This window comes from Streptomyces sp. NPDC000075, assembly GCF_040301925.1.
Lineage (GTDB): Bacteria > Actinomycetota > Actinomycetes > Streptomycetales > Streptomycetaceae > Streptomyces > Streptomyces polychromogenes.
Map to the genome: position 1 here is coordinate 1 of NZ_JBEPFL010000020.1, position 113,979 is coordinate 113,979.

At 73.1% G+C, this 113,979-nt stretch carries 105 protein-coding genes and 1 tRNA gene (1 of these 106 only partly in view); 70 read left to right on the forward strand and 36 right to left on the reverse strand.

Annotated elements, in window-relative coordinates:
- Positions 1–103 precede the first annotated feature (103 nt).
- The 6 genes from ABT403_RS22765 to fxsT all read left to right on the forward strand — a co-directional run bounded on the left by ABT403_RS22765 (position 104) and on the right by fxsT (position 11,245).
- Positions 104–1,114 carry an AAA family ATPase gene (locus ABT403_RS22765; RefSeq protein WP_344164947.1) on the forward strand — a complete coding sequence of 337 codons (1,011 nt, stop codon included), beginning with the start codon at positions 104–106 and terminating at the stop codon, positions 1,112–1,114.
- Between the two features lie 6 nt (positions 1,115–1,120).
- Positions 1,121–5,095: an SAV_2336 N-terminal domain-related protein gene (locus tag ABT403_RS22770; RefSeq protein ID WP_344164950.1), complete on the forward strand. Its 3,975-nt coding sequence runs from the start codon at positions 1,121–1,123 to the stop codon at positions 5,093–5,095.
- A 95-nt stretch (positions 5,096–5,190) separates the two neighbouring features.
- Positions 5,191–5,391 (forward strand): FxSxx-COOH cyclophane-containing RiPP peptide, encoded by a 201-nt coding sequence (gene fxsA / locus ABT403_RS22775; RefSeq protein ID WP_344164953.1) that lies wholly within the window; start codon positions 5,191–5,193, stop codon positions 5,389–5,391.
- A gap of 272 nt (positions 5,392–5,663) precedes the next feature.
- Positions 5,664–6,830 (forward strand): FxsB family cyclophane-forming radical SAM/SPASM peptide maturase, encoded by a 1,167-nt coding sequence (locus tag ABT403_RS22780; RefSeq protein WP_344165883.1) that lies wholly within the window; start codon positions 5,664–5,666, stop codon positions 6,828–6,830.
- Positions 6,827–8,107, forward strand: a complete 1,281-nt coding sequence (locus tag ABT403_RS22785; RefSeq protein ID WP_344164956.1) for an aKG-HExxH-type peptide beta-hydroxylase — start codon at positions 6,827–6,829, stop codon at positions 8,105–8,107. The genes ABT403_RS22780 and ABT403_RS22785 overlap by 4 nt, the downstream gene beginning before the upstream one ends.
- 135 nt (positions 8,108–8,242) lie before the next feature.
- Positions 8,243–11,245, forward strand: a complete 3,003-nt coding sequence (fxsT, locus tag ABT403_RS22790; protein WP_344164959.1) for an FxSxx-COOH system tetratricopeptide repeat protein — start codon at positions 8,243–8,245, stop codon at positions 11,243–11,245.
- A gap of 73 nt (positions 11,246–11,318) precedes the next feature.
- On the opposite strand, the gene ABT403_RS22795 is transcribed toward fxsT, so the two are convergent.
- The 4 genes from ABT403_RS22795 to ABT403_RS22810 form a co-directional block, all read right to left on the reverse strand.
- A complete protein-coding gene (locus ABT403_RS22795; RefSeq protein ID WP_344164962.1) occupies positions 11,319–15,197 on the reverse strand; it encodes a multifunctional oxoglutarate decarboxylase/oxoglutarate dehydrogenase thiamine pyrophosphate-binding subunit/dihydrolipoyllysine-residue succinyltransferase subunit in 3,879 nt (1,292 codons plus the stop codon).
- Between the two features lie 258 nt (positions 15,198–15,455).
- Entirely contained in the window at positions 15,456–16,535 is a 1,080-nt protein-coding gene (locus ABT403_RS22800; RefSeq protein ID WP_344164965.1) for a HAMP domain-containing sensor histidine kinase, read from the reverse strand.
- Positions 16,532–17,272, reverse strand: coding sequence for a response regulator transcription factor (locus tag ABT403_RS22805; protein WP_344164968.1), 741 nt, complete (start codon positions 17,270–17,272; stop codon positions 16,532–16,534). Before ABT403_RS22805 ends, ABT403_RS22800 begins: the two co-directional genes overlap by 4 nt.
- 123 nt (positions 17,273–17,395) lie before the next feature.
- On the reverse strand, positions 17,396–17,983 hold the full coding sequence (locus ABT403_RS22810; protein ID WP_344164971.1) for a hypothetical protein: 588 nt from the start codon (positions 17,981–17,983) through the stop codon (positions 17,396–17,398).
- A 176-nt stretch (positions 17,984–18,159) separates the two neighbouring features.
- Between ABT403_RS22810 and ABT403_RS22815 the strand changes: the two genes are divergently transcribed.
- The 3 genes from ABT403_RS22815 to ABT403_RS22825 all read left to right on the forward strand — a co-directional run bounded on the left by ABT403_RS22815 (position 18,160) and on the right by ABT403_RS22825 (position 21,202).
- On the forward strand, positions 18,160–19,461 hold the full coding sequence (locus ABT403_RS22815) for a glycosyltransferase family protein (RefSeq protein WP_344164974.1): 1,302 nt from the start codon (positions 18,160–18,162) through the stop codon (positions 19,459–19,461).
- 44 nt (positions 19,462–19,505) lie between these two features.
- Positions 19,506–20,351 carry a sulfurtransferase gene (locus tag ABT403_RS22820; protein ID WP_344164977.1) on the forward strand — a complete coding sequence of 282 codons (846 nt, stop codon included), beginning with the start codon at positions 19,506–19,508 and terminating at the stop codon, positions 20,349–20,351.
- Positions 20,352–20,455: 104 nt separating this feature from the next.
- Positions 20,456–21,202 (forward strand): DUF4097 family beta strand repeat-containing protein, encoded by a 747-nt coding sequence (locus ABT403_RS22825; protein WP_344164980.1) that lies wholly within the window; start codon positions 20,456–20,458, stop codon positions 21,200–21,202.
- Positions 21,203–21,208: 6 nt separating this feature from the next.
- On the opposite strand, the gene ABT403_RS22830 is transcribed toward ABT403_RS22825, so the two are convergent.
- Positions 21,209–21,607 carry a RidA family protein gene (locus ABT403_RS22830; protein ID WP_344164983.1) on the reverse strand — a complete coding sequence of 133 codons (399 nt, stop codon included), beginning with the start codon at positions 21,605–21,607 and terminating at the stop codon, positions 21,209–21,211.
- Positions 21,608–21,732: 125 nt separating this feature from the next.
- Here ABT403_RS22830 and lon point away from each other — a divergent pair, with 125 nt between their 5' ends.
- Together lon and ABT403_RS22840 are read left to right on the forward strand one after the other, a co-directional pair.
- Positions 21,733–24,129 carry an endopeptidase La gene (gene lon, locus ABT403_RS22835; protein ID WP_344164986.1) on the forward strand — a complete coding sequence of 799 codons (2,397 nt, stop codon included), beginning with the start codon at positions 21,733–21,735 and terminating at the stop codon, positions 24,127–24,129.
- Between the two features lie 159 nt (positions 24,130–24,288).
- Positions 24,289–24,729, forward strand: a complete 441-nt coding sequence (locus tag ABT403_RS22840; protein WP_344164990.1) for a MarR family winged helix-turn-helix transcriptional regulator — start codon at positions 24,289–24,291, stop codon at positions 24,727–24,729.
- 30 nt (positions 24,730–24,759) lie between these two features.
- On the opposite strand, the gene ABT403_RS22845 is transcribed toward ABT403_RS22840, so the two are convergent.
- The gene (locus ABT403_RS22845; protein WP_344164992.1) at positions 24,760–25,533 is read right to left on the reverse strand and encodes a protein phosphatase 2C domain-containing protein; all 774 of its coding nucleotides are present in this window, start codon (positions 25,531–25,533) and stop codon (positions 24,760–24,762) included.
- A 415-nt stretch (positions 25,534–25,948) separates the two neighbouring features.
- On the opposite strand from ABT403_RS22845, the gene ABT403_RS22850 reads away from it, so the two are divergent.
- Genes ABT403_RS22850 through ABT403_RS22870 form a run of 5 tightly spaced genes read left to right on the forward strand, consistent with a single transcriptional unit; the run spans position 25,949 to position 31,934 of the window.
- Positions 25,949–29,122, forward strand: a complete 3,174-nt coding sequence (locus ABT403_RS22850) for a sensor histidine kinase (protein ID WP_344164995.1) — start codon at positions 25,949–25,951, stop codon at positions 29,120–29,122.
- Positions 29,119–29,595, forward strand: a complete 477-nt coding sequence (locus ABT403_RS22855; RefSeq protein ID WP_344164998.1) for a roadblock/LC7 domain-containing protein — start codon at positions 29,119–29,121, stop codon at positions 29,593–29,595. Before ABT403_RS22850 ends, ABT403_RS22855 begins: the two co-directional genes overlap by 4 nt.
- A complete protein-coding gene (locus ABT403_RS22860; protein ID WP_344165001.1) occupies positions 29,592–29,975 on the forward strand; it encodes a DUF742 domain-containing protein in 384 nt (127 codons plus the stop codon). The genes ABT403_RS22855 and ABT403_RS22860 overlap by 4 nt, the downstream gene beginning before the upstream one ends.
- Positions 29,956–30,621, forward strand: a complete 666-nt coding sequence (locus ABT403_RS22865; protein ID WP_344165004.1) for a GTP-binding protein — start codon at positions 29,956–29,958, stop codon at positions 30,619–30,621. The genes ABT403_RS22860 and ABT403_RS22865 overlap by 20 nt, the downstream gene beginning before the upstream one ends.
- Before the next feature lie 32 nt (positions 30,622–30,653).
- The gene (locus ABT403_RS22870; RefSeq protein WP_344165007.1) at positions 30,654–31,934 is read left to right on the forward strand and encodes a styrene monooxygenase/indole monooxygenase family protein; all 1,281 of its coding nucleotides are present in this window, start codon (positions 30,654–30,656) and stop codon (positions 31,932–31,934) included.
- On the opposite strand, the gene ABT403_RS22875 is transcribed toward ABT403_RS22870, so the two are convergent.
- The 3 genes from ABT403_RS22875 to ABT403_RS22885 form a co-directional block, all read right to left on the reverse strand.
- A complete protein-coding gene (locus ABT403_RS22875) occupies positions 31,865–33,067 on the reverse strand; it encodes a C40 family peptidase (RefSeq protein ID WP_344165010.1) in 1,203 nt (400 codons plus the stop codon). The genes ABT403_RS22870 and ABT403_RS22875 overlap by 70 nt on opposite strands.
- Before the next feature lie 937 nt (positions 33,068–34,004).
- Complete coding sequence (locus ABT403_RS22880; RefSeq protein WP_344165013.1) at positions 34,005–34,409, reverse strand: SHOCT domain-containing protein; 405 nt, start codon at positions 34,407–34,409, stop codon at positions 34,005–34,007.
- On the reverse strand, positions 34,409–34,798 hold the full coding sequence (locus ABT403_RS22885) for a DUF6325 family protein (RefSeq protein ID WP_079429758.1): 390 nt from the start codon (positions 34,796–34,798) through the stop codon (positions 34,409–34,411). The genes ABT403_RS22880 and ABT403_RS22885 overlap by 1 nt, the downstream gene beginning before the upstream one ends.
- 110 nt (positions 34,799–34,908) lie before the next feature.
- On the opposite strand from ABT403_RS22885, the gene ABT403_RS22890 reads away from it, so the two are divergent.
- The 3 genes from ABT403_RS22890 (at position 34,909) to ABT403_RS22900 (ending at position 38,251) form a co-directional block, all read left to right on the forward strand.
- Positions 34,909–36,276, forward strand: coding sequence for an FtsW/RodA/SpoVE family cell cycle protein (locus ABT403_RS22890; protein ID WP_344165018.1), 1,368 nt, complete (start codon positions 34,909–34,911; stop codon positions 36,274–36,276).
- Positions 36,273–37,733, forward strand: coding sequence for a penicillin-binding transpeptidase domain-containing protein (locus tag ABT403_RS22895; protein WP_344165021.1), 1,461 nt, complete (start codon positions 36,273–36,275; stop codon positions 37,731–37,733). Before ABT403_RS22890 ends, ABT403_RS22895 begins: the two co-directional genes overlap by 4 nt.
- A gap of 71 nt (positions 37,734–37,804) precedes the next feature.
- The gene (locus ABT403_RS22900) at positions 37,805–38,251 is read left to right on the forward strand and encodes a DUF3291 domain-containing protein (protein ID WP_344165023.1); all 447 of its coding nucleotides are present in this window, start codon (positions 37,805–37,807) and stop codon (positions 38,249–38,251) included.
- 10 nt (positions 38,252–38,261) lie between these two features.
- Here the strand turns inward: ABT403_RS22900 and ABT403_RS22905 are convergent, their stop codons facing one another.
- Positions 38,262–39,368, reverse strand: coding sequence for a ferritin-like domain-containing protein (locus ABT403_RS22905; RefSeq protein WP_344165025.1), 1,107 nt, complete (start codon positions 39,366–39,368; stop codon positions 38,262–38,264).
- Positions 39,369–39,545: 177 nt separating this feature from the next.
- On the opposite strand from ABT403_RS22905, the gene ABT403_RS22910 reads away from it, so the two are divergent.
- Genes ABT403_RS22910 through ABT403_RS22920 form a run of 3 tightly spaced genes read left to right on the forward strand, consistent with a single transcriptional unit; the run spans position 39,546 to position 41,520 of the window.
- Positions 39,546–40,475, forward strand: a complete 930-nt coding sequence (locus tag ABT403_RS22910; protein WP_344165028.1) for an AurF N-oxygenase family protein — start codon at positions 39,546–39,548, stop codon at positions 40,473–40,475.
- 39 nt (positions 40,476–40,514) lie between these two features.
- Entirely contained in the window at positions 40,515–41,234 is a 720-nt protein-coding gene (locus tag ABT403_RS22915) for a TetR/AcrR family transcriptional regulator (RefSeq protein WP_344165031.1), read from the forward strand.
- A 10-nt stretch (positions 41,235–41,244) separates the two neighbouring features.
- Entirely contained in the window at positions 41,245–41,520 is a 276-nt protein-coding gene (locus tag ABT403_RS22920; protein WP_344165034.1) for a DUF8847 domain-containing protein, read from the forward strand.
- Positions 41,521–41,562: 42 nt separating this feature from the next.
- On the opposite strand, the gene ABT403_RS22925 is transcribed toward ABT403_RS22920, so the two are convergent.
- The 3 genes from ABT403_RS22925 to ABT403_RS22935 all read right to left on the reverse strand — a co-directional run bounded on the left by ABT403_RS22925 (position 41,563) and on the right by ABT403_RS22935 (position 44,367).
- Positions 41,563–42,822 carry an ATP-binding protein gene (locus ABT403_RS22925; protein WP_344165037.1) on the reverse strand — a complete coding sequence of 420 codons (1,260 nt, stop codon included), beginning with the start codon at positions 42,820–42,822 and terminating at the stop codon, positions 41,563–41,565.
- Positions 42,819–43,622 carry a hypothetical protein gene (locus tag ABT403_RS22930; RefSeq protein WP_344165885.1) on the reverse strand — a complete coding sequence of 268 codons (804 nt, stop codon included), beginning with the start codon at positions 43,620–43,622 and terminating at the stop codon, positions 42,819–42,821. Before ABT403_RS22930 ends, ABT403_RS22925 begins: the two co-directional genes overlap by 4 nt.
- Before the next feature lie 142 nt (positions 43,623–43,764).
- Positions 43,765–44,367 (reverse strand): hypothetical protein, encoded by a 603-nt coding sequence (locus tag ABT403_RS22935; RefSeq protein ID WP_344165040.1) that lies wholly within the window; start codon positions 44,365–44,367, stop codon positions 43,765–43,767.
- A gap of 178 nt (positions 44,368–44,545) precedes the next feature.
- Between ABT403_RS22935 and ABT403_RS22940 the strand changes: the two genes are divergently transcribed.
- Positions 44,546–45,355 carry a nuclease-related domain-containing protein gene (locus tag ABT403_RS22940; protein ID WP_344165043.1) on the forward strand — a complete coding sequence of 270 codons (810 nt, stop codon included), beginning with the start codon at positions 44,546–44,548 and terminating at the stop codon, positions 45,353–45,355.
- Positions 45,356–45,474: 119 nt separating this feature from the next.
- On the opposite strand, the gene ku is transcribed toward ABT403_RS22940, so the two are convergent.
- Positions 45,475–46,551 carry a non-homologous end joining protein Ku gene (gene ku / locus ABT403_RS22945; protein WP_344165046.1) on the reverse strand — a complete coding sequence of 359 codons (1,077 nt, stop codon included), beginning with the start codon at positions 46,549–46,551 and terminating at the stop codon, positions 45,475–45,477.
- Between the two features lie 31 nt (positions 46,552–46,582).
- Here ku and ligD point away from each other — a divergent pair, with 31 nt between their 5' ends.
- Positions 46,583–47,479 (forward strand): non-homologous end-joining DNA ligase, encoded by an 897-nt coding sequence (gene ligD, locus ABT403_RS22950; RefSeq protein WP_344165049.1) that lies wholly within the window; start codon positions 46,583–46,585, stop codon positions 47,477–47,479.
- A gap of 5 nt (positions 47,480–47,484) precedes the next feature.
- The gene (locus ABT403_RS22955; protein ID WP_344165052.1) at positions 47,485–48,399 is read left to right on the forward strand and encodes an ATP-dependent DNA ligase; all 915 of its coding nucleotides are present in this window, start codon (positions 47,485–47,487) and stop codon (positions 48,397–48,399) included.
- Between the two features lie 61 nt (positions 48,400–48,460).
- On the opposite strand, the gene ABT403_RS22960 is transcribed toward ABT403_RS22955, so the two are convergent.
- Together ABT403_RS22960 and ABT403_RS22965 are read right to left on the reverse strand one after the other, a co-directional pair.
- Positions 48,461–48,856 (reverse strand): DUF6479 family protein, encoded by a 396-nt coding sequence (locus ABT403_RS22960; RefSeq protein WP_344165054.1) that lies wholly within the window; start codon positions 48,854–48,856, stop codon positions 48,461–48,463.
- A 79-nt stretch (positions 48,857–48,935) separates the two neighbouring features.
- On the reverse strand, positions 48,936–49,916 hold the full coding sequence (locus ABT403_RS22965) for an XdhC family protein (RefSeq protein WP_344165056.1): 981 nt from the start codon (positions 49,914–49,916) through the stop codon (positions 48,936–48,938).
- 344 nt (positions 49,917–50,260) lie between these two features.
- Between ABT403_RS22965 and ABT403_RS22970 the strand changes: the two genes are divergently transcribed.
- Positions 50,261–50,629: a DUF6083 domain-containing protein gene (locus tag ABT403_RS22970; protein WP_344165059.1), complete on the forward strand. Its 369-nt coding sequence runs from the start codon at positions 50,261–50,263 to the stop codon at positions 50,627–50,629.
- Between the two features lie 25 nt (positions 50,630–50,654).
- Here ABT403_RS22970 and ABT403_RS22975 read toward each other — a convergent pair whose 3' ends face one another.
- Positions 50,655–50,999: a hypothetical protein gene (locus ABT403_RS22975; protein WP_344165062.1), complete on the reverse strand. Its 345-nt coding sequence runs from the start codon at positions 50,997–50,999 to the stop codon at positions 50,655–50,657.
- Positions 51,000–51,309: 310 nt separating this feature from the next.
- Positions 51,310–51,381: transfer RNA gene (locus ABT403_RS22980), tRNA-Arg, on the reverse strand.
- Positions 51,382–51,482: 101 nt separating this feature from the next.
- On the opposite strand from ABT403_RS22980, the gene ABT403_RS22985 reads away from it, so the two are divergent.
- From ABT403_RS22985 to ABT403_RS23105, 25 genes are all read left to right on the forward strand, one after another.
- Entirely contained in the window at positions 51,483–51,956 is a 474-nt protein-coding gene (locus ABT403_RS22985) for a response regulator (protein WP_425580259.1), read from the forward strand.
- A gap of 95 nt (positions 51,957–52,051) precedes the next feature.
- Positions 52,052–53,020 carry an ArgS-related anticodon-binding protein NrtL gene (gene nrtL / locus ABT403_RS22990; protein ID WP_344165067.1) on the forward strand — a complete coding sequence of 323 codons (969 nt, stop codon included), beginning with the start codon at positions 52,052–52,054 and terminating at the stop codon, positions 53,018–53,020.
- Positions 53,021–53,039: 19 nt separating this feature from the next.
- The gene (gene lysA / locus ABT403_RS22995) at positions 53,040–54,431 is read left to right on the forward strand and encodes a diaminopimelate decarboxylase (protein ID WP_344165070.1); all 1,392 of its coding nucleotides are present in this window, start codon (positions 53,040–53,042) and stop codon (positions 54,429–54,431) included.
- Positions 54,432–54,589: 158 nt separating this feature from the next.
- The gene (locus ABT403_RS23000) at positions 54,590–55,879 is read left to right on the forward strand and encodes a homoserine dehydrogenase (RefSeq protein WP_344165887.1); all 1,290 of its coding nucleotides are present in this window, start codon (positions 54,590–54,592) and stop codon (positions 55,877–55,879) included.
- Between the two features lie 6 nt (positions 55,880–55,885).
- Positions 55,886–56,956 carry a threonine synthase gene (gene thrC / locus ABT403_RS23005; protein ID WP_344165073.1) on the forward strand — a complete coding sequence of 357 codons (1,071 nt, stop codon included), beginning with the start codon at positions 55,886–55,888 and terminating at the stop codon, positions 56,954–56,956.
- Positions 56,957–57,326: 370 nt separating this feature from the next.
- The gene (thrB, locus tag ABT403_RS23010) at positions 57,327–58,268 is read left to right on the forward strand and encodes a homoserine kinase (RefSeq protein ID WP_344165076.1); all 942 of its coding nucleotides are present in this window, start codon (positions 57,327–57,329) and stop codon (positions 58,266–58,268) included.
- Positions 58,269–58,682: 414 nt separating this feature from the next.
- Entirely contained in the window at positions 58,683–60,764 is a 2,082-nt protein-coding gene (rho, locus tag ABT403_RS23015) for a transcription termination factor Rho (RefSeq protein ID WP_344165079.1), read from the forward strand.
- Positions 60,765–60,937: 173 nt separating this feature from the next.
- The gene (locus tag ABT403_RS23020) at positions 60,938–62,041 is read left to right on the forward strand and encodes an LCP family protein (RefSeq protein WP_344165082.1); all 1,104 of its coding nucleotides are present in this window, start codon (positions 60,938–60,940) and stop codon (positions 62,039–62,041) included.
- Positions 62,042–62,216: 175 nt separating this feature from the next.
- Positions 62,217–62,435 carry a 50S ribosomal protein L31 gene (rpmE, locus tag ABT403_RS23025; RefSeq protein ID WP_007266580.1) on the forward strand — a complete coding sequence of 73 codons (219 nt, stop codon included), beginning with the start codon at positions 62,217–62,219 and terminating at the stop codon, positions 62,433–62,435.
- 120 nt (positions 62,436–62,555) lie between these two features.
- Positions 62,556–63,635, forward strand: coding sequence for a peptide chain release factor 1 (prfA, locus tag ABT403_RS23030; RefSeq protein WP_344165089.1), 1,080 nt, complete (start codon positions 62,556–62,558; stop codon positions 63,633–63,635).
- 82 nt (positions 63,636–63,717) lie between these two features.
- On the forward strand, positions 63,718–64,563 hold the full coding sequence (prmC, locus tag ABT403_RS23035) for a peptide chain release factor N(5)-glutamine methyltransferase (protein ID WP_042813202.1): 846 nt from the start codon (positions 63,718–63,720) through the stop codon (positions 64,561–64,563).
- A 55-nt stretch (positions 64,564–64,618) separates the two neighbouring features.
- Positions 64,619–65,266, forward strand: a complete 648-nt coding sequence (locus ABT403_RS23040; protein ID WP_344165093.1) for an L-threonylcarbamoyladenylate synthase — start codon at positions 64,619–64,621, stop codon at positions 65,264–65,266.
- Entirely contained in the window at positions 65,263–65,901 is a 639-nt protein-coding gene (locus tag ABT403_RS23045) for an arsenate reductase/protein-tyrosine-phosphatase family protein (RefSeq protein ID WP_344165096.1), read from the forward strand. Before ABT403_RS23040 ends, ABT403_RS23045 begins: the two co-directional genes overlap by 4 nt.
- A 93-nt stretch (positions 65,902–65,994) precedes the next feature.
- The gene (gene glyA, locus ABT403_RS23050) at positions 65,995–67,230 is read left to right on the forward strand and encodes a serine hydroxymethyltransferase (RefSeq protein ID WP_344165099.1); all 1,236 of its coding nucleotides are present in this window, start codon (positions 65,995–65,997) and stop codon (positions 67,228–67,230) included.
- A 116-nt stretch (positions 67,231–67,346) separates the two neighbouring features.
- Positions 67,347–68,681 (forward strand): MraY family glycosyltransferase, encoded by a 1,335-nt coding sequence (locus ABT403_RS23055; RefSeq protein WP_344165102.1) that lies wholly within the window; start codon positions 67,347–67,349, stop codon positions 68,679–68,681.
- Between the two features lie 286 nt (positions 68,682–68,967).
- Positions 68,968–69,405: a Cg1360 family ATP-synthase-associated protein gene (locus ABT403_RS23060; RefSeq protein ID WP_344165105.1), complete on the forward strand. Its 438-nt coding sequence runs from the start codon at positions 68,968–68,970 to the stop codon at positions 69,403–69,405.
- Positions 69,406–69,630: 225 nt separating this feature from the next.
- Positions 69,631–70,455, forward strand: a complete 825-nt coding sequence (gene atpB / locus ABT403_RS23065; protein ID WP_344165108.1) for a F0F1 ATP synthase subunit A — start codon at positions 69,631–69,633, stop codon at positions 70,453–70,455.
- Between the two features lie 82 nt (positions 70,456–70,537).
- On the forward strand, positions 70,538–70,771 hold the full coding sequence (gene atpE / locus ABT403_RS23070) for an ATP synthase F0 subunit C (RefSeq protein WP_007266589.1): 234 nt from the start codon (positions 70,538–70,540) through the stop codon (positions 70,769–70,771).
- Positions 70,772–70,824: 53 nt separating this feature from the next.
- Positions 70,825–71,355 (forward strand): F0F1 ATP synthase subunit B, encoded by a 531-nt coding sequence (locus ABT403_RS23075; protein ID WP_344165175.1) that lies wholly within the window; start codon positions 70,825–70,827, stop codon positions 71,353–71,355.
- Positions 71,352–72,167, forward strand: a complete 816-nt coding sequence (locus ABT403_RS23080) for a F0F1 ATP synthase subunit delta (RefSeq protein ID WP_344165178.1) — start codon at positions 71,352–71,354, stop codon at positions 72,165–72,167. Before ABT403_RS23075 ends, ABT403_RS23080 begins: the two co-directional genes overlap by 4 nt.
- 134 nt (positions 72,168–72,301) lie before the next feature.
- A complete protein-coding gene (gene atpA, locus ABT403_RS23085; RefSeq protein WP_344165181.1) occupies positions 72,302–73,897 on the forward strand; it encodes a F0F1 ATP synthase subunit alpha in 1,596 nt (531 codons plus the stop codon).
- A gap of 20 nt (positions 73,898–73,917) precedes the next feature.
- Complete coding sequence (locus ABT403_RS23090; RefSeq protein ID WP_344165184.1) at positions 73,918–74,835, forward strand: F0F1 ATP synthase subunit gamma; 918 nt, start codon at positions 73,918–73,920, stop codon at positions 74,833–74,835.
- Complete coding sequence (gene atpD / locus ABT403_RS23095) at positions 74,835–76,277, forward strand: F0F1 ATP synthase subunit beta (RefSeq protein WP_125816351.1); 1,443 nt, start codon at positions 74,835–74,837, stop codon at positions 76,275–76,277. Before ABT403_RS23090 ends, atpD begins: the two co-directional genes overlap by 1 nt.
- Before the next feature lie 105 nt (positions 76,278–76,382).
- Complete coding sequence (locus ABT403_RS23100; protein ID WP_045948891.1) at positions 76,383–76,757, forward strand: F0F1 ATP synthase subunit epsilon; 375 nt, start codon at positions 76,383–76,385, stop codon at positions 76,755–76,757.
- A 129-nt stretch (positions 76,758–76,886) separates the two neighbouring features.
- Positions 76,887–77,333: a DUF2550 domain-containing protein gene (locus ABT403_RS23105; RefSeq protein WP_211275098.1), complete on the forward strand. Its 447-nt coding sequence runs from the start codon at positions 76,887–76,889 to the stop codon at positions 77,331–77,333.
- A gap of 69 nt (positions 77,334–77,402) precedes the next feature.
- Here the strand turns inward: ABT403_RS23105 and ABT403_RS23110 are convergent, their stop codons facing one another.
- From ABT403_RS23110 to ABT403_RS23120, 3 genes are all read right to left on the reverse strand, one after another.
- Positions 77,403–79,265, reverse strand: coding sequence for a glycoside hydrolase family 18 chitinase (locus ABT403_RS23110; protein ID WP_344165281.1), 1,863 nt, complete (start codon positions 79,263–79,265; stop codon positions 77,403–77,405).
- A gap of 170 nt (positions 79,266–79,435) precedes the next feature.
- Positions 79,436–80,101: a response regulator gene (locus tag ABT403_RS23115; protein ID WP_344165284.1), complete on the reverse strand. Its 666-nt coding sequence runs from the start codon at positions 80,099–80,101 to the stop codon at positions 79,436–79,438.
- The gene (locus tag ABT403_RS23120) at positions 80,098–81,300 is read right to left on the reverse strand and encodes a sensor histidine kinase (RefSeq protein ID WP_344165287.1); all 1,203 of its coding nucleotides are present in this window, start codon (positions 81,298–81,300) and stop codon (positions 80,098–80,100) included. Before ABT403_RS23120 ends, ABT403_RS23115 begins: the two co-directional genes overlap by 4 nt.
- A 181-nt stretch (positions 81,301–81,481) precedes the next feature.
- On the opposite strand from ABT403_RS23120, the gene ABT403_RS23125 reads away from it, so the two are divergent.
- Positions 81,482–82,060, forward strand: a complete 579-nt coding sequence (locus tag ABT403_RS23125; RefSeq protein WP_344165289.1) for a hypothetical protein — start codon at positions 81,482–81,484, stop codon at positions 82,058–82,060.
- Between the two features lie 10 nt (positions 82,061–82,070).
- On the opposite strand, the gene ABT403_RS23130 is transcribed toward ABT403_RS23125, so the two are convergent.
- The gene (locus ABT403_RS23130) at positions 82,071–82,643 is read right to left on the reverse strand and encodes a cob(I)yrinic acid a,c-diamide adenosyltransferase (RefSeq protein ID WP_344165292.1); all 573 of its coding nucleotides are present in this window, start codon (positions 82,641–82,643) and stop codon (positions 82,071–82,073) included.
- Between the two features lie 181 nt (positions 82,644–82,824).
- On the opposite strand from ABT403_RS23130, the gene ABT403_RS23135 reads away from it, so the two are divergent.
- The 4 genes from ABT403_RS23135 (at position 82,825) to ABT403_RS23150 (ending at position 88,097) form a co-directional block, all read left to right on the forward strand.
- Complete coding sequence (locus ABT403_RS23135; RefSeq protein ID WP_344165295.1) at positions 82,825–83,673, forward strand: 3-hydroxyacyl-CoA dehydrogenase family protein; 849 nt, start codon at positions 82,825–82,827, stop codon at positions 83,671–83,673.
- Positions 83,674–83,915: 242 nt separating this feature from the next.
- On the forward strand, positions 83,916–84,239 hold the full coding sequence (locus ABT403_RS23140) for an STAS domain-containing protein (RefSeq protein WP_344165298.1): 324 nt from the start codon (positions 83,916–83,918) through the stop codon (positions 84,237–84,239).
- Between the two features lie 90 nt (positions 84,240–84,329).
- Positions 84,330–84,971, forward strand: coding sequence for a LysE family translocator (locus tag ABT403_RS23145; RefSeq protein WP_344165301.1), 642 nt, complete (start codon positions 84,330–84,332; stop codon positions 84,969–84,971).
- Positions 84,972–85,190: 219 nt separating this feature from the next.
- Complete coding sequence (locus tag ABT403_RS23150; RefSeq protein WP_344165304.1) at positions 85,191–88,097, forward strand: ATP-binding protein; 2,907 nt, start codon at positions 85,191–85,193, stop codon at positions 88,095–88,097.
- Between the two features lie 81 nt (positions 88,098–88,178).
- Here ABT403_RS23150 and nucS read toward each other — a convergent pair whose 3' ends face one another.
- Positions 88,179–88,850 carry an endonuclease NucS gene (gene nucS, locus ABT403_RS23155; protein WP_344165307.1) on the reverse strand — a complete coding sequence of 224 codons (672 nt, stop codon included), beginning with the start codon at positions 88,848–88,850 and terminating at the stop codon, positions 88,179–88,181.
- Positions 88,851–89,070: 220 nt separating this feature from the next.
- Between nucS and ABT403_RS23160 the strand changes: the two genes are divergently transcribed.
- A complete protein-coding gene (locus ABT403_RS23160) occupies positions 89,071–89,463 on the forward strand; it encodes an SCO5389 family protein (protein ID WP_030235830.1) in 393 nt (130 codons plus the stop codon).
- Positions 89,464–89,557: 94 nt separating this feature from the next.
- On the opposite strand, the gene ABT403_RS23165 is transcribed toward ABT403_RS23160, so the two are convergent.
- Positions 89,558–90,589: an LLM class flavin-dependent oxidoreductase gene (locus ABT403_RS23165; RefSeq protein WP_344165312.1), complete on the reverse strand. Its 1,032-nt coding sequence runs from the start codon at positions 90,587–90,589 to the stop codon at positions 89,558–89,560.
- A gap of 251 nt (positions 90,590–90,840) precedes the next feature.
- On the opposite strand from ABT403_RS23165, the gene ABT403_RS23170 reads away from it, so the two are divergent.
- Entirely contained in the window at positions 90,841–91,167 is a 327-nt protein-coding gene (locus ABT403_RS23170) for an Rv1322 family protein (RefSeq protein ID WP_344165315.1), read from the forward strand.
- A gap of 19 nt (positions 91,168–91,186) precedes the next feature.
- On the opposite strand, the gene ABT403_RS23175 is transcribed toward ABT403_RS23170, so the two are convergent.
- The 6 genes from ABT403_RS23175 to scy form a co-directional block, all read right to left on the reverse strand.
- Entirely contained in the window at positions 91,187–92,065 is an 879-nt protein-coding gene (locus ABT403_RS23175) for an ABC transporter permease (protein ID WP_344165318.1), read from the reverse strand.
- Positions 92,062–93,183 carry an ABC transporter ATP-binding protein gene (locus tag ABT403_RS23180; RefSeq protein WP_344165320.1) on the reverse strand — a complete coding sequence of 374 codons (1,122 nt, stop codon included), beginning with the start codon at positions 93,181–93,183 and terminating at the stop codon, positions 92,062–92,064. Before ABT403_RS23180 ends, ABT403_RS23175 begins: the two co-directional genes overlap by 4 nt.
- A gap of 166 nt (positions 93,184–93,349) precedes the next feature.
- Positions 93,350–94,129, reverse strand: coding sequence for an ABC transporter permease (locus tag ABT403_RS23185; protein WP_344165889.1), 780 nt, complete (start codon positions 94,127–94,129; stop codon positions 93,350–93,352).
- A gap of 2 nt (positions 94,130–94,131) precedes the next feature.
- A complete protein-coding gene (locus ABT403_RS23190; protein WP_344165323.1) occupies positions 94,132–95,058 on the reverse strand; it encodes an ABC transporter ATP-binding protein in 927 nt (308 codons plus the stop codon).
- 138 nt (positions 95,059–95,196) lie between these two features.
- Positions 95,197–96,135 carry a coiled-coil domain-containing protein gene (locus tag ABT403_RS23195; protein ID WP_042811317.1) on the reverse strand — a complete coding sequence of 313 codons (939 nt, stop codon included), beginning with the start codon at positions 96,133–96,135 and terminating at the stop codon, positions 95,197–95,199.
- A gap of 194 nt (positions 96,136–96,329) precedes the next feature.
- Positions 96,330–101,018: a polarized growth protein Scy gene (gene scy, locus ABT403_RS23200; protein ID WP_344165329.1), complete on the reverse strand. Its 4,689-nt coding sequence runs from the start codon at positions 101,016–101,018 to the stop codon at positions 96,330–96,332.
- Positions 101,019–101,321: 303 nt separating this feature from the next.
- Here scy and ABT403_RS23205 point away from each other — a divergent pair, with 303 nt between their 5' ends.
- Positions 101,322–101,732 carry a hypothetical protein gene (locus ABT403_RS23205; protein WP_344165332.1) on the forward strand — a complete coding sequence of 137 codons (411 nt, stop codon included), beginning with the start codon at positions 101,322–101,324 and terminating at the stop codon, positions 101,730–101,732.
- Here the strand turns inward: ABT403_RS23205 and mce are convergent.
- Positions 101,726–102,169, reverse strand: coding sequence for a methylmalonyl-CoA epimerase (mce, locus tag ABT403_RS23210; RefSeq protein WP_344165335.1), 444 nt, complete (start codon positions 102,167–102,169; stop codon positions 101,726–101,728). The genes ABT403_RS23205 and mce overlap by 7 nt on opposite strands.
- A 146-nt stretch (positions 102,170–102,315) precedes the next feature.
- On the opposite strand from mce, the gene ABT403_RS23215 reads away from it, so the two are divergent.
- Positions 102,316–103,518 (forward strand): acetyl-CoA C-acetyltransferase, encoded by a 1,203-nt coding sequence (locus ABT403_RS23215; protein WP_344165338.1) that lies wholly within the window; start codon positions 102,316–102,318, stop codon positions 103,516–103,518.
- 11 nt (positions 103,519–103,529) lie between these two features.
- Complete coding sequence (gene meaB, locus ABT403_RS23220) at positions 103,530–104,492, forward strand: methylmalonyl Co-A mutase-associated GTPase MeaB (protein WP_344165341.1); 963 nt, start codon at positions 103,530–103,532, stop codon at positions 104,490–104,492.
- A gap of 62 nt (positions 104,493–104,554) precedes the next feature.
- On the opposite strand, the gene ABT403_RS23225 is transcribed toward meaB, so the two are convergent.
- Genes ABT403_RS23225 through ABT403_RS23240 form a run of 4 tightly spaced genes read right to left on the reverse strand, consistent with a single transcriptional unit; the run spans position 104,555 to position 107,192 of the window.
- Positions 104,555–105,031, reverse strand: a complete 477-nt coding sequence (locus tag ABT403_RS23225) for a MarR family winged helix-turn-helix transcriptional regulator (RefSeq protein ID WP_344165891.1) — start codon at positions 105,029–105,031, stop codon at positions 104,555–104,557.
- A gap of 57 nt (positions 105,032–105,088) precedes the next feature.
- Positions 105,089–105,907: an AIM24 family protein gene (locus ABT403_RS23230; RefSeq protein ID WP_425580260.1), complete on the reverse strand. Its 819-nt coding sequence runs from the start codon at positions 105,905–105,907 to the stop codon at positions 105,089–105,091.
- A complete protein-coding gene (locus ABT403_RS23235; RefSeq protein WP_344165344.1) occupies positions 105,904–106,554 on the reverse strand; it encodes an AIM24 family protein in 651 nt (216 codons plus the stop codon). The genes ABT403_RS23230 and ABT403_RS23235 overlap by 4 nt, the downstream gene beginning before the upstream one ends.
- Entirely contained in the window at positions 106,554–107,192 is a 639-nt protein-coding gene (locus ABT403_RS23240; RefSeq protein ID WP_344165347.1) for an AIM24 family protein, read from the reverse strand. Before ABT403_RS23240 ends, ABT403_RS23235 begins: the two co-directional genes overlap by 1 nt.
- Before the next feature lie 160 nt (positions 107,193–107,352).
- On the opposite strand from ABT403_RS23240, the gene ABT403_RS23245 reads away from it, so the two are divergent.
- The 5 genes from ABT403_RS23245 (at position 107,353) to ABT403_RS23265 (ending at position 110,169) form a co-directional block, all read left to right on the forward strand.
- Complete coding sequence (locus ABT403_RS23245) at positions 107,353–107,697, forward strand: DUF3817 domain-containing protein (RefSeq protein WP_079429816.1); 345 nt, start codon at positions 107,353–107,355, stop codon at positions 107,695–107,697.
- Positions 107,694–107,990, forward strand: coding sequence for an MTH1187 family thiamine-binding protein (locus ABT403_RS23250; RefSeq protein WP_079429817.1), 297 nt, complete (start codon positions 107,694–107,696; stop codon positions 107,988–107,990). The genes ABT403_RS23245 and ABT403_RS23250 overlap by 4 nt, the downstream gene beginning before the upstream one ends.
- 174 nt (positions 107,991–108,164) lie before the next feature.
- Positions 108,165–108,863: a hypothetical protein gene (locus ABT403_RS23255; protein WP_344165353.1), complete on the forward strand. Its 699-nt coding sequence runs from the start codon at positions 108,165–108,167 to the stop codon at positions 108,861–108,863.
- The gene (locus ABT403_RS23260) at positions 108,860–109,540 is read left to right on the forward strand and encodes a DUF4166 domain-containing protein (protein WP_344165356.1); all 681 of its coding nucleotides are present in this window, start codon (positions 108,860–108,862) and stop codon (positions 109,538–109,540) included. Before ABT403_RS23255 ends, ABT403_RS23260 begins: the two co-directional genes overlap by 4 nt.
- Complete coding sequence (locus ABT403_RS23265; protein WP_344165359.1) at positions 109,537–110,169, forward strand: TetR/AcrR family transcriptional regulator; 633 nt, start codon at positions 109,537–109,539, stop codon at positions 110,167–110,169. Before ABT403_RS23260 ends, ABT403_RS23265 begins: the two co-directional genes overlap by 4 nt.
- A 13-nt stretch (positions 110,170–110,182) precedes the next feature.
- On the opposite strand, the gene ABT403_RS23270 is transcribed toward ABT403_RS23265, so the two are convergent.
- A complete protein-coding gene (locus ABT403_RS23270; RefSeq protein WP_344165362.1) occupies positions 110,183–111,178 on the reverse strand; it encodes an ArsR/SmtB family transcription factor in 996 nt (331 codons plus the stop codon).
- A gap of 112 nt (positions 111,179–111,290) precedes the next feature.
- Between ABT403_RS23270 and ABT403_RS23275 the strand changes: the two genes are divergently transcribed.
- From ABT403_RS23275 to icmA, 4 genes are all read left to right on the forward strand, one after another.
- Positions 111,291–112,556, forward strand: a complete 1,266-nt coding sequence (locus tag ABT403_RS23275) for an MFS transporter (RefSeq protein WP_344165365.1) — start codon at positions 111,291–111,293, stop codon at positions 112,554–112,556.
- Positions 112,557–112,599: 43 nt separating this feature from the next.
- Positions 112,600–113,109 (forward strand): MarR family winged helix-turn-helix transcriptional regulator, encoded by a 510-nt coding sequence (locus tag ABT403_RS23280; RefSeq protein ID WP_344165368.1) that lies wholly within the window; start codon positions 112,600–112,602, stop codon positions 113,107–113,109.
- A gap of 50 nt (positions 113,110–113,159) precedes the next feature.
- The gene (locus ABT403_RS23285; protein ID WP_344165371.1) at positions 113,160–113,489 is read left to right on the forward strand and encodes a DUF3817 domain-containing protein; all 330 of its coding nucleotides are present in this window, start codon (positions 113,160–113,162) and stop codon (positions 113,487–113,489) included.
- A 118-nt stretch (positions 113,490–113,607) separates the two neighbouring features.
- A protein-coding gene (gene icmA / locus ABT403_RS23290; protein WP_344165374.1) for a coenzyme B12-dependent isobutyryl-CoA mutase large subunit crosses the window boundary here: on the forward strand, positions 113,608–113,979 show its 5' end (the start). The gene runs 1,329 nt beyond the window's last position; the window shows 372 of its 1,701 coding nt (coding positions 1–372); it begins with the start codon at positions 113,608–113,610; its stop codon lies beyond the right edge, outside the window.

The window sequence follows — 113,979 nt, forward strand, 5'->3', positions numbered from 1 at the left end:
GGCGGCGCCCGGCGGGGCGGCGGAAGCCCGGCCGGCCCCGGGACGCGACGGGCGGGTGCGGCGCAAGGGCGCGGGGCGGCGGGACGGTCGGGAGGGAGCGGCAGTGAACGAGGAATGGCTCATCTACCGGGGGGTCGGCGAACCCCACGACGGGATCGGCGCGCTGCCCGACCCGCCGCCCTGGCGGGACTTCGACGGCGGGCCCGTCGCCGAGCCCGGCGGCGCGGCGGCCGCCGCCGACGGGAACGTGGCCCGGCGCCTGGGCGCCCACCGGCAGGCCGCCGAGCTGCACCGGCCCGAACCGGAGGAGCTGGAGGCCATCAACGCCGCCCTCTACCTGCGCAGGCCGCTCCTGGTGACCGGCTACCCCGGCACCGGAAAGTCCACCCTCGCGCACGCCGTCGCACACGAGCTGAAGCTCGGCCGCGTGCTGCGCTGGCCCGTCGTCTCGCGCACCGTGCTCCAGGAGGGCCTCTACCGCTACGACGCCCTCGCCCGGCTCCAGGACGTACAGATCGCCGCGAGCGGGGGAGGAGCGGCGGCGGCACCGGGCATCGGCAAGTACATCCGGCTCGGCCCGCTCGGCACCGCCCTGCTGCCCACCGCCCGCCCCCGCGTCCTGCTCGTCGACGAACTCGACAAGAGCGACATCGACCTGCCCAACGACCTGCTGAACGTGCTGGAGGAGGGCGAGTTCACCCTCCCCGAACTCGAACGCGTCGCCGACTCCGAACCCGAGGTGCAGGTCCTCACCGACGACGGAGCCAAGGCCACCGTCCGCGACGGCCGGATCCGCTGCCGGGCCTTCCCCTTCATCATCCTCACCAGCAACGGCGAACGGGACTTCCCCGCCGCCCTGCTGCGCCGGTGCATCCAGCTCAAGCTCGGCCAGCCCGGCGAGAAGCGCCTCGCCACCATGGTCCGGGCCCACCTCGGGGAGGAGGCCGCGCAGCTCGGGGCCGACCTGATCCGGGAGTTCCTCAGCCGTTCCCGCTCCGAGCTCGTCGCCGCCGACCAGCTGCTCAACGCCATCTACCTCACCCACTACGCCTCCCCGCCCAGCCGCGAGGACCTCGCGGACCTGCTCATCCAGCGCCTCGACCGCCCGAGGTGAGGGCCGGTGCCCCGAGAGCACGCGGACTTCGAGCACGCGGACTTCGAGGACGCGGGCCCGCCCGGCGCGGGTCCCCCCGACGCGGGTCCCCCCGGCACCGCCGACCCCGCGCTGCGCACGATGGCCCGGCTGTTGCGCGCCGCCGGGCTCGACCCGTCCCCCGAGGAGCTCGCCGACGCCCTGTGGCTGGCCGCCCGGACCCGGGAGGCGGCCCGCGCGGCGGCCCCGGACGGCGGGGCCCCCGCGCGGCCGGGGCCGGCGGGGGCGAGGGCGCAGGCCCCGCCCCGGCGGCCCGCCGGCGGGAGCCGCCCGCAGGACTCCGGGGAACCGGCGCCGCCCCCGGTACGGGAGGACGACGCGGCCGAGGACCCCGTCCGGCTCTACCCCGCCGGAGCCCTGGCCGCCGACACCGCCCCCGAGGCCGAGCTCCCCGTCGCCGCCGGGGTCCCCGTACGGGTGCCGGGGGCCGCAGCACTGCCCCGGATCCTCGACATCCAGCGCGCCCTGCGCGCCCTCCAGCGCCACCGGCCGCCCGGCCCGCCCGTCCGCAGCGTCCTCGACGAGTCCGCCACCGCCGAGACCAGCGCCCGCGCCCTCGGGCTGGTCCTGCCGGTCTTCCGGCCGGAGAGCCGGCGCGAGGCGACCGTACGGCTGGTGATGGACGCCTCGCCGTCCATGGCGGTGTGGCAGGACATGTTCGACGAACTGCGGGCCGTCTGCGAGCGGCTGGGCGCCTTCCGGGACGTCCAGACGCACTACCTGCACCGGCTCCCCGACGGCACCGCCGCCGTCGGCCGCGGCCCCTCGCCCGCCGCCGGGGTCCGCTCCGGGGACCAGCTGCGCGACCCCACCGGGCGGGCGCTGACCATGGTGGTCTCCGACTGCGCCGGGCCGGTGTGGCGGGAGGGCGAGGCGCAGCGGCTGCTGCACCGCTGGGCCGAGTGCGCCCCCTGCGTGGTCGTCCAGCCCCTGCCGCAGCGGCTGTGGGCCCGCAGCTGGCTGCCGACCGAGCGCGGGGTGCTGGAACGGGCCGTGGCCGGCGGGGCCGGTGCGGGCGGCGGGCCCCGGCTGAGGTTCCGCCCGGACCGGCCCACCCGCCCCGGGCGGCCCGCAGGCGGGCTCACCGTGCCCGTGCTGCCGCCCCACGCGACCGCCCTCGGCGCCTGGGCCCGGCTCGTCGCCGGCCTCGGATCGGGGCCCGTACCGGCGGAGGTGGGCCGGGTGCTGGCCCGCCACCCGGCGGCCCCCGTACCGCTGCCCCGGACCGCCCGGCCCCCGCAGGAGCTGGTGCGCCGCTTCCGGGCCTCCGCCGCGCCCGGCGCCGTACAGCTCGCCGTGTACCTGTCGGCGGCGCCGCTGACCCTGCCCGTGATGCGGCTCGTGCAGCGCACGATGCTGCCCGACTCGGAGCCCTCCGACCTCGCCGAGGTCCTGCTCAGCGGGCTGCTGCGGCGCAGCGGGACGACGTCCGGCCCGTGGTACGAGTTCGTCCCCGGGGTGCAGGACGTGCTGCTGGGGCCGCTGGGGCGGGACGAGGCCGCGCTGGTGCTCAAGCACTGCTCGGAGTACGTCCTGGCGCACTTCGGCCGGGGCGTGCGCAACTTCCCCGCGCTCGCCGTCTCCCAGCTGACCGGGGTCCCGGCCGGGGACCCCGGGGCCGGGGCGGAGGAGCCGCCGGCGGGGCCGCTCCCGCAGGCCTTCGCGCAGGTCTCGGCGAGGGTCGTACGCCGCTACCTGCCCGGCCCCCCGGAGGAGGAACCCGAGCCGGCGCCCGTGCCCGTACCGCCCGGGCGCGCCGCCCCGGTGCTGGCGGCCCGCGAGCGGCTGCTCCTCGCCGACGCCGACGGGGACGCGCGCCACCTCCACGACGCCGCCGCCCTGCTGCGCCGGGCGGTGGTGCTCCCGCCCGGGCCCGGGGACCCGCCGGAGGAGGCCGAGGCCGAACTGGCCGGGGTGCTGCTGCGGTTGTGGGCCGCCCAGCGGGACCCCGAGCACCTCGACGAGGCCGAGCGGGCCGTGACCGGGCTGCGCACCGCCGGGGGACGGGCGGCGCTGGCCCGGGTGCTGTACGAGCGGGCCCTGGCGGCGGGTGCCGACGGGGAGGAGCTGCTGGCCGCCGCCGCCCGGGAGTTCGCCTCGGCCGAGGCCGCCGCCGGTGGGGACGCGGAGCTGCGGACGGACTGCGCCGTGCGCCGGGCCCGCACCCTGGTCCGGCTCGGCGGGCTCCGCGCGGACCCGGCCCCGCTGCACGAGGCCCTGACCGCCCTGGAACCCCTCGCCGCCGACCCGCCGGCCGCGCACCCGGACGTCCTGCTGGCCCTGGGCACGGTCCTGCTGGCGCTCCTGGCCCGCACCCCGTCCCCGCAGGACCGCACGGCCCTCGCGGAACGGGCGGCCGCGATCCTGGAGACGGCCCTGGCCCTGCTGGAGGCGGACCCGGCCGACGCGGCCCTCCGCCCCCCGGGCGGGGGGAGCACCGGCGGCGGGAATCCGGAGGCCCCCGGCGGCCCGGCACCGGGGACGGCGAGAGGCGCGGACCCGGCGGCGGGGCCGGGAGTGGCGGGGGCGCCCGGCCGCGCCGGGGCCGACTACGGCGGATCCGGGCGGGCCGGCCGGGCCGGGTCGGGGGCGGACCACGACGCGGCCGCCTGCGGCGGGTCCGGGGCGCCCGGCCGGGCAGGGCTCGGCCCGGCGGGAGCGTCCGGGGCACCCGGCCGCGACGAGGCCGCCCCCGGCGGGGCGGGGAGGCCGGGGTCCGGAGCGGCGGGGGCACCCGGGGCCGGGGCGGCCGATGGGGGCGCGGCCGGGGCGCCGACCGCGACCGGCGCCCAGAGCGGCCCCGGGGCCGCCGGAGCCGCCCGTACCGGGGCCGACGCGGCCCGAGGGGACGCGGCAGCCGGGGGTGGTGCCGGGCCGGGGGCGGGCCCGGCCGGCGGGAGGGTCGCCGGAGCCGCCCGTACCGGGGTCGACGGGGCCGACAGGGCCGACGGGGCCCGTGGGCACGTGGCGGCCGGGGGTGGTGCCGGGGCGGGAGCCGTGCGGGCCGGTGTTCCTGGCGGGGCCGGGACGGTCGTCCGGGCCCGGTCCGGGACGGGCGGCGGCGCCGAGCGGGCCCGGCGGATCGCCCGGGTGCGGGTGGAGCTGGCCGGGGCGCTGCGGTACCTGCCCGGGCGGCTCGAAGAGGCGCGGGCGCAGCTGCTGCGGGCGCTCGACGAGGGGGTCGGGGAGCCCGAGCTGCGGCTCGCCGCGCTCCACTGCCTGGCCCGCGTGCACCGGGCGCGGTACGCCCGTGACGCGGACCCGGCGGCCCTGGAGGAGGCGGCCGAGGCGTACGCACGGGCCCGGCGGCTCATCCCCCGCGACGGGGAGGCCTACGCCGGACTGCTGCCCGAGTGGGGCGACACCCTCCTGGAGCGGGCCCGCGCCGCCGACGGCCGCCGCTTCGCCTCCACCGCCGTACGCGTGCTGCGCGAGAGCCGCTCGGCGGTGGCCCAGTCCGACCCCGGGGCCGCGTACCGGCTGCGCCGGCTGGCCTCCGGGCTGCGGCTGCGGCACACCTACGAGGGGGACCTCGTCGACCTCCGGGAGGCCGAGTACCTGCTGGAGCTGGCCGTCCGCCAGAGCCACGGCGCCCTGGAACGGGCCCGCGCCTGGCGCGACCACGGGGACGTCCAGCAGGAGATCCACGCCCACACCCACACCGCCGACCGCCTCGACCGGGCCGCCGACTCCTACCGGCGGGCCTGGCGCGCCGCCCTGGAGCCCGGCCCGGGTGACCCCGAGGACACCGGGGCCGCCCTCCGGCTCGCCGCCCGGGTGCAGGAGGCGCGCGGCGGGGTCCTGGAACGCCTCGCGCGCCCCCGGGCCGCCCTGGACGCCTACCGGGCCGCCCTGGAGCTGTGGCAGCGCCAGGGGCGGCCGGACGGGGAGCGGGCCGCGGCCGTCCGTGCGCGGATCCACGCCCTGGAGAGCGGCGGATGAGCCGTTTCCCCCCGCCGGACCGCGGGAAAGGGCAGTGGACCACGGCATTCCACCGCAATCCACATTCCACGGTGCGACAGGGGGACGGGCAGCCCATGGTGACCGGACGTCAGGAAGTGGCCGCGCCCCCCGATCCCCGCCCCTGCCCCGGGCAGCTCCCCGACCTCTCCGGGCTCGACCTGGCCGCCCTGCGCGGGATCGCCCATCCGGTGCTCGCCGAGGTGATCGAGGGGCTCGTCGAACGGGTGACCCATCCGGCCGAGATCCTCAACGCCTTCGACTCGGGAGTCGCCTGACCGCGCCCCCGCCGCCCCGCCCGCCACGGTGGTCCGTACCGCCCGGAGTTGACCACTTTCCGCCGTTAGCCGGACCCCCGCGGAGGGCAGGGATGGACCGTCCTGGGGGCCGGTCCCCCCAGCGGTGGCCGGGGGAGGAGGTACGGGTGACGAGCCGAGCGATCACGGGCGGCCCCGCGCTGCCCGCACACCGGACCCAGGCGGCCCCCGCCGACGGGGCCCGGCACGCCCGCCACGCCCCCTGGCCGTACGCCCGGCTCGACGTCCCCGCCCTGCGCGCCGCAGGCCACCGGCCGCACCCCGTACGGCAGTTCGTGCTCAAGACCCACAGCCGCTGCAACCTCGCCTGCACCTACTGCTACGTCTACGAGATGGCCGACCAGAGCTGGCGCACCCGCCCCGCCGCCATGACCCCCGCCACCGCCCTGCGCGCCGCCGAACGCATCGCCGAGCACGCGGCCGCGCACGAACTGCCCCGCGTGGACCTCGTCCTGCACGGCGGTGAACCCCTCCTCGCACCCCCCGCCGAACTGGCCGCCCCCGTCGAGGCGGTACGGGCCGCGCTGGCCCGGAGCTCGCCGCGCACCCGGGTCACCGCGAGCGTGCAGACCAACGCGACCCTGCTCACCCGGGCCCGGATCGCCGCCCTCAACGCCGCCGGGATCCGCATCGGCGTCAGCCTCGACGGCGGGCTCCCCGCCCACAACACCCGCCGCGTGGACCACGCGGGCCGGCCCGGCTTCGCGGCCGCCGCCCGCGGCCTGCGGCTGCTCGCCCGGCACCCCGCGGGCTACGCCGGAGTGCTGTGCGTGGCCGACGTCGGACAGGACCCGGTGGAGACGTACGAGTCCCTGCTCGCCTTCGACCCGCCCGCCATCGGCCTGCTGCTGCCCCTGGCCAACTGGAGCACCCCGCCCCCCGGCCGCACCGGGCCCGCCGCCTCGACCCCGTACGCCGACTGGCTGATCGCCGTCTTCGAACGCTGGTGGCACGACGGGGCACGGCGCACCCGGATACGGATCTTCGAGGAGGTCATCGCCCTGCTGCTGGGCCTCCCCGCCGCCACCGAGAGCCTCGGCCTGGCGCCCGCCGCCACCGCCGTGGTGGAGACCGACGGCAGCATCGAGCAGGCCGACTCCCTGAAGTCCGCCTACGAAGGGGCCGCGGCGACGGGCATGACCCTGGACACCCACAGCTTCGACGACCTCCTCGACCACCCCGGCTTCGCCGCCCGCCAGCTCGGCCGCGACGCCCTCGCCGCCGGCTGCCGGTCCTGCGAGCTGGTGGAGGTCTGCGGCGGCGGCCACTACCCCCACCGCTATCGCGAGGGGGAGGGCTTCCGGCAGCCCTCCGTGTACTGCGCGGACCTCCAGGCCCTGATCCGCCACATCGCCCGCGCGGTCCACACGGCCACCACGACCGGGCGGGCCGCCTCATGACCCGCCCCCCGCACCCCGAACCCCCGCACCCCGCACCCCCGGACGCCCTCGCCCGGTTCTCCGTCGGCCGCCGCGTCCTGCGCGCCCTCGCCACCACCGAGCCCACGCCCGAAGGGCTCCGCCTCGTCGAGGACGTCCGGCGGTCCAAGCGGCTGCTCCTGCTGCGGGCCGTCCTCGACGCCGCCCCCGGCCCCGAGGCGGGGGAGTGGTGGGGGCTCCTGGAAGAGGCCGAGCGGCAGGACCCCCACGCCGTACGGGACGTCCTGCACTACCCCTCCACCGGGGTGTGGGCCGAGGAGACCCTGCGCCGGCTGCACGCCCCGCACGGCCCCGCCCCCGACCTCGGACACCTCGGGGCCCTGGCCGTCGCCGCCGCACTGCGCTCCGGCATCGGCTTCAAGACCACCCTGCGCCCCGCCCACGGCCGCCTCGCCCTGCCCACCCTCGGCCTGCTGCTCCCCGAGCGGACCGGCCCGCTCGCCCTGACCGAACGCTCCTGGGACTCCGGCGACGCCCTCCCCCTGCACCCCCTGCCCGGCGGCCTCACCTCCCTCGACGACCTCGACCCCTACCGGGCCCCCACCGGCGCCCACCCGGCGCCCGTGCGCCCGGCCCGCCGGCTCACGCCCAAGGGGCACAAGCGCTGGGACACCCAGTGGACCGGCGCCCTCACCCTCCTGGAGCGCTACGACTCCGCCCGCGCCGAGGAGGCCGGACGCCTGCTGCGCTGCGTCGTCCCCCTCGGCGGCGGCTCCCGCTCCAGCGGCGCCACCCTCCCCGCCGCCGCCGGAGCCGTCCTCGCCCGCGGCCAGTCCCCGCCCGCCCTCGCGGCGACCCTCGTCCACGAGGTGCAGCACGGCAAACTGGCCGCCCTCACCGACGTCCTCACCCTCCACACCGCCGACCGCACCCCCCGCCACTGGGCCCCCTGGCGCACCGACCCGCGCCCCCTCGAAGGGCTGCTGCACGGCACGTACGCCCATCTGGCCCTGGCCGGATACTGGCAGCGCGCCGCCCTCTACGGGGCCCGCGGCGCCTGGGCCCGGCACGCCCGCGTCCGCGCCCAGGTCGCCGCCGTCCTGCCCGCCCTGCGCGCCCACCCCCGACTGACCGCCACCGGACGGGAGTTCGTCGACTCCATGGCCGCGGCCGAACGGGCCATGGACGCACTGCCGCCGCCCGGCGACCAGCACACCACCGCCCGCCGCGCCCTCGAACGCGAACGGCGCGCCTGGTGCGCGGCACACCCCGAACTCGCGGAGTCCACAGGGGCCTGACGGGCCGTCCGCTGCGGTACCTTTCAAGCCCGCCCCTCGCACCTGGTCCTGCCGCCACGGCACCCCCGGCCGCGGCAGCGCCCCGCACCGCCCCGCACCCCGTCCACCGCCCGGACACCCCAGGGAGACGGCCGCATGACCGGTACCGGTACGCGACACGACCGCGACGGAGCCGCCCAGCCCCAGCGCTTCGTCATCAGCTTCGCGGGCTTCAACCGCCCCTGGGCGGCGTGGATCGCCCACCGCCTGGAGGAGCACGGCCACCGCGTCGCCCTCCAGCGCTGGGACCCGCAGACCGGGCCCGGCATCACCGAGGCCCTCGACGACCTCGCCCGCGCCGGCGGCAAGGTCCTCGTCGTCCTCAGCGAACGCTACTTCTCCGCCGGCACCCACACGGACGAGGAGTGGAACACCGCCCTGCGCACCGTCACCGAGGCCCACCCCGACCGGTTCGCCGCCGTCTGCCTCACCGACGCCCCGCTGCCCAGCGCCGTCGCCGCCCTGGAGAAGACCGACCTGTGGGGCCTGGACGCCTACGAGGCCGAGTACCGCGTCCTGCGCCGCCTCGACCTGCCCACCGACCGCATCGGCACCGAGAGCGGCCGCCGCGGCCCCCGCTTCCCCAACGACCCGCCCGAGATCTGGGGCCGCGTCCCGCGCCGCAACCCCCGCTTCACCGGCCGCAACGACGTCATCGGACGGCTGCGCGCCGCCCTCACCGAAGCCCCGCCCGGCGCCTCCACCGTCACCCTCCTCGGCCTGTCCGGCGTGGGCAAGACCCAGGTCGCCACCGAGTACGCCTACCGCTTCGCCTCCGAGTACGACGTCGTCTGGTGGGTCCCCGCCGAGGACCGCCCCACCCTCCGCGAACGCCTCGCCGACCTCGCCCCCGAACTCGGCCTGCCGCGCGGCGCCGGCAGCTACGGCGAACAGATCCGGGCCGTACTGGAGGCCCTGCGGCGCGGATCCCCGTACCACCGCTGGCTGATGGTCTTCGACGGCTGCGACAACCCCGACGACCTCACCGACCTGCTGCCCTCCGGCGCCGGCGACGTCATCATCACCTCCCGCAACCGCGAATGGGCCGCCCGGCACACCAGCCTCGTCGAGGTCCCCCTCTACGCCCGCCCCGAGTCCGTCACCTTCATCCGCCGCCGCGCCCGCCGCCTCACCGGCGACGAGGCCGACCAGCTCGCCGAGGCCCTGGAGGACTACCCCCTCGCCCTCGACCAGACCGCCGGCTGGCTCGCCGACTCCCCCCTCGGCGTCGGCGAGTACCTCGACCTCCTCCAGCGCCGGCTCGACTCCCACGAGGCCGTCACCCTCTCCGACGACTACCCGCTGCCCTTCCCGACCGCCCTGGCCATACTCCTCAACAACGTCCGCGAGAACTTCCCCGACGCCCTCGCCCTGCTACGGCTGTTCGTCTTCTTCGCCCCCGGCCGCGTCCCGCTGCGGCTGCTGCGCGAGTTCCCCGCCGAGGACGTGCCCGAGGACCTCGCCGGCATCGTCAACGACCAGATCCGCTGGAACGCCGCCCTCAACAAACTCGTCCAGTTCTCCGTCGTCCGCCTGGAGTACTCCGACCTGTCCGTCGAGGAGGGCGGCGGCCTGGAGACCGTCCAGCTGCACCGCATGGTCCACAACATCGTCCGCGAGAACCTCGCCGAGGACGAGGCCGACCAGCTCTCCCGCGCCGTCCGCCAGGTCCTCGCCGCCGCCGACCCCGGCCGCCCCACCGACTCCCGGCTCTGGCCCCGCTACGCCGAACTCATCCCCCACCTGGAACCCGCCGGGGTCCTGACCAGCACCAACCCCCGCATCCAGAACTTCCTGCTGCACTGCCTGCGCTTCCTGATCCTCGCCGGCGAGTACCGCACCTGCCTGCGCCTGGCCGAACGGACCGACGCCGTCTGGCGGGCCATGCTCGGCGACGACCACGACCAGGTCCGCGAGCTCAGCTACCACTACGGCGGCGCCTTGCGCATGCTCGGCCACTTCCGCCAGGCCGAGACCCTCGCCCGCCAGGTCGCCGACCGGCTCATCGCCGAACGCGGCGACCGCGACCTGGAAACCCTCCGCGCCACCAGCACCTACGCCGGCGTCCTCCTCAGCACCGCCAAGTTCGACCAGGCCCGCGCCCTGCTCGAACACGCCTTCACCAGCTACCGCGAACTCCTCGGCGAGGACGACACCACCACCCTCAACGCCCAGAACAACGTCGCCGTCGCCCTGCGCCTGCTCGGCCGCTACCAGGAGGCCTACGACACCGACCTGGACACCCTGCGCCGCCGCGAACGCGTCCTGCGCGTCCGCCACATCGCCACCCTCTCCTCCGGCATCGGCTGCGCCATGGGACTGCGCCTGATGGGCCGCTACCGCGAAGCCCTCGCCCGCCAGGAACAGGGCCTCAAACTCCACGTCCAGGTCCTCGGCACCAACCACCCCCAGACCCTGCGCGCCGAACACAACCTCGGCCAGTGCCTGCGCCGCACCGGCGACATCCCCGGCGCCGGCGCCCGCCTGCGCAGCGTCCTCGAACGCTCCACCCGGGTCTTCGGCGCCGAGTTCCCCTGGACCCTGATGGTCGCCTCCGACTACGCCACCTACCTGCGCGAGTACGGGGACATCGAGGAGGCCCGCCGGATCTCCGAGGAGGTCGTCCGCGGCTACCAGACCCAGCTGGGCCTCGCCCACCCGTACAGCATCGGCACGGTCGGCAACCTCGGCCTGGTCCTGCGCGCCCAGGGCGAACGCACCGAGGCCCTGAACCTCGCCGAACAGGCCCTCGTCGGCATGCGCGGCGCCCTGGGCGACCGCCACCCCTGGACCCTGGGCTGCGCCCTCAACGCCACCGGCCACCGCAACATCACCGGCCGCCTGGAATCCGCCCTCGAACTGAGCCGCGAGACCCTGCGCACCACCGAACAGGTCCTCGGCCCCGACCACCCGATGACCCTCAGCGCCCAGACCGCCCTCGCCGCCGACCTCCGCTCGGTCCGGGAGGACGCGGAGGCCGCCAAACACGAGGACGCCGCCCTCAAGGCCCTCACCCGCACCCTCGGCCCCCAGCACGTCCACACCATCGCGGCCCGCCAGCAGACGCGGCCCTACTGGGACTTCGAACCACAGCCCTAGTGACACGCCGGAAGGCCCGGCCCCCACCGAGTGGGGGCCGGGCCTTCCTTCTCCGTGCAGGTCGCGGTAGCGACTACGCCTCGAAGACCTCGTTCAGCAGCTGCTGCTGCTCCGCCTGGTGGCGCTTCGCGGAGCCCACCGCCGGGGACGAACCGTGCGGGCGCGAGATGCGCCGCAGGCGCTCGCCCGCCGGGACGTCCGCGCCGACCGCCAGGTCGAGGTGGTCGATCAGGTTCAGCGCGATGAACGGCCACGCACCCTGGTTCGCCGGCTCCTCCTGCGCCCAGATGTACTTCGCCGCGTTCGGGAACTTGGCGATCTCCGCCTGGATCTCGGCACCCGCCAGCGGGTACAGCCGCTCGATGCGGATGATCGCGGTGTCGGTGATACCGCGCTTCTCCCGCTCGGCCTCCAGGTCGTAGTAGACCTTGCCCGCGCAGAAGACGACCTTGCGGACGGCGTTCGGGTCCACCGTGGTGTCCCCGATGACCGGACGGAACGAACCGCTCGTGAACTCCTCCGCCTTCGACGCCGCCGCCTTCAGACGCAGCATCGACTTCGGGGTGAAGACGATGAGCGGCTTGTGGTGCGGGTTGTGGACCTGCCAGCGCAGCAGGTGGAAGTAGTTCGACGGCAGGGTCGGCATCGCGACCGTCATGTTGTCCTGCGCGCACATCTGGAGGAAGCGCTCGGGACGCGCGGACGAGTGGTCCGGGCCCTGGCCCTCGTAGCCGTGCGGCAGCAGCAGCGTGACGCCGGAGGTCTGGCCCCACTTCTGCTCGGCCGAGGAGATGAACTCGTCGACGACGGTCTGCGCGCCGTTGACGAAGTCACCGAACTGGGCCTCCCACAGCACCAGCGCGTCCGGGCGGGCCAGCGAGTAGCCGTACTCGAAGCCCATGGCCGCGTACTCGGAGAGCAGCGAGTCGTAGACGTTGTAGCGGGCCTGGTCGTCCGACAGGTACTGCAGCGGCGTGTAGTCCTTGCCGGTCTCCCGGTCGATGAGGACCGCGTGACGCTGGCCGAAGGTGCCGCGGCGGGAGTCCTGGCCCGACAGGCGGACCGGGGTGCCCTCCATGAGCAGCGAACCGAAGGCCAGGGTCTCGCCCATGCCCCAGTCGATGGTGCCGTCGTCGATCATCGCCGCGCGGCGCTGCAGCTGCGGCAGCAGACGCGGGTGGACCGTGTGGCCCTCGGGGATGTTGACCTGGGACTCGGCGATCCGCTTGACGACGTCCTGCGAGATCGCGGTGTTCACCGCGACCGGGAACTCCTGCGCGGTCTGCGCCGGCGCCACGGGGGCGGCCGCGGGCTGCGTGGCGGCCTCGCGGACCTCCGCGAAGACCTTCTCCAGCTGGCCCTGGAAGTCCTGGAGCGCCTGCTCGGCCTCTTCCAGCGTGATGTCGCCGCGACCGATGAGGGACTCGGTGTACAGCTTGCGCACCGAGCGCTTCTTGTCGATCAGGTCGTACATCAGCGGCTGCGTGAACGCCGGGTTGTCCGACTCGTTGTGACCGCGGCGGCGGTAGCAGATGAGGTCGATCACGACGTCCTTGTTGAACGCCTGACGGAACTCGAAGGCGAGCCGCGCGACGCGGACCACGGCCTCCGGGTCGTCGCCGTTCACGTGGAAGATCGGCGCCTCGATCATGCGGGCCACGTCGGTCGCGTACATCGACGAACGCGAGGATTCCGGGGCGGCGGTGAAGCCGACCTGGTTGTTGATCACGACGTGGACGGTGCCGCCGGTGCGGTAGCCGCGCAGCTGCGACATGTTCAGCGTCTCGGCGACCACGCCCTGGCCGGCGAACGCGGCGTCGCCGTGCAGGGCGACGGGCAGGACGGTGAAGTCCGTGCCGGCCTTGCCGATGACGTCCTGCTTGGCGCGGGCGACACCCTCCAGGACCGGGTCGACGGCCTCCAGGTGCGAGGGGTTGGCGACGAGCGAGACCTTGATCTGCTCCCCGTCCAGGCCCGTGAAGGTGCCCTCGGCGCCCAGGTGGTACTTGACGTCGCCGGAGCCGTGCATGGACTTCGGGTCGAGGTTGCCCTCGAACTCGCGGAAGATCTGTGCGTACGACTTGCCGACGATGTTCGCCAGGACGTTCAGGCGGCCGCGGTGGGCCATGCCGATGACGACCTCGTCGAGGCGGGCCTCGGCGGCCGAGTCGATGACGGCGTCGAGCAGCGGGATGACGGACTCGCCGCCCTCCAGCGAGAAGCGCTTCTGGCCGACGTACTTGGTCTGGAGGAAGGTCTCGAAGGCCTCCGCCGCGTTCAGGCGGCGCAGGATGCGCAGCTGCTCCTCGCGCTCCGGCTTGGAGTGCGCGCGCTCGATGCGGTCCTGGATCCAGCGGCGCTGCTTCGGGTCCTGGATGTGCATGAACTCGACGCCGGTGGTGCGGCAGTACGAGTCGCGCAGCACGCCGAGGATGTCGCGCAGCTTCATCATCGACTTGCCGGCGAAGCCGCCGACCGCGAACTCGCGCTCCAGGTCCCACAGGGTGAGGCCGTGCTCGGTGATGTCGAGGTCGGGGTGCTTGCGCTGCTTGTACTCCAGCGGGTCGGTGTCGGCCATGACGTGGCCGCGGACCCGGTAGGAGTGGATCAGCTCGAAGACGCGGGCGGCCTTCGTGACGTCGTCGTCGTGCGAGGCGTCGATGTCGCGCATCCAGCGGACCGGCTCGTACGGGATCCGCAGCGACTCGAAGACGCTGTCGTAGAAGCCGTTCTCGCCGAGGAGGAAGTTCGCGACGATCCGCAGGAACTCGCCGGAGGCCGCGCCCTGGATGACCCGGTGGTCGTAGGTCGAGGTCAGGGTCATGACCTTGGAGATGCCCAGCTTGTTCAGGGTGTCCTGCGAGGTGCCCTGGAACTCGGCGGGGTAGTCCATGGAGCCGACGCCCATGATGACCGACTGTCCGGGCATCAGGCGGGGCACGGAGTGGACGGTGCCCAGGCCGCCGGGGTTGGTCAGGGAGACCGTGACGCCGGTGAAGTCGTCCATCGTCAGCTTGCCGACGCGGGCGCGGCGGACGATGTCCTCGTAGGCCTGCCAGAACTCGAAGAAGTTCAGCGTCTCGGCCTTCTTGATGCCGGCGACGACGAGCTGGCGGTCGCCGTTCGGCTTGACCAGGTCGATCGCGAGGCCGAAGTTCACGTGCTCCGGCTTGACCAGGGTCGGCTTGCCGTCCTTCTCCGCGAAGGAGTAGTTCATGGACGGCATGGCCTTGATGGCCTGCACCATCGCGTAGCCGATGAGGTGGGTGAAGGAGATCTTCCCACCGCGGGCGCGCTTGAGGTGGTTGTTGATGACGATGCGGTTGTCGAACAGCAGCTTCACCGGGACGGCGCGGACGGACGTGGCCGTCGGGACGTCGAGGGAGGCGTTCATGTTCTTGGCCACGGCGGCCGCGGGGCCGCGGAGCGTCACCAGCTCGGGGCCCTGGGGGGCCTCGGTGGCGGGCGCGGCCTTCTGCGCCGGGGTGGTGGCGGCCGGAGCGGGGGCCTGAGGGGCGGGCGCGGCCGGTGCGGCGGCCGGGGCCTGAGGGGTGACAGTCACAGCAGGGGCACCAGAGGGGGTGGCAGGAGCAGGGGACGGAGCTGACACGGGTGTGGTCGCGGCAGGGGCGGGCGGCGCCGCCCCCGTGGCGGCGTCGGCGGCCTGCGGGATCCGGGCCGGGGCGGTGGCGGCCTGTGCGGAGGCGCCATCCGTCGTCGCGGCCTTGTCGGGACCGGGACCGTCCGACTTCACCGGAGCGGCAGCGCCCCCCGGCTTGTAGTCGGCGAAGAAGTCCCACCAGGCCCGGTCGACCGAGTTCGGGTCCTGGAGGTACTGCTGATAGATCTCGTCGACGAGCCACTCATTCGCGCCGAAGCCTGAGGCAGGGGTCTTCCCGCCTTCTGCTGCGTCGGTCGTGGTGCTCGGGTTACTGGGGGACTGTGGCGACACGGCGGCAACCGCCCTCTTCCGCTTCACAAGGTATGGACAGCGGGAATAAAGGCTACGCCTCCCCGGCGGTGCAATGCAGGCCGGGCGGGACTTCCGTCACGCAGGTCACACCGAACGGCGGGTTTCGTCGCGTGGAATGGCGGGAAACAAGCGTGGTTCGGGTAGGGGGCAGCCAGGTTGCGACCCCCGTGGCCTCGCACCCCTGACGACCCCGGGCACGTGTGGCCGAGATCATGTCCTTCCCACTCGAACCCTACGTCAAGACAGCACCGGAGAGCTGCCCGGAAGGGTGACAAGGATTCGGCAACCACGTGACGATTCGGCCACGCGGATGTTCCCTCCGTGCAGGCCGACGGCCCAGCGGGCGATCGCCAGCCCCAGCCCCGTGCCCCCGTCGCCGCCACCCGCCGAGCCCCGGTTGAACCGCTCGAAGACCCGGTGCCGTTCCGCCTCCGGAATCCCGGGCCCCTCGTCCACGACCTCCAGCGCCAGGCTCCCGGGCGTGTCGCCCGAACGGGCCCGGACCGTGACCCGGCCGTGCGCCGGGCTGTGCTTCACCGCGTTGTCGATCAGGTTGGCCACCACCTGGTGCAGCCGCTCCGCGTCCGCGTACGCGGTCAGCTCCGGAGGATGTACGTCCAGATGGAGGTGCACGTCGTTACGGGTGTGCCCGCCCGAACCGGAAGCCAGCCCCGGCCGCCCGGCGGCCGCCAGCCCCGACTCCTTCAGCACCCCCGACAGGTACGGCCACACCTCGAAGCGGCGCGCCTTCAGCGGCACCACCCCGTTGTCCACCCGCGACAGGTCCAGCAGCGTGTCCACCAGCCGGCCGAGCCGCTCCGCCTGTTTCAGCATCGTCCGCATGGTCTCCGGATCGGCCTCCGAGACCCCGTCCACCACGTTCTCCAGCACAGCCCGCAGCGCCGCGATCGGAGTCCGCAGTTCGTGCGAGACGTTCGCGACCAGCTCTCGACGGTGCCTGTCCTCGGCCTCCAGATCGTCGGCCATCCGGTTGATCGTCGACGCCAGATCACCCAGCTCGTCCCGGCGCCCCGCCCCGCTCACCCGGCGCGTGTAGTCCCCGTGCGAGATCGCCCGGGCCACCGTCGTCATCTCGTCCAGCGGCGCCGTCAGGCCGTGCGCCACGATCTGGGTGATCAGCATCGAGGCGATCACCGAGAAGACCGTGATGAACCGCAGCTCCGTGTCCGTGCGCAGCGCCACCAGCAGCAGGCCGGTGGTGATGAACACCGAGACCACGACGAGCGTGCCCAGCTTCGTCTTGATCGAGAACGGCGAGAACGGCCGGAGCCCGCCCTCGGGGCGGCCGCCGCTCACGCCTGCGCCGGGGTCTCCAGGGCGTACCCGACGCCGTGGACCGTACGGATCCGCTCCGCGCCGATCTTCCGCCGCAGGGCCTTGATGTGGCTGTCGACGGTACGGGTGCCCGAGGCGTCGGCCCAGTCCCACACCTCCGCCAGCAGCTGCTCGCGCGACAGCACCGCCCGGGGGGTCCCCGCCAGGCACACCAGCAGGTCGAACTCGGTCGGCGTCAGGTGCACGTCCTCGGCCTGGACGCGGACCCGCCGCTGCGCGTGGTCGATCTCCAGGTCCCCCAGCCGCAGGGTCGCCCCGCGCGGGGCGGTCGCGGCCTGCGTGGCCCGTTCCACCCGGCGCAGCAGCACGTGGACCCGTGCCGCCAGCTCGCGCATGGAGAACGGCTTCGTCATGTAGTCGTCCGCCCCGACCCCGAGGCCGACCAGCATGTCGGTCTCGTCGTCCCGGGCGGTCAGCATCAGCACCGGCACGGGCCGCTGCGCCTGCACCCGCCGGCACACCTCCAGCCCGTCGAAGCCGGGCAGCATGACGTCCAGCACCAGCAGTTCGGGCAGCCAGCTCTCGGCGGCCGCGACGGCGGCCGGCCCGTCGTAGGCCGTCTGCACCTGGAAGCCCTCGGCGCGCAGCCGGGCCGAGATGGCGTCGGCGATGGTGCGGTCGTCCTCGACCACCAGCACGCGCCGCTGGGCACCTGGGGTGGCCGCGGCGCCGGTGTGGGTGCTGTGTGTCTGTTCCATGTCCCGCCCCTGATGATCCGCGTGATGGCTGGGGTGCAGCGTAGAGGAGGCACCGGCCTGCGGCCATGGAGGGTTCGGACAGGACTCCGGCGCATGCGGAATCAGAGATTCATCCCGGATTCCTCAGGCGGAGTCGAATCCGGGGAGCGCCTCCAGCACCCGGGACAGGGCCGGCGGCAGTGCCGTCTGGTCGGCCGCCACCTCGAAACCGCCGTACGCGAAGGAGTACGTGAACCCGTCGTAGACCGGCGGATCGGCGGTCGTCCTGCGGGGCAGGTGCGCGAAGTCCGCCGCACGCAGCGCGGTGCGCAGATCCTCCAGCCCTGAAGGCGCCAGCCGGCCCTTGCGCACCTCCTTGTCCCGCTCGCCGAGGAGGGTCCAGGAACCGTCGCCGTTGACGAGAAGGGTGCGTGTGCGGCCCGCGAAACCGCCGCTGCGGGTGACGCGCAGGAGGCGCTCGGTGGACGGGGCGGAGGGGGCCGGCGCGGTGGTGGGCGGGGCGGCGGGTGTGGTGCCGGGGGGCGCGGGGGTGGCCGTCGGGGGTGCCGTGGGGGGTGCCGTGGGGTGTGCCTCGGGGGGTGTCGCCGTCGCGGGGGCCGTGGCGCCCGCCGGCGCCGGGCCGCCCGGGGAGCCGTCGTCGCCGCACCCCGCCAGGGACACCGCGGCGAGCAGCACCGCCGCCGCGGCCCCGGCCGCTCGCATCGCTCGCACGCCAACCTCCAGCGGGTCACCGGTACCGACCCCGAGTATGGAGCCCCCGAACCGCTACGGAAAGCACCCCGGAGGACGTCATCCACCGCAAGGCCCCCTGGCGCTGGTTCCCGCCGCTGCTCGCCGTCCTCCTCCTCGCGGCGTGGGGGCTGGGGCGGGGGCCGGGCGGGGGCAGCATGTGGCGGGACGAATCCACGACCTGGCAGGTCGCCCACCGGCCGGCCGGCGGGCTGTGGGAGCTGCTCGGGCGGGTCGACGCGGTGCACGCGCTGTACTACGCGCTCATGCACGCCGTGTTCGCGGCGTGGGGGGACGGCGGGGCCGACGGGGGCGGGCTGTGGGCGCTGCGGCTGCCGTCCGTGGCGGGGACCGCCCTCGCGGCCGGCGGGGTGGCGGCGGTCGCGCACCGGCTGGCGGGGGAGCGGGCCGCCCTGGGGGCGGGAGTGGTGTACGTCCTGCTGCCGCCCGTGCAGATGTACGGGCAGGAGGGGCGCTCGTACGCCCTGGTCGCGGCGGCCGTGGCCTGGGCGACGTACCTGATGCTGCGCCGGTGGTGGGCCGCCTACGCGGTGGTGCTGCTGGTGGGCTGCTGGCTGCACGAGTTCGCCGCCCTGGCGCTGCTCGCGCACGGGTTCCACGCCTGGCGGGAGCGGGGCTGGCGGTGGGCGGCCGGGGCGGTCGCCGCCGGACTGCTGCCGCTGGCCGTGGTGAGCGCCGGACAGGCGGAGCGGCAGCTGGGCTGGCTGGGGCGGCCCCGCTGGCAGGACTGGGTGGCGTACGGGGTGCTGGCGGGAGCGGTGGCCCTGCTGGCGCGGGGGATGCGGAGGGGGGCCGGCCGGGCCGGGCTGGTCCGGGTCGCGGTGCCCCTGGCGCTGCTGCCGCCCGGGCTGCTGATGGGGGTCTCGCTGGTGCGCCCCTGGTACGTCGACCGGTACGTCCTCTACGCCCTGGGCGGGCTCGCCCTGCTGGCGGGGGTCCGGCTGGGGGAGGCGCGGGCGGCGCGGGGGTGGGTGCCGTGGCTGGTGGCGGGAGTGCTGCTGGTGCCGGTGGGGGCGTGGTCGGCGTGGCTGCGCACCCCGGAGAGCCGCAGGGACGACGTCCTCGCGGTCGCGGCGGCCGTCCGCGAGCGGGGGCGGCCGGGGGACGCGGTGCTGTTCATGCCCTCGCGGAGACGGGAGTGGCTGCTGTCCTCGCCCCGGGTGTACGCGGGGCTGCGCGACGTGGCCCTGGCCGCCTCCCCGGCCGCCTCGCACACCCTCCACGGGACGGAGCTCCCCCCGGCCCGGGTCCGGGAGGGGCTGCTGGCGTCCTCCCGGGTGCTGGCCCTCCTGGACCCGCCCGGCCAGCCCCTGGACCCGTACCCGGCGGAGGCGGCCAAACGCGCCGCCCTGGCGGAGGCCTTCGACCTGTGCGGGGTGACGGAGGTCAGGGGGGCGAGGGTGGCGGTGTACACGCGGCGGGGCGGGGGGTGTGGGTGAGGATGGGCGGCAGACCGTGTTCGATCACCGCCGCGGAGGCCCGTATGCCCGTCCCCCGGATACCCGGACAGATACCCGGACCACTCGTGAGCGCCGGCTGGCTCGCCGGACGGCTGGGACGGGTCGTGGTGTTCGACGCGTCCGTCGGGGCGCACCGGGGCGGGGCCCGCAGGATCCCCGGGGCGCGCCCCTTCGACCTGGACGGGGTGCTGTCCGACCATGCCGCCCCCGCCCCGCACACCATGCCGGCACCGGCGGCGTTCGAGGAGGCGTTGCGGGGGCTGGGGGTCGACGAGGACGACGCCGTGGTCGTCTACGACGGTGCCGGGATCTACTCCAGCGCCCGGGCCTGGTGGATGCTGCGGGCCATGGGCTTCGACCGGGCCGCCGTGCTGGACGGCGGGCTGCCTGCCTGGAGCGCCGCCGGGCTGCCCGTCGAGGACGGGCCGGCGGCGTACGACGGGCCGCGCGGGTCCTTCACCGCCCGGCCGCGTCCCGGGCTGCTCGTGGACGCCGGCACCGTCGCCGGCGCGCTCGGCGACCCGGCCGCCGCCGTGCTCGACGCCCGGACCCGGGAGCGGTTCGCCGGCAGTGCCCCCGAGCCCCGGCCGGGGCTGCGCGGCGGGCACATGCCGGGGGCGCTGAACCTGCCGTTCGGCGAACTCCAGGGGCCCGGGGGGCTGATGCGTCCGGCCGGGGAACTCCGGGCCGCCTTCGAGGCGTTGGCCGGGGAGAGGGAGCGGCTCTACTTCAGCTGCGGCTCCGGTGTCACGGCTTGCGTGCTGGCGCTGGGCGCGACCCTGGCCGGGTACGGGGAGACCGCCGTGTACGACGGCTCGTGGAGCGAGTGGGGGATGCCCTCGGAGTGGCCCGTGGTGGCCGGGAGCTGAGGCGCGGGGAGGCCGGCGGGCGGGCCGGGGTGGGGTTAGCACCACCCCGGATCGGGATGCCCGCACCCGCGCGCTCCGGGGCCGGGCTGGGCAGGCTTGTGGGTATGGCACCTCACACCACGTCAACCCGCCTCGCCGTCACGGCCCTCGGGGCCGCTCTCCTGCTGTCCGGCTGCGCCCTGACGGGGGTGGGCCCCGTGCAGACCGCCGACGCCGACGCCACCGTCTCCGAGGCGGTGACGGCGGTCGAGCTGAAGGACGTCCGCAGCGGCGACGTCGAGGTGGTCCCGGGCTCCGGCCCCGGGGTCGCCGTCCGCCGGGTCGTCCACTACCGGGGCGCCGCCGTGCCCACGCCCGGGCAGCGGGTCTCGGGCGGGGTGCTGACCTTCAGCGACGGCTGTGAGGACGACTGCTGGATCGACTACCGCCTGGAGGTGCCCGCGGCGGCGCGGGTGCGGGTCGAGGGCAGCAGCGGTGACATCACGGTCAGGGGGGTCGCCGGGGCCGACTTGACCTCGTCCTCCGGAGACGTCCGGGCCGAGGCGATCACCGGGCCGGTGAAGGTGCGCACCAGCTCGGGGCGGATCACCGCCACCGGGCTGGAAGGGGCCGAGGCCGAGTTCCGGGCGAGCTCCGGGGAGGTGGGGGCGGAGTTCGCGAAGCCCCCGGCCTCCGTGTCCGTCACCACCAGCTCCGGCGACGTCGGGCTGAAGGCCCCCCAGGGCCCGTACCGGGTGTCCACCGACACGTCCGCCGGGACCCGGCGGATCTCCCTGAACGACAGCCCCGGCGCCCGGTCGGTCATCACGGTCCGCACCAGCACCGGCGACATCACCGTCGGGGCGTCGTAGGGCCCGTCACTCCTCGTCCAGGATCGCGTCGACCTCGATCTCGACCAGCCAGGCCGGGTCGATGAAGCGCGAGACCTCCACGAAGGTGGCCGCCGGGCGGATGCCGGCGAAGCGTTCGCCGTGGGCCCGTGCGGCCTCCTCCCAACGGGTGATGTCCGTCAGCATGATCCGGGTCCGCACGGCGTGTCCGAGCGAGGCGCCCGCCTCCTCCAGGGCCCGACCGGCGATGTCCAGGCAGCGGACCGTCTGGGCGTACACGTCGCCCGGGCCCACGGTGGAGCCGTCGTCCCCGATCGGCGCCGTGCCCGCGACGGCCACGTGCCGTCCGATGCGCACCGCGCGGGAGAAGCCGATCCGGGGTTCCAGGGGCGAGCCCGAGCTGACGGTCCGTCGTATGTCTGCCATGGGCTCATGGTGCTACGCGGAGGGCCTCGGAGGTGTTCGCCCCGGGCGAACGCGAGTTGGGGAACATTGCCGGGCGCAGAAGCATTGAGTCGGCATAGCTCAACTTCACTGCCGGAGGGAAGATCATGGCTTCGACGTCCGTAACGCTCACCCTGCCCGTGCTGCCGCTCGACGACGAGGTCGTGCTGCCCGGGATGGTCGTCCCGCTGGACCTGTCCGACGCCGAGGTGCGCGCCGCCGTCGAGGCCGCGCAGGCGGCGCGCGGCAGCGGGAAGCCCCGGGTGCTGCTCGTGCCGCGGGTCGACGGGAAGTACGCCGGGATCGGTGTGCTGGGGACCGTCGAACAGGTCGGGCGGCTCTCCGACGGCGATCCCGGGGCGCTGATCCGCGGGCGCGGCCGCGTCCGGATCGGCGCCGGGACCACCGGGCCCGGGGCGGCGCTCTGGGTCGAGGGGGAGACCGTGGAGGAGCAGGTGCCCGACCCGCTGCCCGGGGCGGTCGCCGAGCTCGTCAAGGAGTACAAGGCACTCGCCACCAGCTGGCTCAAGAAGCGCGGCGCCTGGCAGGTCGTGGACCGGGTGCAGCAGATCGAGGGGGTGTCGGCGCTCGCCGACAACTCCGGGTACTCGCCGTTCCTGACCGTGGCGCAGAAGGTCGAACTGCTGGAGACCGTCGACCCGGTCGCCCGCCTGCGGCTCGCCGTCAAGGCGCTCAGCGACCACCTCGCCGAGCAGGACGTGGCCGAGTCCATCGCCAAGGACGTCCAGGACGGCGTCGAGAAGCAGCAGCGCGAGTTCCTGCTGCGCCGCCAGCTGGAGGCCGTCCGCAAGGAGCTGCGCGAGCTCGGCGGGGAGAAGGAGGGCGAGGAGTCCGACGACTACCGGGCCCGCGTCGAGGCCGCCGACCTGCCCGAGAAGGTCCGCGAGGCCGCGCTCAAGGAGGTCGACAAGCTGGAGCGCTCCAGCGACCAGAGCCCCGAGGGCTCCTGGATCCGCACCTGGCTGGACACCGTGCTGGAGCTGCCCTGGAACGAGCGCAGCGAGGACCGGTACGACATCCAGGGCGCGCGGGCCGTGCTCGACGCCGAGCACGCCGGGCTGAACGACGTGAAGGACCGCATCACCGAGTACCTCGCGGTGCGCAAGCGGCGCGGCGAGCGCGGTATGGGCGTCATCGGCGGGCGGCGCGGCGGTGCCGTGCTCGCGCTGGTCGGGCCCCCCGGCGTCGGCAAGACCTCGCTCGGGGAGTCCGTGGCCCACGCCATGGGCCGCAAGTTCGTCCGCGTGGCCCTCGGCGGCGTACGCGACGAGGCCGAGATCCGCGGCCACCGCAGGACCTACGTCGGCGCCCTGCCGGGCCGCATCGTCCGGGCGATCAAGGAGGCCGGGTCGATGAACCCGGTCGTCCTCCTCGACGAGATCGACAAGGTCGGCTCCGACTTCCGCGGCGACCCCGCGGCGGCCCTGCTGGAGGTGCTGGACCCGGCCCAGAACCACACCTTCCGCGACCACTACCTGGAGGTGGAGCTCGACCTCAGCGACGTGGTCTTCCTGGCCACGGCGAACGTCCTGGAGGCCATCCCCGAGGCCCTGGCCGACCGGATGGAGCTGGTCCGCCTCGACGGCTACACCGAGGACGAGAAGGTCGTCATCGCCCGTGACCACCTGCTGCCCCGCCAGCTGGAGCGCGCCGGGCTGACCGCCGAGGAAGTGGTCCTGGAGGAGGAGGCGCTGCGCAAGCTCGCCGGGGAGTACACCCGCGAGGCGGGCGTGCGCACCCTGGAGCGGTCCATCGCGCGGCTGCTGCGCAAGGTGGCCTCGCAGCACGAGCTGGGCGAGCGGGAGTTCCCGTTCACCATCGGCGCCGGCGAGCTGCGCGGCCTGATCGGCCGCCCGCACCACGTGCCGGAGTCCGCCCAGGACCCGGCGGAGCGGCGCACGGCGGTCCCGGGCGTGGCCACCGGCCTCGCCGTGACCGGTGCCGGCGGGGACGTGCTCTTCGTCGAGGCCTCCCTGGCCGACCCGGAGACGGGCGCCGCCGGGCTGACCCTGACCGGGCAGCTGGGCGACGTGATGAAGGAGTCGGCGCAGATCGCCCTCAGCTTCCTGCGCTCGCACGGCGCCGAGCTGGAGCTTCCCGTCGCCGACCTGAAGGACCGGGGCGTGCACATCCACTTCCCGGCGGGCGCCGTCCCCAAGGACGGGCCGAGCGCGGGCATCACCATGACCACCGCGCTGGCCTCCCTGCTCTCCGGCCGCCAGGTCCGCACGGACGTGGCCATGACCGGCGAGGTCTCGCTGACCGGACGGGTGCTGCCCATCGGCGGGGTCAAGCAGAAGCTGCTCGCCGCGCACCGGGCCGGGCTCACGACGGTGATCATCCCGAAGCGCAACGAGGCCGACCTGGACGACGTCCCCGCCGAGGTGCTGGAGGGGCTGGAGGTGCACCCGGTGACCGATGTGCGCCAGGTGCTGGAGCTGGCCCTCGCCCCGGCGGTGGTCTCCTTCACCAAGGCCGCCTGACCGGCGGCGCCGCGCCGCCGCAGGCCCGGAACCCCCTCCCCCAGACTCCGTCCGGGGGGACCCCCAGGCGGGGTCCCGGGCCCGCGGCGCACCACCTGCGAAATACTGGACCCGTACCGGGGTGCCAGGCTCGCACCCCACCAGGGATGGGAGCGGCACGTGCACGGCAGTGAAGACCAGGAGTTCCTCGCGCTGGAGCGGGAGCTGTCCGTCTTCCTGCGGCGCGCCCGGGCCTCCTCGGGCGAGATGGCCCGCGCCCTGCACCCGGAGCTGGAGCCCGCCGCGTACGGGCTGCTCGTCCGGCTGGAGGCCGCCGGCCGCCAGCGGGCCACCGAGCTGGCCGCCTACTTCGGCGTCGGCAAGGCCACCATGAGCCGCCAGCTGCGCGCCCTGGAGCTCCTGGGCCTGGTCGCCCGCGAGCCGGACCCGGCCGACGGCCGCGCCTTCCTCGTCGGCCTCACGGACGAGGGCCGGGACCGCTTCCTGCGGGTGCGCGGTGCCCGGCGCGAGCAGTACATGCGCAAGCTCGCCGACTGGGACCGCGGCGAGGTGGCCGAGCTGGCCCGGCTGCTCAGACAGCTGAACTCCGGCGAGGAGTAGGACCGCCGGGCCGCCGGGGAAGGCGCGGGCTCACAGCTCCGCGTACACCGCCGAGGCGTCGTCGTGGCGCTTGTACCGCGCCGGCGGGCGCAGCGGGTCGGCCTCGATGGCCCGGACCCGCCCGATCAGCCCCCGAGGCCCCTCGTCCCGCAGCACGTCCAGGCAGGCCGCCCAGTCGCCCTGCCCGAACGTGTCCGTCCACCGGCTCGCCCCGTCCGTCAGCGCGGCCAGCGCCCCCACCCGCTCGCGCGGGGTGTGCCCGGTGACCGCCCGGGCCGCGACCGACGGGTCCGCGGCGGCGGTGAAGAAGCCGCCCTCGGCGTTGCGCAGGGCGTCCGTGGCCGCCACCGAGCCGCGCACCTCCCGGGGGATCCGGTCCAGCCGGTCGTCGAGGACCGCCGTGACCCCGCCACCGGGAGCCCGCAGCAGGAGCACGGAGTCCGAGAGGACGAGGTGCTCCACGCCCGCCGCGTCCCAGCGGGCGATCACCACCGTCGCCTGCGGAGTGCGCACGTGAGAAAGGTCACAGGTGCCTCGGTGTGCGTCGGCGGTGTCCTCGATGGCCCGGGCCAGGATCCGGTCGAGCGGCATGTCCCGCCGCGATCCGGACAGTTCGGTCAATCGGCCACCCAGACGGGTGGCGAACCAGGGCACTCCGTGCGCGCAGCCGTCGTCCCCGCGGGGCGGAGTGACCCCGTCCAGGACCACCACAACGCCCCCTCCCGCCGCAGGTGTCGACGCCGATACCCAGTCCTCGTTGGGGCGTTCGGCACTTCCGGGAGCTGAAGCCAGGTCGATGCGCATGCGGACATTCTGCCCACCGGAGCCCTGTGGCGCCGGTCAGGTCCGTACCAATGCCGGAACGGGTACCGCCGGTAAATGTGGGCGGGCATATTGCCAAAGCCCGCCTCGACCTTCAACCGCCCGTCCACGGGCGGCCTCTGGCACGCCGTGCCCGAGTTGGTCGGCCACTCCTCCGTGATGTTCACTCCTTCGAGTGGCCGGGTGGGCGATGTGCGGCTCTCCTCCCAACACACTGCGAAGGTCTGAGGCGGTACGAGGGGGCAGGGGGCGTTTACTTGTTGACCGGCCGTTACCTCGGCCACACGAGTAGACGAGCACGACCTCACGTACAGGATTGCGAGCACCGGTGCAGAAGAAGCGGTCTCGGAAGAACGGCACCGCCAGCGCCGACGGACCCGCCAACGCAGGACGACGCGTGCGCGTCCGCAGCAGGCTGGTGGTCGGAGTAGCAGTCGCCGGACTCACCGTCCTCGCGGCCGGCACCCCCGCCGTGGTCTCCGCCACCAGGGAACTGGACGACTCCCAGCGACTCGTCACCCTCGCCGAGCAGACACAGCACGCCCTCACCCTCGTCCACCTCGTCGGCGACGAGCGCGACGCCGTCGTCGAGTACGTGGCCAAGGGCCGCCCCGGCAACGCCAAGGCCCCCGTCGACGAGCGCACCGCGCGCACCGACCGGCAGCTCGCCGAACTCCGCCCGGAGGCCGACGCCGACCTCGCCCGCGCCCTCGGCCACATCAAGGCCGCCCGCGCCGAGGCCGTCGACGGCAAGGGCAGCGCCGTGGCCGCCCAGCAGGCCTACGCCGGCGTCCTCACCGAACTCCTCGCGCCCGGCGACCGGCTCGCCGAGCTCACCCCGCCGCGCGCCGAGGCCGCCCTCGCCGTCACCCGCCCCATGGCCCCCCTGAGCCAGGCCGTGGACCAGGCCTCCGCCACCCGCGGGCTGCTGCTCGCCGCACTGGCCGTCCCCCGCGCCGAACAGGCCCCGAACAACGCCGTCGCCGACGAGCTCAGCGCCGCCGCGCAGCGCTCCCGCGTCCGCGAACAGGCCGCCCTCGACGACTTCAACCGGGCCGCGCGCCCCGACGTGCGCCAGACCCTCGCCGCCACCGTCACCGGCCCCGAGGTCAAGACCGCCGAGGACCAGCTCAAGCGGCTCACCGAGCGGCCCGCCCTGACCGCCGCCGAACGCAAGGCCACCGACCCGGGCGCCCTCGCCGCCGCGCTGACCGCCCGCCTCGACCGCATGCGCTCCGTCGAAGCCACCCTCGCCGGCCAGCGGGCCACCGCCCTCACCGCCCAGCGCGACGACGACGTGACCCGGCTGGAGCTGATGGTCGCCGGACTCGGCGTCCTCTTCCTCTTCGTCATCGGCTTCTCCACCGCGGTCGCCCGCTCCCTCACCCGGCCCCTGTCCGTCCTGCGCCGCGGCGCCGAACGGCTCGCGACCCCCGAGGGCGCCCAGGAACCGGTGCGCTTCACCGGCCGCAACGACGAGTTCGCCGAGGTCGTCCGCCACCTCAACGCCGTCCGCGAACAGACCGTCGCCCTCCACACCAAGGTCGCCGGACTCGACGCCGACCGGACCCGGCTCATCGGCCGCAACGAGGCCCTCGCCGCCAGCCGCGAAGCCCGGGAACAGGAGCTCGCCACCACCCGCAAGTCCCTGGAAGGGGAACTCGCGGAGCTGCGCGCCGGGCTCGAAGAGCACCGCCGCATCATGTCCACCACCTCGGTCTCCCTCTCCCTGCGCACCCTCGGCCTCGTCGAGCGCCAGCTCGCGGTCATCGAGGAGCTGGAGTCCAAGGAAGGCGACCCCGACCGGCTCGCCACCCTCTTCAAGCTCGACCACCTCGCCACGGTCATGCGCCGCCACAACGAGAACCTCCTGGTCCTCGCCGGACAGGAACACGGCCACGGGCAGAGCCTGCCGGTGCCGCTGGTCGACGTCATGCGCGCCGCCGTCAGCGAGATCGAGCGCTACGAGCGCGTCGACCTGACCACCCTGCCCTCCTACACGCAGGTCGCCGGGCACGCCGCCGACGACATCTCGCACGTGGTAGCCGAGCTCCTGGAGAACGCCACCACCTTCTCGCCGCCGGAAGCCAAGGTGAAGGTCTCCGGCCTGATCACCGACGCCGGCGACGTGGTGCTGTCCGTCGTCGACGAGGGCATCGGCGTCACCGGGGACCGGCTCGACTCCCTCAACTCCCGCCTCTCCACCCCCGAGGCCTACGACGAGGAGCCCGAGGCCGAGCACGGCCTGGGCCTCGGCCTGTACGTCGCCGGCCGCCTCGCCGCGCGCCACGGCGTCACCGCCGAGCTGCGCACCGCCGCCCACGGCGGCACGGAAGCCGTCGTGGTCATCCCGGCCGCACTGCTGCCCGACGCCCCGCCGTTCTCCCCGGTCCACAGCCTGGGCTCCGCCGGCGCGCCCGCGTACCAGCTGCCCGGCGTGATCGCCGAGGCCAACGAGCACACCCTCCCGCCCCGGCTGCGCCCGCCCGTGACGGACGCCCCGGCGCCCGAGGAGACCGCCAAGGTGGTCACGCTGGCGGAGGCGTTCGAGGCGGAGACGGCGGACGAGGCGGAGACGCCGGACGACGCGGAGACGGCGGAGGAGGCCGGTTCCGGGCCGGCGGGTGCCGGTGAGGCCGGGGCCGCCCTGCCTGGGGCCGACGCCGGGTCCGGGAGCGCGGGGTCCGAGGCCGCCGCGTTCGAGACGGCCGAGGCCGAGACGGCCGCGTTCGAGACCGCCGAGGCCGAAGGACCGGAGTCCGGGCACACCGGCATAGAGGCCGACGACGCTGAGGACTTCGACGACGCCGACGACTTCGACGACGCCGAGGACTTCGCGGCCGCCGATCTGGTGGCAGAGGCCTTCGGGGCCGGAGCCTTCACCAAGCGGCCCGCGCACACGGACGCGGACGAGGACGCGGACCGGGGTGCCCGCGAGGAGCGGCCCGCGCGCGCCGTCCCCTCGGCCGGCGCCTTCGACGACGCCCCGCCGCCCCCGGCCGACCAGGTCTTCACCGCCGCCGCCCCGGCCGCCGAGACGCCCGCCGAGGAACTCCTCGCCCGGGTCGTGCCCGACGCCGACGCGGACGCCTTCACCGAGGCCGACCCCGCCCAGGCGGACGCCGCCGGGGAGCCGGGCACCGCGCCCGGTGGCCCCGTACGCAAGGCGGGACTGCCGCGCCGCGAACGGACCGACGCCGACCAGGGCGGACACCGCCGGGCGCCCGACGCGGAGGACGGCTTCGTCCCCCGCCAGGGCAGCCACCCCGAGCCCGGCACCGAGGCCGTCACCGCCAAGGGCCTCCCCAAGCGCACCCCGCGCGCCGTGGCCGCCCCCGGCGGCGGCGCCGGACGCCCCGCCGCGGCCCGCCCCGAGCCGCGCCGGGTCGACGCCGACGAACTGCGCCGCCGGCTCGGCGGCTTCTACCAGGGCGCCCAGGACGGGCGCCGGGTCGCCGCCGCCGAAATCGCACAGGACCAGCGGCAGACGCCGGGGGGCCCGGGGGCTCAGGAGGCCCACGGGCGGGGACACACCGACCAGGGGGACACCGCACAGGAGGCACGCACATGACCGCGCCCAGCACCTACGGACTGAGCAGCCAGGCCCGTAACCTGCAGTGGCTGCTGACAGACCTGGTGGAGGAGGTGCCCGGGGTCAACTCCGTGGCCGTCGTGTCCTCCGACGGGCTGCTGCTGCTCTCCTCCGAGGCGGCACCGGAATCGGGCAGGGCGGACCGGCCCAAGGGCCCCCGCGGCGCCTCGGCCGACCTCGCCACCATCGTGTCCGGACTCGGCAGCCTCACCACCGGCGCGGCCGCCCTGATGGAGTTCGGCTCGGTCAAGCAGACCATGGTGGCGATGGAGAACGGCTCCGTCTTCGTCATGTCCATCAGCGACGGCTCCCTGCTGGGCGTGCACGCCACGCCCGACTGCGACATGGGCGTCGTCGCCTACCACATGGCCCTGTTCGTCGGCCGCGCCGGCCACGTCCTGACCCCCGAAGTCCGCAGTGAGCTGCGCCAGTCGATGGAGAACACCCCGTGAGGAGTCCGGCCTCCGACCGGCTGCCGATACGCGGAGCCGACCGCCGCCCCGCCCGCGTCCGCCCGTACTCCCTCACGGGCGGCCGCACCCGCTTCACCCAGGTGCTGCTCGTGGAGACGTTCGTCGCCACCCTGGACTCCGGACCGGCCAAAACGCCCGACCGGATGCCCGAGATGCGGGCCATCGTCGAGGTGTGCCGGCGGATGCGGACCATCGCCGAGATATCCGCGCTGCTGAAGCTGCCGCTCGGCGTCGTCCGGGTCCTGGTCAGCGACCTCGCCGACCAGGGCCGGATCCGCGTCTACGGCTCCGGGCACGGCACCGGCCGCCCCGACCGCGCGCTGCTGGAAAGGGTGCTCGATGGCCTTCGCCGTCTCTGAAGCCGTCACCGACGTGGTCCCCGGCACCGTCACCGGTCCGGACACCGCGCTCCCGCTGGACGACGAGCCCGTCCAGCCGTGGCAGTACGACCGCTCGCGGGCTCCCGTCGCCGTCAAGGTGCTGGTCGCGGGCGGGTTCGGAGTCGGCAAGACCACCTTCGTGTCCTCCGTCTCCGAGATCACCCCGCTGCGCACCGAGGCGGTGATGACCCAGGCCAGCGTCCCGACCGACGACCTGACCGGGACCCCGGACAAGAACACGACCACCGTCGCGATGGACTTCGGCCGCATCACCCTCGCCGACGACCTCGTGCTGTACGTGTACGGGACGCCGGGCCAGGAGCGGTTCTGGTTCATGTGGGACGACCTGGTGCGCGGCGCCATCGGCGGCCTGGTGCTCGCCGACACCCGCCGGCTGCGGGACTGCTTCCCCGCCCTCGACTACTTCGAGAGCTGCGGACTGCCGTACGCGGTCGCCGTCAACCACTTCGAGGGCTCGAAGGAGTACGAGCCGGAGGACGTGCGGGAGGCGCTCACGATCCCGCCGGACGTACCCGTCGTGATCATGGACGCGCGGCGCCGGGACACGGTCGTCGAGTCCCTGCTGACCCTGGTGGGCCACGCGCTGGACGCCACGCCCGCATAGCCGGCCGAGCCCGATCAGATTGAGAACGTGAAATGCGCAGGATACTTGTCGTGGGGGCCGGGCAGTCCGGCCTCCAGCTCGCCCTCGGCCTCCAGGCGAAGGGCTACGAGGTCACCCTCATGTCCAACCGGACCGCGGACGAGATCCGCACCGGGCGGGTCATGTCCACGCAGTGCATGTTCGACTCCGCGCTCCGGCACGAGCGCGACCTCCAGCTGAACTTCTGGGAGCGGCAGGCCCCCCGGATCCAGGGCCTCGGCGTCTCCGTCGCCGCCCCCGACGGCGGCCGCGCCGTCGACTGGCTGGGCCGCCTCAAGGGCTACGCGCAGTCCGTGGACCAGCGCGTGAAGATGGCCGGCTGGCTCGACGTGTTCGTGCAGCGGGGCGGCCAGCTGGTCATCCACGGCGCGTCCGTCGCCGACCTCGACTACTTCTCCCGCGCCTACGAGCTGGTGCTGGTCGCCGCCGGCAAGGGCGAGCTCGTCTCCATGTTCGGACGGGACGCGGCACGCTCCCCGTACGACAGCCCCCAGCGGGCCCTGGCCGTGGCGTACGTGCACGGGCTCGGCCCGCGCCCGGAGCACCCGGACACCGACGCGGTGCGCTGCAACCTCGTCCCCGGCGTCGGCGAACTGTTCGTCATGCCGACGCTGACCACCTCGGGGCGCGCGGACATCCTGTTCTGGGAGGGGCTCCCGGGCGGTCCGCTGGACGTCTTCCGGGGCGTCAACGACCCCGGGGAGCACCTGGAGCTGACGCTGGAGCTGATGGAGAAGTTCGTGCCGTGGGAGTACGCCCGCGCCACGAAGGTCGAACTGACCGACTCCGGCGCCACCCTGGCCGGCCGCTACGCACCGGTGGTGCGCAAGCCGGTCGGGCGGCTGCCCGGCGGCGGACTGGTGCTGGGCGTGGCGGACGTGGTCGTCGCCAACGACCCGGTCACCGGGCAGGGCGCGAACGCCGCCGCGAAGTGCGCGGCCTCGTACCTGTCGTCGATCCTGATGCACGGCGACAAGCCGTTCGACGAGGCCTGGATGAAGGCCACCTTCGACAAGTACTGGTTCACCACCGGCAAGCCCGTCACCCAGTGGACCAACGCCATGCTGGGCGTCCCGCCGGAGCACGTGCTGGAGCTGATCGGGGCGGCCGGGCGGTACCAGCGGGTGGCGGATCGATTCGCCAACGGCTTCGACAACCCGGCCGACTTCGACGCGTACTTCTACGACCCCGAGGACGCGGAGGACTACCTCGCCGAGGTCGCGGAGGCCGAGGCCGAGGCGGAGGCCGCCGTGGGGTCGGCGTCCGCGTCGTAGCCCGCGTCCTCCCCCGCGCCGTCCCCCGTCGTCGGCTCGGCCTCCGGCAGCGGCGGCGGGGTGAAGCGGGCCAGCGGGGTCCCGTCCGGGTCCGGGCGGACCGCGCCGAGCAGCGGGTTCGCCGCGATCGGTGAGACCTTGACCTTCGCGCCCGGACGGGGGGCCTGGATCACCTTGCCGTCGCCGATGTACAGGGCCACGTGGGTGGCCTTCGGGAAGTAGACCACCAGGTCCCCGGGGCGCAGCCGGTCCAGCGGGATCCGGGGCAGCTGCGCCCACTGCTCCTGGCTGGTACGGGGGATGGACCGCCCGGCGTGCTCCCAGGCCTGCGAGGTCAGCCCGGAGCAGTCGAACGAGGCCGGCCCCTCGGCGCCCCACACGTACGGCTTGCCGATCTGGGCGGTCGCGTAGCGGAGTGCGGCGTCGCCTGCGGCGGTGGGCGGGGTCGTACGGGCGGGCAGCCGGCCCGAGTCCATCAGGGTGCGCTGCGCGCCGGCGGTGACGGCCGCCTCCCGGGTGCTGAGCCCGGCCAGTTCGGCAGGGGTGAGGGAGGCGAGGAGCCGCTCGACCTCCTTGAGCCGGCCGGTGACCTCCTGCCGGGCCTCCTTCTGCCGCGCCGCGAGGCTCTGCTGGGCGTCGAGGGCCTTGCGGGCGGCGTCGGCGAGCGCGCCCGCCTGCCGCTGGTCCCGCTCCAGCCGCGCCACGACCCCGGCCCGCCGGGCGCCCTCGCGCGCGGCGAGCCGACGCTGGTCGAGGGCCTGCTGGGGGTCGCCGGAGAGCAGCATCCGCAGGTAGGGGGAGAGCCCGCCGCCCCGGGCACCCTGGTACTGCTCCCGCGCGAGCCGCCCGGCGGTGACCCGCTCGGAGTCGAGGGCGGAGCGGGCCTTGCCGAGGGCGGTGGCGAGCCTTTCCTCCTCCGCCTGGCGGGACTTGAGGGCGACCTCGGCGGCGTTGTAGGCCTCGGTGGCCTCCTCGGCCTGCTGGTACAGCCCCTGGAGCCGGGTGAGCAGCTCCCCGACGGGCTCGGCCCGCGCGACGGGCGGGGGTGCCGCGGTGACGAGGAGGGCGGCGGCGAGGCAGCTGATGCTGATGCCGGTACCGATGCCGAGTGGCCGTTGCGGTCGTTTTGTCATGTAATCACCTCCGCTGGCCGATGCTGCCACGGCGGCGGGGTGGGGGAGGCGACGCGACGACGGCGGGGCGACGGGGGCCACCCGGATGGGGGGAGGGCGGGGTCCCGGTGGGGCGGTCTCAGAGAAGGCTTGGGGGTTTCCCGTCAGTCTCATCGTCCTTCCGCGTCGGGCCGGCCTGTCAAGGGCGCTCCTTCGTCGCGTCGCTTCGCGATGGCCTGCGGCGACCCTTGACAGACCGTCCCGCCACGGAAAAACGAAGACTGCCGGGAACCCCCCAAAGGAACGGGACGGATGTTCCTTGGACATGCGGCCGTGTCAGGGATCAGCCGGGCAGGCCGGGGGCCGGCAGACCACACATCCGGCCCCCATGAGGTGCAATCGATGCCAGCCCACGCATCAGATCGCTACGCGCTTCTCTTTTCTCGGCGGCTTGCCGCCGTCCTGGGCTGGGATGCTCTGCGGGTTGGCTTGTGGTGCCGGTACCAGCCCAAGGCGGCCGATGGCCGCCGAGAAGAGAGGAGCGCGTAGCGATCTGACGCGCCCAGCGGCCCGGATGCCCATCTCATCGGCCGTTCGTGCAGGTAGCGGCCCCAGACGGCCGCCGGACGCTAAGACGACAGGAGCGCGTAGCGATCTGATGCGTGGGGTGGCGCCGATTGACGGTGATGGGGGCCGGATCGCTGGTCTGCCGTGTCCCGACGACCCCGACGGGTCGCTGATCCCGCCGGATGTCCATCTCCGGTCCGTCCCGTTCCTTTGGGGGGTTCCCGGCAGTCTTCGGCTTTTCGTGGCGGGGCGGTCTGTCAAGGGTCGCCGCAGGCGATCGCGAAGCGACGCGACGAAGGAGCGCCCTTGACAGGGCGGCCCGACGCGGAAGGACGATGAGACTGGCGGGAAACCCCCAACCCTCCCTGAGACCGCCCCGCTTGAGCTCCGCTCACCCCTCCAGCAGCCGGGCCTTCGCGCGGGCGAACTCCTCCGGGGTCAGGAGGCCCTCGCGGGTGAGGTCGGCCAGTTGGGTGAGCTCCGTGACCAGGGTGGCCTGCGGGGTGGGGGTGCGGGGCGGGGAGGGCGGCCAGGGGGACGGGCGGGCCATCGCGTCGGCCTCGTCCAGCGTCTCCGCCCGGCCCTCCAGCCCCGTTCCCGCCGCCTCCGCCAGGGCCTCGGCCTCCGTGAGGGCTTCGGCCTCGTCCTCCGCGAAGGCCTCCGCCAGTTCCTCCTCGTCCACGCCCTGGCTCCACTCCGCCGCTCCCGCCGCCCGTCGCAGCAGGCCCCGCAGCAGGGGGTGGCCCGGCGGGCGGGTCGCCGCCGTCACCGTCACGTTCACCGGGCGGATGAACATCAGGCCACCTCCACCCGCTCCGCCGGGATCCGGACCGAGCCCACGATCCGCCCGCCCGCCGCCCGTACCGCGACGGCCGCGTCCTGCGCCCAGACGTGTTCGACCACCAGCAGCAGCGCGCAGCTGCCCCGGTCCAGCAGCTCCGCCGCCTCCCGTACGTCCTCCGGGCCGATCAGCCGGGCCACGTCGCGGCCCGCCAGGAGGCCGCGCAGCTCCACGAACTCGTCGAACTCCGCCGCCAGGACCTCTCCCGAGGCCGTCTTCGTCGTGACCAGGCCGTCGATCAGGCGCACCACCCCGGTCTTGCGCAGGCCCATCACGGCCTCCACCGCCGGGACCCGGAGCTGTTCCTCCGGGAAGGCGAGGACGATGAATTCCACAGGTCCCATAAGGCTCGGCTCCCGCTCCTCGCGACGGTGATGTCGACCGTTTCTGACGACTCTTCGGCAGACTATGGCATAACCGGACATAGGGGCGGTTGGCTTGCTACGTTTCCCGTATGCCCCCGCCAGCCCTGACGGCGAAGGTGACGGAGCCCGAACCCGCTCCGCCCCCCTGCTCCGCCGCCGCCCCCAAGCGCCGGGGCGTCGAGCTGACGCTCCTCGCCGGAGCCGTCCTGATCTCCGTGCTGGGCCACGCCTACGTCGGCCTCGCCGGCCGGGTCCCGACCTCCACCTCCCACTACGCCGCCGGTCTCGGTCTCGCCGCGCTGCTCGCGCACCTCGCCGTGCGGTTCCGCGCCCCGTACGCCGACCCGCTGCTCCTGCCCATCGCCGTGCTCCTCAACGGCCTCGGCCTCGTGTTCATCGAGCGGCTCGACCTCGCCACCCCGGGCGAGGCGGGCGCGGGGGACCAGCTGCGGTGGTCGGGGCTCGGGGTGGGGCTGTTCGCCCTGGCCGTCTTCGGGCTGCGCGACCACCGCGTGCTCCAGCGGTACGCCTACCTCTCCGTCACCGCCGCCCTCGCCCTGATGCTCGTCCCCGTCTTCTTCCCGGCCGTCAACGGCGCCCACATCTGGATCCGCTTCGCCGGGCTCTCCTTCCAGCCCGGGGAGTTCGCCAAGATCCTGCTGGCCGTCTTCTTCGCCTCCTACCTGGCCGCCAACCGCACCGCCCTCGCCCTCACCGGCCGCCGGCTCTTCTGGAAGCTCAGGCTCCTGCCCGGCCGGGTCCTCGGGCCGATCCTCACGATCTGGCTGCTCAGCGTCGGGGTTCTCGTCCTGGAACGGGACCTCGGCACCTCGCTCCTCTTCTTCGGCCTCTTCGTGATCATGCTGTTCACCGCCACCGGCCGCATCGGCTGGATCGCCGTCGGCCTCCTGCTCGCCGGGCTCGGCGCGTACGCCGTCGGAACCCTCGAACCGCACGTCCACAGCCGCGTCCAGGACTGGATGAATCCTTTCGCCTCCATCGAACGCGGCGAAGGCCCCGGCCAGCTCGCCCAGTCCCTCTTCGCCTTCGCCGCCGGCGGCCTGCTCGGCGCGGGCCTCGGCCACGGGCAGTCCTTCCTCATCGGTTTCGCCGCCAAATCGGACTTCGTCCTCGCCACCGCCGGAGAGGAACTCGGCCTCGTCGGCCTGACCGCCCTCCTGCTCCTCTACGGGCTCCTCGTCTCCCGCGGCTTCCGCGCCGGGCTCGCGCTCCGCGACCCCTTCGGACGGCTGCTCGCCACCGGCCTCGCCTCGATCGTCGCGCTCCAGGTCTTCGTCATCGCGGGCGGGGTCACCGGCCTCATCCCGCTCACCGGCATGGCCATGCCCTTCCTGGCCCAGGGCGGCTCCTCCGTCGTCACCAACTGGATCATCGTCGCGCTGCTCGTCCGGCTCAGCGACAGCGCCCGCGGGAGCGGAAGCGGGGGCCCCGCGTGATCCGCTACATCCGCTGGTGCGCGTACTTCTGCCTGCTCCTGCTCGCCGCCCTGCTGGTGAACGTCGCCCGCGTCCAGGTCTGGGAAGCCGCCGCCTACGGCGCGAACCCGGCCAACCGGCGCCCCTCCGTCGAGCGTTACGCCCAGCCGCGCGGGAACCTCCTCGTCGAGGGCCGTCCCGTCACCGGCTCCCGCGACAGCGGCCAGCTGCTGCGCTTCGAGCGGACCTACACCGACGGCCCCCTTTACGCCCCCGCCACCGGCTTCTCCTCCCAGACGTACGGGACCAGCCTCACCGAGCGCGCCGAGGACGCCGTCCTGTCCGGCACCGACCCGGGCCTCTCCGCCTTCCCCCTCTGGTACGACCTCTCGCGCGGCCGCCCCGACGGCGGCGACGCCGCGACCACCCTGCGCGCCGCCGTGCAGCGGGCCGCCTACCGGGGGCTCGGCGGCAAGCGCGGCGCTGCCGTCGCGCTGGAGCCGGCGACCGGCCGGATCCTGGCCCTGGTCAGCAGCCCCTCGTACGACCCGGGTCTGCTCTCCGGGACCGGCCCGAAGGTCAGGGCGGCCTGGGCGCGGCTGAACGCGGACCCCGCCAAGCCGATGCTCAACCGGGCGCTGCGCGAGACCTATCCGCCGGGCTCCACGTTCAAGATCGTGACGGCGGCCGCTGCCCTGGACGCGGGCGTGGTCACCGACGTGGACGCCCCCACCCGCACCCCCGACCCCTACCCGCTGCCGGGCACGAACACCCTGCTGCCCAACGCGGGCACCGGCTGCGAGGACGCCTCGATGGCGGAGGCGGTGCAGTGGTCCTGCAACACGGTGATGGCCGGGATCGGGGTGCGGGTCGGGCTGCGGGGCATGGTCGCGGCGGCGGAGCGGTTCGGGTTCAACGAGGAGGAGCTGCGGGTGCCGTCCTGGGTGTCCCGGTCCACCTTCGACACCGACATGAGCCCCGACCAGCTGGCCCTGTCCTCGATCGGGCAGTTCAACACCAAGGCCACGCCGCTCCAGATGGCCATGGTGGCGGCGGCCGTCGCCAACGGCGGGGAGATCGAAACCCCCTATCTGGTGGACCGCACGACCCGGCACGGCGGCGGCCTGGTCCGCCGCTCCGCCCCGCGCACCCTGGGCCGGGCCATGAGCCCGCCCACGGCGCTGCGGATGCAGGAGCTGATGGTGAAGGTGGTGGAGGAGGGCACGGGGCGCAACGCGGCCATCCCGGGCGCCCGGGTCGGCGGCAAGACGGGCACGGCCCAGCACGGCGTCGGCAACGCCGGGACCCCCTACGCGTGGTTCATCGGCTGGGCGGCCGCGCAGGGCGCGCCGCAGCCGGCGGTGGCGGTCGCGGTGGTGGTCGAGGACGCCTCGGCGGTACGCGGCGACATCAGCGGCAACGGCGCGGCAGCCCCGATCGCCCGCGCGGTCATGGAGGCGGCCCTGGCCGGCCGGTGAGACCTGCCGTTCCGCGTCCGGGGGATGGAATTCCGAGCGGCGCGCTCCCCCGGGCTGGTAGCCGTAGCGCCATGACCTACGAACTGGCCCAGGTGAACATATCCCGCCTCAAGTACCCCCTCGACTCACCGGAACTGAAGGACTTCATGGACGGGCTCGACCCCGTCAACGCCGTGGCGGACGCGGCGGACGGCTTCGTGTGGCGGCTCCAGGGCGAGGAGGGCAACGCCACCGGCGTGCCCGTCTTCGGCGACGAGTGGATCATCGTCAACATGTCGGTGTGGCGGGACGCCGACGCCCTGACGGCCTTCATGTACCAGGGGCGCCACCGCGAGCTGATGTCGCGCCGGCGCGAGTGGTTCGAGCACGTCACGGAGGCCATGACGGCCCTGTGGTGGGTGCCGGCGGGGGAGCGCCCGACGGTCGCGGACGCCGAGGGGCGCCTGCTGCACCTGCGGGAACACGGCCCGACCCCGCACGCGTTCACCCTGCGCACGTCCTTCCCGCCGGCGCCGTGACCCAGGCCTCCTAGCCTTCCGCACCCTCCTGGACGGCGGCCGCCACCTCCGCCATCCGCTCCCGCTCCTCGGCCGCGAAGCGCTCGCGGTCGAGGGCTTCGGCGATCTCCTCGTCCTGGGTCATCAGCAGGTCCAGGCTGGAGTCGCCCATCTCGAAGACGCCCATGTCCAGGTACGCCTTCTGCAGCCGCTCGCCCCACAGCCCGATGTCCTTGACGCACGGCACGATCCGGCTGAACAGCAGCCTGCGGAACAGGTGCAGGAACCCGGACTGCTCGGAGAACTCCTCCGCCTCCCGCCGGGGGATGCCGAAGTTCTCCAGCACCTCCACCCCGCGCAGCCGGTCCCGCATCAGGTAGCAGCCCTCGATGACGAACTCCTCCCGCTCGCGGCGCTCGGCGTCCGTCAGCTGCCGGTAGTAGTCGCGCAGGGCCATCCGCCCGAAGGCCACGTGCCGGGCCTCGTCCTGCATCACGTACGCGAGGATCTGCCGGGGCAGCGGTTTGTCCGTCGTATCGCGGATCATCCCGAACGCGGCCAGCGCCAGTCCCTCGATGAGCACCTGCATGCCCAGGTACGGCATGTCCCAGCGGGAGTCGCGCAGGGTGTCGCCCAGCAGGCCCTGGAGGCTGTCGTTGACCGGGTAGAGCATCCCGACCTTCTCGTGCAGGAACCGCCCGAAGATCTCGGCGTGCCGGGCCTCGTCCATGGTCTGGGTGGCGGAGTAGAACTTGGCGTCCAGGTCCGGCACGGACTCCACGATGCGCGCCGCGCACACCATCGCGCCCTGCTCGCCGTGGAGGAACTGGCTGAAGTTCCAGGCGGCGTAGTGCCGGCGCAGGTCGCCCTTGTCCGTCTCGGTGAGCTTGGCCCAGTGCCGCGTCCCGTACAGGGTCAGCACCTCGTCGGGGGTGCCCAGTGGGTCGTACGGGTCCACCTCGATGTCCCAGTCGACGCGCTTGGCGCCGTCCCACTGCTTGTCCTTGCCCTTCTGGTAGAGCGCGAGGAGGCGTTCGCGGCCCTCGTCGTACTCCCAGCTGAAGCGGGCCGAGCCGCTGGCGGGGACCTGCCAGACGCCCTCGCCCGGGGCCGTGGTGTAGAGCTCGTGCGTCGACACTGACGCCTCCTCGTCTCACGTACTGCCGTACTGCCGTACAGGAGCGGACAGTTGGCAGCGTCACACGTTGGTAGACACGGGGTCAACAAGTCGTGCGCGAGGGATTGACGGCCTTGCTGACAAGGAGTCTTATAAGACGTGACCGCTGGTAACCCGACTGTCGAGGGGCCCGAAGCCATGACGACCGTGACGGAGCGAGCCGCGCTGAGGGACGCCCTCGGCCTCCTCAAGGACCGCGAACAGATCGCCGAGCGCCTGCTCGAATCCTCCGCCAAGCACTCCTTCGACCCCGACAGGGAACTCGACTGGGAGGCCCCGCCCGTCGACGGGAAGTACTACTGGCCCCCCGAGCTGCTCTCCCTCTACGACACCCCGCTGTGGAAGAAGATGGGGGAGGAACAGCGCATCGAACTCTCCCGGCACGAAGCGGCCGCCCTCGCCTCGCTCGGCATCTGGTTCGAGATCATCCTCATGCAGCTGCTGGTCCGGCACATCTACGACAAGTCGCTGACCAGCAACCACGTCCGCTACGCGCTCACCGAGATCGCCGACGAGTGCCGCCACTCGATGATGTTCGCCCGCATGATCCAGACCGGCGGCGCCCCCGCCTACCCGGTCTCCCGCACCAACCACAACCTCGCCCGCGTCCTGAAGACGGTCTCCACCACCCCCGGCTCCTTCGCCTGCACGCTCCTCGGCGAGGAGATCCTCGACTGGATGCAGCGCCTGACCTTCCCCGACGAGCGCATCCAGCCCCTCGTCCGCGGCGTGACCCGCATCCACGTCATCGAGGAGGCCCGGCACGTCCGCTACGCCCGCGAGGAACTGCGCCGCCAGATGCTCACCGCCCCGCGCTGGGAGCGCGAACTCACCCGGATCAGCTGCGGCGAGGCCGCCCGCGTCTTCTCCCTGGCCTTCGTGAACCCGGCCGTCTACGACAACGTCGGCCTCGACCGGCGCGAGGCCGTCGCCCAGGTCAAGGCCAGCGGCCACCGCCGCGAGGTCATGCAGACCGGCGCCAAGCGGCTCACCGACTTCCTCGACGACATCGGCGTCCTGCGCGGCGCCGGCCGCCGCCTCTGGAAGAGCTCCGGCCTCCTCGCCTAAGCCCCCGCGCGCGCCGCACCGTACGTCTACGCTGCGGACATGACCGTACGCGCCTACCGCAGACTGAGCGTCGAGGAGCGGCGAGCCCAACTCCTCGACGCCGCCCTGTCGCTGTTCGCGCACCGGGCTCCGGAGGAGATCTCCCTCGACGACGTCGCGGAGGCCGCCGGGGTCTCGCGGCCGCTGGTCTACCGCTACTTCCCCGGCGGCAAGCAGCAGCTGTACGAGGCGGCCCTGCGCTCGGCGGCGGACGTCCTCGAACTCTGCTTCGCCGAACCCCAGGCCGGTCCGCTCACCGGCCGGCTCTCCCGGGTCCTGGACCGCTACCTGGCCTTCGTCGACGAACACGACGCCGGCTTCGCCGCCCTCCTCCAGGGCGGCAGCGTCGTGGAGACCTCCCGCACCACCGCCACGGTGGACGGCATCCGCCGGGCGGCCGCCGAGCAGATCCTCCTCCACCTGGACCTCCCCGCCCCGGGCCCCGGGCCGCGGCTGCGGATGATGGTCCGCACCTGGATCACGGCGGTCGAGGCCACCTCCCTCATCTGGCTGGACGAGGGCAAACAGCCGGAGGCCGCCACCCTCCGCGACTGGCTGGTCGACCAGTTCATCGCCCTCCTGACCGCCACTGCCGCCACGGACCCCGAAACGGCCGCCGCCGCCCGCGCGGCCCTCGCCCTGGAACGCCCGGACGGCCCTGCGGGCCTCCTCGCCCGGCGCGTGATCCCGGTGGTCTCCGAGGCCGCCCACCTCCTGTGACACTGGTGGGGTGAAGAGCCAACCGACCCCCTTCGAGGGCGGCCCGATGGACGGCCGGGTCCTCCCGATCCTCCTCGGCCCGACGGGCCACCCGCCCAAGTGGTACGAGATCCCCGTCCCCTCGGCAGACGGCGGCCCGCCGACGGTGCTGCTGTACGAACGGGTCCCGTCGGGGTACACGAAGCGGCTCGGTCTCCAGAAGGGCTGGAAGTACGAGTACCGCCCGTCGGGCGAAAAGCCGAAGCTCGGCCTCCCCTGGCGCAAGCGCCGAAGGCCGGAGGCCTGACGCCGGACCCCCGCCCACCTCCCGCGCCGGCCGGCGGATCCGTCACCGCCCGGCGGGCTCCCGCCCTCCACCCGTCGGCAGCGTCACCACCGCCAGCGCGCCGCCCCCCGCCGCCGTGCGGAAGTCCAGGCGGGCGCCGATCGCCTCCGCCTGGGCCGACGCGATCGTCAGGCCCAGGCCGTGGCCCTTGCCGCCGCTCCGGAACCGCTGCGGGCCCCCGTCCAGCAGGTACCGGGGGTACCCGTCCCCGTGGTCCCGTACGGTCACCACCGGGCCGTCCACCGTCACCACCACCGGCCCCCGGCCGTGCTTGTGGGCGTTCGCGACCAGGTTGCCCAGCACCCGCTCCAGCCGCCGCCGGTCCGTCTCGACGTGCGCGTCCCGGACGACCACCACCTCGGTGTCCGTCCCCGACGCCCGCACCACCCGCCGTGCCAGCCGCTCCAGCTGGTGCAGGTCGGTCTCCACCCGTTCGCTCCCTGAGTCCAGCCGCGAGATCTCCAGCAGGTCCTCGGTCAGCTGCCGCATCGTGCGCACCCGCTCCCGCACCAGCTCCGTCGGCCGTCCCTCCGGCAGCAGTTCCGACGCGGCCTGCAGGCCGGTCAGCGGCGTCCGCAGCTCGTGCGCCACGTCGGCCGTGAACCGCTGCTCGCTCTGCAGCTTGCGCTGGAGGGTCCCCGCCATCGTGTCCAGCGCCCCCGCCACCGTCGACACCTCGTCCGGGTGCCGCGAGGGGTCCTCCGTGCGCGGGTCGCCGACCCGCGCGTCCAGGTCCCCGCCGGTGATCCGCCGGGCGACCGTCGCCGTCTGGTGCAGCCGCCGCGTCACCCGCGTCACCGCGAAGGCGCCCACCAGCAGCGTCCCCCCGATGGCCAGCACCGACGAACCGATGATCGCGTTGTCCAGGCCCCTGATCGTCCGTGCGCTCTGCCCGTAGTCGATGGACGTGGCCAGCGCCCGCCCGTCGGCCGGCGCGGCCGCCCACATCACCGGCCGTCCCTGGCGGTCCTCCGCCACGACCGTCCCGCGCTGCCCGCCCACCGCCAGCGCCCGCAGCTCCTGCGGCAACCCCTGGGGGTCGATCCCCGACTCGGGAGGCAGGGCCTCGCCCGCCTCGTACGCGAGCGCGGCGTCGTGCAGCTTGGCCAGGGCCTTCTCCCGGGCCGTGCCCACGGTCTGCCGGGTCACCTCGACGTGGACGAGCACACCCAGCACCGCCGCCAGCGAGCAGCACATCACCACGATGAAGCACGTGGACTTCCAGGTCAGCGTGGCCGTCCAGGCGGGCAGCAGCCGCCTCACGGCGCACCCGGGGCGGTTCCCGCGACCCCCGCGGCCCCCGCAGGCCTGGCCGGTCCGGCCGGACCGGAGCCGGAGGCCGTCGCCCCCGCCGGAGGCTGCGCGCCGGCGGTCCCGGAGGCCCCCGCCGGCACCCGTACGATCTGCTCCCGCGCCGGCAGCATCGTCCGCTGCCGCGCGTCCCACGACCACGCCGTGATCAGCTCGTACCCCGGGTTCCCGCTCGGCACCCGCAGGATCACGTCCCGCCCCGCCAGCTCCACGCCGATGACGGTCTGCGTCGTCGCCATGATCCGGTTGAGCCGGCCGTCCGGGTCCGCCGTGTACACCCGTACGGACATCATCCGGTCGGGGAACTCGATCCCGACCACCACCTCGTCCTTGCCATTCCCCGTCAGGTCCCGGTAGTACGGCGCCAGCACGGGGCACGCCCCCGGCTCCTGCCCCTCCCGCCCGCACGCCCGGATCGCGGCGGCGGTCTCCGCCGGCATCCCGTCCGGGCCCACCTCGATGTCCGGATGCTCCCGCAGCTCCGCCTGTACCAGGGCCACCGGGTCGACGGAGTGCACGTCCTGGTCGGTGACCGGCGGCAGTCCCCGCACGTACTGCGGCGGCGCGCTCCCCGGATCGGCGGGCGGCACCTCCGCGCCCTTGCGCTCGGGCCACAGCTGTACGGGTCCCCGTGCCGTCGGGGCCGGCCCCGCGGCGGCCAGCCCGCCGGTGTTCCCGCACCCGGTGGTCAGCGGCAGCACCGGCAGCAGGACGAGCAGGGCGGCGCCCGCACCCGTACGGAAGGAAGGCATGCGCACGGCGCGGGCTCTCCTCTCCGGGGCGCAACGGGCGGTGGTCAGGACGATGACATCGCCCTGACCACCTTATGCGGAGATAAGCCCGTTTTAGGATTTCCGGCCCCGGGGTGCAGTCGCCCCTCGCCGTTCCCGCAGGTCAGCCGTCCGTGCGGCCTCGCCGCAGCATGGCGAAGCCCAGGCCGGCCGCGCCCACGGCCGCGATCCCGCCGCCCGCGGCGAGCAGCAGCACCCCGCTGCCCTGGCCGTCGGCCAGGGTGTTCAGCCGCAGCGTCCCGGCGGCGCCGGCGGTGCGGTGGGTCTCGGCGACGGCCGGGACGACCTGCCCGGCGCCCCGGCGGGTCGCGGTCTTGTGGCCGTCGCCGGCCACCGCGTGCGAGCCGTCGGCGGCGGGGGTCTCGCCGACCCAGGAGGAGAGCCGTCCGTCCGGCCGCAGCGCGGCGTGCAGCTCACCGGCCCCGCCCACGCCGGTGGCCCCGTCGCGGCTGTTCAGCGTGGCCACGGTGGTGCCGGAGCGCAGGATCTCGGCCTGGTACGCGTCCTTCGCGAGCCGGTAGACCTTGGCGGTCGACCGGCCGTCCGCGAGGGAGAGGCTGCTGACCAGGGTCCGCTGCGCGCCGGCGGCGGACGCGGCCGGAAGCCCGTCGGCGAACGCGGCGGCGGTGGGCAGCGCCAGCACGCCCGCGACGCATGCGGTCACGGCGGTGGCGCGAACGATGGTGCGGCGGCTGAGGGTGCTCACGGGAGTCCTTCGGGGCGGGTGGTACGGGCAGGTGTGGCACCAACGTAGGGGCGGGCTGTTGCGGTAGGGCCCTGGCCTTGTAACAGGAAGGCAGCAGCGAGCCGACGGAGCTGTTACATGTCCGAGGGATTGCCGAGGGCGGCGGTGGCTGCTCACATGGACGGCGGGGGTGAGGCGGATGCGCGGACTCAAGGTGCTTCCGAGCGGCCGGCCCGGGCGCGGCCGGCTCTACGTCAACGGGCCCGACGGCCGGGCGGTGGCCTGGTACGACCGGCAGACCAACCGGATCAGCGTCCTCTCGGACGACGCGCGCGAACCCGTACTGGCGGTGCTGCGCCCGTACTTGACCGGGGACTGGACCATCGGGCCGCCCCCCGTCCCCACCCCCGCCGAACTACGCCGCCTGCATCTGGCGCCGGACCGGGACCTCGCCCCGAACCGCCCGGGCGAGACCCTGCTCGGCGAACTGGCGTACGGGACGCCGGGCGGCGGCCGTACGCGGCACCGCATGCGGCGCCAACTCCTGGCGTTCCAGCGGGTGGGGGCGGAGCTCGATCTCCTGGAGGCCGAGGACTGGCGGGTGGTCCACGACGTCCCCCTGCCGGGCGGCCCGGGGCTCCTGGACCACCTGCTCATCGGCCCGCCGGGCGTCTTCGCCCTGCGCACGGTCCCAGGGCGCCGCCAGCGGGCCCAGGCCGGCGACCTGCTCCTCACGGTGGGCCGGTCCGCCCCCGGCCCGGACCCCCGCTGGATCCGCGGCGCGGCCGCCTGCGCCTCCCGCGTCCTGGAGTCCCCGGTCACCCCGGTGCTGACCCTCACGGACGCCTCCCGGGTGGAGGTCGCCCCCACCCTCCGTGACGTCCTGGTCCTCCAGCCCCCGACCCTGACCGCCACCCTCCGCGCGATCCCGCCGACCCTCAAACCCCCGGACGTGGAAGCCCTGTTCACGACGGCCCGCACGAGAACGACGTGGACGGGGGAGCGGTAGCCGGGGGAGTTCAAGGCGCGGGGTCCGGGGCGGAGCCCCGGGGAACGGGTGAAGGGCGGGGCGGGGAGCGGGCTCCGCGCAGCGGCCCCGCGGCCACCCGCACCCACGACCCCCGCCCGTCAGGCGGAACTCCGCTTCCGTGGCGCCGCCTTCTTTCCCGCCGCCGTCTTCTTGGCGGCCGCCGACGCCGTGGACTTCGTACCCGAAGCGGCCTTCTTCGCCGCCGACTTGGATGCCGCAGCCTTCGAAGTGGACTTCGCCGTCGCGGACTTCTTCGCCGCCCCGCCCCGTCCACCCGCCGCGGTCGACTTCTTGCCGCCCACCGCCTTCGGTGCGGCGGCGGCCGTGGCCGCCTTCCGCCGGATCGGCGTGACCTCGGCCTCGCCGCCGTCCCCGCCACCCCCGCCGCCGTCCCCGCCCCGCGAGGCCCGGGCCGCCCGCACGCTGTTCTCCAGCGCCGCCATCAGGTCGATCACCTGGCCGCCGGCCGGTTCCACCACCGCCTCGGACGGTTCGAACGCACCCCCGGCCTTCGCCGCGATCATCGCCTCCACGGCTTCCCGGTACTCGTCCGTGAGGGAGGAGATCTCCACCTCCCCCAACGTCGCCATCAGCGCGTCCGCCAGGTCCAGCTCCGCCTCCCGCACCGAGACCGACGCCTCCGGCGCCACCCCCTCCGGCGCCCGGATCTCGTCGGGCCACAGCAGCCCGTGCATGGCGATGACGTCGTCCACCACCCGCAGCATCCCCAGCCGTTCCCGCCCCCGCAGCGCGAACTTGGCGATGGCCACCTTCCTGCTCCGCTTCAGCGCCTCCCGCAGCAGGGTGTACGGCTTCGCCGCCGTGGCCCCGTTCGCCGCGAGGTAGTAGGCGGAGTCCATCTGCAGCGGATCGATCTGATCGGCCGGTACGAACGAGACGATCTCGATCGTCTTCGCCGTGGCGATCGGAAGCTGCGCCAGGTCCTCGTCGGTGATCGGCACGATCGACCCGTCCGCCTCCTCGTACCCCTTTCCGATCTCGTCCGACGACACCTCCTCCCCGTCCAGCTCGCACACCTTGCGGTAGCGGACGCGTCCGCCGTCGGTGACGTGGATCTGGCGGAAGGAGATGGAATGACTCTCGGTGGCGTTCACGAGCTTGATCGGGATGCTGACCAGGCCGAAGGAGATCGCCCCGTTCCAAATGGATCGCACGGTTCCTCCTGATTCGTGGCAATCTCATCGTATGACGCCGATCACATCGGTGGAGGGGCGCCGCATCGCGCTCAGCAACCTGGACAAGGTGCTGTACCCGAGGACCGGCTTCACCAAGGGCGAGGTGCTGCACTACTACGCCACCGTCGCGCCTGCCCTCCTCGCGCACATCCATGACCGCCCGGTCTCCTTTCTTCGCTATCCGGACGGCCCCGACGGGCAGCTCTTCTTCACCAAGAACCCGCCGCCCGGCACCCCCGCCTGGGTGAAGACCGCCCGCGTGCCCCGCTCCGACGACCCCGGAGCCGAACAGGTGCTCGTATCCGACATGCCGGCCCTCATCTGGGCCGCCAACCTCGTCGTCGAGTTCCACGTCCACCAGTGGCCCGCCGCCACCCCCGCCGTCGCCGACCGCATCGTCTTCGACCTCGACCCCGGCGCGCCCGCGACCATCGCCGAATGCTGCGCCGTCGCCCTCTGGCTCCGTGAGCGTCTGGCCGCCGACGGGCTGCACGCGTACGCCAAGACCTCCGGCTCCAAGGGCCTGCACCTGTCCGTCCCGGTGGAGCCGGCCCCGTCCGCGCGGGTGTCCGCGTACGCCAAACACCTCGCCCAGGAGGCCGAGGCCGCCCTGCCCGCCCTCGTCGTGCACCGCATGGCGCGGGCCCTGCGCCCCGGCAAGGTGTTCGTCGACCACAGCCAGAACGCCGCCGCCAAGACCACCGCCGCCCCCTACACCCTGCGCGCCCGGGCCCTGCCGACCGCCTCCGCCCCCGTCACCTGGGCGGAGGTCGAGTCCTGCCGGGACCCCTCCGACCTGGTGTTCCTCGCCGACGACATCCCGCCCCGGCTCGACCGCGACGGCGACCTCCTGGCCCCCCTGCTGGACCCCGCCCAGGCCGGACCGCTGCCCGGGGCCGCCCGGTGAGCCCGGTGAGCCCTGTGGAACCACCCGTCCGGGTGGCCCTGGCGCTCTCCGTACGCACCCTCCCGCGAGGCCCCGGCCTGGCCTACGAGCCGAAGTTCGACGGCCACCGCATGGTCGTCCTCCGCACGGTCGGCGCCGTCTCCCTCCAGGCCCGCTCCGGGCGCACCGTGACCGCCGCCTTCCCGGATCTGGTGGCGGCCGCACGGGCCTTGCCGGCCGGAACCGTCCTGGACGGGGAGGTGGTCGTCTGGCACGAGGGCCGCACCGACTTCGCCCTGGTCCAGCGCCGCGCGGCCGCCACCCCGGCCCGCGCCGCAGCCCTGGCCCGCACCCTGCCGGCCTCGTACGCGGCGTTCGACGTCCTGGCACTGGCCGGCCTCGACGTACGCGCCCGGCCCTACGAACACCGCCGCGCCCTCCTGGTCGACCTCCTGACCCCCCTCGGGCCGCCGCTCCAGCCGGTACCGATGACGACCGACCCCGAGCTGGCCGAGGCCTGGTACGAGACCCTGCCCGCGAGCGGTATCGAGGGGCTGGTCGTCAAACGCCTGGACCAGCCCTATCCCTCCGGCCGCCGGTCCTGGCGCAAGCTCCGCCACACCAGCGTCCGCGACGCGGCGGTGATCGGCTACACCGGGACCGCGCGCCGGCCCCAGGCCCTCGTCCTGCTCCTCCCGGGAGAGGACGAGGAGACCCCCCTGCTGTCGAGCCCCCTCCCGCCCGCCCTCCGCGCGGACCTCACGGCGGCCCTGCGGACGTCCCCCCGACCCGCCGCGGCGCCCCCGGGTCCCCCGCTCACGGTGACGGGCCTGGGCGAAACCCCCTACACCCCCCTGGACCCGCCGCTGACGGCCGAGGTCCGCCACACCTCGACCCGTCACCCCCCACCGGAGGTACTCCGCCTCCGGACGGACCTCTGACAGACCTCCGGCCCGCGCGGAAGGCGCGGGCCGGCACTCCTGAGGAGGCGGATGTGCACGCCTAGGCGTGCGCCCCGCGCCCCGCGTCGGGCGGAGCCCCGGGCTGCGGATGCGGTCCGGGTCCGGTCACGGGCTTGTACCCGGACTCCCGCGCGGCCCGTACCTCGTCGGGGTGGTCGGAGGTCCGGGAGCCGAAGTTCCCGTACCCCTGCATCTCGTGCGGCCTCAGCCCGCCCTCGGGGATCTCCACGTGGTCCCTCTCCTCCCGGACCTCGTGAACGGCACCCCCCTCGGGAAGGTGCGGCTGACTCTCGGGAGTGGGCGGCGGCGGCTCCTTGGCCCGCACCCGCTGCCCCAGCTTGAACCCGGCGAGCAGGAACCCGGCGATCAGGATTCCGACGATGAAGAACCAGGCGCTGTGGGAGAGGGTCGCGTCAACGCTCAGGATCATGTCCATGCATCCTATTTTCCCGTTTTCACACCTTTCTCACGCGCTCGGCCCAAAGAATCATGAACACCATCCGCCCCCAGGGCCCCTACCTGAGCGGACCGTCGGAGTCCCGCAGCCCCCGGGCGTCACGGCCGCCGAGGACACCGAGGATCTCCGCGCAGATCGCCAGCGCCGTCTCGGCCGGGGTCCTGGCCCCCAGGTCCAGGCCGATCGGCCCGTGCACCCGGGCCAGCTCCGCCTCCGCCACCCCGGCGGCGAGCAGCCCCTCCCGACGCCGCGCGGTGGTCCGGCGGGACCCCAGCGCGCCCACGTACGGGATCCCCAGCGCCAGGGCACCGCGCAGCGTCGGCACGTCGAAGTCCGGATCGTGGCTCAGCAGCACCAGACAGGCGGCGTCCCGGTGCTGGACGAGCACCTTCTCCGCCTCGCCGGCGCTCTCCACCACCACCGACTCCCACCCCAGCAGCGCGGCCTGCGCCCCGATCACCTCGGCCAGCTCCCCGCTGCCGCCGATGACCACGTGCGGAGCCGACGGGTACGCCTCCACGAGCACCAGCCCGGATCCCCCGTACAGCGCGTCCCGCCCCGGCCGACGGGTCCCGAGCAGCTCCCCGGCCCGCCGCCCGGCGTCGTCGACCGGCACGTCCCCGGCCCGCACGACCTCGCTCACGGCGGCGTCCGCCCCCTCGTTCAGCCGGGTCACGAGCGCCACCCCGGCCCCCGTCCCGAGCAGCTCCCACCACTCGGCGGGGATCGCGGACAGCGGCTGCAACAGCACCTCGGCCTGCCCGCCACACGTCAGCTTCGCCTCGGTGGCCTCACCGGCCCCGACCGACACCTCGCACACTCGCGCCCCACCCCCGACCCCCAGGGCCCCGGCCTCGGCCACGAGCTCGGCGTCGAACACCCCGCGGTACAACGCCCCGACGCACTCACCCCGGGTGTCCACGAGCACGGCCCCGGCGGGATCCCGCGGCCCGAACCCCTGCTCGGTCACCGGCCGCGCCAGGAACGCCACCCGCCCCTCGGCCACCCACTGCCGCGCCGTCTCGGCCAGCTCACGCATCTCGTCGCCCCATCCTCTATGCGCCATCACGCCGCAAAGCACCTGGTCAACGGCACAAAGCGGCCTCAAATCCACCCTACGCACCCCCTGTCCCCCCACCACCCCCCGAACACACAGACCCTGCCCCACCCCCTCGTACGGACCACCGGAACACCTGCCCCACCGGCACCCGCCCCAGCCCCCTCCGCGACCCGGGCGCGCCCTCTCGGCCGTCGCCGCCGGGCCGCAAGTGACGGACGCGGTCCCCTGCATCGCCCCCCGTCCCACCGGTGGCCGCCCACCCCACCCGTCCCGGCCGGTTCCCGCCCTTTGCACGGTCCGCCGGACTGTCGACCCTCACAGGTATGGGGGATTACCAGGACGAACCGCGCCGGCTCAGCGCCGGGCAGCCGCACTGCCCTTACTGCGGGCTGCCGGTGGACAGGGTGGCCACGCTCGACCACGACTGGGTGCTGCTGGAGCAGGACATGGCACCCCTGGCGCACATCGTGCCGGCCCAGCACCGGTGGATCGTGCTGTCCGACGGCCGTGTGGCCCTCTACGGAGTCTGCCCACCGGTCCCGGACCAGCGTTGCCGCATAGAACACCGCCTCGCCTGCCCGGCCCAGCCCCTCCCGGACCTGTGGCCCTGGCTGACCACCCTCCGCACCGAGAACGACCGCCAGTCCCGGCGCCGGGAGGAGTCGGCGCGGGAGTGGCCCGACGCCGGGTAGGCGCCGGGCCGGGGCGAGGCCGGGGTCAGGCCAGTGGGGCGGTCCCCTGGAACGGCGTCCCCACGGGGGCCGGGTTCGGGGTCGGGAAGCCGTCGTCCGGCTGGTTGCAGGGCGCCGCGAAGCACTCCCAGACGTGGGGGGAGGGGCTTCCGTGGGGGTGATGCCCGCCCTTCCCGGGCCCGGACCCGCTGCCGTCCGGCGGGCCGCAGGGGGCCTTGACGCACTGCCACTGGTGGTCGGCCACGGTCACGTGCGGCGTCCCGTGGACGGCCGTGAACGCGGCGACGTTCAGCACGGCACCCCCGACGGCCACGATGGTCGAGGCGGCGAACACGAAGAGACGGCGGGTCCAGAAGGGCTGGGCGGTCATGGGAATCCTCCTCTGTCGGTACGGGCCGGCCGGGGAGCCCCAGGCTCCTCTCGACCACACCTCCAGTAGGCCCCGCCGCCCCCGCCGCGTCAGGCCCCGGATTCACGTGTCTTGACAGGCGGGGGAGGGGGTGCGGGCATCCGCCCGGCCCTCATACGCCGAAACCCCGCCCTCAGCAGAGCCTTGGAGCCAGGTCTATCGCGACCAGTGCGTGACAACGACAAAGGCCCGGACTCAGTGGGACTGAGTCCGGGCCTTCATGCTTGGCACTTGTGCTGGTCAGCGGCGTAAACCGCTGCTCCAAGCTAAGTGCCCCCGGCAGGATTCGAACCTGCGCACACGGCTCCGGAGGCCGTTGCTCTATCCCCTGAGCTACGGGGGCGTGTCGTTCGCGTTGCGGCGACGGGTTGAACACTACCAGCTCCCGTGGGGTGATCAGGAACCGTTTTGGGCGGGAGGGGGGAGGGTGGTCGCCCGGAGGGGGTGGAAGTGGCAAAAACCCGGACGCGGGGGCTTAGGGCGACCTACTCTCGAGTTGTGCCAGGCGCCTCGGGCCGGGTCCTCGTTGTCGACGACAACAAGGTCATCCGGCAGCTGATCAAGGTCAATCTCGAGCTGGAGGGCTTCGAGGTCGTGACCGCGAACGATGGTGCCGAGTGCCTGGACGTCGTCCACCGCGTGCGTCCCGACGCGATCACCCTTGATGTGGTCATGCCGCGACTGGACGGGTTCGGGGCCGCCGCCCAGCTGCGGGCCGATCCGCGGACGCGGCACGTGCCCGTCGCCATCGTCAGCGCCTGTACGCAGCACGAGGTCGAGGCCGGGATCGCCGCCGGGGTGGACGCCTTCCTCGCCAAGCCCTTCGAGCCCGCCGAGCTGGTGCGGGTCGTACGGCGCCTCGTCGAGCGGAAGGACCGGCGGGAGCGGAAGGGCGCTCCGGCCGGCAGAGGGGCGTAGCCGGCAGGGGTTGCGGGGGCGGGCCGTCCCACCTGCTATTCCACATGGCGAAACCCGATGCATGGCGAGGGGGCTTCTCCCCTAGGCTGGGTTCCGTGATCCCCGCCGACCTCTCTCGTGCCGTCGTACACGCCGTGCGCCGCGCCGTCGAGGCCGGAGCGCTGGGCGGGCCCGTGCCCGCCCGGGTGGTCGTCGAGCGGACGCGGCCCGGAGGGGTGGGGGAGTACGCCAGCCCCGTCGCCCTGCGGATGGGCAGGGGCGCCGATGCCGCCCGGGTGCTGGCCGGGGCGCTGGTCCTGGAGCCCGGGATCGAGAGCGTCGACGTCACCGGCCCCGGTTTCCTGAACTTCACCCTCGCCCCCCTCTCGGCGAGCGCGCTGGTGCGGGACGTGCGCACCAGAGGAGAGCGGTACGGGTGTGCCCCGGCGCGGAGCGCGGCCGTCGGCGGGGGGCGGGAGCAGGCCGTGCGGGCCGCCGTCGCCCGGATCCGGGAGGGACAGGGGTTCCCCCGGGACGGCGGCGACGAGCCGTCCGTCGCGCCCGTCGCCCGGCGGGACGGGGACGTGCTCGCGCGGTACGGGACCGGCGCCGCCGTCTGGGCCATGCTCGCCGTGCCGGCCCGCGAGACCCCCGTCTTCGGTGAGGGACTGCTCGTACAGAGCGAGGAGAACGAGTTCTTCCGGGTGCGGTACGCCCACGCCCGGGTCCGGGCGCTCACCCGGAACGCCCGCGACCTCGGATTCCACGCCGAGCCCGGCGAAGTCGCCCAGCCCGGCGCAGTCGCCCAGCCCGGCGACGGCGGCGCGACCGCCCTGCTGCGCGCCCTCGCCGACCACCCCCTCGCCCTTGAGGCCGCCGCGCACCACCGCGCGCCCGAGCGGCTCGCCCGGCACCTCGTGGTCGTCGCCGACGCGCTGCTCGACTTCCAGCACCAGGTACTGCCCCTCGGGGACGAGAAACCCTCGGCCGCCCACCGCGCCCGGCTGGCTCTTGCCGAAGCCGCCGGGGCGGTGCTGGCCGGCGGCCTAGCCCTCCTCGGCATAGACGCCCCTGATTCTTTGTGACTCCCGAAGAGAGATACCGATGAGCCGTTCCGCGCACCCCGCCGGGCCCCGCCACGCCGACGTCCTGCCCGAGGGCCACTACGCCCCGCCGCCCGCCGACCTGAACGAGCTCGACGAGAAGGTCTGGTCGCGGACCGTCACGCGGAACGAGGACGGGGTCGTCACCGTCGGCGGCATCGAAGTGACCAGGCTCGCCGAGGAGTTCGGCACCCCCGGCTACTTCCTCGACGAGGAGGACTTCCGGGCCCGCTGCCGTGCCTGGGCGCACGCCTTCGGCAAGGACGCCGACGTCTTCTACGCCGGCAAGGCGTTCCTCTCCAAGGCCATCGTGAAGTGGCTGAAGGAGGAGGGGCTGAACCTCGACGTGTGTTCGGGAGGGGAGCTGGCCACCGCCCTCGCCGCCGGGATGCCCGCCGACCGGATCGCCTTCCACGGCAACAACAAGTCGGAGAGCGAGATCCGCCGCGCGGTCTCCGCCGGTGTGGGGCGGATCGTGCTCGACTCCTTCCAGGAGATCGCGCGGGTCGCGCACATCGCCGCCGAGTCGGGTGTGCGGCAGCCCGTGCAGATCCGGGTGACCGTGGGCGTGGAGGCGCACACCCACGAGTTCATCGCCACCGCCCACGAGGACCAGAAGTTCGGCATCGCCGTCGCCGACGGATCCGCCGCCGAGGCCGTGCGCCGGGCGCTCGGGCACGACTCGCTGGAGCTGCTCGGCGTCCACTCGCACATCGGTTCCCAGATCTTCGACATGGCCGGCTTCGAGGTGTCCGCGAAGCGGGTCGTGCAGCTGCTGGCCGCCGTGCGCGACGAGCACGGGGTCGAGCTCCCCGAGATCGACCTCGGTGGCGGCCTCGGCATCGCCTACACCTCCGCCGACGACCCGCGCGAGCCGCACGAGATCGCCAAGGCGCTCACCGAGATCGTCGCGCGGGAGTGCGAGAGCGCGGGACTGAAGGCTCCCCGGATCTCCGTCGAGCCCGGCCGCGCCATCGTCGGGCCCACCGCGTTCACCCTCTACGAGGTCGGCACGATCAAGCCGCTGGAGGGCCTGCGCACGTACGTCTCCGTCGACGGGGGCATGTCCGACAACATCCGGACGGCCCTGTACGACGCCGAGTACGCCGTGACCCTCGTCTCCCGCGTCTCCGACGCCGAACCCATGCTCGTCCGCGTCGTCGGCAAGCACTGCGAGAGCGGCGACATCGTCGTCCGGGACGCGTTCCTGCCCGCCGACCTGGCGCCCGGCGACCTGATCGCCGTACCCGCCACCGGGGCGTACTGCCGCTCCATGGCCAGCAATTACAACCACGCGCTCCGTCCGCCCGTCGTCGCCGTGCGCGACGGGGCGGCGCGGGTGATCGTCCGGCGTGAGACGGAGGAAGATCTCCTGTCCCTCGACCTCGGATGATTCCCATATTTTTGGGACAGGGCGTCCGGCCCCGAAAATAGACGTCTCACTCAATGGACCGGAGATGGAATCTCCTGTCCATTGAGTGAGACTGGTTCATACCTGGCGCGTAACCCGCGCGCCGGGAGCGAAAAAGATCGAAAGGCGTAGGTCGAATGATGCGTACGCGTCCGCTGAAGGTGGCGCTGCTGGGCTGTGGCGTGGTCGGCTCAGAGGTGGCGCGCATCATGACGACGCACGCCGACGATCTGGCGGCCCGGATCGGCGCGCCCGTCGAGCTCGCCGGCGTCGCCGTGCGCCGCCCCTCCAAGGTGCGCGAGGGCATCGACCCCGCGCTCGTCACCACCGACGCCACCGCCCTGCTCAAACGCGGTGACGTCGACGTGGCCATCGAGGTCATCGGCGGGATCGAGCCCGCCCGCACCCTGATCACCACCGCCTTCGAGAACGGCATCTCCGTCGTCTCCGCCAACAAGGCGCTGCTCGCCCAGGACGGTGCCGCGCTGCACGCCGCGGCCGAGGCGCACGGGCTGGACCTGTACTACGAGGCCGCCGTCGCCGGCGCCATCCCGCTGGTCCGCCCGATGCGCGAGTCCCTCGCCGGCGACAAGATCAACCGGGTGATGGGCATCGTCAACGGCACGACGAACTTCATCCTCGACAAGATGGACTCCACCGGCGCCGGCTACCAGGAGGCGCTCGACGAGGCCACCGCCCTCGGCTACGCCGAGGCCGACCCGACCGCCGACGTCGAGGGCTACGACGCCGCCGCCAAGGCCGCGATCCTGGCCGGCATCGCCTTCCACACCCGCGTCCGCCTCGACGACGTGTACCGCGAGGGCATGACCGAGGTCAGCGCGGCCGACTTCGCCTCCGCCAAGCGGATGGGCTGCACCATCAAGCTCCTCGCCATCCTGGAGCGCGCCGCGGACGGCGAGTCCGTCACCGCCCGCGTCCACCCGGCGATGATCCCGCTCAGCCACCCGCTCGCCTCCGTCCGCGAGGCCTACAACGCGGTCTTCGTCGAGGCGGAGGCCGCCGGGCGGCTCATGTTCTACGGACCCGGCGCGGGCGGCTCGCCGACCGCGTCCGCGGTTCTCGGCGACCTGGTCGCCGTCTGCCGCAACAAGCTCGCCGAGGCAACGGGGCCCGGCGAGTCGGCGTACACCCAGCTGCCCGTCAGCCCCATGGGGGACGTCGTCACCCGCTACCACATCAGCCTCGATGTGGCGGACAAGCCGGGCGTCCTCGCCCAGGTGGCGACCACCTTCGCGGAGCACGGCGTGTCGATCGACACGGTCAGGCAGCAGGGCAAGGACGGTGAGGCCTCCCTCGTCGTCGTCACCCACCGCGCCCCCGACGCCGCCCTCTCCGGGACCGTCGAGGCGCTGCGGAAGCTGGACACCGTGCGCGGTGTCGCCAGCATCATGCGTGTTGAAGGGGAGTAAGGACCCATGAGCAGCAATCGCACCCACCAGTGGCGCGGCATCATCGAGGAGTACCGGGACCGCCTGCCGGTCACCGAGACGACCCCCGTGGTCACGCTCCGGGAGGGTGGTACTCCCCTCGTCCCCGCCCAGGTGCTCTCCGAGCGCACCGGCTGTGAGGTGCACCTCAAGGTCGAGGGCGCGAACCCCACCGGGTCCTTCAAGGACCGCGGGATGACCATGGCCATCACCAAGGCCAAGGAGGACGGCGCCAAGGCCGTGATCTGCGCCTCCACGGGCAACACCTCCGCCTCCGCCGCCGCGTACGCGGTGCGCGCCGGCATGGTGTCCGCGGTCCTCGTGCCGCGCGGCAAGATCGCGCTCGGCAAGATGGGCCAGGCCCTCGTGCACGGCGCCAAGATCCTGCAGGTTGACGGCAACTTCGACGACTGCCTGGACCTGGCCCGCGCGCTGTCCGACAACTACCCGGTGGCGCTGGTCAATTCCGTCAACCCGGTGCGCATCGAGGGCCAGAAGACGGCCGCGTTCGAGATCGTGGACGCGCTCGGCGACGCCCCCGACATCCACGTGCTGCCCGTCGGCAACGCCGGCAACATCACCGCGTACTGGAAGGGCTTCAAGGAGTACAAGGCCGACGGCCTGGCCTCCCGTACGCCCCGCGTGTGGGGTTTCCAGGCCTCCGGCTCGGCGCCGATCGTGCGCGGAGAGGTCGTCAAGGAGCCGCACACCATCGCCACCGCGATCCGCATCGGCAACCCGGCCTCCTGGGACTTCGCGCTGGCCGCGAAGGAGGAGTCGGGCGGCTTCATCGACGAGGTGACGGACCGCCAGATCCTCGCGGCCTACCGTCTGTTGGCCTCCCAGGAGGGCGTCTTCGTCGAGCCCGCCTCGGCCGCCTCGGTCGCCGGTCTGCTCAAGGCCGCCGAGCTCGGACTGGTCGACCCCGGCCAGAAGATCGTGTGCACCGTCACCGGCAACGGCCTGAAGGACCCCGACTGGGCGGTCGCCGGCGCTCCGCAGCCCGTCACCGTTCCGGTGGACGCCGAAGCCGCGGCCGTCCGGCTCGGCCTGGTCTGATCCGGGGGCCCCGCCCGGGCCCCCCGGGCCGCCTCCTGCGGCCCATGACCCGGTTGCCGGGTTCCGGAAACCTTCCGGAACCCGGCAACCGGGCCCGTACGGCCCCGAAAGCCAAGGGCAACTCAGCGGAATTCAGCAGAATCCAGCGGAATCCGGCGGAAGACGCCGACACGCGTCGTGCGCCTCCTGTGCGCCCTATGTCGCGGGAGAACCTTCCTTCGATACGCTGTACTGACATCCGCCACCGCGCATATGACCGCGGTGCTGCCCCGAGGGCCTTCGGGTGCCGTACGTTCTCCAGTACATTTCGCAGCGAAGATCCCGCACAGCCCGCCGGATCCCGCACAGTCACAAGGAGTGTCATCGACCGATGGCAGGTCCAGCGTTCCGCGCCGCCGCCGTACGAGTGCGCGTCCCCGCCAGCAGTGCCAACCTCGGCCCCGGCTTCGACGCCCTCGGCCTGGCCCTGGGGCTCTACGACGACGTGGTCGTGCGCGTCGCCGACTCCGGGCTGAACATCGACATCGCGGGTGAGGGTGCCGACACCCTCCCGCGCGACGAGAGCCACCTCCTCGTACGCTCCATGCGCACCGCGTTCGACCTGCTGGGCGGGCAGCCGCGCGGCCTGGAGGTCGTCTGCGCCAACCGGATCCCGCACGGGCGGGGCCTGGGCTCCTCCTCGGCCGCGATCTGCGCCGGCATCGTCGCGGCGCGCGCCGTGACCATAGGCGGCGAGGCCAAGCTCGACGACACGGCGCTGCTGGAGCTGGCCACCGAGATCGAGGGGCACCCGGACAACGTCGCCGCCTGTCTGCTCGGCGGATTCACCCTCGCCTGGATGGAGGGCGGGAGCGCGAAGGCGATCCGTATGGACCCCGCCGATTCCATCGTTCCGGTGGTCTTCGTCCCGTCGAAGCCGGTCCTGACCGAGACCGCCCGCGGCCTGCTGCCGCGTACCGTTCCGCACGTGGACGCCGCCGTGAACGCGGGGCGCGCGGGTCTGCTCGTGGAGGCCATGACCAGGCGTCCCGAGTTCCTGCTGCCCGCCACCGAGGACCGGCTGCACCAGGAGTACCGTTCCCCGGCGATGCCGGAGAGCGTGGCACTCGTCAACCGGCTGCGGGCGGACGGCATCCCCGCGGTCATCTCCGGCGCGGGCCCCACGGTCCTCGCGCTGGTCGACAACGACGCGGCCGACAAGGTCGCGCAGCTCGCGGGCGAAGGATGGGCCGCGAACCGGCTCGCCCTCGACGCCGCGGGTGCGAGCGTCCTTCCGCTGGGCGCTCAGGGCGGTCAGTCCGTGTCCTCGTGACACGGCCCTCCGGGGCGGGCGGCCGGGCAGGCCGACCACCCCGGAAGGGCGATTGCCGGTGATTGAGAGGGGGAATGTCTGTTGGATCCGGTAGTGTTAATCTCAAGTACGCAACCGAAGCCGCCATGGCTCGGTGCTCAGTGTCCCCATCCGGGACCACCTTTCTTCCGGGAGCCTCCCCGACTGCTTTGATCGCTGCCAGCAGTTTCGGGCACGCTCCGGAATCGGCGTGACATTCCCACGCTTCCAGCTCGGGGGCTTCTCGCCGGAACCACCCATGCACGTTTCTTTCCGCCGTATCTCTACCGGCGGACCACCGCCCCGGCACAGTTCACACACCTAGGACTGTTGTCGGACAGCACAACCGGTCGCCGAGCCAGACAGGCCGACGTCCGCTCCAGGGAAGGACCCTTCGTGAGCGACACCACCGATCTGATGGGCGCTGCCGACACCAACGTCGACACCAGTGCCCCCGCCGCGGGCGCCGCAGCTGCCACTGCCACCCGGCGCCGCCGCTCCGGCACCGGCCTTGAGGGCATGGTCCTGGCCGAGCTGCAGCAGGTCGCGTCGGGCCTCGGTATCAGGGGCACCGCGCGGATGCGCAAGAGCCAGCTGATCGAGGTCATCAAGGAGGCGCAGGGCGGCAGCGCCCCCAAGGCCGCGGCTCCCGCCGCGGACGCCGCCGAGGCCAAGCCGAAGCGCCGCGCCACCAGCAAGGCCCGCACGGGCGAGGCGGCCGCCGCGGCGCCCGCCGAGAAGCCCGCCGCGCAGGCCCAGATCGAGATCCCGGGCCAGCCGATCAGCGAGGACGCCCCGGTCGGCGAGCGCCGCCGGCGCCGCGCCACCGCCCCCTCGGGCAGCCCCGAGTCCTCGGCCCCCGCCGTCGTGCAGGTCGAGCAGAAGACCGAGGCCCCCGCGGCCGCGCCGCAGGCCGAGGCCAAGGCGGAGCCGGTCGCGGCCGTCGCCGCCCAGGCGCAGGGCCAGGCCCCCGCGCAGGAGGCCGGCGAGGGCCGCAGCCGCCGTGACCGCCGTGACCGCGGCGAGCGCGGCGAGCGTGGCGACCGTCAGGGCCGCCGCGAGCGCGGTGCCAAGGCCGACGAGCAGGGCCAGCAGCAGGGCGGCGGCCAGGGCCAGGGCCAGCAGGGCGGCCGCCAGGACCGCGCCGAGCGCCAGGACCGCCAGGACCGCCAGCAGCAGGGTGGCGGCCGGGGCCAGCAGGGCCGTCAGGACAACGGTCCGCAGGACGACTTCGACGGCGAGGACGGCCGTCGCGGCCGGCGCGGCCGCTACCGCGACCGCCGTGGCCGCCGTGGCCGTGACGAGTTCGCCCCGGGCGAGCCGCAGGTCGCCGACGACGACGTCCTGATCCCCGTCGCGGGCATCCTCGACATCCTCGACAACTACGCGTTCATCCGGACCTCCGGCTACCTGCCCGGCCCCAACGACGTGTACGTCTCCCTCGCCCAGGTCCGCAAGGCCGGCCTGCGCAAGGGTGACCACACCACCGGTGCCGTGCGCCAGCCCAAGGACGGCGAGCGCCGCGAGAAGTTCAACGCCCTCGTGCGCCTGGACTCCGTCAACGGCATGTCGCCCGAATCGGGCCGGGGCCGCCCCGAGTTCCAGAAGCTGACCCCGCTCTACCCGCAGGACCGGCTCCGTCTGGAGACCGACCCGGGCGTGCTGACCACCCGCATCATCGACCTCGTGTCGCCGATCGGTAAGGGCCAGCGCGGTCTGATCGTGGCCCCGCCGAAGACCGGCAAGACCATGATCATGCAGGCGATCGCCAACGCGATCACCACCAACAACCCCGAGTGCCACCTGATGGTCGTCCTGGTCGACGAGCGTCCGGAAGAGGTCACCGACATGCAGCGGTCGGTCAAGGGCGAGGTCATCTCCTCGACCTTCGACCGTCCGGCCGAGGACCACACCACCGTCGCCGAGCTGGCCATCGAGCGCGCCAAGCGCCTCGTGGAGCTGGGTCACGACGTGGTCGTCCTGCTCGACTCCATCACCCGTCTGGGCCGCGCGTACAACCTCGCGGCGCCCGCCTCCGGCCGCATCCTGTCCGGTGGTGTCGACTCGACCGCGCTGTACCCGCCGAAGCGCTTCTTCGGTGCCGCGCGCAACATCGAGGACGGCGGCTCGCTGACCATCCTGGCCACCGCGCTCGTCGACACCGGCTCGCGCATGGACGAGGTGATCTTCGAGGAGTTCAAGGGCACCGGCAACATGGAGCTCAAGCTCGACCGCAAGCTCGCCGACAAGCGCATCTTCCCGGCCGTCGACGTCGACCCGTCGGGTACGCGCAAGGAGGAGATCCTCCTCAACAGCGAGGAGCTCGCCATCGTCTGGAAGCTGCGCCGGGTGCTGCACGCGCTCGACTCGCAGCAGGCGATCGAGCTGCTGCTCGACAAGATGAAGCAGACGAAGTCGAACGCCGAGTTCCTGATGCAGATCGCCAAGACGACCCCGGCCGGCAAGAACGACGACTGACCGGGTCGCCCGTACACGGCAGCCGCCCCCGCCGCACCCGCGGCGGGGGCGGCTGCCGTTCGTGCGACCTTCGCCACAGGCGTGCGGCTCGCACAGCAAGCCGTGGAACCCTGGAACGCGCTGCTCCGTCTGAGTGAAGGAAGACGGGCCACGGAGCCAGGACTGAGGAGAGCATGAGCGAGGACAGCAGGGGGCGCGGCCGACGAGCCGTACGCGGGGGTCGGCGCAGGGGGCGGCCGCAGCGCCGCAAGGGCCTCAGAGTCGCCGCCTGGACCGCCGCCGCGGTGGTTCTGCTGGGCGGCGGCAGCCTCGGCTGGTTCTACTTCAAGCTCAACGGGAACCTGCACACCGTCGACATCGACCAGGCGCTGGGCAAGGACCGCCCGCCGAACGTCGACAACGGCTCGATGGACATCCTCGTCCTCGGCTCCGACTCCCGCGACGGCGCGAACGGCGAGTACGGCGCGGACGACGGCGGCTCGGCCCGCTCCGACACGGCGATGATCATCCACCTCTACGAGGGCCACAAGCAGGCCAGCGTGGTGTCCATCCCGCGCGACACGATGCTGCCGCGGCCCGCCTGCCCCATCGGCAAGGGGAAGAACAGCGCCCCCCGCCAGCGCGCGCAGTTCAACGAGGCCTTCACCATCGGCGGGGCCGCCTGCGCGGTGAAGACCGTCGAGGCGATGTCGGGGATCCGCATGGACCACTACATCGAGGTCGACTTCACCGGCTTCAAGAAGATCATCGACAACCTCGGCGGGGTCGAGCTCACGACCACCAAGCCGATCAAGGACAGCGGCAGCCACCTCGACCTGCCGGCCGGCTCCCACAAGCTCAACGGCGAGCAGTCCCTCGGCCTCGTCCGCACGCGCAAGAGCGTCGGCGACGGCGGCGACCTCGGCCGAATACAGCTCCAGCAGGCCTTCATCAAGGCGCTGATCAAGCAGGTCAAGGGCGTCGGGGTGTTCGACAGCCCGAAGAAGCTCTACGGCCTCGCCGACTCCGCCACCAAGGCGATCACCACCGACAAGGCGCTCGGCGACGTGAAGTCCCTCGCCAGCTTCGCCCAGGGCCTCCAGGGCATCAGTGCCGAGAACATGCACATGATCACCCTCCCGGTGACCCAGGACCCGCTCGACAAGGACCGTGTCGCCATCCTGCCCAAGGAGTGCAAGATGGTCTGGGACGCCCTGCTGGCCGAGCAGCCCATCCCCGCCGCGGCCACCGAGCACTCCAACGGCGACAAGAGCACCGCGGGCTCGATCGTCCAGTAGCACTTTCCCTGCCGGGACCCGGCAGGAATAGATACCGCGCCCACCCCGTTGAGGGGAGCGTTCCGAGAATTTTGACAGGCGGCCCGGTCCTGGCAGACTGGTCTGTCGGCCCCGGTTCACGCAGTGCGCAATTCGGCTCCTGCGACCCGGCGCCCTCCCGAATCTAGGAGACACCTTGAAGCGCGATGTTCACCCCGAGTACGTCGAGACCCAGGTCAGCTGCACCTGTGGCGCGTCGTTCACCACCCGTAGCACCCTGACCGAGGGCACCATCCGTGCCGAGGTCTGCTCCGAGTGCCACCCGTTCTACACGGGCAAGCAGAAGATCCTCGACACCGGTGGCCGTGTGGCCCGCTTCGAGGCCCGCTTCGGCAAGGGTGCGGCCAAGAAGTAGCGCGACCCAGGCGCCGGTCACCGGCCGCCCCCTGATCACGCGGGGGCGGCCGGACCGGCGCCTTTGTCGTCGTTCAGCCCGCCCAGCCCAATTTTTCGCTTTTCACCCCAGGAGCATCCGATGTTCGAAGCGGTCGAGGACCTGGTCGGCGAGCACGCCGACCTCGAGACGAAGCTCGCCGACCCTTCGGTCCACGCCGATCAGGCGAACGCGCGCAAGCTGAACAAGCGCTACGCGGAGCTGACCCCGATCGTGGCGACCTTCCGTGCCTGGAAGCAGTCGGCCGAGGACATCGAGACGGCCAAGGAGCTGGCGGCCGACGACCCCGACTTCGCCGCCGAGGTCAAGGAACTGAGCGCGCAGCGCGAGGAGCTCACCGAGAAGCTCCGCCTGCTGCTCGTCCCGCGCGACCCCAGCGACGACAAGGACGTGCTCCTGGAGATCAAGGCCGGCGCCGGCGGCGACGAGTCCGCGCTCTTCGCGGGCGACCTGCTGCGCATGTACCTGCGCTACGCCGAGCGCGTCGGCTGGAAGACCGAGATCATCGACTCCACCGAGTCCGAGCTCGGCGGCTACAAGGACGTCCAGGTCTCCGTCCGCACCAAGGGCGGCAACGGCGCCACCGAGCCCGGCCAGGGCGTGTGGGCCCGGATGAAGTACGAGGGCGGCGTCCACCGCGTCCAGCGCGTCCCCGCCACCGAGTCCCAGGGCCGCATCCACACCTCCGCCGCCGGCGTCCTCGTCACCCCGGAGGCCGAGGAGGTCGAGGTCGAGATCAACCCGAACGACCTGCGTATCGACGTGTACCGCTCCTCCGGCCCCGGCGGCCAGTCCGTCAACACCACCGACTCGGCCGTGCGCATCACGCACCTCCCGACCGGCGTGGTCGCCTCCTGCCAGAACGAGAAGAGCCAGCTCCAGAACAAGGAGCAGGCCATGCGCATCCTGCGTTCGCGCCTGCTGGCCGCCGCCCAGGAGGCCGCCGAGCAGGAGGCCTCCGACGTGCGCCGCAGCCAGGTGCGCACCGTGGACCGTTCCGAGAAGATCCGTACGTACAACTTCCCGGAAAACCGGATCTCGGACCACCGCACCGGTTTCAAGGCGTACAACTTGGACCAGGTGCTCGACGGCGACCTCGATTCGGTCATCCAGGCCTGCGTCGACACCGACTCCGCGGCCAAGCTCGCGGCCGCGCACTGACGATCCCCGCACCCCCCTCCCCCACGCTCTCGGCCTCGCCCGAGCAGGGGGGACCCCCATGACAGCAGCCCGGAGGACCAGCGTGAACTTGCTGCTTGCCGAGGTGGCCCAGGCCACCCAGCGGCTGGCCGCCGCCGGCGTGCCCTCACCGCGTTTCGACGCGGAGGAGCTCGCGGCCTTCGTGCACGGCGTCAAGCGGGGGGAACTGCACCACGTCAAGGACGCGGACTTCGACGCCCGCTACTGGGAGGCCGTCGCCCGCCGCGAGGCGCGCGAGCCGCTCCAGCACATCACCGGCCGCGCCTTCTTCCGCTACCTGGAGCTCCAGGTCGGCCCCGGGGTGTTCGTGCCCCGGCCCGAGACCGAGTCGGTCGTGGACTGGGCCATACAGGCCGTCCGGGCCATGGACGTGGTCGAGCCGCTGATCGTGGACCTGTGCACCGGCTCCGGCGCCATCGCCCTCGCCATGGCCCAGGAGGTGCCGCGCTCGCGCGTGCACGCCGTGGAGCTGTCCGAGGACGCCCTGCGCTGGACCCGCAAGAACGCCGAGGGCTCCCGGGTCACCGTCCACCAGGGTGACGCCCTGACCGCGCTGCCCGAGCTGGACGGCCAGGTCGACCTCGTCATCTCCAACCCGCCGTACATCCCGCTCACCGAGTGGGAGTACGTCGCCCCCGAGGCCCGCGACCACGACCCCGAGATGGCGCTGTTCTCCGGCGAGGACGGCCTCGACACCATCCGCGGCATCGAGCGCACCGCCCACCGGCTGCTGCGGCCCGGCGGCATCGTCGTGATCGAGCACGCCGACACCCAGGGCGGCCAGGTGCCGTGGATCTTCGCCGACGAACGGGGCTGGGCCGACGCCGCCGACCACCCCGACCTGAACAACCGCCCGCGCTTCGCGACCGCCCGCAAGGCCATGCCGTGACCGCCGCGACCCCGACCGCCCACGACACCACCCCGCTGCACGAGGAGGCCCGCTGATGGCCCGGCGATACGACTGCAACGACGCGACGGACCGCAAGACGGGCCTGCGTGAAGCGGCCTCCGCCGTGCGCCGCGGAGAGCTCGTCGTGCTGCCCACCGACACCCTGTACGGGATCGGCGCGGACGCCTTCAGCGCCGAGGCCGTCGGCGACCTGCTCGCCGCCAAGGGCCGTGGCCGCAACATGCCCACCCCGGTGCTCATCGGTTCCCCGAACACCCTGCACGGCCTCGTCACGGACTTCTCCGAGCAGGCCTGGGAACTCGTCGACGCCTTCTGGCCGGGCGGGCTCACCCTCGTCGCCAGGCACCAGCCGTCGCTGGCCTGGGACCTGGGGGAGACCCGGGGGACCGTGGCCGTGCGCATGCCCCTGCACCCCGTCGCGATCGAGCTGCTGACCGAGGTCGGCCCCATGGCCGTGTCCTCGGCGAACCTGTCCGGGCACCCCGCGCCGGAGGACTGCGACGCGGCCCGCGCGATGCTGGGCGACTCCGTCTCCGTCTACCTGGACGGCGGTCCGACCCCGAGCACCCTTCCCTCGTCGATCGTCGACGTCACCGGGAAGGGTCCCGTGCTGCTGCGCGAGGGCGCGCTGACCGCCGCGCAGCTGCGGGAGGTCGTCCCCGACCTCGAGGTGGCTCCGTGAGCCCTCAGGGGCGTGGCATAGCCAAGGGAGACACCTTCCGCATACTCCACGTCAGCACCGGGAACGTGTGCCGCTCGCCGATCACCGAGCGGCTGACGCGGCACGCGCTGGCGCACCGTCTGGGCGCGCTGGGGCTGGCCGCCGGCGACCTGATCGTGGAGAGCGCGGGCACCTGGGGCCACGAGGGCGCGCCGATGGAGGCCAACGCGGCGGCCGTGCTGGCGGACTTCGGCGCGGACGCGTCCGGGTTCACCGGGCGCGAGCTGCTCGACGAGCACGTCATACGGGCCGACCTGGTGCTGACCGCCACGCGCGACCACCGGGCGCAGGTCATCTCCATGGGCCACTCGGCGGGACTGCGGACCTTCACCCTGAAGGAGTTCACCCGGCTGGTGCGGGCCATAGACCCGGCCACCCTGCCGCCGCTCGACGACGGGATGGCCGAACGGGCCCGTGCCCTGGTGCGGGCCGCCGCCGCGCTGCGGGGCTGGCTGCTGGCACCCTCCGCCGACGCCGACGAGGTGTACGACCCGTACGGGGCGCCCATCACCTTCTTCCGGTCGATCGGCGACGAGATCAACCAGGCGCTCGACCCCGTGGTCACCGCGCTGACGGGTGTCACGCCTCCGCGCTGACCCCCTCCGGGGGCACGGGCGCCGCAAGGCGTGAACGCGGGGTCCGGCCTACAGTGGCTGGTACCGGTACCCCCACTGCGCGGGAGTCGCGCCATGAGCGTCACCACTGAGCTGGCCACGGACGTGCTGCGGGCGCGGGATCCGCAGCTGGCCGACATCCTCGACGGGGAGCGGCAGCGCCAGGCCACCACGCTCCAGCTGAGCGCCGCCGAGAACTTCACCTCCACCGCCGTGCTCGCCGCGCTGGGCTCACCGCTCGCCAACAAGTACGCCGAGGGCTACCCGGGCGCCCGCCACCACGGCGGCTGCGAGTACGCGGACCTCGCCGAGCGGGTGGCGCAGGAGCGGGCCAGGGCGCTGTTCGGCGTCGAGCACGCCAACGTGCAGCCGCACTCGGGTTCCTCCGCAGTCCTCGCCGCCTACGCCGCGCTGCTGCGGCCCGGGGACACCGTTCTGGCCATGGGGCTCGCCTACGGCGGTCACCTCACGCACGGCTCGCCCGCCAACTTCTCCGGCCGCTGGTTCGACTTCGTCGGGTACGGGGTCGACGCCCGGACCGGGCTCGTCGACTACGAGCAGGTGCAGCGGCTCGCCCGCGTGCACCGGCCGAAAGCGATCGTCTGCGGCTCCATCTCCTACCCCCGGCACCTGGAGTACTCGGCCTTCCGGGAGATCGCCGACGAGGTCGGGGCGTATCTGGTCGTGGACGCGGCCCATCCCATCGGGCTGGTCGCCGGAGGGGCCGCGCCGAGCCCGGTGCCCTACGCGGACGTGGTCTGCGCGACCACGCACAAGGTGCTGCGCGGCCCGCGCGGCGGGATGGTGCTGTGCGGGGCCGAGTTCGCCGAGCGCGTCGACCGGGCGGTGTTCCCCTTCACCCAGGGCGGCGCCCAGATGCACACCATCGCCGCCAAGGCGGTGGCCTTCGGGGAGGCGGCCGACCCGGCCTTCACCCGCTACGCCCACAAGGTCGTCGCCAACGCCCGCGCCCTCGCCGAGGCCCTGCGGGCGCACGGCCTGGGCGTGACCACCGGCGGCACCGACACCCACCTGATCAGCGCCGACCCCGCACCACTCGGCGTCGACGGGCCGGCCGCGCGCGGGCGGCTGGCCGCCGCCGGGATCGTCCTGGACACCTGCGCCCTGCCGTACGGGGACCAGCGCGGCGTCCGGCTGGGCACCGCGGCGGTGACCACGCAGGGCATGGGGGAGCCCGAGATGGCCCGGATCGCCGAGCTGTTCGCCGCCGCGCTGCGCGGCGGGGACGTGGCCGCGGCGCGTGCCGAGGTCACCGAGCTGGCCGGGCGATTTCCCCCGTACGGGGTGTAACCGGGACGAGGCTCCCGTAGTGCAACCGGAACGAGGACTCCGCGCGTCCTCGTCCCCGTGTACATCGCGGCTAATGTGTGGGGCTGAGATGGCCGGCGATACATCTGGGGCAGCCAGTGCGTGAATATCTGCTGACGCTTTGCGTCACGGTCGCGGTGACCTACCTGCTGACCGGGCCCGTCCGGAAGTTCGCGATCGCGGCGGGCGCGATGCCGGAGATCCGCGCCCGCGACGTGCACCGCGAGCCGACCCCCCGGCTGGGCGGCATCGCCATGTTCGGCGGACTGTGCGCGGGCCTGCTGATCGCCGACCACCTGCAGAACCTCAACGGAGTCTTCGAACGCTCCAACGAACCCAGAGCCCTGCTCTCGGGCGCCGCCCTGATCTGGCTCGTCGGCGTCCTCGACGACAAGTTCGAGCTGGACGCGCTCATCAAGCTCGGCGCCCAGATGATCGCCGCCGGTGTGATGGTCATCCAGGGCCTGACCATCCTGTGGATTCCGGTTCCGGGCATCGGCACGGTCGCGCTGACCCAGTGGCAGGGCACCCTGCTCACCGTGGCCCTGGTGGTGATCACCATCAACGCGGTGAACTTCGTCGACGGGCTCGACGGTCTGGCGGCGGGCATGGTCTGCATCGCCACCTGCGCGTTCTTCCTCTACGCCTACCGGATCTGGTTCGGCTACGGCATCGAGGCGGCCGCCCCCGCGACGCTCTTCGCCGCGATCCTGATGGGCATGTGCCTGGGTTTCCTGCCCCACAACATGCACCCCGCGCGGATCTTCATGGGCGACTCCGGGTCGATGCTGATCGGCCTGGTGCTGGCCGCCTCGGCCATCTCGATCACCGGGCAGGTGGACCCCGACACCATGGCCCTCTTCGTGGGCGGTGAGCGCAACGCCACGCACGCGATGCTGCCGGTCTTCATCCCGCTGCTGCTGCCGCTGACGATCATCGCGATCCCGATGGCGGACCTCGTCCTGGCCGTCGTGCGGCGCACCTGGAAGGGCCAGTCGCCCTTCGCCGCCGACCGCGGTCACCTGCACCACCGGCTCCTGGAACTCGGGCATTCCCACAGCCGCGCCGTACTCATCATGTATTTCTGGTCGGGTCTGATCGCCTTCGGAGCGGTGGCCTATTCGGTCAATTCCGCCTCGATGTGGATCGTCCTCGCCATCGCCGCGCTGAGCGCCCTGGGACTCGTCCTGCTCCTGCTGCCGCGGTTCACCCCGCGTGCCCCGCGCTGGGCCGAGGGGCTCGTACCGCCGCGCTACCGGCACGCCAGGCGGGCGGCGGAGGCCGCGGCCGAGGCGGCGGTGCGCGAGGACGAGGGGACCGAGCCGGCGCCGGCGCGGCCGATCGCGGCCGGGGTGTCCGGCGTCAACGGAGCGACAGCGGTAGGCCCCCGTTCGCGCTTCCCCGACCGGCGTAAGGCCGGTTCGGCACGCTGACGCGCCGGGCGCATGTCCGACATGGGCGTCCTTTACCAGACAAGCTGCCGCTCTGTCTTGCACACACGGGCGGATTAGCCCTCATGTGTGACAGTCAGCACACCGCACAGGTAAAGCTCTCATCAAATAGTTTGTGATACCGTTCACTAAACCCGGCGACAGAGCCGAAGGACCGTAGTGCGACGGTCCATTGGCCCGAGGCGATCACTCGGACCGGGCTTACGCTCGTCCCCGTACGAGTTCCCGTACGAGTCCGTGCCCCCACCACCACGCGGAGCAAACCGCCATGCGGTCTAACGACGTCCGATCCCTGCTGCAAACCGCCGTACCCACCGCTGCCGCCGGCGCCGTCGCCGCCGTGATCAGCGGTCTGGTCGTCGGCGGCAAGGGGGCCGTCGGCTCGATCGTCGCGACCGTGGTCGTGATCCTGTTCATGGGTATCGGATTCGTCGTGCTGCAGCGGACGGCGAAATCCCTGCCGCATCTGTTCCAGGCCATGGGCCTCATGCTCTACGCGGCTCAGATCCTGCTGCTCTTCGTCTTTCTCGCCGTGTTCAAGAACACGACGCTGTTCCACCCCCGCGCCTTCGCGATCACGCTCGTCGCCACCACCCTCGTGTGGATCGGCGCCCAGACGCGTGCTCACATGAAGGCCAAGATCCTTTACGTCGAGCCCGACTCGACCAACGGGGAAAAGCCCGGAAATCCGGGGTCGAAGCCGTGAAGGGTAGGGCCGGGATAAGTGTGCGTTCGAGATGCTGCTATCGTCCGGTTCAAACTGCGGCACTGCGGGCACGGGCATCTGAGCTGACGCCTGGTCCATCGCGAGGCTCGATGCCTGACTGCCGCCCCCACACCCGTTACACCAGTCCAGTGCCGAACCGCGGCCGTGCGCCGCGCCGACACGATGAGGTTGCCCTACCTATGCGCCACGCTGAAGGAGCCCGCGGTGAGTGCTGACCCGACGCAGGTCCTCGCCTTCGAGACCGACTGTCACATCTTCTCGGGATGTGGCTTCCCCGGCCCGGGCCTGCACTCGTTCCTCTTCGAGCCGCTGTGGGGCGAAGCTGGTCTGACCAGCGTCTACTTCAACAAGCCGATGCTGCTGGCCCTCCTGGGCTCGATCATCATCGTGGCCTTCTTCTGGGCCGCCTTCGCCAAGCCGAAGCTCGTCCCCGGCAAGCTCCAGATGGTCGGCGAGGCCGGCTACGACTTCGTGCGCCGCGGCATCGTCTACGAGACGCTCGGCAAGAAGGAGGGCGAGAAGTACGTCCCCTTCATGGTCTCGCTGTTCTTCTTCGTCTGGATCCTGAACGTCTGGTCGATCGTCCCCGTGGCCCAGTTCCCGGTGACCTCGATCATCGCGTACCCGGCGATCCTGGCCCTGTCGGTCTACGTCGTGTGGCTGCCGCTGACCTTCAAGCGCCACGGCTTCATCGGTGGCCTGAAGAACCTCACCGGCTACGACAAGAGCCTCGGCGGCGTCCTGCCGCTCGTCATGGTCATCGAGTTCTTCTCGAACGTCCTGGTGCGCCCGTTCACCCACGCGGTCCGACTGTTCGCGAACATGTTCGCCGGCCACACCCTGCTGCTGCTCTTCACGATCGCCAGCTGGTACCTGCTGAACGGCATCGGTATCGCCTACGCCGGCGTGTCGTTCGTGATGGTCATCGTGATGACCGCCTTCGAGCTCTTCATCCAGGCCGTCCAGGCGTACGTCTTCGTCCTCCTGGCCTGCAGCTACATCCAGGGCGCGGTCGCCGAGCACCACTGAGCCAGGCCCGCCCCCGCTCAGCCCCCCGTATTCGTCCGGTGGCCAACCCCCACCGGTCCGTGAAAGAGAAGGAAGAACTGGCATGTCCCAGACCCTTGCCGCCGTCACCGGCTCCCTCAGCTCCGTTGGTTACGGTCTCGCGGCCATCGGCCCCGGCGTCGGCGTCGGCATCATCTTCGGTAACGGCACCCAGGCCCTCGCCCGCCAGCCCGAGGCTGCCGGTCTGATCCGCGCCAACCAGATCCTCGGCTTCGCCTTCTGTGAGGCGCTCGCCCTGATCGGTCTGGTCATGCCGTTCGTCTACCCGAGCTCCTGATCCTCGGTCCTCGACGAACAGCCCATTAGACGAAAGGCACTGATGTGAACCTCATGGTTCTCGCGGCAGAGACGGAGAATCCGCTCTTCCCGCCGATCCCCGAGCTCGTCATCGGTCTGATCGCCTTCGTCATCGTCTTCGGTTTCCTCTCGAAGAAGCTCCTCCCGAACATCAACAAGGTTCTGGACGAGCGTCGCGAGGCCATCGAGGGCGGTATCGAGAAGGCTGAGGCCGCTCAGACCGAGGCCCAGAGCGTGCTGGAGCAGTACAAGGCCCAGCTCGCCGAGGCCCGGCACGAGGCCGCGCGCCTGCGCCAGGAAGCGCTGGAGCAGGGCACTGCGCTCAAGGAAGAACTGCGCGCAGAGGGCCAGCGGCAGCGTGAGGAGATCATCGCTGCCGGTCACGCCCAGATCGCCGCAGACCGCAAGGCCGCCTCTCAGGCGCTGCGCCAGGACGTCGGCAAGCTCGCCACCGACCTGGCCGGCAAGCTCGTCGGCGAGTCCCTCGAGGACGTCGCCCGGCAGAGCCGCACCATCGACCGCTTCCTCAGCGAGCTCGAGGAGAAGGCCGAGGCGGCCCGATGAACGGAGCGAGCCGCGAGGCGCTGGCCTCCGCGCGCGAGCGTCTCGACGCGCTGACGGACAACACGTCCGTCGACGCGCCGAAGCTCGCCGGTGAGCTGGCAGCCGTCACCGCGCTGCTCGACCGTGAGGTCTCGCTGCGTCGGGTCATCACGGACCCGGCGCAGTCCGGCGAGGCCAAGGCCGAGCTGGTCGGCCGGCTGCTGTCCGGCCAGGTCGGCGGGGAGACCCTCGACCTGGTGTCCGGCATGGCCCGGTCCCGCTGGTCGCAGTCCCGTGACCTGGTGGACGCGCTGGAGGAGCTGGCGGCCACCGCCGACCTCACCGCCGCCCAGCAGGCCGGTGCGCTCGACGGCGTCGAGGACGAGCTGTTCCGGTTCGGCCGGATCGTCGCCTCGAACACCGAACTGCGTTCCGCGCTGACCGACCGTGCCGCCACCGCCACCGCCAAGGGCGAGCTGCTCCGCAGCCTGCTCGGCGGCAAGGTGAACGCCGTCACCGAGCGCCTGGTCGTCCGTCTCGTCACGCACCCGCGTGGACGTAGCCTTGAGGGGGGACTCGAGTCCCTCTCGACGCTCGCCGCCGCGCGCCGTGACCGCATGGTCGCCACCGTGACCAGCGCGGTCCCGCTCAGCGACGCGCAGAAGCAGCGTCTCGGCGCGGTGCTGGCCAAGCTGTACGGCCGCCAGATGCACCTGAACCTCGACGTGGACCCCGCGGTCCTCGGCGGGATCTCGGTGCGGGTCGGCGACGAGGTCATCGACGGCACCATCGCGGAGCGCATCGAAGAGGCGTCCCGCCGCATGGCCGGCTGACCAGCCGCCAGCACACAGATACAAAGCATTCCTAGCGGCCCGGTTGGGCCGTGCAGAACTTGCAGAAGATTCCTGGGGGTCGCCCCCAGACCCCTAAGAAGCTTCAGGCCCAACAAGGAGAGCAGGGAACCCAGATGGCGGAGCTCACGATCCGGCCGGAGGAGATCCGGGACGCACTGGAGACCTTTGTCCAGTCGTACCAGCCGGACGCGGCCTCGCGCGAGGAGGTCGGAACGGTCAGCGTTGCCGGCGACGGCATCGCGAAGGTGGAGGGCCTGCCCTCCGCCATGGCGAACGAGCTGCTGAAGTTCGAGGACGGCACCCTCGGTCTCGCCCTCAACCTCGAGGAGCGCGAGATCGGTGCGATCGTCCTCGGCGAGTTCAGCGGTATCGAGGAGGGCCAGCCGGTGCAGCGCACCGGTGAGGTTCTCTCCGTAGGCGTCGGTGAGGGCTACCTCGGCCGCGTTGTCGACCCGCTCGGCAACCCGATCGACGGCCTCGGCGAGATCGCGACCGAGGGCCGCCGCGCCCTCGAGCTGCAGGCCCCGGGCGTCATGGTCCGTAAGTCGGTGCACGAGCCCATGCAGACCGGCTACAAGGCCGTCGACGCGATGGTGCCGATCGGCCGTGGCCAGCGTCAGCTGATCATCGGTGACCGCCAGACCGGCAAGACCGCCCTGGCCGTCGACACGATCATCAACCAGCGCGACAACTGGCGCTCGGGCGACGTGAACAAGCAGGTCCGCTGCATCTACGTCGCCATCGGCCAGAAGGGCTCGACCATCGCGTCCGTGCGCGGCGCCCTGGAAGAGGCCGGCGCGCTCGAGTACACGACGATCGTCGCCGCCCCGGCGTCCGACCCGGCCGGCTTCAAGTACCTGGCGCCGTACACCGGTTCCGCCATCGGCCAGCACTGGATGTACGCCGGCAAGCACGTCCTGATCATCTTCGACGACCTGTCGAAGCAGGCCGACGCCTACCGCGCCGTGTCGCTGCTGCTGCGCCGCCCGCCGGGCCGTGAGGCCTACCCGGGTGACGTCTTCTACCTGCACTCCCGTCTGCTGGAGCGCTGCGCGAAGCTCTCCGACGACATGGGTGCCGGCTCGATGACCGGTCTGCCGATCGTCGAGACCAAGGCCAACGACGTCTCGGCGTTCATCCCGACCAACGTCATCTCCATCACCGACGGCCAGTGCTTCCTGGAGTCCGACCTGTTCAACGCCGGTCAGCGCCCGGCCCTGAACGTCGGTATCTCGGTCTCCCGCGTCGGTGGCTCGGCCCAGCACAAGGCCATGAAGCAGGTCTCCGGCCGCCTCCGTGTCGACCTGGCCCAGTACCGCGAGCTGGAGGCGTTCGCCGCCTTCGGTTCCGACCTGGACGCCGCGTCGAAGGCCTCCCTCGAGCGCGGTAAGCGCATGGTGGAGCTCCTGAAGCAGGGCCAGTACCAGCCGATGCCGGTCGAGGAGCAGGTCGTCTCCGTCTGGGCCGGCACCACCGGCAAGATGGACGACGTCCCGGTCGAGGACATCCGCCGCTTCGAGTCGGAGCTGCTGGAGCACCTGCGCCGCGAGCGCAAGGACCTCCTCACCTCCATCGCCGACGGCGGCAAGATGTCGGACGACACCCTGTCCTCCATCGCGGACGCCATCGCCGGCTTCAAGCGGCAGTTCGAGACCTCGGACGGCAAGCTCCTGGGCGAGGACGTTCCGGCCGTCAACGTCTCCAAGTGACGACGGAAGGGACCTGACTCATGGGAGCGCAGCTCCGGGTCTACAAGCGTCGCATCCGTGCCATCACGGCGACCAAGAAGATCACCAAGGCGATGGAGATGATCGCCGCCTCGCGCATCGTCAAGGCGCAGCGCAAGGTGGCGGCGTCGATGCCGTACGCGACCGAGCTCACCCGTGCGGTGACCGCGGTGGCGACCGGTTCGAACACCAAGCACGCCCTGACCACCGAGGTCGAGGCGCCGACCCGCGCCGCGGTCCTGCTCATCACGAGCGACCGCGGTCTGGCCGGCGGCTACTCCTCGAACGCCATCAAGCAGGCCGACCGGCTCACCGAGCGGCTGCGCGCTGAGGGCAAGGAGGTCGACACCTACATCGTCGGCCGCAAGGGCGTGGCCTACTACGGCTTCCGTGAGCGCAAGGTCACGGACTCGTGGACCGGCTTCACCGACAGCCCGGCCTACGCCGACGCCAAGCGCGTCGCGGCGCCGCTGATCGAGGCCATCCAGACGGAGACGGCCGACGGCGGCGTCGACGAACTGCACATCGTCTTCACGGAATTCGTGTCGATGATGACGCAGAACGCGGTCGACGGCCGGATGCTGCCGCTCAGCCTCGAGAAGGCTGCGGAGGAGGACGGCGCGAAGGGCGAGATCCTTCCGCTGTTCGAGTTCGAGCCGTCGGCGGAGGACGTCCTCGACGCCCTTCTGCCGCGCTACGTCGAGAGCCGCGTCTACAACGCGCTGCTGCAGGCCGCTGCTTCCGAGCACGCCGCCCGCCGCCGTGCGATGAAGTCGGCGACCGACAACGCCGGGGACCTCATCAAGAGCCTCTCCCGGCTTGCCAACGCGGCCCGCCAGGCCGAAATCACCCAGGAAATCAGCGAGATCGTCGGTGGCGCGAGCGCCATGGCCGACGCGACCGCGGGGAGTGACAAGTAATGACGACCTCTGTTGAGACGGCCGCTGCCACGGGCCGCATCGCCCGGGTCATCGGCCCGGTCGTCGACGTGGAGTTCCCCGTCGACGCGATGCCCGACATCTACAACGCGCTGAAGGTCCAGGTCGCCGACCCGGCCGAGGACGGCGCGCTCAAGACGCTGACCCTCGAGGTCGCCCAGCACCTGGGTGACGGCATGGTCCGCACCATCTCCATGCAGCCCACCGACGGTCTGGTCCGCCAGGCCCCGGTGACCGACACGGGCGAGGGCATCACCGTCCCCGTCGGTGACTTCACCAAGGGCAAGGTGTTCAACACCCTCGGTGAGGTGCTGAACTACCCCGAGGCGAACGCCGAGGTCGGCGAGCGCTGGGCGATCCACCGCAAGGCCCCGAACTTCGACGAGCTCGAGTCGAAGACCGAGATGTTCGAGACCGGCGTCAAGGTCATCGACCTCCTCACCCCGTACGTCAAGGGTGGAAAGATCGGTCTGTTCGGTGGTGCCGGTGTCGGCAAGACCGTTCTGATCCAGGAAATGATCTACCGCGTCGCCAACAACCACGACGGTGTGTCGGTGTTCGCGGGCGTCGGTGAGCGTACCCGTGAAGGCAACGACCTCATCGAGGAGATGTCGGACTCCGGCGTTCTGGACAAGACCGCGCTGGTCTTCGGCCAGATGGACGAGCCCCCGGGCACCCGTCTGCGCGTCGCCCTGGCCGGTCTGACCATGGCGGAGTACTTCCGCGATGTGCAGAAGCAGGACGTCCTCTTCTTCATCGACAACATCTTCCGGTACACCCAGGCCGGTTCCGAGGTGTCGACCCTGCTCGGCCGTATGCCCTCCGCGGTGGGTTACCAGCCGAACCTGGCCGACGAGATGGGTCTCCTCCAGGAGCGCATCACCTCGACCCGTGGTCACTCGATCACCTCCATGCAGGCGATCTACGTCCCCGCCGACGACCTCACCGACCCGGCGCCGGCGACCACCTTCGCCCACCTCGACGCGACGACGGTTCTCTCCCGTCCGATCTCCGAGAAGGGCATCTACCCGGCCGTGGACCCGCTGGACTCCACGTCCCGCATCCTGGACCCCCGCTACATCGCGGCGGACCACTACAACGCGGCCATGCGCGTCAAGGGGATCCTCCAGAAGTACAAGGACCTCCAGGACATCATCGCGATCCTCGGTATCGACGAGCTGGGCGAGGAGGACAAGCTCGTTGTCCACCGTGCCCGTCGTGTCGAGCGCTTCCTGTCGCAGAACACCCACGTCGCCAAGCAGTTCACCGGCGTGGACGGTTCGGACGTTCCGCTCGACGAGTCGATCGCCGCGTTCAACGCGATCTGCGACGGTGAGTACGACCACTTCCCCGAGCAGGCGTTCTTCATGTGCGGTGGCATCGAGGACCTGAAGGCCAACGCCAAGGAGCTGGGCGTCTCCTGACGCTCCGCAGGAGAGGGGCGGGTGCGTCCCGCCCCTCTCTCCACGCCCATTAGAATTTGACCCAACACCCGGCGGACCCGCCGGGTGGTGACCCGAGGAGCCACCTTGGCTGCTGAGCTGCACGTCGAGATGGTCGCGGCGGACCGCAATGTCTGGTCCGGCGAGGCCACCCTGGTCGTCGCCCGCACCACGTCCGGCGACATCGGCGTCATGCCCGGTCACCAGCCGCTTCTCGGTGTGCTGGAATCGGGCCCGGTGACCATCCGTACCAGCGATGGCGGCACGGTCGTCGCCGCGGTGCACGGCGGTTTCATCTCGTTCGCGGACAACAAGCTGTCCCTGCTGGCCGAGATCGCCGAGCTCGCGGACGAGATCGACGTCCAGCGGGCGGAGCGGGCACTGGAGCGCGCGAAGGCGGACGCTGACGCGGCCGCCGAACGTCGCGCCGATGTCCGGCTGCGTGCGGTCGCGGGGCACTGAGCCCCGTACCGAAGAGCTTGAAACCTCAGCCGCGGTCCGTTCCGGAATTTTCCGGAGCGGGTCCGCGGCTGAGGCGATGTACGTACTTTTTGTTTGTGCGGTTTTCGATGAGCGAGGAGGTCGGTGAAGATGCTCCTCGCTCTGCTTGTGAGCGGCCTGGTCGTAGCCCTGGTGGTGATCGGGCTGTTCGTGTTCGGGCTGCGCCGCAGACTGATCCAGCGCTCCGGCGGGACCTTCGACTGCAGCCTGCGCTGGGGCGTGGCCGAGGAGCCCGACGTCTCCGGCAAGGGGTGGGTCTACGGGGTCGCCCGCTACAGCGGTGACCGCATCGAGTGGTTCCGCGTGTTCAGCTATTCGCCGCGGCCGCGCCGGCTGCTGGAGCGTTCCTCCATCGAGGTGCTCGCCCGCCGTGCGCCGGAGGGCGAGGAGGAGCTGGCCCTGCTGTCCGACTCCGTCGTGCTCGGCTGTTCCCACCAGGGGACGCGCCTGGAGCTGGCGATGAGCGAGGACGCGCTGACGGGATTCCTGGCCTGGCTGGAGGCGGCGCCTCCCGGGCAGAGGGTGAACGTCGCCTGACGTTCCACAGCCGTGGAAGAAGCCGGGGAGACGGGGGCGGACCCGTCTTCCCGGCTTCGTCGTGTGCGCCTACCGCAGGCCGGTGTGGATGGCGTTGGCGAGCTCACCGTTGGCCGTGTCGCCGCTGAACTCCCAGAAGAAGGCCCCCTTGAGCCCCTGGTTCTTCAGCCAGGTCATCTTCCCGGCGATGGTGGCGGGGGTGTCGTAGCTCCACCAGTTGCTTCCGCACTTGGCGTAGGCGGTGCCGGCGACGGTGCCGGTGGTGGGGCAGCTGGTCTTGAGGACCTTGTAGTCCTCGATGCCCTGCTCGTAGGTGCCCGGGGCGGGCCCGGTGGCGGTGCCGCCGGGGGCGTCCTGGGTGACGCCGGTCCAGCCGCGGCCGTAGAAGCCGATGCCGAGGTTGAGCTTGGCGCCGGGGATGCCCTTGCCCTTGAGCTTGGTGATGGCGGCCTCGGAGTTGAAGCCGGCGATCGGGATCCCGGTGTAGGAGGTCAGCGGGGAGTGCGGGGCGGTGGGGCCCTTGGCGTCCCACGCGCCGAAGAAGTCGTACGTCATCACGTTGTAGAAGTCGACGTACGGGGCCGCGCCCGCGTAGTCCGCGAGGTCGAGCTTGCCGCCGTTGGAGCCGTCGGCGGAGATGGCGGCGGTGACCAGGTTGGAGGAGCCGAACTTGGCGCGCAGGGCCGACATCAGGTTCTTGAAGGCGGCGGCGCCGCTGGTGTCGCAGGACAGGCCGCAGGCGTTCGGGTACTCCCAGTCGATGTCGATGCCGTCGAAGACGTCCGCCCAGCGGGGGTCCTCGACGAGGTCGTAGCAGGACTGGGCGAAGGCGGCCGGGTTCTGGGCGGCCTGGCCGAAGCCGCCGGACCAGGTCCAGCCGCCGAAGGAGTAGACGACCTTGATGTTCGGGTACTTGGCCTTCAGCTTGCGGAGCTGGTTGAAGTTGCCGCGCAGGGGCTGGTCCCAGGTGTCGGCGACGCCGTCGACGCTCTGGTCGGCGGTGTAGGCCTTGTCGTAGTCGGCGTAGGAGTCGCCGATGGTGCACTTGCCGTTCTGGACGTTGCCGAAGGCGTAGTTGATGTGGGTGATCTTCGCGGCGGTGCCGGAGGTGACCAGGTTCTTCACGTGGTAGTTGCGCTGGTAGACGCCCCAGTCGGTGAAGTAGCCCAGCTTGACCTTGGCGCCCGGGTCGGGGCCGGGGCCCGGACCGGGGTCGGTGCCGCCGCCCGGGGTGGTGACGGAGAGGGGGGCGGAGGCGGGGCCGGTCTGGTCGGCGGTGTCGCGGGCGGTGACCGTGTAGGTGTAGGTGGTGCCCTTGGTCAGGCCGCTGTCGGTGTAGGTGGTGCCGGTGACGGTGGCCACCTTGGCGCCGTCGCGGAGGACGTCGTAGTTCTTGACGCCCTTGTCGTCGGTGGCCGCCGGCCAGGAGACGGTCACGGCCGTCTCCGTGAGGCCGCCGGCCGTGGGGGTGCCGGGGGCCGAGGGCGGGTTGTCGGTCGGGGTGGTGCCGCCCTCACAGGATCCGCCGTTGACCTTGCAGCCCGAGGGGGCGCCGGGGCCGCTGCCGTTGAAGCCGAAGCTGATGGTGGCGCCGGGGGCGAGGGTGCCGTTCCAGCCGACGTTCTTGCCGGTCCAGTGGGTGCCGGAGCTGGTGACGGTGGCGTCCCAGGCCGAGGTGACCTGGGTGCCGGCCGGGTAGTCCCATTCGACGGTCCAGCTGCTGAGGGTGGTGGTGCCGGTGTTCTTCACCGTCCACTTGCCCTCGAACCCGGTGCCCCAGTCGGAGACCTTGGTGTAGGTGGCGGTCGCGGAGGCGGCGGCCTGCGCGGGCCCGGCCAGGCCGATGAGGCCGGCGACGGGCAGGGCGAGGGCGGCCGCGGTGGCGGCCAGCCTCCTGAAGAGGGGGATGCGTCGTGGGGGTGCTGTGCTCAAGGGTGCTCCTCCGTAGGTCCGTGCCGGTCGGAGGGCCGACCGGCACCGGGGATGGGACCTGCGCCGCCCGTGAGCACGCCGGAAGCGATCTTTGTCATGGCACGCTCACCACAGTGATGCGGTGAGACTAGAAAGGTCTGTACCAAGCGTCAAGAGGTCCAGACCTCCCCTCACGAGGCCGACTCGATCCCCAACTCCCGGGCCAGTACCGCCGCTTGGGCCCGGCTGCGCAGCTCCAGCTTCGCCAGCACCCTGCTGACGTGGGTCTTCACCGTGGCCTCCGCCATCTCCAGCCGGACGGCGATCTCCGCGTTCGACAGACCCGAGCCCAGCGCCCCCAGCACCTCCCGCTCGCGCCGGGTCAGCGACTCCACCGCCGCGGCCGCCTCCGGGCGCACGGGAGCCCGTACCGCCTTCGGCGCGGCGAACTCGGCGATCAGCCGGCGCGTCACCGCCGGCGCGATCAGCCCCTCGCCGCGCGCCACCGTCCGCACCGCCGTGATCAGCTCCGCCGCGTCCGCGTCCTTCAGCAGGAACCCCGCCGCCCCCGCCCGCAACGACCCGAACACGTACTCGTCGAGGTCGAAGGTGGTCAGCACGAGCACGTCGGCCAGCCCCTCCGCGACCACCCGGCGGGTGGCCTCGACCCCGTCGAGCAGCGGCATCTGCACGTCCATGAGGACGAGATCCGGCCGCAGCTCGCGGGCCAGGCGCACCGCCTCCTCGCCGTCGGCCGCCTCCCCGACCACCTCGACGTCACCCGCGCTGCGCAGGATCAGCACCAGCCCGGCCCGCACCGCCCGCTGGTCCTCGGCCACCACGACCCTGATGCTCACTCCGCCACCGTTCCCTCCGCCGCGGGCAGCTCCGCCCGTACCTGCCAGACGGGCCCCAGTGGGCCCGCCGCGAACGTACCGCCGAGCAGTTCCGTCCGTTCGCGCATGCCGACCAGCCCCGCCCCGGAGCCCGGCGCGCGCGGGCCCGGCCGGTCCCCGTACGGCGAGTCCACCCCCACCGTCAGCAGTCCGTCGCGCCGGGCCAGCCGCACCGCGACCGTGCCGGGGGCCGCGTGCTTGAGGGCGTTGGTCAGCGACTCCTGCACGATCCGGTACGCCGCCAGCTCCACCGGAGCCGGCAGCGGCGGCCGCCCGGCCGGGCGCGCGTCGTCCAGCACGAAGTCCAGCCCGCTCGCGGCCCCGTTGGTCCGGGCCTGCCCGAGCAGGGCCTCCAGCCCGTCCAGCGACGGCACCGGCGCGGCCTCCTGTCCGGCCCCGGCGTCGCGCAGGAGCCCGATCAGCCTGCGCATCTCGGCCAGCCCCTCGACGCTGTTCTCCCGGATCACGCCGAGGGCCTCGCGGCTGGTGGCGGGGGTGTCGATGGAGAGTGCCGCGGTGGAGTGGATGGCGATGGCGGAGAGGTGGTTGGCCACCATGTCGTGCAGCTCGCGGGCCATCCGGGCGCGCTCGGCGGTCACCGCCTGCGTCCGGTCCATCTCCGCCAGCAGCGCAGTCTGCTCGGCGCGCAGCCGGGCGGACTCGGCGGCCTCGCGGTGGTTGCGCAGGGTCACGCCGGTCAGGGCCGGGGCGAAGCAGACGATCCCGGTGAGCACGCCGATCATCAGGGCCTGCGGGGAGCGCAGCCAGGCCAGGGTCGCGATGGTGACGACGACCGTGATCAGCCCGGTGCTGACGGGCAGGCGCCGGGCCATGGAGGGCGTGCCGTAGACGACGGCCGCGTACATCAGGTCGGTGAACATCACCACCGTGGCGATGCTGCCCACCGTGAACTGGTCGGCGATCACCGCGAGGGTGCCGACGGGCAGGGTGACGCGGGGCGAGGTGCGGCGCAGCAGCTCCATGGCGCCGACCGCCACCATCGGGACCAGCGCCGCCCAGGCGGGCAGGTGGTGCCGGTATCCGGTGCCCCCGGGGCCGGTGCTGTGGACCCCGAGCGACCACAGCAGGAGACCGGTGAGGGTGCTGATCACCGCGATCAGGACGTCGTCACGGCGGGGGCGGGGGATCGCGGGGGTCACGGTCCCATCCAACACGCTGCCGGGCGGCGCGGCCTCGGTACCGGGGCGGAGCCGTCGCTACATCGAAGGGTGCAGCCGGGTTTCGTCACCGGTGACGAGGAATCCGGGCCCGGCGGCCGCGACGCTGGAGGGGAACCGCGAGGGGAACCGCGAGGGGAAGCGAGAGGAAGGGAGGCGGGACGTGCTCGTCGCGCTGATCATCGCCTGTGAGGTCGCGTTCTGGGTGTTGCTGGCCGGCGGGCTGGCGCTGCGCTACCTGGCCGGAATGCCTCGGCTGGGGGCCGCGCTCCTGCTGTGCGAGCCGCTGCTGGAGCTGGTGCTGCTCGTCGTCGGGGTCGTCGACCTGAAGAACGGCGGGGAGCCGAGCTGGCGGCACGGGGTCGCCGCCTTCTACATCGGGTACACCGTCGGGTACGGCCACTACACCGTGCGATGGCTCGACCGGCACGCCGCCCACCGTCTCGCCGGGGGCCCGAAGCCGCCCGGCCCGAAGTACGGCCGGGACCGGGCGGTCCACGAGTGGAAGCTGTGGGCCCGCACCCTGGCCGGCGCCGCCGTCGCGGTCGCCCTCCTCCAGGGCGCGATCTGGTACGTCGGCGCCACGGCGGACACCGGCGGCCTCCGGTCGTGGCAGTTCGCCGCCCTGCGGGTGCTCGGCATCCAGGCGCTGATCGCCGCGACCTACTCGGTCTGGCCGCGCAAGGCCCCGGCGGGCACCGGCGCGGACAAGGAGTCCGACCTGGCCGGAAACCGCCCCTAGGGGGGACGGTCTAGCGTTCGCCGCCCGGGACCCAGAGGACGTCGCCGGCCTCCTTGTTGGCCGTGCGGGCCAGGATGAACAGGAGGTCGGACAGGCGGTTGAGATAGGTGGCCGTCAGGGGGTTCATCACCTCGCCGTACGCCTCCAGCGCCGCCCACGTCGAGCGCTCGGCCCGGCGGACCACCGTGCAGGCCTGGTGCAGCAGGGCCGCCCCGGGGGTGCCGCCCGGGAGGATGAAGCTGCGCAGCTTCTCCAGCCGCTCGTTGAAGACGTCGCAGTCCGCCTCCAGCCGGTCGATGTAGAACTGCTCCACCCGCAGCGGCGGGTACTGCGGGTCCTCGACGGCCGGGGTGCACAGGTCGGCGCCGACGTCGAACAGGTCGTTCTGCACGCGGACCAGGACCTTGACGACCTCCTCCGGCAGCGAGCCCAGCGCGATCGCCGTCCCGATGGCGGCGTTGGCCTCGTTGGCGTCGGCGTACGCGGAGATCCGCAGGTCCGTCTTCCGCGTCCGGCTCATGTCACCCAGGGCGGTCGTGCCCTGGTCGCCGGTGCGGGTGTAGATGCGCGTGAGGTTCACCATGCCGCCAGCGTAGTGCGGGCCAACTGCGGGCGGCCCGTGCACTGCTGGGCCGTGTCAGTGTGATGTCCGTCATCTGAGACGTGACGCGTGTTACTTCACGGTCACTAGGCCCCTCACGGACGCTAGTCTCCGCCGGAGAGGCTACGAGGCCGGTCGTACTGAGAACAACGAGGGGTGTGCAGTGGCTGGGAAGCTCGCCGTCATCGGCGCGGGACTGATGGGTTCCGGGATCGCTCAGGTCTCCGCTCAGGCGGGTTGGGACGTCGTCCTGCGGGACGTCACCGACGCCGCGCTGACCCGGGGCACCGACGGGATCAAGGCCTCGTACGACAAGTTCGTCTCCAAGGGCAAGATGACGGCCGAGGACGCCGAGGCGGCCCTCGCGCGCATCACCACGACCACCGACTTCGACGCGGTCGCCGACGTGGACATCGTCGTCGAGGCCGTCTTCGAGAAGATCGAGGTCAAGCACGAGATCTTCCGCACCCTCGACGACCTGGTCCGCGAGGACACCGTCCTCGCCTCCAACACCTCCGCCATCCCGATCACCAAGATCGCGGCGGTCACCAAGCGCCCGGAGCGGGTCGTCGGCGCGCACTTCTTCTCGCCCGTCCCGATGATGCAGCTCTGCGAGCTGGTCCGCGGCTACAAGACGAGCGACGAAACCCTCGCCACCACCCGCGCGTTCGCCGAGTCCGTCGGCAAGACCTGCATCGTCGTCAACCGCGACGTCGCCGGTTTCGTCACCACCCGACTGATCTCCGCCCTCGTCGTCGAGGCCGCGAAGCTCTACGAATCGGGCGTGGCCTCCGCCGAGGACATCGACATCGCCTGCAAGCTGGGCTTCGGCCACGCGATGGGCCCGCTGGCCACCGCCGACCTCACGGGCGTGGACATCCTGCTGCACGCCACCAGCAACATCTACACCGAGTCGCAGGACGAGAAGTTCGCGCCGCCGGAGCTCATGCGCCGCATGGTCGACGCGGGCGACATCGGCCGCAAGAGCGGCCAGGGCTTCTACAAGCACTGAGCACGGACGTTCGAATCCCCGCACCCTACGGGGTGAATTAGGTATCGGTTCGCTCACGGTCGGCAACTTCACCGCCCGCGCGACAGTCAGTTGCGGTGAGAGTTGCCGACCACGGGCCGACGCACGAGCCGCCGACGCACGACTCGGCGCGCGGGTCGACGAACGAGTCGACGAAGAGTCGAGGCACGAGCCGACCGGGGACCCGTCGGACCACACGCACGCAGTACAGCCGGGGAGCACATATGCACATCAGGGGCGACCACGCCGAACTCGCTGTCGGGGGCCGCCTCGACGTGCGCAGCGCGGCGGACGCCCGTACGGCCCTCCACACCGCCCTCGACGACGGCCACGGCGACCTCGTGCTCGACCTGACCGGACTCGACTCCTGGGACGCGACCGGACTCGGCGTGATCATGGGAGCCCACCGGCGGGCCGGCCGGACCGGCCGGCGGCTGGTCCTGCGCGGGGTGCCCGACCGGATGCAGCGGCTGCTCGTCGCGACCCGGCTGCACCGCATCCTCGCGATCGAGGGCGGGCTGGAAGCGGAGTCGCTGCCCCGGGTCTGATCCGGGAGGGCGGGCGCCGGGCGCGGGCGTACGGCGGCCCGCGGGGAAAAGGGGCTGCGGGGGCGGACCGGGCTCGGTTTACATGGACGCATGGTGTCCACCGACAGACTGCTGGCCTTCGCGGCCATGTCGTTCCTGCTGATCGTGATCCCCGGCCCGAGCGTGCTCTTCGTGATCGGCCGGGCCCTCGCGCAGGGCCGCCGGGCCGCGCTGACGACCGTCGCCGGGAACACGCTCGGGGCGTACGTCCTCGTCGTGGCCGTGGCCCTCGGGGTCGGGTCCGTCGTCGAGCGCTCGGTCCTCGTCTTCACGGCGCTGAAGCTGACCGGCGCCGCCTACCTGGTGTACCTGGGCGTCAAGGCCGTGCGCCGGCGCGGATCCCTGCACGCGGCCCTCGCGGGGACGGCCCCGGCCGCGCACGGCGCGCTGCGGACCCTGGGGGAGGGGTTCGTGGTCGGTGTGGCCAACCCCAAGACCATCGTTTTCTTCGCGGCGGTGCTGCCGCAGTTCGTCGACCGGGAGCGGGGCGGGGTCGTCCTCCAGATGCTCCTTCTCGGCCTCGTCTTCAACCTGATCGCGATCGTCTCCGACAGCGTGTGGGGGCTCGTCGCCGCCACGACCCGGAGCTGGTTCGCCGGATCGCCGCGCCGGCTCTCCCTCGTCGGCGGAGTGGGCGGGCTCACGATGATCGGCCTCGGGGTCGCCGTCGCCGCGACCGGCCGCAAGGACTGAGCCCCGGTACCGCCCGGTAGTACCGGAGTTCCAGCTTCCGTACGTATGGACGGGAACCGTAACGGTCCCGTGGTGGAGGGACCCCTGCGGTACCGGCGCGACCCGGGAGCGTTTAGGGTCGGGCGGAAACCGGACCAGTAGCGACAAGCGGCGCGAGCGAGGCCGGGCGGCAGGGAAGACGGCGACGGAGCGCGCGACGTGAGGCGGGGAGACTTGGTCATGGACGGTACACAGGGGCAGCCCGGGAAGGGCCGTCGGCCCGAGACCGAGACCGGGGCCGGGACCGCGTCGGGCGGGACCGCGTCGGGCGGGCGGCCCTCCGCAGCCGCCCGCCCGGGCGCCGGCGGCCCGGCCGTCGGCGGCCCCGGTGTCGGCACGCCGGTCGGCCCGCCGGCCGAGGGCACGCCCGCGTCCGGTACGCCCGTGGTGCGTACGCCCGCGTCCGGTACGCCCGTGGTGCGTACGCCCGCGTCCGGTACGCCCGCCGGGACTCCGGCCGCCGGCACCCCCGTCATCGGCACGGCCGACGGCACCCCCGCCGCCGGTACCCCCGTCGTCGGGGTGCCGCCCCTGCCCGCCGGGCCCGCGCGGGTCGTGACGCTGACGGCCGGGGAGTTCACCCTCACCGTCAACCCCGTCGACGGCAGCGAGATCGAGCCCCACCGGCCCGGCGCCGGACCCGATCCGGCCCGCCGCCCCGCCAAGCGCGACGCCGCCTCCCGGGCCGCCCGTGACGCCGCCGCGCGGCCCCCCGCACCGTCCGGGCCGCCCGTCCGCGTCCGGCCGCTGCTGGAGCGCGCCGAGGAGCAGGAGCGGCTCGTACGGCTGTTGCAGCGCGGCCGCTCCGTACGCCTCACCGGGCCCGCCGGATCCGGCCGCACCGCCCTGCTCGACGCCGTCGCCCGGGAGTGCGCGGACCTCGCCCCCGACGGCGTGGTGCGGCTCAGCGGGTACGGCCACCAGCAGCCGGCCGAGCTGCTGCACGCCCTCTACGCCGCCGTGTACGACACCGCCGGCGTGCGCCCCGACCGGACGGCGCTGCTCGCGCGCGTCCGCGAGATCGGCGCCATCGTGCTCCTCGACGACCTGGAGCTGGGCGGCCCCGCGCTGGACGAACTGCTGCGGGCCACCCCCGAGTGCGCCTACCTGCTGGCCGCCACTCCCGACGCCAAGGCCCCCTCGGACGAGTCGCACCTGGAGGAGGTCTTCCTCGGCGGTCTCGGCCGCGCCGGCTGCACGGAGCTGCTGGAGACGCTCACCGGGCGGCCCCTGACCGAGGCGGAGACGGCCTGGGCCGGGGACCTGCGCTTCGCCTCCGAGGGGCTGCCGCTGCGCTTCGTCCAGGCGGCCGCCCTGCTGAGGCAGCGCGACGCGCTGAACGGGACCCCCGCCGGGGACGAGGACGAGGAGCCCGGAGTCTTCGACGAGCGCCCGCGCGACCCCGCCCCGGTCCCGCTGCCCACCCTGGCCCAGGCCGCCGCCCCCGCCGAACTGCTGGCCTCCCGGGTCAGCGAGTCGGCCCGGGCGGCCCTGCGGACGGCCTGTGCGCTCGGCGGGGAACTCCCGCACCCCGCGCACCTGCCCGCGCTGGTCGGCGACCACCACGCGGACGGGGCCGTCGCCGAACTCCTCGACTGCGGGCTGATCACCCCCGTCGGGTCGCGCCACCGGCTCGCCGAGGGCGTCGCGCGGCAGCTGGAGGAGGCCGGGTACGGGGGCGCCGGCGCCGAGGAGGCCCGCACCGCCGCCCGGCACTACGCCTGGTGGACCGGGCACGCCTCGGTGACCCCGGAACGGGTCGCGGCCGAGGCCGACGCGGTGCTCGCCGCGCTGGCCGGGGCCGATGTGGTGGCCGCCGTACTCCTGGCCCGGACGGCGGCCCCGGCCTTCGCGGCCTCGCTGCACTGGGACGCGTGGGAGCGGGTGCTGCGCGCGGGCGCGGAGGCCGCGCGGAAGGCCGGGGAGGTCGCCGAGCAGGCGTACTTCCACCACGAACTCGGCGTCCTCGCCCTGTGCGAGGGGCGCCTGGACCGGGCGCGGGCCGAGCTGGAGGCCTCGATCGGGCTGCGCGGCGCGCTCGCGGACAAGCGCGGGACGGTCGCCGGGCGGCGGGCGCTCGCACTGGTCACCGACCGGGAGACGCTGGGGGCCGCGGCCTCCCCGCCGCTGCGCCTGGAGGCGCCCCCGGCCCCGGCCGCGACGGCCCCGCAGCCGGCCGTTCCCCTGACGAAGGCCCCCGCCGCGAAGGCACCGGCGAAGGCCCCCGCGACCGGCTCCGCGACGGGCTCCGCCACGGCCGTGACGACGCCCCTGGCGAAGACCCCGGCGGCCGCCGCGCCCACCGCCCGTCCCGAGAAGCTCGTCAAGCCCGCCCAGCCCGCCCAGGCCGCCGCTCAGGCCGCTCCGGCCGGGCCCGGGAAGACGGGCCCCGCCGCCCGGCCCGGGCAGGCGGCTGTCCCCGCGCCCGGCTCGGAGGCCGTGACCCAGGTCAACCCGGTGATCCGGCGGGCCCAGCTGCCGCCCCCGGAGACCCCCGAGAACCTCTCGGCGGTCTTCGGGAACTCCTTCCCGCCGCCCGCGCCCGCCCGGCCCGCACCCCCGCGCCTCACCGGCCCGCGCCCGGCCCCGCCCGGCACGGCCCGGCGGCGCCGGACGGCGCTGCTCGGGGCGGCCGGGGTGCTCACCGTGGCGGCGCTCGGCACGGTCATCGGGCTGGCGCTGGCCTCGGACGGCCCGGAGGACACCCAGTCCCCCTCGGTGTCGTCGAGCCCCTCGGCGCAGACGTCCCCGCACGTCCCGCAGGTACCCGGAACCGGCGGCGCCGACCCGGCGACGGAACCGGCCCCGCCGACGGCACCCGGCCCGTCGGCCACCCCGACCCCGGGCCACGGCGGGACCCCGTCCCCGGGCGGCACCCCGACCGGGACGGGCTCCCCGCAGCCCCCGGCGACGCCGACCCCGACGCCCACCCCGACGCCGACCCCCACCCCCACGCCGACCCCCACCCCGACGCCCACGCCCACGCCGACCCCCAAGCCGACGCCGACCCCGACCGCCGACTCCTCCGCGACGGCCTCGGGACCGACGACGGGGTCCTCCCCGGCCTCCTCGACCACCCCCGGCTGAGCCGGGCCGGGCACCGCGCACGCGTGAAGGCCCCCCGAGCGGAGCTCGGGGGGCCTTCGGGTCCGCGGAACGGGCCGGACGTCAGAACAGGCGCAGCTTGTCGTCCTCGATGCCGCGCAGGGCGTCGTAGTCCAGGACCACGCAGTCCATACCCCGGTCATTGGCCAGAACCCGCGCCTGCGGCTTGATCTCCTGCGCCGCGAAGACACCGCGCACCGGCGCCAGGTGCGGGTCGCGGTTGAGCAGCTCCAGGTACCGGGTCAGCTGCTCGACGCCGTCGATCTCCCCGCGCCGCTTGATCTCCACCGCCACCGTCGCGCCCGACGCGTCCCGGCACAGGATGTCCACCGGGCCGATCGCCGTCATGTACTCGCGGCGGATGAGGGAGTAGCCCTCGCCCAGCGTCTCGATGCGGTCGGCCAGCAGTTCCTGGAGGTGCGCCTCGACACCGTCCTTGATGAGGCCCGGGTCGGTGCCCAGCTCGTGGGAGGAGTCGTGGAGGACCTCCTCCATCGTGATGATGAGCTTCTCGCCCGCCTTGTTGACGACGGTCCAGACGTTCGCGTCGTCCCCGCTCCCCTCCTTGAGGGTGCACGGAGGCGACATCCAGTTGAGCGGTTTGTACGCCCGGTCGTCCGCGTGGATCGAGACACTGCCGTCGGCCTTCACGAGGATCAGACGGGGTGCCGAGGGCAGATGGGCGGTGAGCCGGCCCGCGTAGTCGACGGAGCAGCGGGCAATGACGAGACGCATGGTCGGCAACGCTACTCGACCGACGGGCCTTCACGCGATTCGCCCCTGAAAGCCCCGTTCGCCGATGGCGCGTTGTATGCGCATTCTCCTGGTGCGCCACCCGGTGGGCGCCTACCGTGGTGAGCGGGAGGTTGCCGAGCGTGCACACTGCGTCGCGGCCTCCTTCCCTGCCCGTAGGACTCCGGCGACCCAGAACGCCGGGGTCACGAGAGGAGAACCCATGTCGCTCGACGTCTCACCGGCCCTACTCGAACAGGCCGAGCGAGGCGAGGTCGACGAAGCCGCCTTCGTCGACTGCGTCCGGACCTCCCTGCCTTACGCATGGGAGATGATCAGCTCGTTGACGGCCCAGCTGGAGGTTGAGGGCGGAGAATTCGCCGACAACCAGACGCCGCCGCCGGACGAGCAGGCGCGCGGCCAGCTGCTGCGCGCGCTCGCGAGTGACGCGATACGGGGTGCGCTGCAGCGGCACTTCGGGGTGCGCCTGGCCTTCCAGAACTGCCACCGCGTAGCCGTGTTCCCGCTGGATCCGTCGGTGGACGACCGGCTGGCCAAGTTCACCTCGATCCGCGGCCAGCTGCTCAACCAGTCGCCCGAACTGCGCGACTGCTAGCAGCACCGGAACTCCGCTGCCGCTCCGTGTCGTGGGAGGTGCGAGGACACAGGGGCGGCAGCACAGGCCGTGCGGCGCCGGGGCCACGGCCGGGTCAGGACAGCAGGGGCAGGACCTCCGCGCCGAGGCGCCGGACGTTCTCCTCCGTCGCGGCGAGGTCGCCGGAGCCCTCCGTCAGCAGCGCGAAGCGGGTGATGCCCGTGCGCCGCGAGGTGGCCGCCAGCCGGTCCGCCGCCAGCTCCGGCGTACCGACCGGGTGCAGGTCGCACAGCAGCTCCGTGTAGTCGTGCGGGTCGCGCATCGCGCGCTGCCGGCCGTCCACCGTCACGTGCGCGTCGAGGCCCTGCCGCAGCCAGCCCGGCATCGCCTTCAGCAGGGTCTCGCGGGCGTCCGCCGTACGGTCCGCCAGCTGGCACACCCCCGCCGAGACGTGGCCCGCCGCCCGGACGGCCCCGGGGTCGTGGCCCGCCGCCAGCGCGGTCTCGCGCCAGAGCGCGACCATCCCCGCCTTGTCCTCGTCCCCGCAGTGCATGCCCAGCAGCATCGGCAGTCCGCGCCGGGCGGCCGTCCGCACCGACGCGGGGGAGGTGCACGCGACGATCACTTCCGGCCCCGTCCCGTCCCCGTCCAGGGCCTCGTCCGGGCGCGGTACGACGGCCACCTCGCGGAAGCCGTGCCGCTCGCCGGCCGCCGCCACCCGGGGCTCGGACAGCCAGCTCCGCAGCAGGTCGAGATCCTCCGGGAACCCGGTCTCGTACGCCTCCAGACCGCCCCCGAACACCTCCAGGTCCACCCACGGCCCGCCCCGCCCCACCCCGAGGGTGAACCGGCCGCCGGAGGTGACGTGCAGCAGGGCCGCCTGCTCCCCGAGGGCCACCGGATGCGTGTTCGGCAGCACGCTCACCGCCGTGCCCACCCGCAGCCGCCGGGTGCGCCCCAGCAGCAGCGCCGCCAGCGTCACCGCCGACGGGCACACCCCGTACGGGACGAAGTGGTGCTCGGCGAGCCAGACCGAGTCGAGCCCGGCCTCCTCGGCCACCTCGGCGGTCCGCACCGCCCGGTGCAGCGCCTCCCCCTGCCCCTGGCCCGGGAACTGGGCCGCCAGTACAAACGCTCCTACGCGCATCGCCCTTGGCCTCCTCGCGGCTGGCGCGGCCTCCCCCAGGTGGACCGGCTCATTGCTCGTTGACGGCGTCAACGTCTGCTGGCAACAACGTCTGACACGTGCCAAAGGCACGGCCTGACAGGAAAGTTATTGAGATAGTCGGGCCAGTTCCGTTCGCAGGTGCGCCTTCCCCGGACACCCTGCGGGTAACGCGGTTCGCTGCGCGTAGTCTGGAGGAAAGTCACTGTCCGCGGCCCCTTCGTGAGGTATACGTGTCACCGCGCCACAACCGCCCCAGGGGCGGCGAGACCCCGGACGAACGGCCGGGCACCGGCTACGACCGGTACGGGCTGGAGCAGACCGAGGAGTACCTGGGCGAGGACTGGAAGGTCCGGCACGTCGCGGGCGCCAGCGCGGCCGGCAAGCGCTACCGCTGCCCGGGCTGCGACCAGGAGATCCCCTCCGGCACCCCGCACCTGGTGGCCTGGCCCGAGTACGGCGGCGTGGACGACCGGCGGCACTGGCACAAGGCCTGCTGGAACGCGAAGGACCGCCGCACCTCCAAGGTGCAGCGGTCCCGCAACGCGCCGCGCTACTGAGCGCGGGAGCCGGCGGCGCTCAGACGTCCCGGCGGCGGACGACGGCGTACGAGGCGGCCACCGCGCCCGCCGTCACCACGACGAGCAGCATGATCTGGGCCAGGGCGCTGGGCATCGCGGTCCCGGAGATCCCGCCGTCCCGCACCCCGAAGAGCTGGAACAGCCCGACGGGCGCGTTGTAGCGCAGGACCACCAGGCCCAGCCCGTTGGTGGCCGGCCAGGCCGTCAGTATCGCCCCGAGCACCGGGGGCATGGTGACCACGCCGAGCATCACCGCGATGGCGCCCGCCGAGTGCCGCACCAGTGCGCCGACGGCCAGGGAGAGCAGGCCCAGCAGGGTCACGTAGAGGCAGCCGGCCAGCGCGCCTGCCCATTCGGAGAGGCCGTGCGGCCCGGCGGCGGGGCCGCTGTGCAGGATCGACGCCCAGAGGCCGACGAACCCGACGGAGCAGGTGGTGGTGGCGAACGCGACGGTGCCGAAGACCAGGTACTTCGCGGTGAGCACCCGCAGCCGCCCGGGGGCGGCGGTGAAGGTGGTGCGGATCAGGCCCGTGCCGTACTCGGAGGAGATCGTCAGCACGCCGAGCACGATGACGGCGATCTGCCCGACCATCAGCCCGAAGAGCGCGGGCGCCGGGTAGGGGAGGGACTCGTAGTCCCGGGAGGCGGTCTGGACCACGGCGAGCATGCCGACGCCGACGACCAGGGCCACGAGCGAGCCGAGCGTCCACAGGGTGGAGCGCACGGAGGTCAGCTTGGTCCACTCCGAGGCCAGCGCGTGCCCCAGGTGCGGGCGCGGGGTGGGCAGCGGGGAGCTGTAGGGGAGGGTCCCGTCCGGCCCCGGCGCGTTCGGCGGGGTCGCGCTCGCCGTCGGCTTCCCGGCGGGGGTGGTGGTCATCGGGGGTCCTCGGAGGTGTGCTGGGGGGAGGGGGCGAGGTCGGCGGCGCTGCCCGGCATCAGGAAGGGCCGCCGCTCGGCTCCGGGGGGCGGGGGAGCGAAGAAGCCCGCGGCGGTCTCGGCGGGGACGGCGGCCGAGGCCTCGTCCTCCCACTCGGGGACGCTCAGCGGCTCGGGCTCCCACAGCTCGGCGCGCGGGTCGTCGGTGGAGGTGTACTCGACGGAGGCCTGCGTCATCCGCATGTAGGCCTCCTCCAGGGAGGCACGGTGCGGGGACAGCTCCCACAGCCGTACGCCGGCCGCGTGCGCGAGGTCGCTGATCCGCGGGAGGTCGAGCCCGGTGACGCGCAGCGCCCCGTCGGGCTCCTGGAGCACCCGGCCGCCCGCCTTGGTCAGGGCGGCCGCCAGGGTCCCGCGGTCCCGGGGGTCCCCGTCGGCGGCCCGGACCCGCGCGAATCCGGCCGAGTTGTGCGTGATGAAGTCCTGCGTGCTCATGTCGGCCAGCAGCCGGCCCCGGCCGATCACGATCAGGTGGTCGGCGGTCAGCGCCATCTCGCTCATCAGGTGCGAGGAGACGAAGACGGTGCGGCCCTCGGCGGCGAGCTGCCGCATCAGGTTGCGGACCCAGAGGATGCCCTCGGGGTCGAGGCCGTTGACGGGTTCGTCGAAGAGCAGCACCTGGGGGTCGCCGAGGAGGGCGGCCGCGATGCCGAGCCGCTGGCCCATGCCGAGCGAGAAGCCCTTCGTCCGCTGGCGGGCCGCGGCCTGGAGGCCGACCACGCCGAGGACCTCGTCCACCCGCTTCTCGGGGATCCCGGAGAGCTGGGCGATGGACAGCAGGTGCGTACGGGCCCGGCGGCCGCCGTGCACGGCCTTGGCGTCGAGCAGGGCGCCGACGTGCCGCTGGGCGTTCGGCAGCTCCCGGAAGGGGAGGCCGTTGATCGTGACGTGACCGGAGGTGGGCCGGTCCAGTCCGAGGATCATGCGCATGGTGGTCGACTTGCCGGAGCCGTTGGGTCCGAGGAAGCCGGTCACATGACCGGGCTTGACCTGGAAGGACAGCCGGTCGACGGCGGTCTTGGAGCCGAAACGCTTCGTCAGGCCGACTGCCTCGATCACTGTGCTGCCCCTTGTCGGCCCCGGACGGCTCTCGCCCGCTTATGCCTTAAGAGGATATCGAGCCCTGGCCGGTTCCCGCCGGGGCCGGATCCCTGAGCTCTCCCTGAGATCCGGCCCGGGGTTTTCCCGTAGTACGCGGGACGTCCGTCCTGAGGAGGACGCGGGGTCAGGCGTCCCGCTTGCGCAGGACGAGGTAGCCGCCGGCCAGGGCGGCGAGGACCCACAGGACCATGATGCCGAGCCCGCCCCACGGGCCGTAGGGGGCCTGGACCTGGTTCATGGCGTCCGGGACGGTCTCCATGATCTTGGAGCCGGCCTGGTCCGGGAAGTACTGGGCCACCTTCCGGGTCGAGGCGAAGGCGTGGAGGATGTTCGAGATCAGGAAGAAGAACGGCATCAGGATGCCCAGTGCCAGGATCGAGCTGCGCAGGGCGGTGGTGACGCCCATCGAGAACAGCGCGATCAGGGCCATGTAGAGGGCGGCGCCGATCACCGCACGCAGGGCGTGCTCCCGGCCGAGGCCGGTGCCGTGGTCGCCCAGGATCGCCTGGCCGAGGAAGAAGGACAGGAAGCTGGTGGCCAGGCCCACGGCCAGGGCGAGGGCGGCGGCGACCGTGAGCTTGCCGAGCAGGAGGCTGCCGCGGCGCGGCACGGCGGCCAGCGAGGTGCGGATCATGCCCGTGCTGTACTCGGTGCCGACCACCAGGACCCCGAACACGATCATGGCGAGCTGGCCGAGGGACATGCCCGCGAAGCTGATCATGATCGGGTCGAAGGTGAGCCTCTCGGCGGCGTTCATGTCCTTGAACCGGGACGCGGCGAAGGAGCACAGCAGCGCGCCGAGCCCGACCGTGACGACCAGGGCCGAGGCCAGGGTCCAGGTGGTCGAGGCCACGGTGCGGATCTTCGTCCACTCGGACCGGAGGACGGCGGGGAAGGAGGACACGGTCACGCACCGCCCTCTCGCCGGGCGTGGGCGTGGTACTCGACGGAATCCGCCGTCATGCGCATGAACGCTTCCTCCAGTGACGCCCGCTGCGGGCTGAGTTCGTGCAGCACGATCTGGTGCCGGGCGGCGAGTTCGCCGAGCCGCTCGCTCGGGACGCCGTCGATTTCCAGGGCCCCGGTGGCGGGGACGCTGACGGCGGCGATGCCGGCCTCGTGCAGGACGTCCTTGAGGCGTTCGTGCTGAGGGGAGCGCAGCCGTACGTAACTGCGGGAGTTCTGCTGGATGAAATCCGCCATCGGCAAGTCGGCGAGGAGCTTTCCCTGTCCGATCACCACCAAATGGTCTGCGGTCACCGCCATTTCGCTCATCAGATGAGAGGAGACGAAGATCGTCCTCCCCTCTGATGCCAGACCTTTCATCAGATTGCGGATCCAGAGAATTCCCTCGGGGTCCAGACCATTGACGGGTTCGTCGAACATGAGGATCTCCGGATCGCCCAGCAGGGCAGCGGCGATTCCCAGCCGTTGGCCCATTCCGAGCGAAAATCCTTTCGACTTCTTCCGCGCCACGGGCGTCAGCCCGACCAGGTCCAGCACCTCGTCCACCCGGCTCTTCGGGATCCGGTTCGCCTGGGCGAGGCAGAGCAGGTTGTTGTAGGCGCTGCGGCCGCCGTGCATGGCCTTGGCGTCCAGCAGCGCGCCGATGTGCTTCAGCGGTTCCTTTAGGTCCCGGTAGTGCTTCCCGTCGATCCGGACCGTGCCGCCGGTCGGAGCGTCGAGGTCCAGCATCATGCGCATGGTGGTCGACTTGCCCGCCCCGTTCGGGCCGAGGAAGCCGGTCACCGCCCCCGGTTTGACCTGGAAGCTGAGGTTGTCCACGGCGGTCTTCGCGCCGAATCGTTTGGTGAGGCCCTCTAGCTCGATCATGCGGCCACGCTAGAACGCCGAAGGGCCGTACGCCACCTCGAAAAGGTGATGTACGGCCCTGGATGCCCGATTTCGGCTACCGGCAAGTAGGTCCGCGTGCGTACGGGGGTGTATCCGCACGCGGGCGTACGGGAGTTGCTAGCGGCTCTGCTGGGCCGGGACACCGCGGGTGACCGGCTCGTCGTCGATCGGGGAGCCGGCTGCGGCCACGGCCGCACCGGTCAGCGTCGCCAGCATCTCGCGGACGTTGGTCAGCTGGGCGTTGATGGAGTCGCGGCGGTTGGTGAGCGCCGCCAGCTCGCGCTCGGACTCGCTGCGGATGCGGTCGGCCTTGGCGTTGGCGTCGGCGACGATGTCCTCGGCCTGGCGCTGCGCGGTCTCCACCGTCTGGCGGGCGCGGCGCTCGGCGTCCGTACGGAGCTTCTCGGCCTCCAGGCGCAGCTGCTCGGCGCGGTGCTCGATCTCCGCGAGGCGCTTCTCGGCCTTCTGCTGACGCGAGGCCAGGTCGCGCTCCGACTGCTCGCGACGCTTGGCCAGGTTGGTCTCGAAGTCCGCGGCGGCCTGGGCGGCCTTGGCGCGGGTCTCCTCGAAGAGGGCGTCGGCCTCCTCGCGCTTGGAGGCCGCGTCCTTCTGGGCCTCGGCGCGCAGGGTGGCGGCGTCGCCCTTGGCCTTCTCGACGATGCGGACGCCCTCGTCCTCCGCCTTCGACTTCCGGTCCGCGGCGAACGACTCGGCGTCGTTGCGCACCTGCTGCGCGGCGGACTCGGCCAGCTCACGGTGCTGCTCGGCCGCGCGACGGGCCTCCTCGCGCAGGTCCTTCGCCTCCTCCTCGGCCAGCCGCAGGATCTTCTCGACCCGGGCGCCGAGCCCGGCGTACGACGGCTCCGCGTCGCTCACCTGGGCCTGGGCGTTCTGCGTTTCGAGGTGCAGCTCCTCGATCCGCTTTTCCAGAGAGTTGATACGTCCTAGGGCGCTGTCGCGGTCGGAGACCAGCTTGGTAATGCGGTCGTCCACCTGACCGCGGTCGTAACCACGCCGCACGAGCTCGAAGCCGAAGGGGGAGGAAGTGTCGCTCATGGGGTTCCTGTCGAATGAGACCGATGAGGTGCTACGTGAGGTGTTGAGGGGAATCCTAGGCGCCCGGGCGGCGTGTCATCGAGTCAATCCGCGTTTGCCCTGGACAATGACACCCCTTTTGAGTGGCAAGGCGACGGAATGATTGTCACTCCTTCGACTGAACCTCCCTCAGAAGCACACATCCTGCGTTCTGACTACCCCTCCGACGCCTTGCCACCCGAACGAGTGGACCCCGCTGATGCGCCGGCCTTCACGCCCCCCGCGCCCTGGCCGCCCAAAGCGGGCTTTCCGCCACCCGAAGGTGCCTCGAATGATTCCAACGCCTCAAGAACGTCCTGGACACGGGAGATCTCCGCCTGAATGTCCTCGCGCCTGCGCACCAGGACCTCCAGCTCGCGCCGGCCCTCGTCCACGATCCGCTCGGCCTCCGCCCGCGCCTCCGCGAGCGCCTTCTCGGCCTGCCGCGACAGCTCCGCCTTCTTCGTCTCGGCCTCCTTGAGCAGCGTCTCGGCCTTGCGCACGGCCGCGATGCGCACCTTGCTCGCCTCGCTGCTCGCGTCCGACACCAGCTCCTTGGCCTTCGCCTCCGCCTCGGCGCTCTGCTCGGTCGCCGCACGGACCAGCTTGTCCACGCGCTCACCGGCCGACTTCATCTGCTCCGCCGACTCCCGGCGGGCACGCTCGTGCAGCTCCTCGACCTCGGACTCGACGCGCGCACGCAGCTCCTCCGCGCGCTCCCTTATGGCGGCGGCGTCGCTGCGCGCCCCGACCAGCAGCTCGTCGGCGTCCGTACGGGCCTTCTCCACCAGGGTGTTGCCCTCGACGGTCGCCTCCGAGGTGATCCGCGCGGCCTCCTTGCGCGCCGCGTCCACCATCGCGTCGGCCTGCTCCTCGGCGGCCGTGGTGGCGGCCAGCGCCTGCCGGCCCGCGTCCGCGGTCAGCTTGTCGGCCTCCGCCGCCGCTTCCGTGATGAGCCGGTCCACCTGCTCCGCGGCCTCGCGGCGCCGCTTGTTGGCCTCCTCGCGCGCCTCGTCCAGCGTCCGCTCGGACTCCTCGCGGGCCTCCGTACGGGTACGGTCCGCCTCGGTCGCCGCCTCCGCCTTGACCCGCTCCGCCTCGGAACGGGTCCGCGTCGCGTGCTCCTGCGCCGAGGACAGCGCCTCGGCCGCCTCCGCGCGCAGCCGCTCGGCCTCGGCCGCCGCCTCGCCGACCGTGCGCTCGTTGTCCTTGCGGGTCTGCTCGGTGAGCTTCTCCGACTCCGAGACCGCCTCGGTGATGAGCCGGTCCGCCTGCTCGGCGGCGTCCGTACGCAGCCGGTTGCCCTCCGCGCGGGCCTCGTCCAGGGTCTGCTCGGCCTCGCGCTCGGCGCTCGCCAGGGTCTCGTTCGCCGCGGCCGTGACGCGCTCCGCCTCCGCGGTGGCCTCGCCGATGATCCGGCCGCCCTCCGCGCGGGCCTCGTCCAGCGTCCGCGCGGCGTCGGCGCGCAGCCGCTCCGCCTCCGCCGCGGCCTCGCCGACCGTCAGCTCGTTGGCCGCGCGGGTCTCCTCGACGAGCCGGTCGCCCTCGGCCCGCGCGTCGACCAGGATCCGTGCCGAATCCCGCTCGGCCGCGGCCAGCGTCGCCGCCGCCTGCGCCGTCAGCTTCTCCGCCTCGGCGGCCGCCTCGGTGATCAGCCGGTCGGCCTGCTCGGCCGCCTCGGTCCGCAGCCGGTTCGCCTCGGCGCGCGCCTCGTCCAGCGTGGCCGCCGCCTCGGCGCGGGCGGCCTCCGCCGCCTCCCGGGCCTCCGTCGTGAGGCGCTCGGCCTCCGCGGTGGCCTCTCCGACGGTCAGCTCGTTGGCCGCGCGGGTCTCCTCCGTCAGCCGCTCCGCCTCCGCGGTGGCCTCGGTGATGAGCCGGTCGGCCTGCTCGGCCGCCTCGGTCCGCAGCCGGTTGCCCTCCGCGCGCGCCTCGTCCAGGACGGACGCCGCCTCGGCGCGGGTGGCCTCCGCGGCCTGCTCGGCCTCCGCCGTGAGGCGCTCGGCCTCCGCCGTGGCCTCCGCGACCGTCAGCTCGTTGGCCAGGCGGGTCTCCTCGGTGACCCGCTCCGCCTCCGCCGTCGCCTCGGCCGTGATCCGGGCGCCCTCGGCGCGGGAGGCCTCCAGGGACTCCGCCGCCTCGTTCCGGATCCGGTTGGCGTCGTCCCGGGCGTCCGCCCGCGTCCGCGCCGCGTCGCGCTCGGACGCCGCCAGGGCGTCGGTCGCCTCCGTCCGCACCCGCTGCGCGTACTCGGCCGTGTCGGCGCGCAGCTGCTCGGCCTCGGCGATGGCGTCGCCGACCGTGCGCTCGGCCAGGGCCTTCGCCGCGTCCGTCTCGACCTTGGCCTCGCTGCGGACACGGGCCGCGTCCTCGGCCGCCCGGTCCCGCTCGGCGTGGGCGTCGGCGCGGACCCGGTCCGCCTCCTGCTCCGCCTCGGCGCGGGTGCGCTCCGCCACCACCTCGGCCGCGCTGCGCAGCCCGGCGATCTCCTCCTCGGCCTGCTCGTGCAGCCCAGCCACGGAGTCCCGCACCTGCTGGGCGGTGGCCTCGGCCGCCGCGACCAGCTCCGCCGCGCGGACCTCCGCCTCCTCGGTCAGGCGGGCCGCCTCGGCCTGCGCCTCCTCCGAGCGCCTGCGGGCCTGCGCCAGCAGCTCCTCGCTCTCCTCGCGGGCCTGCGCCCGCTCGTTGCCCGCGTCCGTCCGGGCCGCCGACAGGGTCTCCTCGGCCTCGCGACGGCGCCGGGCGGCCTCCTCCTGGGCGGCGGCCAGCGCCTCCGCGGCCTCCTCGGCGACCCGCTCGGCCGCCGCCTTGGCCTCGGCGCGCAGCCGGTCGGCGGTCTCCTGCGCCTCCGTGCGCACCCGCTCCGACTCGGCCTCCGCCTCGGCGCGCAGCCGGACGGCGACCAGCTCGGCCTCCGCGCGGGCCCGGCCGGCGTCCTGCGCGGCCTCGGCGCGCAGCTGCTCGGCCTCCGCCTCCGCCTGGCCCTGGAGGGTGCGGATCCGCTCCGCCGCCTCGGCGCGCAGCCGGTCGCTCTCCTCGGTGGTCTCCTTGCGGATGTTCTCCGCCGCCAGCCGGGACTCGCGCAGGGTCTGCTCGGCCGACACCAGGCGCGCCTCGGCGTCCGACTGGAGCCGGGCCAGCTCCGCGTCCGCCTCGGCCCGCTTGGCCGCCAGGGCCTGCTCGGTCTCCTCGCGCCGCGCCCGCACCGCCGCGTCCGCCTCGGCGGTGACCGCCGCGGCCTGCTCCTCGGCCTCGGCGCGCAGCCGCTCGGCCTCGGCGCGGGTGCGCTCCAGCGTCTCCTCGGCCTGCCGGCGCAGGGTGGTCGCCCGCTCCACGGCCTCGGCGCGGACCCGCTCGCTCTCGGCGCCCGCGCCGGAGCGCAGCTCGTCGGCGTCGGCCTTGGCCTTGCCCAGGAGCTCCTCGGCGGTCTTGGCCGCCTCCTCGATCTGCTGGACCGCCTCGCGGCGGGCCTCGCCGCGGATCCGCTCGCCCTCGGCGACGGCCTCCGCGCGCAGCTGCTCCGCCTCGCCGCGCAGCCGCCGCGCGTCCTCCTGGAGCTCGACCGTACGGGCCCGGTACTCCTCGGTGTCGTCCTTCGCGGCGCCCTTGAGCTCCGCCGCCGCGTCCGCCGCCTGGGCGCGCAGCCGCTCCGCCTCGGCCTCCGCCTCGCGGCGGATCCGCTCGGCCTCCTCGGAGGCGGCGCGGGTGGTCGCCCGGGCGTCCTCCGAGGCCTTGTTCAGCACGTCCTCGGCGGTACGGGCCGCCTTCGCCAGCTGCGCCGCCATGTCCTCGGCGGCGGCCGTACGGGCCTGCTCGCCGGCCTCGGTGCGCAGCCGCTCCGCCTCCGCGCGGGCGTCGGCCAGCGCGTGCTCGGCCTCGGCCTTGAGGGCCTCGGCCTCCTTGGTGGCCTCGCCGACCAGCCGGGCCACCTGCTCCTTCGCGGTGCGGGTGCGCTGCTCGTTGACCGACTCGGCGGAGGCGAGCTGCCGGGCGGCGCTCTCCTTGGCCTCCGCGAGCAGGGTCTCGGCCTCGGCCCGGGCCGCGCGCAGCGCCCCGTCGGCCTCCTGGACGCGGGCCTCGGCCACCCGGCCGAGGTCCATGGTCTGCTGCCGGGTCTGCTCGGCCTCGGCGGTGGTGGTGGAGCGCAGCCGCTCGGCGTGCTCGGTGGCCTCCTGGGCCTGCGCGGAGGCGGCGGCCAGCAGCCGCTCGGCCTCCTTGCGGGCGCGCAGCAGCGCGGACTCGGCCTCGGCCCGGGCGGCCTCGGCGTCGGCGGCGAGCCGGCGGCGGGCCTCCTCGGCGGTCCGGGCGGCCTCGGCGCGGGCGGCGTTCAGCGCCTGCTCGGCCTCGGCGCGGGACTCCTCCATGAGCCGGCGGGCCTGGGCCTCGGTCCGGGAGCGCAGCTGCTCGGCCCAGGCGACGTTCTCGTTGACGTGCGCCTCGACGGTCTGGCGGCGCTCGTTGAGCTCCTGGTCCAGGCGCTGGCGCCGGTTGACGGCCTCGGCGTGCAGCTCGGCCTGGAGGCGCGCCTGGTGCTCGGCGTGCTCCTGGAGGATGCGCTGGGTCTGCGCCCGGGCGTCGCGCAGCTCGCGCTCGGCGTCCGAACGCATCTGGTCGGCCTGGATCTGGGCGTTGCGCAGCAGCTGCTCCGCCTGGTATCCCATGTCCGCGCCGTCGTAGGCGGGCCGGGAGGCGAGGGCGCGGCGCACCTCGTGCAGCTTGGCCCGCAGCACCTCGACCTGGTAGCCCAGGTCCTCGGCGTGCTGGACTGCCTTCCCGCGCTCCTTCCTCAGCCGCTCCATCTCGGCTTCGAGGCGCGTGAGATGGTCGGCTTCAGCCTGATGGCTCTCCTGGCTTTCGTAGCCGAGCACAGCGCGGTCCCGTCCGTCCCCTGGTCGCAAGCTCACCTCAATTGAGCATCGCTCGCCCGCTGAACGACGCCCCCGGGGAAATGGTGTCAGAAACCGGGGCAGGGGTATCGGGCCCCGCCCCGTCTCCGACCGCACCCCGGCCGAGCCATGGCCACTCTACCGGCCGGGGAATGGGGGCATCAGTGCGCTGAGGCGGGGCCGTCCCCCGTCGGGTGCCGAGACGCCTTGCTCCACGGGCCCGTGATGAATGGATTTGCGGTGTTCGAATGAATCTGTCCGAGGGTGCCGAGTAGCGTCGTCGACGTGAAGCTCGTCGTCGAAGTGAAGTCGTTGCCGACGCCCCTGCAGGCGGAGGCGCTAGAAGCGACCTTGTGCGCCTGCAACACCGCGGCCTCGTGGGTGAGTGGGGTGGCCTTCGACCGCCGGACGTACCGGAACTTCAGCCTCCGGGAGCACGCCTACGCCGAGGTCAAGACCCGCCGCGCAGCATGTGATCAAGAAGACGTGCGACGCGTATGCGACTTTGAGGGCGAACCTGACGGCCGGCCGCTTTGGCAGGCCTGGGTCGAAGCGCCACCGCTTGGCATCGGGCAAGCCCATTGGTTGCGGCGCAGCGGGGCCCAGTCGACGGCCCCGGCCGCCCTTACCGGGCTGGACGCGGACGGCACACCACGGCCAGCGGTGTGCCGTAACGCAAGCGCATCACGTCAGTGATGCGCGGTTGACTGCTCCGGGTTGCCGGTGACCAGTTCGGTGAGGACTCCGTGGCAGTCCTTGGGGTGCAGGAAGGTGATCCGGGAGCCCATCGAACCGATGCGGGGCTGGTCGTAGAGGACCCGGACGCCCTTGGCGCGGATGGCCTCGGCGTCGCCGTCGACGTCCGCCGTGCCGAAGGCGATGTGGTGGACGCCCTCGCCGTTCTTGGCGAGCCACTTGCCCACCGCCGAGTCCTCGCGGGTGGGTTCCAGGAGCTGGAGGTACGAGGCACCGCCGTCGGAGGTCTCGTTGATCTTCAGCATGGCCTCGCGGACGCCCTGTTCCTCGTTGACCTCGGTGTGGAACACCTCGAAGCCGTACGTGGCACGGTAGAACTCGACGGTCTTGTCCAGGTCGAAGCAGGCGATCCCGATGTGGTCGATTCTTGTCAGCATGGGAACAGTGCACCGCCGAGGAGGGTCGTCACGCAACGTGCCAGCGATCACACCGACTGCCCGGTGACGGCGCGGGTACTGCTCAGTACATTCAGGTAAACCCTCGTTCACTCCTCAGCTTCCCCGCTGAAAGGGGATTCGCCCTCATGTCCGAAGCGATCAACACCACCTCCGTGATCGTCGCCGGGGCCCGCACGCCCATGGGGCGGCTGCTCGGCTCGCTGAAGTCCTTCTCGGGTGCCGACCTCGGCGGCTTCGCCATCAAGTCCGCGCTGGAGCGGGCCGGCATCTCCGGCGACCAGGTCCAGTACGTGATCATGGGCCAGGTGCTCCAGGCCGGCGCGGGCCAGATCCCCGCCCGCCAGGCCGCCGTCAAGGCCGGCATCCCGATGAACGTGCCCGCGCTCACCATCAACAAGGTGTGCCTGTCGGGCCTGGACGCCATCGCGCTGGCCGACCAGCTCATCCGCGCGGGCGAGTTCGACGTCGTGGTGGCGGGCGGCCAGGAGTCGATGACCAACGCCCCGCACCTGCTGCCGAAGTCCCGCGAGGGCTACAAGTACGGCGCGATCGAGATGCTCGACGCGATGGCCCACGACGGCCTCACCGACGCCTTCGAGAACATCGCGATGGGCGAGTCCACCGAGAAGCACAACACCCGCCTGGGCATCGAGCGCGCCCCGCAGGACGAGTTCGCCGCCGCCTCGCACCAGCGGGCCGCCGCCGCGCAGAAGAACGGCGTCTTCGAGGCCGAGATCACCCCGGTCGAGATCCCGCAGCGCAAGGGCGACCCGGTGATCTTCGCCGCGGACGAGGGCATCCGCCCGGAGACCACGGTGGAGTCGCTCGGCAAGCTGCGCCCGGCGTTCGCCAAGGACGGCACCATCACCGCCGGCACCTCCTCGCAGATCTCCGACGGCGCCGCCGCCGTGGTCGTGATGAGCAAGGCCAAGGCCGAGGAGCTGGGCCTGGACTGGATCGCCGAGATCGGCGCTCACGGCAACGTGGCCGGCCCGGACAACTCCCTCCAGTCGCAGCCCTCGAACGCGATCCTGCACGCCCTGAAGAAGGAGGGCCTGGAGGTCGCCGACCTGGACCTGATCGAGATCAACGAGGCCTTCGCGGCGGTCGCCGTGCAGTCAATGAAGGACCTCGGCGTGACCCCGGAAAAGGTGAACGTCAACGGTGGCGCCATTGCCCTGGGCCACCCGATCGGCATGTCGGGCGCCCGCGTGGTGCTGCACCTGGCGCTGGAGCTCAAGCGGCGTGGCGGCGGGGTCGGCGCGGCCGCGCTGTGCGGTGGCGGCGGCCAGGGTGACGCCCTCGTGATCCGCGTCCCGAAGGCGTAGGTGCTGCGCTGATGGCGACGGTGGACGTCCCCGCGCTGGTGGCGCAGGCCCGCGAGGGCCGGCCGCGGGCCGTGGCCCGGCTGATCTCGCTGGTCGAGGGGGCGTCCCCGCACCTGCGCGAGGTCATGGCCGCCCTGGCGCCGCTCACGGGCGGCGCGTACGTGGTCGGGCTGACGGGTTCCCCGGGGGTCGGCAAGTCGACCTCGACCTCGGCCCTGGTCACGGCGTACCGCAAGGCCGGCAAGCGGGTCGGCGTGCTCGCGGTGGACCCGTCCTCGCCCTTCTCGGGCGGGGCCCTGCTCGGCGACCGGGTCCGGATGTCGGACCACGCCTCCGACCCGGGGGTCTATATCCGCTCCATGGCCACCCGGGGGCACCTGGGCGGGCTCGCGTGGGCGGCTCCGCAGGCGATCCGCGTCCTGGACGCGGCCGGCTGCGACGTGGTCCTGGTCGAGACGGTCGGCGTCGGGCAGTCGGAGGTGGAGATCGCCTCGCAGGCCGACACCTCGGTGGTGCTGCTCGCGCCCGGGATGGGCGACGGGATCCAGGCCGCGAAGGCCGGGATCCTGGAGATCGGCGACGTGTACGTGGTGAACAAGGCCGACCGGGACGGCGCGGACGCGACCGCCCGGGAGCTGAACCACATGCTGGGCCTGGGCGAGTCCCGGGGCCCCGGCGACTGGCGCCCGCCGATCGTCAAGACGGTCGCGGCCCGGGCGCAGGGCATCGACGAGCTGGTCGAGCAGCTGGAGAAGCACCGGGCGTGGATGGACGAGCGGGGGGTGCTCGCCGAGCGGCGCACGGCGCGGGCCGCGCGGGAGGTGGAGACCATCGCGATCACCGCGCTGCGGAGCCGGCTGGCGGACCTGCACGGGGACGCGCACCTGGGGGCGCTGGCCGGGCGGGTCGCCGCCGGTGAGCTGGACCCGTACGCGGCCGCCGACGCGCTGCTGGACAGCCTGACCGAGGGCTGAGCCGGGCGGAAGACACCGGAGGGGCGGGGGGTGCGTTCCCCCGCCCCTCCGGCGTGTGTGCGCTAGATCTTGCCGCGGTTGCCGCGCAGGTGTTCCGCGACGGGGGCCAGGGAGCTGCGCAGGGCCTGGAGGGCCTCCGGGGGGAGCAGGTCGATGAAGTGCTCCCGGACGGACGCCACGTGGTGCGGGGCGACCTTGCGCATGGTCTCCATGCCCTCGTCGGTGAGGACGGCGTACAGGCCGCGCCGGTCGGACTCGCAGTTGACCCGGCGGACCAGGCCCGAGGTCTCCATGCGGGTGATCTGGTGGGACAGCCGGCTCTTGGACTGGAGGGTCGCGGTGGCCAGGTCGCTCATGCGCATCCGGTGGCCCTCCGACTCCGAGAGGTTCACCAGGATCTCGTAGTCGTTGTTGGTGAGTCCGAAGGGCTGGAGATCCTTTTCCAGCTGGTGCGCCAGCAGTCTGCTGACGTCCAGGTGGGTGCGCCAGGCGCACTGTTCGGCTTCGGTGAGCCAGCGGGTGGCCGTCTCGGTCTCCATCGTCTCCATGAAAGAACTCTACCTAAGAAGTTGAATTACGTACAAAAATAGGAAGATCTACAAACCGAGCCGCCGCTGGAGGTCGCCGAGCTGCCCCGGCATCCGCGGCACCCCCAGCTGGCCCAGCGGACCCTGGCCGGCCCCCGGGACGCCCTGCGCGTTGCCCGTGGCCGCCCCGGCGCCCACCGCGCCGACCGACTGCTCCGCCATCAGCAGCTCGGTCGACTGGAGCAGCACCGTGCCCGCGCCGACGAACTCGAACTGGTGCTCCTCGCCCGAGGTGCCCCCGATGCCGGTCAGCGCCCGCAGTCCGCCGATCACGCCGGACATGTAGCCGTGGTCGTAGTGGTGGCACGGGGAGGGGCAGTCCGCCCAGCCCACCAGCGCCTGCGGGTCCACCCGCAGCGGCGGCTCCATGAAGACCACCGGTCCGTTGGACGCCGCCACGAACTTCCCGGTTCCGATCAGCGTCAGGAATCCCGGGACGATCGACTGCTTGAGGGCCAGCGAGGGCTCGTACGCCAGCAGGTTCCCCGACCGGATGGTCAGGTTCCCCTCGTCCAGGTCGTAGGAGTTCACGTCGAAGGCCCGGTCGGCCAGCAGCATCTTGCCCTGGCCCTCGGCCACCACCCAGTCGCTCGCGTGCAGCGGCGAGTGGAAGCTGGTGCGCAGCAGCCGGTCGAAGCGGCCGTGGCCGATGCCGTTGAACTCGATGCGCCCGTAGTACGAGATCATCTTGCCCTTCTGCAGGAACCACTGGTTCCCCTTGAGCTCCACGCAGAAGGTGTACGCGTTCACGTTGTCGTCGGAGGGCAGCGTGTACGGGTCGAAGACCGTCGGACCGCCCGGCCCGCCGCTCACGGGGCCAAAGTTCACAGCTTCTCCTCCGAGGCCTGTACGTAGACCGCGCCCTGGCCGGACAGCTCCAGCTGGAACGCCTCGCCCGAGCCGCGCCCCACCATGTCCCGCCAGCCGAGCGCGGTGGAGAGCTTGTTCCTGACGTCCCCGTGGTGGGCCACGTACGCCTGCGGGTCGACGTGGACCGGCCGGTTCGGGGTGATGGGGAGCTCGATGACCCCGCCGTGGGCCATCACGGCGACCGCGCCGTGGCCCTTGAGGGTGGTGGTGAACAGGCCCTGCCCCGTCACCTGGCCGCGCACCATGCCCATGACGCCGCCCTGCGAGCCCATGAACATCGTGCCCTGCTGGAGGGTGCCGTCGAAGGCCAGCAGCCGGTCGGCCTCGACGTAGAGGGTGTCGCCCTGGAGGTTGATCACCTGGATGTGGTGGCCGCCGTGGCCGAACATGACCGTGCCGCTGCCCTCCACCTCCATCAGCGGGGTCTGCTCGTTCGCCACCCGGCGCCCGATCATGCTCATGACGCCGCCCTGGCCGCCGGTGATGCTCGGGGTGAAGGAGACCTCGCCCCGGTAGGCGAGCATCGCCCCGCGCTGGCTGTACATCTTCTGCCCGGGGACCACCTGGGCCTCGACCATCTTCGAGTTGATCTCGCGGAACGGCATCAGACGTCACCCCCGATCGTGTTGCGCTCGCTGGGCTGCACGTACACCAGGCCCTCGCCCTCGAACCGGATCTGGAACGCCTCGCCCGAGCCCTCGCCGATCAGGGTCCGGAAGTTGATCCCCGACTGGAACGACTGGCGCAGGTCGCCCGTGTGGGCGATGTACGCGCCCGGGTCCACCGAGAGCGGGTACTGGGCGCTGACGCGCAGCACCACCGCCGGGCCGTCGGACATGATCGCCGCCTGGCCGGAGCCCTCCACGGTCGTCGTGAAGAGCCCGTTGCCCGTGCTGGCGCCGCGCAGGCCCGTGAACGTCGTACCGGTGCGCAGGGAGGCGTCGGTGCACAGCAGGTTGCTGGACTCGACGTAGAGCTTCTCGCCGCGCAGGTTCACCAGATTGATCTCGCTCGCACGGTCCGCGAAGTAGCAGGTGCCGTGTCCCTGTACCTCCATCACGGTCATCTGCTCGCCGGTGAGCCGGCGCGTCACCATCCCGCGGAGGCCTTCGCCGCCGCCCGTCATCTTCTTGAAGGCCATCTGCCCGTCGTACGCGACCATGGAGCCGTTCTTCGCTTTCACGGCGTCCCCGGTCAGCTCGACGGCCAGCACCTTGCTGCCTTGGAGTCGGAACTGAGCCACGGGGATGACGGTATCGGCACGCGGCGGCACCGAACAGGGCCCGGAGGTCGATATACGCCACATTCGCCGGTGTTGGGGGTTCCGGCCCCCCGCCCGAAGATCCCCGGCGGCGGCTGAGACACTGGAACGGACCCCCGGTCCCCGGCCCCGAAGGTTCCACGTGGACATCAAGACCGCCTCCGCCCTGCACCGGCTGCGCCTCATCTCCGTCCCGGAGGCGCTGTCGTTCCCGGCCCTGCTGATCTTCGGCTCCCTGCTGAGCCGGATCTCGGACATCGACTACCTGATGATGCCGCTGGGCATCCTGCACGGGATCCTCTTCGTCATCTACGCGGTCTTCCTGCTGGACGTGTGGAACAAGGCGAAGTGGCCGCTGAAGAAGGTCGCCCTCTTCTTCCTGCTGGCGCTGCTGCCCTTCGGCGGGCTCTACGGCGACCGGCTGCTCAAGCGGGACGAGGCCGACAGCGTCGTCGCCGCCCGCGCGCGCGAGGCGGCCCGGGCGTGATCGTCGCGTTCTCGGTGACCCCGCTGGGGGTGGGTGAGGAGGTCGGCGAGTACGTCGCCGACGCGGTCCGCGTGGTGCGCGAGTCGGGGCTGCCCAACCGCACCGACGCCATGTTCACCACCGTCGAGGGCGAGTGGGACGAGGTGATGGACGTGGTCCGCCGCGCCGTCGCCGCCGTGGAGGAGCGCGCGCCCAGGGTCTCCTTCATCCTCAAGGCCGACATCCGCCCCGGCGTCACCGACGGGATCACCTCGAAGGTCGAGACGGTCGAACGCCACCTCGCCCGGGACTGACCCGGCCCGGCACGACCCTTTCCGAAAGCGCCCCCCGCCCGCCCGGGCGGGGGGCGCTTTCGCGCGTCCGCACCCGGCCGGGGTGACCGGGCTCACTGTTGAGCGATCGCTCAAAACCGTCTAGGGTCCCGTTTGAGCGATCGCTCAACACGCGGCGCCGGGGGGTTGAACGGGATGGGCCTGTACGTCGAGACGGTGATCCGCACCGGGATGGACGAGCTGTGGGAGCGCAGCCAGAACCCGGCGCTGCACCAGCGCTGGGACCTGCGGTTCACCACCATCGACCACCTCCCGCGCGCCGGGGGCGAGCCGCAGCGCTTTCGGTACGCCACCCGGGTCCTGCCGTTCGTCACCGTCGCGGGCACCGGGATCTGCGCCGGCGAGCGGCAGCGGCCCGACGGGACCCGGGTCTCCGCCCTGCGCTTCGCCTCGGACCATCCGCTGTCCCTGCTCGCCGAGGGCAGCGGGTACTGGCGCTACGTCCCGGGCCCGGAGGGGATCCGCTTCCTCACCGGCTACGACTACCGCCCGCGCTGGGGCCGCCTGGGTTCCCTGGCCGACCGGCTGGTCTTCCGTCCGCTCATGGGCTGGGGCACCGCCTGGTCCTTCGACCGGCTGCGGCTGTGGTGCGAACGCGGGACCCCGCCGGGCCGGGCCCTGGCCCGGGCCCTCGCCGAGACCCTGCTGCGGGCGCTGGTCTGCGCCGCCGCCCTGGCCCTCGCGCCGGCCGTCGCCGCCCTGCCCGTCCTCGCCGCCGCGCTGCTGCTGCCGCCGCTCCCCGGCACCCCGGCCGCCCGCCGCTGCCTGCGCAGGCCGCCCGGGCGCAACACCGCCGCCGAACCCCGCCTGCTGACCACCCTGGAGCCCTCGTGACGTCCATCTTCCGCGCCCACATGGGCGCAGACTTCGGCCGCCTGCACCCCGAACTCCGGCGCCGGTTCTCCGTCGGGCTGGAGAGTGGGGAGGGCTGCATCGGCGAGGGGACCATGGAGCGGATCTGGCACGGCCGCGGCTTCGTGAAGCCCTTCCTGCGGCTCGGCGGGACCCGCAACATCCTGGTGCCGCGCGAGGGGCGCGACGTCCCGTTCGTCATCGAGAACATGCCCTACGCCGACTCGTACGGGCGCGAGACCGTCACCTTCGTACGGACCTTCCGGCTGCCCGACGGTCCGCGCCGCTTCGACGCCACGATGATCCACAGCCCCGAGCGCGGCTGCGTCCTCGACTACCTGGGCACCCACCAGCACCTCGCCAGCGATCTGCACATGAGCGCCGAGCCCGACGGCTCCCTGCTCATCCGCTCCGGCGAGCACCGCTTCCGCGAGGGCCCCCTCGACCTCCGGGTGCCCCGCCTGATCGGCGGGGACGCCGAGGTGCGCGAGTCCTTCGACGACACCACCGGCCGGTTCCGGATCCGGGTACGGGTGACCAACCCGTACGCCGGGCCGCTCTTCGGCTACGAGGGCAGCTTCACCGCCCGGTACGTGGACGTCCGCACCCACGGCGTCCGCGGTGACCTGCGGCCCGTCCGCGAAGAGGCCCGGGCATGAGCGCGGCCACCAAGGAGAAGCTCCTCGAAGGGGCCCTGCGCACCCTCGTCGAGCAGGGCGTCGCCAAGACCTCCGCCCGCAACATCGCCGCCACCGCCGGCGTCGCGCAGGGGCTGGTCTTCTACCACTTCGGCTCCGTGGACGAACTCCTCGCCGAGGCCTGCCGGTACGGCGCCGCCCAGCGCGTCGCGCGCTACCGCGACCGGCTCGCCGCGCTGGGCGGCCTCGGCGAACTGCTGGAGTTCGCCCGCGCGATGCACGCCGAGGAACGGGCCGGCGGCTACGTCGCGGTGCTCGGGCAGCTGATGGCGGCATCGCAGTCCTCCCCGGCGCTGGCCGCCGCGACCGCCGACGGGCTCGGCCTGTGGATCGCGGAACTGGAGGCCGTCCTCACCCGGCTGCTCGCGGCGACCCCGCTGGCCGGCCTCGCCGACCCGGCGGGCCTGGCCCGCGCCACGGCCGCCTCCTTCGTCGGCATCGAGCTGTACGAGGGGGTCGACCCCGACGGGGCCGGCCGCGCCCTCGACGCCCTGGAACAACTGGCGTCCCTGGCCGCCGTACTGGAGGGCCTCGGCCCGCTGGGCCAGCGCGCGGTCCGCCACGGCCTGCGCCGCGGCACGCGGGGCTGAGGGCCCCGGCCGGTCAGGCCGTGGCCCCTCCCGAGGCCAGGGCTATGGCCAGGGGCGTGCGCTCGTAGCGGACCTGGTGCCCGTGGCGGGACGGGATCAGCAGGCCCGCCTCCCGGAGCACCTTCAGGTGGGCCGAGACCGTGGACGGGGCCAGGCCCAGCCGGTGGGCCAGCGCCGTGGTCGAGGCCGGCTCCTCCAGGGCGCACAGCACATCGGCCCTGACCCGGCCCAGCAGGCGGGCCAGCATGGGCGGGGTGTCCTCCCGCACGGGGGTCCACAGGGCGCCGATGCCCCGGGCCGGGTACACCACGGTCGGCTGCCAGGGCGGGTCGAAGCCGCCCGCGATCTGCGGCCAGACGAAGGCGCTCGGCATCAGCAGCAGCCCCTGCCCGCCCAGGACGCGCTCGTGGTGGGCGGGCCGCTCGATGGTCAGGGTGAGGGCGGCGGAGTCCCAGGAGAGCTCCGGGTGCAGCCCGTCGAAGAGCGCCTCCAGGCCGCCGGCGGCGAGCCGCCGCGAGTGGAAGAGGACGTCCGCCTCCAGCAGGGCCCGCAGCCGCGGCCAGTGCGGCTCCACCAGGACGCTCCAGGCCCGCTCCAGCAGGTCCGCCAGCTCCCGCACGGACCGCGCCGGATCCGCGAGCAGGCGGCGGCCCGGCTCGCCGTCGAGCGCCCCCGGCGTGCAGCTGAGGGACTTGAGCATGTCCTCGCGGGCCGCGGCCGGATCCGCCGCGCGGACCAGCGCCAGCTCCTCGGCGAAGGACACCCCGGGGCCGCTCGGCGGCGGGCTGATGAAGTCCGTACTGTGCCCGCGCCGGGGCATCAGCAGCCACAGCGGCCGCAGGTCCAGCCCGGCCGCCGCCTCCCGGATCCCGCGCAGCCAGGGCAGGTGGTAGCCCTGCCGGTCCGGGCGCTTGAGGGTGCGCACCGCCTCCTGCGTCTCCCACAGCGGCGACAGCGCGAACCGGCACCGCAGCAGGTCCTCGTGCCCGAAGCGGTGGAGCAGTCCCATCCCGGCCGCCTCCCCTCGGGTACGCGACGGCGCCGACCCGAGGACTCTGCCCCAACATTCGCCCCCACGCGAATCACTGCACCGCCGGGGCCGGCCCCGGGAGGCTGCGGCCATGCCCACCGACCCCGAAGCCCCCACCGGGGCCGCACCGAGCGCCACCCCGGACCCGGACGCCCCCGCTCGGGGCTACGCGGCCGTGTTCCGGGTGCCCGAGTTCCCCGCCGTCTTCGCCGCGCACCTGATGTCCGTGCTGGGCGTCGTCGTCGCCGAGATCTCCCTCACCGTCCTCGTCTACCGCGCCACCGGCTCCCCCCTGATGAGCGCGCTCACCTTCGCCCTCGGCTTCCTCCCCTACGCCTTCGGCGGCACCCTGCTCGCCGGGCTCGCCGACCGCCACCCCGCCCGGCGGCTGCTCGTCGCCTGCGACCTGCTGTGCGCCGCCTGCGCCGCGGCCATGGTCTGGCCGGGGACGCCCGTCGCGGGGATCCTCGTCCTGCGCTGCGCCATGGCCTTCGTCGCGCCCCTCTTCCAGGGCGCCCGCAGCGCCTCCCTCGCCGACGTGCTCGGCTCCGGCGAGGCCTTCGTCCTCGGCCGGTCGCTGCTGCGGATGGTCGCCCAGAGCGCCCAGCTCATCGGCTTCGGCCTCGGCGGACTGCTGCTGACCGTGCTGGCGCCGCGCGCGGCCATCGCCCTGACCGCCGCCGGGTTCCTGGCCTCCGCCCTGCTGCTGCGCCTGGGCACCCGGGCCCGGCCCGCACGCGCCGCCACCGCCCGGCACTCCGCGCTCGGCGGGCTGCGGGTCGTCCTCGGGGACCGGCGGCTGCGCGTGCTCACCCTGTTGTGCTGGCTTCCGCCCGCCTTCACCGTCGTCCCGGAGGCGCTCCTGACCCCCTACGCCGACGGGCTCGGCGCGGGCACCGTCACCCTCGGGGTGCTGATGTGCGCCCTGCCCGTGGGCACCGTCGCGGGTGAACTCTGGGCCGGCTCCGTCCTCAGCGCCCGCACCCGGGCGCGGATCACCGCGCCGCTGGCCGCCGTCTGCCTGCTGCCGTTCCTGGTCTACGCGCTGCGCCCCGGCCCGGTCGCCGTCGCGGCGGCGCTGGTCCTCGCCGGGCTGGCGCACGCCCACGCCCTCGGCATCGACCGGATGTACGTGGACACCGTCCCCGACGAGCTGCGCGGCCGGGCGATGACCCTGCTGAGCACCGGGGTGATGACCCTCCAGGGGGTGGGCATGGCGCTGGCCGGGGCCGCCGCCGAGCTGTTCCCGGTGCACGCCGTGGTGGCCGGCTCGGCCCTGCTCGGCACCCTCGTCGTGCTCCTGCTGCTGGCCGGACTGCGCGCCACCGAGCCGCCCGGCGGGCGGGCCGAGGAGTGAGACGGGCGGCGCCGGAAATGAACCGCCCGGTAGGGTCTGGTGGATGCCGAAGCCGCTCAGCCTCCCCTTCGACCCCATCGCCCGTGCCGACGAGCTCTGGAGCCGGCGCTGGGGCCCCGTGCCGTCCATGGCCGCGATCACCTCGATCATGCGCGCCCACCAGATCCTGCTCGGCGAGGTCGACGCGGTGGTCAAGCCGTACGGGCTGACCTTCGCCCGGTACGAGGCGCTCGTGCTGCTCACCTTCTCCCAGGCGGGGGAGCTGCCGATGTCGAAGATCGGCGAGCGGCTGATGGTCCACCCGACCTCGGTGACCAACACCGTGGACCGGCTGGTGAGGTCCGGGCTGGTGGCCAAGCGCCCCAACCCGCACGACGGGCGCGGCACGCTCGCCTCGATCACCGACAAGGGCCGCGAGGTCGTCGAGGCGGCGACCAAGGACCTGATGGCGGTCGAATTCGGGCTCGGCGCGTACGACGCGGAGGAGTGCGCGGAGATCTTCGCGCTGCTCAGGCCGCTGCGGGTGGCCGCCGGCGACTTCGCGGAGGGCTGACCGCCGGGGTGCGTCAAGATCGAGCAAATCGGGCGGTTACGCTCGACGGCATGAAACGAAGCGTGCTGACCCGCTACCGCGTCATGGCCTACGTGACCGCGGTCATGCTCCTGATCCTCTGTGCCTGCATGGTGGCGAAGTACGGCTTCGACACCGGCGCCGACCTGACCCTCGCGGTCTCCCAGGTCCACGGCGTGCTGTTCATGATCTACCTGGTCTTCGCCTTCGACCTCGGCTCCAAGGCCAAGTGGCCCTTCGGCAAGCTGCTGTGGGTCCTGGCGTCGGGCACGATCCCGCTGGCGGCCTTCTTCGTCGAGCGCGGGGTCCGCGCCGAGGTCGAGCCGCTGGTCGCGGACGCCCCGGCCACCGTCTCGGCCTAGCCTCCGCCCGGGCCCGCTCGCGCGGCCCTGTAGGAAAGCTCGAAACCACACCCCCGGGGGAGACTCCCCGGGGGTTTGCCATCGACATTTACTAGGACGTCCTAGTAAATTCGAAGGTATGGACGCAGACGCCATCGAGGAGGGCCGCCGCCGCTGGCAGGCCCGTTATGACAAGGCCCGCAAGCGGGACGCGGATTTCACCACGCTCTCCGGCGATGAGGTCGACCCCGTCTACGGGCCCCGGCCCGGCGACGCGTACGAGGGATTCGAACGCATCGGCTGGCCGGGGGAGTACCCCTACACCCGCGGCCTGCACGCCACCGGATACCGCGGCCGGACCTGGACCATCCGCCAGTTCGCCGGCTTCGGCAACGCCGAGCAGACCAACGAGCGCTACAAGATGATCCTGGCCGCCGGCGGCGGCGGGCTCTCCGTGGCCTTCGACATGCCCACCCTGATGGGCCGCGACTCCGACGACCCGCGCTCGCTC

Coding starts and splice junctions, on each gene's coding strand:
- fxsA (WP_344164953.1), top strand. CDS start 5,191: ATGGTGACCGGACGTCAGGAAGTGGCCGCGCCCCCCGATCCCCGCCCC.
- ABT403_RS22785 (WP_344164956.1), top strand. CDS start 6,827: ATGACCCGCCCCCCGCACCCCGAACCCCCGCACCCCGCACCCCCGGAC.
- fxsT (WP_344164959.1), top strand. CDS start 8,243: ATGACCGGTACCGGTACGCGACACGACCGCGACGGAGCCGCCCAGCCC.
- ABT403_RS22805 (WP_344164968.1), bottom strand. CDS start 17,272: ATGGAACAGACACACAGCACCCACACCGGCGCCGCGGCCACCCCAGGT.
- ABT403_RS22815 (WP_344164974.1), top strand. CDS start 18,160: ATGTGGCGGGACGAATCCACGACCTGGCAGGTCGCCCACCGGCCGGCC.
- ABT403_RS22820 (WP_344164977.1), top strand. CDS start 19,506: ATGCCCGTCCCCCGGATACCCGGACAGATACCCGGACCACTCGTGAGC.
- ABT403_RS22825 (WP_344164980.1), top strand. CDS start 20,456: ATGGCACCTCACACCACGTCAACCCGCCTCGCCGTCACGGCCCTCGGG.
- ABT403_RS22830 (WP_344164983.1), bottom strand. CDS start 21,607: ATGGCAGACATACGACGGACCGTCAGCTCGGGCTCGCCCCTGGAACCC.
- lon (WP_344164986.1), top strand. CDS start 21,733: ATGGCTTCGACGTCCGTAACGCTCACCCTGCCCGTGCTGCCGCTCGAC.
- ABT403_RS22845 (WP_344164992.1), bottom strand. CDS start 25,533: ATGCGCATCGACCTGGCTTCAGCTCCCGGAAGTGCCGAACGCCCCAAC.
- ABT403_RS22855 (WP_344164998.1), top strand. CDS start 29,119: ATGACCGCGCCCAGCACCTACGGACTGAGCAGCCAGGCCCGTAACCTG.
- ABT403_RS22865 (WP_344165004.1), top strand. CDS start 29,956: ATGGCCTTCGCCGTCTCTGAAGCCGTCACCGACGTGGTCCCCGGCACC.
- ABT403_RS22870 (WP_344165007.1), top strand. CDS start 30,654: ATGCGCAGGATACTTGTCGTGGGGGCCGGGCAGTCCGGCCTCCAGCTC.
- ABT403_RS22875 (WP_344165010.1), bottom strand. CDS start 33,067: ATGACAAAACGACCGCAACGGCCACTCGGCATCGGTACCGGCATCAGC.
- ABT403_RS22880 (WP_344165013.1), bottom strand. CDS start 34,409: ATGTTCATCCGCCCGGTGAACGTGACGGTGACGGCGGCGACCCGCCCG.
- ABT403_RS22885 (WP_079429758.1), bottom strand. CDS start 34,798: ATGGGACCTGTGGAATTCATCGTCCTCGCCTTCCCGGAGGAACAGCTC.
- ABT403_RS22890 (WP_344165018.1), top strand. CDS start 34,909: ATGCCCCCGCCAGCCCTGACGGCGAAGGTGACGGAGCCCGAACCCGCT.
- ABT403_RS22900 (WP_344165023.1), top strand. CDS start 37,805: ATGACCTACGAACTGGCCCAGGTGAACATATCCCGCCTCAAGTACCCC.
- ABT403_RS22910 (WP_344165028.1), top strand. CDS start 39,546: ATGACGACCGTGACGGAGCGAGCCGCGCTGAGGGACGCCCTCGGCCTC.
- ABT403_RS22915 (WP_344165031.1), top strand. CDS start 40,515: ATGACCGTACGCGCCTACCGCAGACTGAGCGTCGAGGAGCGGCGAGCC.
- ABT403_RS22930 (WP_344165885.1), bottom strand. CDS start 43,622: ATGCCTTCCTTCCGTACGGGTGCGGGCGCCGCCCTGCTCGTCCTGCTG.
- ABT403_RS22940 (WP_344165043.1), top strand. CDS start 44,546: ATGCGCGGACTCAAGGTGCTTCCGAGCGGCCGGCCCGGGCGCGGCCGG.
- ligD (WP_344165049.1), top strand. CDS start 46,583: ATGACGCCGATCACATCGGTGGAGGGGCGCCGCATCGCGCTCAGCAAC.
- ABT403_RS22960 (WP_344165054.1), bottom strand. CDS start 48,856: ATGGACATGATCCTGAGCGTTGACGCGACCCTCTCCCACAGCGCCTGG.
- ABT403_RS22965 (WP_344165056.1), bottom strand. CDS start 49,916: ATGCGTGAGCTGGCCGAGACGGCGCGGCAGTGGGTGGCCGAGGGGCGG.
- ABT403_RS22970 (WP_344165059.1), top strand. CDS start 50,261: ATGGGGGATTACCAGGACGAACCGCGCCGGCTCAGCGCCGGGCAGCCG.
- ABT403_RS22975 (WP_344165062.1), bottom strand. CDS start 50,999: ATGACCGCCCAGCCCTTCTGGACCCGCCGTCTCTTCGTGTTCGCCGCC.
- lysA (WP_344165070.1), top strand. CDS start 53,040: ATGAGCCGTTCCGCGCACCCCGCCGGGCCCCGCCACGCCGACGTCCTG.
- ABT403_RS23000 (WP_344165887.1), top strand. CDS start 54,590: ATGCGTACGCGTCCGCTGAAGGTGGCGCTGCTGGGCTGTGGCGTGGTC.
- thrC (WP_344165073.1), top strand. CDS start 55,886: ATGAGCAGCAATCGCACCCACCAGTGGCGCGGCATCATCGAGGAGTAC.
- thrB (WP_344165076.1), top strand. CDS start 57,327: ATGGCAGGTCCAGCGTTCCGCGCCGCCGCCGTACGAGTGCGCGTCCCC.
- ABT403_RS23020 (WP_344165082.1), top strand. CDS start 60,938: ATGAGCGAGGACAGCAGGGGGCGCGGCCGACGAGCCGTACGCGGGGGT.
- prfA (WP_344165089.1), top strand. CDS start 62,556: ATGTTCGAAGCGGTCGAGGACCTGGTCGGCGAGCACGCCGACCTCGAG.
- ABT403_RS23040 (WP_344165093.1), top strand. CDS start 64,619: ATGGCCCGGCGATACGACTGCAACGACGCGACGGACCGCAAGACGGGC.
- glyA (WP_344165099.1), top strand. CDS start 65,995: ATGAGCGTCACCACTGAGCTGGCCACGGACGTGCTGCGGGCGCGGGAT.
- ABT403_RS23060 (WP_344165105.1), top strand. CDS start 68,968: ATGCGGTCTAACGACGTCCGATCCCTGCTGCAAACCGCCGTACCCACC.
- atpE (WP_007266589.1), top strand. CDS start 70,538: ATGTCCCAGACCCTTGCCGCCGTCACCGGCTCCCTCAGCTCCGTTGGT.
- ABT403_RS23075 (WP_344165175.1), top strand. CDS start 70,825: ATGGTTCTCGCGGCAGAGACGGAGAATCCGCTCTTCCCGCCGATCCCC.
- ABT403_RS23080 (WP_344165178.1), top strand. CDS start 71,352: ATGAACGGAGCGAGCCGCGAGGCGCTGGCCTCCGCGCGCGAGCGTCTC.
- atpA (WP_344165181.1), top strand. CDS start 72,302: ATGGCGGAGCTCACGATCCGGCCGGAGGAGATCCGGGACGCACTGGAG.
- ABT403_RS23090 (WP_344165184.1), top strand. CDS start 73,918: ATGGGAGCGCAGCTCCGGGTCTACAAGCGTCGCATCCGTGCCATCACG.
- atpD (WP_125816351.1), top strand. CDS start 74,835: ATGACGACCTCTGTTGAGACGGCCGCTGCCACGGGCCGCATCGCCCGG.
- ABT403_RS23105 (WP_211275098.1), top strand. CDS start 76,887: ATGCTCCTCGCTCTGCTTGTGAGCGGCCTGGTCGTAGCCCTGGTGGTG.
- ABT403_RS23130 (WP_344165292.1), bottom strand. CDS start 82,643: ATGGTGAACCTCACGCGCATCTACACCCGCACCGGCGACCAGGGCACG.
- ABT403_RS23140 (WP_344165298.1), top strand. CDS start 83,916: ATGCACATCAGGGGCGACCACGCCGAACTCGCTGTCGGGGGCCGCCTC.
- ABT403_RS23145 (WP_344165301.1), top strand. CDS start 84,330: ATGGTGTCCACCGACAGACTGCTGGCCTTCGCGGCCATGTCGTTCCTG.
- ABT403_RS23150 (WP_344165304.1), top strand. CDS start 85,191: ATGGACGGTACACAGGGGCAGCCCGGGAAGGGCCGTCGGCCCGAGACC.
- nucS (WP_344165307.1), bottom strand. CDS start 88,850: ATGCGTCTCGTCATTGCCCGCTGCTCCGTCGACTACGCGGGCCGGCTC.
- ABT403_RS23160 (WP_030235830.1), top strand. CDS start 89,071: ATGTCGCTCGACGTCTCACCGGCCCTACTCGAACAGGCCGAGCGAGGC.
- ABT403_RS23165 (WP_344165312.1), bottom strand. CDS start 90,589: ATGCGCGTAGGAGCGTTTGTACTGGCGGCCCAGTTCCCGGGCCAGGGG.
- ABT403_RS23175 (WP_344165318.1), bottom strand. CDS start 92,065: ATGACCACCACCCCCGCCGGGAAGCCGACGGCGAGCGCGACCCCGCCG.
- ABT403_RS23190 (WP_344165323.1), bottom strand. CDS start 95,058: ATGATCGAGCTAGAGGGCCTCACCAAACGATTCGGCGCGAAGACCGCC.
- ABT403_RS23195 (WP_042811317.1), bottom strand. CDS start 96,135: ATGAGCGACACTTCCTCCCCCTTCGGCTTCGAGCTCGTGCGGCGTGGT.
- mce (WP_344165335.1), bottom strand. CDS start 102,169: ATGCTGACAAGAATCGACCACATCGGGATCGCCTGCTTCGACCTGGAC.
- ABT403_RS23215 (WP_344165338.1), top strand. CDS start 102,316: ATGTCCGAAGCGATCAACACCACCTCCGTGATCGTCGCCGGGGCCCGC.
- meaB (WP_344165341.1), top strand. CDS start 103,530: ATGGCGACGGTGGACGTCCCCGCGCTGGTGGCGCAGGCCCGCGAGGGC.
- ABT403_RS23225 (WP_344165891.1), bottom strand. CDS start 105,031: ATGGAGACCGAGACGGCCACCCGCTGGCTCACCGAAGCCGAACAGTGC.
- ABT403_RS23235 (WP_344165344.1), bottom strand. CDS start 106,554: ATGCCGTTCCGCGAGATCAACTCGAAGATGGTCGAGGCCCAGGTGGTC.
- ABT403_RS23255 (WP_344165353.1), top strand. CDS start 108,165: ATGGGCCTGTACGTCGAGACGGTGATCCGCACCGGGATGGACGAGCTG.
- ABT403_RS23265 (WP_344165359.1), top strand. CDS start 109,537: ATGAGCGCGGCCACCAAGGAGAAGCTCCTCGAAGGGGCCCTGCGCACC.
- ABT403_RS23270 (WP_344165362.1), bottom strand. CDS start 111,178: ATGGGACTGCTCCACCGCTTCGGGCACGAGGACCTGCTGCGGTGCCGG.
- ABT403_RS23275 (WP_344165365.1), top strand. CDS start 111,291: ATGCCCACCGACCCCGAAGCCCCCACCGGGGCCGCACCGAGCGCCACC.
- ABT403_RS23280 (WP_344165368.1), top strand. CDS start 112,600: ATGCCGAAGCCGCTCAGCCTCCCCTTCGACCCCATCGCCCGTGCCGAC.
- ABT403_RS23285 (WP_344165371.1), top strand. CDS start 113,160: ATGAAACGAAGCGTGCTGACCCGCTACCGCGTCATGGCCTACGTGACC.